This window comes from Caldalkalibacillus thermarum, assembly GCF_014644735.1.
GTDB lineage: Bacteria > Bacillota > Bacilli > Caldalkalibacillales > Caldalkalibacillaceae > Caldalkalibacillus > Caldalkalibacillus thermarum.
Map to the genome: position 1 here is coordinate 1 of NZ_BMKZ01000003.1, position 115,343 is coordinate 115,343.

112 protein-coding genes, 1 tRNA gene and 1 pseudogene are annotated in these 115,343 nt (G+C 47.8%); 93 read left to right on the forward strand and 21 right to left on the reverse strand.

The genetic code is table 11. The annotated features are described in order from the left end of the window. Positions 1-300 precede the first annotated feature (300 nt). The 14 genes from aceB to spoVAE all read left to right on the forward strand — a co-directional run bounded on the left by aceB (position 301) and on the right by spoVAE (position 16,177). Positions 301-1,908 (forward strand): malate synthase A, encoded by a 1,608-nt coding sequence (gene aceB, locus IEW48_RS01765; RefSeq protein ID WP_188622333.1) that lies wholly within the window; start codon positions 301-303, stop codon positions 1,906-1,908. A 130-nt stretch (positions 1,909-2,038) separates the two neighbouring features. Next, positions 2,039-2,743 carry a FadR/GntR family transcriptional regulator gene (locus IEW48_RS01770; RefSeq protein ID WP_188622334.1) on the forward strand — a complete coding sequence of 235 codons (705 nt, stop codon included), beginning with the start codon at positions 2,039-2,041 and terminating at the stop codon, positions 2,741-2,743. 24 nt (positions 2,744-2,767) lie between these two features. After that, entirely contained in the window at positions 2,768-4,072 is a 1,305-nt protein-coding gene (locus tag IEW48_RS01775; protein WP_007505559.1) for an FAD-binding oxidoreductase, read from the forward strand. Further along, complete coding sequence (locus IEW48_RS01780; RefSeq protein ID WP_188622335.1) at positions 4,073-5,437, forward strand: (Fe-S)-binding protein; 1,365 nt, start codon at positions 4,073-4,075, stop codon at positions 5,435-5,437. A 29-nt stretch (positions 5,438-5,466) separates the two neighbouring features. Continuing rightward, entirely contained in the window at positions 5,467-6,912 is a 1,446-nt protein-coding gene (locus IEW48_RS01785) for an FAD-linked oxidase C-terminal domain-containing protein (protein WP_188622336.1), read from the forward strand. Positions 6,913-7,067: 155 nt separating this feature from the next. Then, positions 7,068-8,876: an L-lactate permease gene (locus IEW48_RS01790; RefSeq protein ID WP_188622337.1), complete on the forward strand. Its 1,809-nt coding sequence runs from the start codon at positions 7,068-7,070 to the stop codon at positions 8,874-8,876. 204 nt (positions 8,877-9,080) lie between these two features. Continuing rightward, a complete protein-coding gene (locus tag IEW48_RS01795; protein WP_188622338.1) occupies positions 9,081-10,829 on the forward strand; it encodes an ABC transporter transmembrane domain-containing protein in 1,749 nt (582 codons plus the stop codon). A 3-nt stretch (positions 10,830-10,832) separates the two neighbouring features. Then, positions 10,833-12,644 carry an ABC transporter ATP-binding protein gene (locus IEW48_RS01800; protein ID WP_188622339.1) on the forward strand — a complete coding sequence of 604 codons (1,812 nt, stop codon included), beginning with the start codon at positions 10,833-10,835 and terminating at the stop codon, positions 12,642-12,644. A 138-nt stretch (positions 12,645-12,782) separates the two neighbouring features. Further along, positions 12,783-12,992: a DUF1657 domain-containing protein gene (locus IEW48_RS01805; RefSeq protein ID WP_007505553.1), complete on the forward strand. Its 210-nt coding sequence runs from the start codon at positions 12,783-12,785 to the stop codon at positions 12,990-12,992. Between the two features lie 201 nt (positions 12,993-13,193). Beyond that, positions 13,194-13,400, forward strand: a complete 207-nt coding sequence (locus IEW48_RS01810) for a DUF1657 domain-containing protein (protein ID WP_188622340.1) — start codon at positions 13,194-13,196, stop codon at positions 13,398-13,400. 37 nt (positions 13,401-13,437) lie between these two features. Next, complete coding sequence (locus IEW48_RS01815) at positions 13,438-14,298, forward strand: DUF421 domain-containing protein (RefSeq protein WP_188622341.1); 861 nt, start codon at positions 13,438-13,440, stop codon at positions 14,296-14,298. An 11-nt stretch (positions 14,299-14,309) separates the two neighbouring features. Further along, positions 14,310-14,786: a stage V sporulation protein AC gene (spoVAC, locus tag IEW48_RS01820; protein WP_188622342.1), complete on the forward strand. Its 477-nt coding sequence runs from the start codon at positions 14,310-14,312 to the stop codon at positions 14,784-14,786. Between the two features lie 3 nt (positions 14,787-14,789). Continuing rightward, positions 14,790-15,815 (forward strand): stage V sporulation protein AD, encoded by a 1,026-nt coding sequence (gene spoVAD / locus IEW48_RS01825; RefSeq protein WP_188622343.1) that lies wholly within the window; start codon positions 14,790-14,792, stop codon positions 15,813-15,815. Positions 15,816-15,820: 5 nt separating this feature from the next. Then, positions 15,821-16,177 carry a stage V sporulation protein AE gene (gene spoVAE / locus IEW48_RS01830; protein WP_007505546.1) on the forward strand — a complete coding sequence of 119 codons (357 nt, stop codon included), beginning with the start codon at positions 15,821-15,823 and terminating at the stop codon, positions 16,175-16,177. A 12-nt stretch (positions 16,178-16,189) separates the two neighbouring features. Here the strand turns inward: spoVAE and IEW48_RS17365 are convergent, their stop codons facing one another. Continuing rightward, complete coding sequence (locus IEW48_RS17365) at positions 16,190-16,315, reverse strand: hypothetical protein (RefSeq protein WP_268236519.1); 126 nt, start codon at positions 16,313-16,315, stop codon at positions 16,190-16,192. A gap of 34 nt (positions 16,316-16,349) precedes the next feature. On the opposite strand from IEW48_RS17365, the gene IEW48_RS01835 reads away from it, so the two are divergent. From IEW48_RS01835 to IEW48_RS01895, 13 genes are all read left to right on the forward strand, one after another. Then, positions 16,350-17,084: a YetF domain-containing protein gene (locus tag IEW48_RS01835; protein WP_188622344.1), complete on the forward strand. Its 735-nt coding sequence runs from the start codon at positions 16,350-16,352 to the stop codon at positions 17,082-17,084. A gap of 282 nt (positions 17,085-17,366) precedes the next feature. Further along, complete coding sequence (gene pyrR, locus IEW48_RS01840; RefSeq protein WP_188622345.1) at positions 17,367-17,912, forward strand: bifunctional pyr operon transcriptional regulator/uracil phosphoribosyltransferase PyrR; 546 nt, start codon at positions 17,367-17,369, stop codon at positions 17,910-17,912. A 93-nt stretch (positions 17,913-18,005) separates the two neighbouring features. Further along, on the forward strand, positions 18,006-19,256 hold the full coding sequence (locus IEW48_RS01845; protein ID WP_188622430.1) for a solute carrier family 23 protein: 1,251 nt from the start codon (positions 18,006-18,008) through the stop codon (positions 19,254-19,256). A 303-nt stretch (positions 19,257-19,559) separates the two neighbouring features. Continuing rightward, entirely contained in the window at positions 19,560-20,534 is a 975-nt protein-coding gene (locus tag IEW48_RS01850) for an aspartate carbamoyltransferase catalytic subunit (RefSeq protein WP_188622346.1), read from the forward strand. Beyond that, complete coding sequence (pyrC, locus tag IEW48_RS01855) at positions 20,500-21,786, forward strand: dihydroorotase (RefSeq protein ID WP_188622347.1); 1,287 nt, start codon at positions 20,500-20,502, stop codon at positions 21,784-21,786. Before IEW48_RS01850 ends, pyrC begins: the two co-directional genes overlap by 35 nt. Before the next feature lie 35 nt (positions 21,787-21,821). Continuing rightward, complete coding sequence (locus IEW48_RS01860; RefSeq protein WP_188622348.1) at positions 21,822-22,946, forward strand: carbamoyl phosphate synthase small subunit; 1,125 nt, start codon at positions 21,822-21,824, stop codon at positions 22,944-22,946. Continuing rightward, complete coding sequence (carB, locus tag IEW48_RS01865) at positions 22,936-26,160, forward strand: carbamoyl-phosphate synthase large subunit (RefSeq protein WP_188622349.1); 3,225 nt, start codon at positions 22,936-22,938, stop codon at positions 26,158-26,160. Before IEW48_RS01860 ends, carB begins: the two co-directional genes overlap by 11 nt. Continuing rightward, on the forward strand, positions 26,153-26,980 hold the full coding sequence (locus tag IEW48_RS01870) for a dihydroorotate dehydrogenase electron transfer subunit (RefSeq protein ID WP_188622350.1): 828 nt from the start codon (positions 26,153-26,155) through the stop codon (positions 26,978-26,980). The genes carB and IEW48_RS01870 overlap by 8 nt, the downstream gene beginning before the upstream one ends. Continuing rightward, complete coding sequence (locus tag IEW48_RS01875) at positions 26,977-27,921, forward strand: dihydroorotate dehydrogenase (protein ID WP_188622351.1); 945 nt, start codon at positions 26,977-26,979, stop codon at positions 27,919-27,921. Before IEW48_RS01870 ends, IEW48_RS01875 begins: the two co-directional genes overlap by 4 nt. After that, positions 27,902-28,624 (forward strand): orotidine-5'-phosphate decarboxylase, encoded by a 723-nt coding sequence (gene pyrF / locus IEW48_RS01880; RefSeq protein WP_188622352.1) that lies wholly within the window; start codon positions 27,902-27,904, stop codon positions 28,622-28,624. The genes IEW48_RS01875 and pyrF overlap by 20 nt, the downstream gene beginning before the upstream one ends. Beyond that, the gene (pyrE, locus tag IEW48_RS01885; RefSeq protein WP_188622353.1) at positions 28,625-29,254 is read left to right on the forward strand and encodes an orotate phosphoribosyltransferase; all 630 of its coding nucleotides are present in this window, start codon (positions 28,625-28,627) and stop codon (positions 29,252-29,254) included. A gap of 88 nt (positions 29,255-29,342) precedes the next feature. After that, positions 29,343-29,936, forward strand: coding sequence for a CapA family protein (locus IEW48_RS01890; RefSeq protein WP_188622354.1), 594 nt, complete (start codon positions 29,343-29,345; stop codon positions 29,934-29,936). Next, complete coding sequence (locus tag IEW48_RS01895; RefSeq protein ID WP_188622355.1) at positions 29,921-30,070, forward strand: hypothetical protein; 150 nt, start codon at positions 29,921-29,923, stop codon at positions 30,068-30,070. Before IEW48_RS01890 ends, IEW48_RS01895 begins: the two co-directional genes overlap by 16 nt. A 37-nt stretch (positions 30,071-30,107) precedes the next feature. Here IEW48_RS01895 and IEW48_RS01900 read toward each other — a convergent pair whose 3' ends face one another. Then, complete coding sequence (locus tag IEW48_RS01900; protein ID WP_188622356.1) at positions 30,108-31,322, reverse strand: MFS transporter; 1,215 nt, start codon at positions 31,320-31,322, stop codon at positions 30,108-30,110. 48 nt (positions 31,323-31,370) lie between these two features. Here IEW48_RS01900 and IEW48_RS01905 point away from each other — a divergent pair, with 48 nt between their 5' ends. Continuing rightward, entirely contained in the window at positions 31,371-31,910 is a 540-nt protein-coding gene (locus IEW48_RS01905; protein ID WP_188622357.1) for a DUF84 family protein, read from the forward strand. Between the two features lie 10 nt (positions 31,911-31,920). On the opposite strand, the gene IEW48_RS01910 is transcribed toward IEW48_RS01905, so the two are convergent. Next, positions 31,921-32,013 (reverse strand) — tRNA-Ser (locus tag IEW48_RS01910). A 164-nt stretch (positions 32,014-32,177) separates the two neighbouring features. After that, a complete protein-coding gene (locus IEW48_RS01915) occupies positions 32,178-33,704 on the reverse strand; it encodes a carboxypeptidase M32 (protein ID WP_188622358.1) in 1,527 nt (508 codons plus the stop codon). A gap of 130 nt (positions 33,705-33,834) precedes the next feature. On the opposite strand from IEW48_RS01915, the gene IEW48_RS01920 reads away from it, so the two are divergent. Both IEW48_RS01920 and IEW48_RS01925 read left to right on the forward strand, forming a co-directional pair. Beyond that, entirely contained in the window at positions 33,835-34,206 is a 372-nt protein-coding gene (locus IEW48_RS01920) for a DUF3054 domain-containing protein (RefSeq protein WP_188622359.1), read from the forward strand. A 39-nt stretch (positions 34,207-34,245) separates the two neighbouring features. Continuing rightward, on the forward strand, positions 34,246-35,688 hold the full coding sequence (locus IEW48_RS01925; RefSeq protein ID WP_188622360.1) for a nicotinate phosphoribosyltransferase: 1,443 nt from the start codon (positions 34,246-34,248) through the stop codon (positions 35,686-35,688). A 114-nt stretch (positions 35,689-35,802) separates the two neighbouring features. On the opposite strand, the gene ligD (IEW48_RS01930) is transcribed toward IEW48_RS01925, so the two are convergent. From ligD (IEW48_RS01930) to IEW48_RS01945, 4 genes are all read right to left on the reverse strand, one after another. Beyond that, a complete protein-coding gene (ligD, locus tag IEW48_RS01930; protein ID WP_188622361.1) occupies positions 35,803-36,726 on the reverse strand; it encodes a non-homologous end-joining DNA ligase in 924 nt (307 codons plus the stop codon). Continuing rightward, complete coding sequence (ligD, locus tag IEW48_RS01935) at positions 36,687-37,679, reverse strand: non-homologous end-joining DNA ligase (protein ID WP_188622362.1); 993 nt, start codon at positions 37,677-37,679, stop codon at positions 36,687-36,689. Before ligD (IEW48_RS01935) ends, ligD (IEW48_RS01930) begins: the two co-directional genes overlap by 40 nt. Beyond that, complete coding sequence (gene ku, locus IEW48_RS01940) at positions 37,676-38,488, reverse strand: non-homologous end joining protein Ku (RefSeq protein WP_188622363.1); 813 nt, start codon at positions 38,486-38,488, stop codon at positions 37,676-37,678. The genes ligD (IEW48_RS01935) and ku overlap by 4 nt, the downstream gene beginning before the upstream one ends. 117 nt (positions 38,489-38,605) lie before the next feature. Continuing rightward, a complete protein-coding gene (locus IEW48_RS01945; RefSeq protein ID WP_188622364.1) occupies positions 38,606-40,327 on the reverse strand; it encodes an Rqc2 family fibronectin-binding protein in 1,722 nt (573 codons plus the stop codon). Between the two features lie 145 nt (positions 40,328-40,472). Between IEW48_RS01945 and IEW48_RS01950 the strand changes: the two genes are divergently transcribed. The 15 genes from IEW48_RS01950 to spoVM all read left to right on the forward strand — a co-directional run bounded on the left by IEW48_RS01950 (position 40,473) and on the right by spoVM (position 56,482). Continuing rightward, on the forward strand, positions 40,473-43,190 hold the full coding sequence (locus IEW48_RS01950; protein WP_371874798.1) for a calcium-translocating P-type ATPase, SERCA-type: 2,718 nt from the start codon (positions 40,473-40,475) through the stop codon (positions 43,188-43,190). A 159-nt stretch (positions 43,191-43,349) separates the two neighbouring features. Further along, positions 43,350-44,225, forward strand: a complete 876-nt coding sequence (locus IEW48_RS01955) for a YicC/YloC family endoribonuclease (protein WP_188622366.1) — start codon at positions 43,350-43,352, stop codon at positions 44,223-44,225. 33 nt (positions 44,226-44,258) lie between these two features. Beyond that, positions 44,259-44,522, forward strand: a complete 264-nt coding sequence (remA, locus tag IEW48_RS01960; protein WP_007505068.1) for an extracellular matrix/biofilm regulator RemA — start codon at positions 44,259-44,261, stop codon at positions 44,520-44,522. A gap of 38 nt (positions 44,523-44,560) precedes the next feature. Further along, the gene (gmk, locus tag IEW48_RS01965) at positions 44,561-45,181 is read left to right on the forward strand and encodes a guanylate kinase (protein ID WP_188622367.1); all 621 of its coding nucleotides are present in this window, start codon (positions 44,561-44,563) and stop codon (positions 45,179-45,181) included. A 1-nt stretch (position 45,182) separates the two neighbouring features. After that, complete coding sequence (rpoZ, locus tag IEW48_RS01970) at positions 45,183-45,392, forward strand: DNA-directed RNA polymerase subunit omega (protein WP_188622368.1); 210 nt, start codon at positions 45,183-45,185, stop codon at positions 45,390-45,392. 64 nt (positions 45,393-45,456) lie between these two features. Further along, on the forward strand, positions 45,457-46,707 hold the full coding sequence (gene coaBC, locus IEW48_RS01975) for a bifunctional phosphopantothenoylcysteine decarboxylase/phosphopantothenate--cysteine ligase CoaBC (RefSeq protein ID WP_188622369.1): 1,251 nt from the start codon (positions 45,457-45,459) through the stop codon (positions 46,705-46,707). After that, positions 46,688-49,021 carry a primosomal protein N' gene (gene priA, locus IEW48_RS01980; RefSeq protein ID WP_188622370.1) on the forward strand — a complete coding sequence of 778 codons (2,334 nt, stop codon included), beginning with the start codon at positions 46,688-46,690 and terminating at the stop codon, positions 49,019-49,021. Before coaBC ends, priA begins: the two co-directional genes overlap by 20 nt. A gap of 20 nt (positions 49,022-49,041) precedes the next feature. Further along, positions 49,042-49,521: a peptide deformylase gene (gene def, locus IEW48_RS01985; RefSeq protein WP_188622371.1), complete on the forward strand. Its 480-nt coding sequence runs from the start codon at positions 49,042-49,044 to the stop codon at positions 49,519-49,521. Between the two features lie 37 nt (positions 49,522-49,558). After that, complete coding sequence (gene fmt, locus IEW48_RS01990; protein WP_188622372.1) at positions 49,559-50,503, forward strand: methionyl-tRNA formyltransferase; 945 nt, start codon at positions 49,559-49,561, stop codon at positions 50,501-50,503. A 42-nt stretch (positions 50,504-50,545) separates the two neighbouring features. Then, positions 50,546-51,835 (forward strand): 16S rRNA (cytosine(967)-C(5))-methyltransferase RsmB, encoded by a 1,290-nt coding sequence (gene rsmB, locus IEW48_RS01995; RefSeq protein ID WP_188622373.1) that lies wholly within the window; start codon positions 50,546-50,548, stop codon positions 51,833-51,835. 59 nt (positions 51,836-51,894) lie between these two features. After that, positions 51,895-52,647 (forward strand): Stp1/IreP family PP2C-type Ser/Thr phosphatase, encoded by a 753-nt coding sequence (locus IEW48_RS02000; protein ID WP_229703907.1) that lies wholly within the window; start codon positions 51,895-51,897, stop codon positions 52,645-52,647. 11 nt (positions 52,648-52,658) lie between these two features. Beyond that, a complete protein-coding gene (pknB, locus tag IEW48_RS02005) occupies positions 52,659-54,647 on the forward strand; it encodes a Stk1 family PASTA domain-containing Ser/Thr kinase (RefSeq protein ID WP_188622374.1) in 1,989 nt (662 codons plus the stop codon). A 29-nt stretch (positions 54,648-54,676) separates the two neighbouring features. Then, entirely contained in the window at positions 54,677-55,564 is an 888-nt protein-coding gene (rsgA, locus tag IEW48_RS02010; RefSeq protein WP_007505055.1) for a ribosome small subunit-dependent GTPase A, read from the forward strand. 2 nt (positions 55,565-55,566) lie between these two features. Next, the gene (gene rpe / locus IEW48_RS02015; RefSeq protein ID WP_007505054.1) at positions 55,567-56,214 is read left to right on the forward strand and encodes a ribulose-phosphate 3-epimerase; all 648 of its coding nucleotides are present in this window, start codon (positions 55,567-55,569) and stop codon (positions 56,212-56,214) included. Positions 56,215-56,404: 190 nt separating this feature from the next. After that, positions 56,405-56,482, forward strand: coding sequence for a stage V sporulation protein SpoVM (gene spoVM, locus IEW48_RS17580; protein WP_188622432.1), 78 nt, complete (start codon positions 56,405-56,407; stop codon positions 56,480-56,482). A gap of 53 nt (positions 56,483-56,535) precedes the next feature. Here spoVM and rpmB read toward each other — a convergent pair whose 3' ends face one another. Beyond that, positions 56,536-56,724, reverse strand: a complete 189-nt coding sequence (gene rpmB / locus IEW48_RS02025; RefSeq protein ID WP_007505052.1) for a 50S ribosomal protein L28 — start codon at positions 56,722-56,724, stop codon at positions 56,536-56,538. Between the two features lie 220 nt (positions 56,725-56,944). On the opposite strand from rpmB, the gene IEW48_RS02030 reads away from it, so the two are divergent. The 24 genes from IEW48_RS02030 (at position 56,945) to ylqF (ending at position 79,976) form a co-directional block, all read left to right on the forward strand. After that, a complete protein-coding gene (locus IEW48_RS02030) occupies positions 56,945-57,307 on the forward strand; it encodes an Asp23/Gls24 family envelope stress response protein (protein WP_188622375.1) in 363 nt (120 codons plus the stop codon). Positions 57,308-57,340: 33 nt separating this feature from the next. Next, positions 57,341-59,056, forward strand: a complete 1,716-nt coding sequence (locus IEW48_RS02035; protein ID WP_371874799.1) for a DAK2 domain-containing protein — start codon at positions 57,341-57,343, stop codon at positions 59,054-59,056. Between the two features lie 25 nt (positions 59,057-59,081). Next, positions 59,082-59,744: an L-serine ammonia-lyase, iron-sulfur-dependent subunit beta gene (gene sdaAB / locus IEW48_RS02040; protein WP_188622376.1), complete on the forward strand. Its 663-nt coding sequence runs from the start codon at positions 59,082-59,084 to the stop codon at positions 59,742-59,744. A gap of 76 nt (positions 59,745-59,820) precedes the next feature. Continuing rightward, positions 59,821-60,708, forward strand: coding sequence for an L-serine ammonia-lyase, iron-sulfur-dependent, subunit alpha (sdaAA, locus tag IEW48_RS02045; RefSeq protein WP_188622434.1), 888 nt, complete (start codon positions 59,821-59,823; stop codon positions 60,706-60,708). Further along, entirely contained in the window at positions 60,705-62,780 is a 2,076-nt protein-coding gene (recG, locus tag IEW48_RS02050) for an ATP-dependent DNA helicase RecG (RefSeq protein WP_188622377.1), read from the forward strand. Before sdaAA ends, recG begins: the two co-directional genes overlap by 4 nt. Positions 62,781-62,885: 105 nt before the next feature. Then, entirely contained in the window at positions 62,886-63,473 is a 588-nt protein-coding gene (fapR, locus tag IEW48_RS02055; protein ID WP_188622378.1) for a transcription factor FapR, read from the forward strand. Next, entirely contained in the window at positions 63,470-64,462 is a 993-nt protein-coding gene (gene plsX / locus IEW48_RS02060; protein WP_188622379.1) for a phosphate acyltransferase PlsX, read from the forward strand. Before fapR ends, plsX begins: the two co-directional genes overlap by 4 nt. A gap of 2 nt (positions 64,463-64,464) precedes the next feature. Further along, the gene (locus IEW48_RS02065; protein WP_188622380.1) at positions 64,465-65,457 is read left to right on the forward strand and encodes a beta-ketoacyl-ACP synthase III; all 993 of its coding nucleotides are present in this window, start codon (positions 64,465-64,467) and stop codon (positions 65,455-65,457) included. A gap of 46 nt (positions 65,458-65,503) precedes the next feature. Further along, positions 65,504-66,442: an ACP S-malonyltransferase gene (gene fabD, locus IEW48_RS02070; protein WP_188622381.1), complete on the forward strand. Its 939-nt coding sequence runs from the start codon at positions 65,504-65,506 to the stop codon at positions 66,440-66,442. After that, positions 66,439-67,182, forward strand: coding sequence for a 3-oxoacyl-[acyl-carrier-protein] reductase (gene fabG / locus IEW48_RS02075; RefSeq protein ID WP_188622382.1), 744 nt, complete (start codon positions 66,439-66,441; stop codon positions 67,180-67,182). Before fabD ends, fabG begins: the two co-directional genes overlap by 4 nt. 73 nt (positions 67,183-67,255) lie before the next feature. Further along, entirely contained in the window at positions 67,256-67,492 is a 237-nt protein-coding gene (acpP, locus tag IEW48_RS02080; RefSeq protein WP_007505037.1) for an acyl carrier protein, read from the forward strand. 98 nt (positions 67,493-67,590) lie between these two features. Beyond that, a complete protein-coding gene (gene fabF, locus IEW48_RS02085; RefSeq protein WP_007505035.1) occupies positions 67,591-68,835 on the forward strand; it encodes a beta-ketoacyl-ACP synthase II in 1,245 nt (414 codons plus the stop codon). A gap of 16 nt (positions 68,836-68,851) precedes the next feature. Further along, positions 68,852-69,556, forward strand: coding sequence for a ribonuclease III (gene rnc, locus IEW48_RS02090; protein WP_188622383.1), 705 nt, complete (start codon positions 68,852-68,854; stop codon positions 69,554-69,556). 76 nt (positions 69,557-69,632) lie between these two features. Next, positions 69,633-73,199, forward strand: coding sequence for a chromosome segregation protein SMC (smc, locus tag IEW48_RS02095; protein WP_188622384.1), 3,567 nt, complete (start codon positions 69,633-69,635; stop codon positions 73,197-73,199). A gap of 66 nt (positions 73,200-73,265) precedes the next feature. After that, complete coding sequence (gene ftsY, locus IEW48_RS02100) at positions 73,266-74,270, forward strand: signal recognition particle-docking protein FtsY (protein WP_188622385.1); 1,005 nt, start codon at positions 73,266-73,268, stop codon at positions 74,268-74,270. Between the two features lie 128 nt (positions 74,271-74,398). Next, positions 74,399-74,731: a putative DNA-binding protein gene (locus IEW48_RS02105; protein WP_188622386.1), complete on the forward strand. Its 333-nt coding sequence runs from the start codon at positions 74,399-74,401 to the stop codon at positions 74,729-74,731. Positions 74,732-74,743: 12 nt separating this feature from the next. Continuing rightward, the gene (gene ffh, locus IEW48_RS02110; RefSeq protein ID WP_188622387.1) at positions 74,744-76,093 is read left to right on the forward strand and encodes a signal recognition particle protein; all 1,350 of its coding nucleotides are present in this window, start codon (positions 74,744-74,746) and stop codon (positions 76,091-76,093) included. 60 nt (positions 76,094-76,153) lie between these two features. After that, positions 76,154-76,423 carry a 30S ribosomal protein S16 gene (gene rpsP, locus IEW48_RS02115; protein WP_007505026.1) on the forward strand — a complete coding sequence of 90 codons (270 nt, stop codon included), beginning with the start codon at positions 76,154-76,156 and terminating at the stop codon, positions 76,421-76,423. Between the two features lie 27 nt (positions 76,424-76,450). Further along, on the forward strand, positions 76,451-76,678 hold the full coding sequence (locus IEW48_RS02120; protein ID WP_188622388.1) for a KH domain-containing protein: 228 nt from the start codon (positions 76,451-76,453) through the stop codon (positions 76,676-76,678). Positions 76,679-76,707: 29 nt separating this feature from the next. Beyond that, positions 76,708-77,235: a ribosome maturation factor RimM gene (gene rimM, locus IEW48_RS02125; protein WP_188622389.1), complete on the forward strand. Its 528-nt coding sequence runs from the start codon at positions 76,708-76,710 to the stop codon at positions 77,233-77,235. Then, complete coding sequence (trmD, locus tag IEW48_RS02130; RefSeq protein WP_188622390.1) at positions 77,228-77,995, forward strand: tRNA (guanosine(37)-N1)-methyltransferase TrmD; 768 nt, start codon at positions 77,228-77,230, stop codon at positions 77,993-77,995. The genes rimM and trmD overlap by 8 nt, the downstream gene beginning before the upstream one ends. A gap of 112 nt (positions 77,996-78,107) precedes the next feature. Continuing rightward, complete coding sequence (rplS, locus tag IEW48_RS02135; protein ID WP_007502251.1) at positions 78,108-78,452, forward strand: 50S ribosomal protein L19; 345 nt, start codon at positions 78,108-78,110, stop codon at positions 78,450-78,452. Between the two features lie 68 nt (positions 78,453-78,520). Further along, positions 78,521-79,090: a signal peptidase I gene (lepB, locus tag IEW48_RS02140; protein ID WP_268236520.1), complete on the forward strand. Its 570-nt coding sequence runs from the start codon at positions 78,521-78,523 to the stop codon at positions 79,088-79,090. A gap of 13 nt (positions 79,091-79,103) precedes the next feature. Further along, positions 79,104-79,976 carry a ribosome biogenesis GTPase YlqF gene (gene ylqF / locus IEW48_RS02145; protein WP_188622391.1) on the forward strand — a complete coding sequence of 291 codons (873 nt, stop codon included), beginning with the start codon at positions 79,104-79,106 and terminating at the stop codon, positions 79,974-79,976. A gap of 105 nt (positions 79,977-80,081) precedes the next feature. Here the strand turns inward: ylqF and IEW48_RS02150 are convergent, their stop codons facing one another. Beyond that, complete coding sequence (locus IEW48_RS02150) at positions 80,082-80,978, reverse strand: COX15/CtaA family protein (protein WP_188622392.1); 897 nt, start codon at positions 80,976-80,978, stop codon at positions 80,082-80,084. Positions 80,979-81,257: 279 nt separating this feature from the next. Between IEW48_RS02150 and cyoE the strand changes: the two genes are divergently transcribed. Further along, positions 81,258-82,214, forward strand: coding sequence for a heme o synthase (gene cyoE, locus IEW48_RS02155; protein WP_188622393.1), 957 nt, complete (start codon positions 81,258-81,260; stop codon positions 82,212-82,214). Positions 82,215-82,372: 158 nt separating this feature from the next. Continuing rightward, positions 82,373-84,292, forward strand: coding sequence for a S8 family peptidase (locus IEW48_RS02160; RefSeq protein WP_188622394.1), 1,920 nt, complete (start codon positions 82,373-82,375; stop codon positions 84,290-84,292). On the opposite strand, the gene IEW48_RS02165 is transcribed toward IEW48_RS02160, so the two are convergent. The 3 genes from IEW48_RS02165 to IEW48_RS02175 form a co-directional block, all read right to left on the reverse strand. After that, positions 84,289-85,392, reverse strand: a complete 1,104-nt coding sequence (locus IEW48_RS02165) for a class II aldolase/adducin family protein (protein WP_188622395.1) — start codon at positions 85,390-85,392, stop codon at positions 84,289-84,291. The two genes, IEW48_RS02160 and IEW48_RS02165, sit on opposite strands and share 4 nt — an antisense overlap. Before the next feature lie 694 nt (positions 85,393-86,086). Then, positions 86,087-86,263 (reverse strand): hypothetical protein, encoded by a 177-nt coding sequence (locus tag IEW48_RS02170; RefSeq protein ID WP_158306372.1) that lies wholly within the window; start codon positions 86,261-86,263, stop codon positions 86,087-86,089. 148 nt (positions 86,264-86,411) lie between these two features. After that, positions 86,412-87,419: a PTS sugar transporter subunit IIC gene (locus tag IEW48_RS02175; protein ID WP_188622396.1), complete on the reverse strand. Its 1,008-nt coding sequence runs from the start codon at positions 87,417-87,419 to the stop codon at positions 86,412-86,414. Between the two features lie 118 nt (positions 87,420-87,537). On the opposite strand from IEW48_RS02175, the gene proC reads away from it, so the two are divergent. From proC to IEW48_RS02205, 6 genes are all read left to right on the forward strand, one after another. After that, positions 87,538-88,437 (forward strand): pyrroline-5-carboxylate reductase, encoded by a 900-nt coding sequence (gene proC / locus IEW48_RS02180; RefSeq protein ID WP_188622397.1) that lies wholly within the window; start codon positions 87,538-87,540, stop codon positions 88,435-88,437. 105 nt (positions 88,438-88,542) lie between these two features. Then, positions 88,543-88,974, forward strand: coding sequence for a cell wall hydrolase (locus tag IEW48_RS02185; protein ID WP_188622398.1), 432 nt, complete (start codon positions 88,543-88,545; stop codon positions 88,972-88,974). A gap of 18 nt (positions 88,975-88,992) precedes the next feature. Next, complete coding sequence (gene gerQ / locus IEW48_RS02190) at positions 88,993-89,475, forward strand: spore coat protein GerQ (protein ID WP_007503885.1); 483 nt, start codon at positions 88,993-88,995, stop codon at positions 89,473-89,475. Positions 89,476-89,543: 68 nt separating this feature from the next. Then, positions 89,544-89,966, forward strand: a complete 423-nt coding sequence (locus tag IEW48_RS02195; RefSeq protein ID WP_188622399.1) for a hypothetical protein — start codon at positions 89,544-89,546, stop codon at positions 89,964-89,966. Between the two features lie 156 nt (positions 89,967-90,122). Then, positions 90,123-90,530, forward strand: a complete 408-nt coding sequence (locus tag IEW48_RS02200) for an OsmC family protein (protein WP_188622400.1) — start codon at positions 90,123-90,125, stop codon at positions 90,528-90,530. Between the two features lie 78 nt (positions 90,531-90,608). Next, complete coding sequence (locus tag IEW48_RS02205; RefSeq protein ID WP_188622401.1) at positions 90,609-90,848, forward strand: hypothetical protein; 240 nt, start codon at positions 90,609-90,611, stop codon at positions 90,846-90,848. Positions 90,849-90,965: 117 nt separating this feature from the next. Here IEW48_RS02205 and IEW48_RS02210 read toward each other — a convergent pair whose 3' ends face one another. Together IEW48_RS02210 and IEW48_RS02215 are read right to left on the reverse strand one after the other, a co-directional pair. Beyond that, positions 90,966-92,300 (reverse strand): hydroxysqualene dehydroxylase, encoded by a 1,335-nt coding sequence (locus IEW48_RS02210; RefSeq protein WP_188622402.1) that lies wholly within the window; start codon positions 92,298-92,300, stop codon positions 90,966-90,968. A gap of 14 nt (positions 92,301-92,314) precedes the next feature. After that, a complete protein-coding gene (locus tag IEW48_RS02215; protein WP_007503891.1) occupies positions 92,315-92,626 on the reverse strand; it encodes a hypothetical protein in 312 nt (103 codons plus the stop codon). Positions 92,627-92,783: 157 nt separating this feature from the next. On the opposite strand from IEW48_RS02215, the gene IEW48_RS02220 reads away from it, so the two are divergent. From IEW48_RS02220 to ilvD, 5 genes are all read left to right on the forward strand, one after another. Next, positions 92,784-93,308, forward strand: a complete 525-nt coding sequence (locus IEW48_RS02220; RefSeq protein ID WP_007503892.1) for a type 1 glutamine amidotransferase domain-containing protein — start codon at positions 92,784-92,786, stop codon at positions 93,306-93,308. 75 nt (positions 93,309-93,383) lie between these two features. Continuing rightward, positions 93,384-93,533, forward strand: a complete 150-nt coding sequence (gene rpmG / locus IEW48_RS02225) for a 50S ribosomal protein L33 (protein WP_007503894.1) — start codon at positions 93,384-93,386, stop codon at positions 93,531-93,533. A 204-nt stretch (positions 93,534-93,737) separates the two neighbouring features. Next, the gene (locus IEW48_RS02230) at positions 93,738-93,983 is read left to right on the forward strand and encodes a hypothetical protein (protein WP_007503896.1); all 246 of its coding nucleotides are present in this window, start codon (positions 93,738-93,740) and stop codon (positions 93,981-93,983) included. A gap of 45 nt (positions 93,984-94,028) precedes the next feature. Continuing rightward, positions 94,029-95,186: a conserved virulence factor C family protein gene (locus IEW48_RS02235; protein WP_188622403.1), complete on the forward strand. Its 1,158-nt coding sequence runs from the start codon at positions 94,029-94,031 to the stop codon at positions 95,184-95,186. A gap of 217 nt (positions 95,187-95,403) precedes the next feature. Next, positions 95,404-97,107 (forward strand): dihydroxy-acid dehydratase, encoded by a 1,704-nt coding sequence (ilvD, locus tag IEW48_RS02240; RefSeq protein WP_188622404.1) that lies wholly within the window; start codon positions 95,404-95,406, stop codon positions 97,105-97,107. 89 nt (positions 97,108-97,196) lie between these two features. Here ilvD and gltC read toward each other — a convergent pair whose 3' ends face one another. After that, complete coding sequence (gltC, locus tag IEW48_RS02245; protein WP_007503901.1) at positions 97,197-98,102, reverse strand: glutamate biosynthesis transcriptional regulator GltC; 906 nt, start codon at positions 98,100-98,102, stop codon at positions 97,197-97,199. 136 nt (positions 98,103-98,238) lie between these two features. After that, the gene (locus IEW48_RS02250) at positions 98,239-99,171 is read right to left on the reverse strand and encodes a 1,4-dihydroxy-2-naphthoate polyprenyltransferase (protein WP_188622405.1); all 933 of its coding nucleotides are present in this window, start codon (positions 99,169-99,171) and stop codon (positions 98,239-98,241) included. A 230-nt stretch (positions 99,172-99,401) separates the two neighbouring features. Here IEW48_RS02250 and IEW48_RS02255 point away from each other — a divergent pair, with 230 nt between their 5' ends. The 6 genes from IEW48_RS02255 to IEW48_RS02280 all read left to right on the forward strand — a co-directional run bounded on the left by IEW48_RS02255 (position 99,402) and on the right by IEW48_RS02280 (position 106,140). Next, the gene (locus IEW48_RS02255; RefSeq protein ID WP_188622406.1) at positions 99,402-100,805 is read left to right on the forward strand and encodes an isochorismate synthase; all 1,404 of its coding nucleotides are present in this window, start codon (positions 99,402-99,404) and stop codon (positions 100,803-100,805) included. Between the two features lie 2 nt (positions 100,806-100,807). Further along, positions 100,808-102,649 carry a 2-succinyl-5-enolpyruvyl-6-hydroxy-3-cyclohexene-1-carboxylic-acid synthase gene (gene menD / locus IEW48_RS02260; protein WP_188622407.1) on the forward strand — a complete coding sequence of 614 codons (1,842 nt, stop codon included), beginning with the start codon at positions 100,808-100,810 and terminating at the stop codon, positions 102,647-102,649. Further along, positions 102,646-103,461, forward strand: coding sequence for a 2-succinyl-6-hydroxy-2,4-cyclohexadiene-1-carboxylate synthase (gene menH, locus IEW48_RS02265; RefSeq protein WP_188622408.1), 816 nt, complete (start codon positions 102,646-102,648; stop codon positions 103,459-103,461). Before menD ends, menH begins: the two co-directional genes overlap by 4 nt. Positions 103,462-103,505: 44 nt before the next feature. Beyond that, positions 103,506-104,324 (forward strand): 1,4-dihydroxy-2-naphthoyl-CoA synthase, encoded by an 819-nt coding sequence (gene menB / locus IEW48_RS02270; RefSeq protein ID WP_007503031.1) that lies wholly within the window; start codon positions 103,506-103,508, stop codon positions 104,322-104,324. 33 nt (positions 104,325-104,357) lie between these two features. After that, a complete protein-coding gene (locus IEW48_RS02275) occupies positions 104,358-105,842 on the forward strand; it encodes an o-succinylbenzoate--CoA ligase (RefSeq protein ID WP_188622409.1) in 1,485 nt (494 codons plus the stop codon). 112 nt (positions 105,843-105,954) lie between these two features. Beyond that, positions 105,955-106,140, forward strand: a complete 186-nt coding sequence (locus tag IEW48_RS02280) for a YhzD family protein (RefSeq protein ID WP_188622410.1) — start codon at positions 105,955-105,957, stop codon at positions 106,138-106,140. An 89-nt stretch (positions 106,141-106,229) separates the two neighbouring features. Here IEW48_RS02280 and IEW48_RS02285 read toward each other — a convergent pair whose 3' ends face one another. From IEW48_RS02285 to IEW48_RS02300, 4 genes and pseudogenes are all read right to left on the reverse strand, one after another. After that, a complete protein-coding gene (locus tag IEW48_RS02285) occupies positions 106,230-107,984 on the reverse strand; it encodes a cytochrome c oxidase subunit I (protein WP_229703913.1) in 1,755 nt (584 codons plus the stop codon). A 322-nt stretch (positions 107,985-108,306) separates the two neighbouring features. Further along, positions 108,307-108,876: pseudogene (locus IEW48_RS02290) on the reverse strand (aminotransferase class III-fold pyridoxal phosphate-dependent enzyme); the annotation flags it as partial. A gap of 16 nt (positions 108,877-108,892) precedes the next feature. Further along, a complete protein-coding gene (gene ectA / locus IEW48_RS02295) occupies positions 108,893-109,393 on the reverse strand; it encodes a diaminobutyrate acetyltransferase (protein ID WP_268236523.1) in 501 nt (166 codons plus the stop codon). Beyond that, positions 109,351-109,824, reverse strand: a complete 474-nt coding sequence (locus IEW48_RS02300) for a ribonuclease H-like YkuK family protein (RefSeq protein ID WP_188622413.1) — start codon at positions 109,822-109,824, stop codon at positions 109,351-109,353. Before IEW48_RS02300 ends, ectA begins: the two co-directional genes overlap by 43 nt. Positions 109,825-110,274: 450 nt before the next feature. On the opposite strand from IEW48_RS02300, the gene IEW48_RS02305 reads away from it, so the two are divergent. The 5 genes from IEW48_RS02305 to IEW48_RS02325 all read left to right on the forward strand — a co-directional run bounded on the left by IEW48_RS02305 (position 110,275) and on the right by IEW48_RS02325 (position 115,160). Then, positions 110,275-111,825 (forward strand): Na+/H+ antiporter NhaC family protein, encoded by a 1,551-nt coding sequence (locus IEW48_RS02305; protein ID WP_188622414.1) that lies wholly within the window; start codon positions 110,275-110,277, stop codon positions 111,823-111,825. Between the two features lie 104 nt (positions 111,826-111,929). After that, a complete protein-coding gene (locus tag IEW48_RS02310; RefSeq protein WP_229703908.1) occupies positions 111,930-112,883 on the forward strand; it encodes a DMT family transporter in 954 nt (317 codons plus the stop codon). Between the two features lie 173 nt (positions 112,884-113,056). Next, positions 113,057-113,527: a low molecular weight protein-tyrosine-phosphatase gene (locus tag IEW48_RS02315; RefSeq protein ID WP_007503837.1), complete on the forward strand. Its 471-nt coding sequence runs from the start codon at positions 113,057-113,059 to the stop codon at positions 113,525-113,527. Next, positions 113,524-114,390, forward strand: coding sequence for a fructosamine kinase family protein (locus IEW48_RS02320; protein ID WP_188622415.1), 867 nt, complete (start codon positions 113,524-113,526; stop codon positions 114,388-114,390). Before IEW48_RS02315 ends, IEW48_RS02320 begins: the two co-directional genes overlap by 4 nt. 14 nt (positions 114,391-114,404) lie before the next feature. Then, complete coding sequence (locus IEW48_RS02325; RefSeq protein WP_188622416.1) at positions 114,405-115,160, forward strand: (S)-benzoin forming benzil reductase; 756 nt, start codon at positions 114,405-114,407, stop codon at positions 115,158-115,160. Positions 115,161-115,343: the final 183 nt, after the last annotated feature.

Genomic DNA, 115,343 nt, shown 5'->3' on the forward strand with positions numbered 1-115,343 from the left:
TTGTTGGCTTTCTAGTCAACTGAACCGTGGGACACACGGGGATCGCTTGGTCAATAAACGGCTGGTAGGCTGTTGTTCCCAAGAATCCCCCACCTCTAAGCGAAGCGTAGGTGGTGGGAGTGTTCAATATAGGGACTTTGGTACCCTTAAAAAGGGTTCGTTTCAGAAAATTGCTTATAACAGAAAATTAATGTTTGACAAAACTAAGCCAACTTTACTACAATTAAAGTAGCTTTCAGATATCACATATCAGACAACTGTTCATCACAAATAGAACTTGGAAAGGAAGGGATTTTCAATATGGCGACACAAGCGTACCACAATATTGAAGGTGTGCAAATCAATGCACCGGTGACACCTGCCTATGCTGAAATTTTAACTCCGGAAGCACTCAAATTCATGGCCAAGCTGGTGAGAGCCTTTGCGGACAGACGCGATGAACTGTTAAAAAGGAGGGTAGAGAGACAAAAGGAATTTAATGCCGGACGTTTACCAGACTTTTTGAAAGAAACGGAGCATATTCGCAATGGTGATTGGACCATTGCTCCTTTGCCCGAAGACCTGCAAGACCGGCGAGTAGAGATTACAGGGCCGGCCGGGGTGCGAAAAATGGTCGTCAACGCCCTCAATTCAGGGGCTAAAACCTTCATGGCTGACTTTGAAGATGCCAATTCCCCCACCTGGGATAATACCATTCAGGGCCAAATCAACCTGCGTGACGCCATTCGCCGCCAAATTGACTTTACCACACCGGAGGGAAAAGAATACAAGTTAAAGGATAAGGTGGCCACTCTGATCGTACGGCCCCGTGGCTGGCATCTGGATGAAAAACATGTCCTGGTAGACGGAAAGCCTGTTCCGGGTGGCATTTTTGATTTTGCGTTGTATTTCTTCCACAATGCCAAGACGTTGATTGAACAAGGGTCTGGCCCGTACTTCTATTTGCCCAAAATGGAAAGCCATCTGGAGGCCAGATTGTGGAATGACATCTTTGTCATGGCTCAGGAGGAACTTGGCATCCCCCGTGGAACCATCAAGGCCACAGTCCTGATTGAGACCATCCTGGCCGCTTTTGAAATGGATGAGATTTTGTATGAATTACGGGAACATTCTGCAGGGCTGAATTGCGGCCGCTGGGACTATATCTTCAGTTACATCAAAGTGTTGCGCAATCATCCTGATGTGATTTTGCCGGACCGCAACTCTGTCACCATGACCGTTCCTTTTATGCGGGCTTACACCTTGCTGACCATCAAAACATGCCATAAGCGCAAGGCGCCTGCCATTGGCGGCATGGCCGCCCAAATTCCGGTCAAGGATGATCCGCAAGCGAACGAGGAAGCTTTTGCCAAAGTTCGGGCGGATAAAGAGAGAGAGGCAAAGGACGGTCATGATGGAACGTGGGTCGCTCATCCGGCACTGGTGCCTGTGGCTATGGAAGTATTTGACAAATATTTGCCTACTCCCAACCAGATTCACAGACAGCGTGACGATGTGCAGGTCACAGCCAGTGATCTCTTAGCCGTGCCGGAAGGAAAGATTACCGAAGCGGGCCTGCGCAACAATATCAGTGTTGGCATTCAATATTTGGAAGCCTGGCTCAACGGTTCAGGTGCTGTTCCTATCTTTAATCTGATGGAAGATGCAGCTACGGCAGAGATTGCCCGTACCCAGGTTTGGCAGTGGATCCATCATCCCAAGGGAGTGCTGGATGACGGACGTAAAGTAACCGTGGAACTGGTTAATCAACTGGTAGATGAAGAACTGCAAAAAATTAAAGAGATGGTGGGCGAAGAACGGTTTAAAACAGGCAAATATGACCTGGCCGTGGAATTGTTCACCAAGATGGCTACTGCTGAAGAACTGGTCGACTTCTTAACCTTGCCGTGCTATGAGTATCTTGACTAGCTTGCATTCATCTAGAGAGGGAACACTTTTCCCAATCCAAGGGTATGAGTGTTCCCTCTTTCAAACCATGAACTGTTATATATCAGTTTTCAACCGTGACTAACCATTGCTCTAGAGGGGAGGGGTGTTAATGGACTTGGAAAAGATATCGCCTAAAAAAATTTCGGAGCGGGTGGCTGAACAGCTGGAGCAATGGATTGTCTCCCAACACTTAAAACCGGGTGATAAACTCCCCTCGGTCCGCCAATTATGCGCTATGTTTGATGTGGGACGCTCCGCGGTAAGGGATGCGATTACCACATTAAAAGGTAAAGGCATATTGGAAGTGAGACAAGGAGAAGGAGCTTTCATACGCTCCTTTGATACAGGACAGCTGTTTGAGCAATTATTTATTTTGGAAAAACAGGATCTGATAGATGTATTTAATGTGCGTAAAATATTGGAAGCTGGCAGTGCTGAACTGGCCGCCATAAGCCGTACTGAGTCCCATCTTCAACAGATGGAAACAGCTCTGGAGGAGATGGAATATTCCGATTCCTTAGAAGATTGGGAAGCGGATTATGCCTTTCATATGGCTATTGCTGAAGCAACATGCAACAAAGTGATTATTCGTCTCATGGAGACGCTGTCAGTCCTGTTGAAAAAAGCCATTATCAATTGCCACCGCATGGCGCTCCATTCCGAAACAGTGTCCACATCTATCAGAAAACAACATGCGGCCATCTATACCGCCATCAAAGCTCAGCATGAGGAACAGGCCAGGACAGCCATGCTAGACCATTTATGTTATGTGGAAGCCATATTGAACCAAGCGCAGGACCGGTATTCCAGGTAATTACAAATCACGGGGGTGAGCGATATGCTGGCCGAGCTTAGACAACAAACAGGAGTCAAACATATTGAAGCAAATGAGCCAAGGTCTGATCCCTTTGGCAATTGGGCCCCATATACGGCATATCCCCAAAACGAGGGCGAAGTGTCTCGTATTTTAAGTTATGCCAGCCAAAAAGGGCTCAAAATTATTCCCGTTGGCGGAGGAACAAAGCGGGGGTTTGGCGGAACGGAGCCCAAGGCAGATGTATTACTTAGTTTATCCCATTTGAAAGGAATAGTGGAGCATTCTCCAGGTGATATGATTGCGACAATCAAACCTGGAACCACCATTGCTGAACTAAAAGCGAAGCTGGCTGAGCACGGGCAGATGCTGCCCCTTGACCCCTACTGGCCTGATGAGGCAACTATCGGGGGGGTTATTGCAGCCAATGACAGCGGACCCAAGCGTCTTAAATACGGTTCAGCCCGGGATCATGTGATTGGTTTGCGCATTGTCTATCCGGACGGCCGTATCATTAGAAGTGGAGGCAAGGTGGTCAAAAATGTAGCCGGCTACGACATGAACAAGCTCTTTATCGGTTCTATGGGTACTTTGGGTGTGCTGACGGAAATCACTGTTAAATTGCGCCCTCTGCCCCAAGATGAAAGGTTGGTGCTGCTTTCCTTTGCAGAGGACAAGTTGGCCAACGTTCGTCAATTTGCGCTTCGGCTTTTAGATTCTGTTTTGGAGCCAGTCACCTTAGAGTTGCTTAATCCTGCTATAAACAAGCGTTTAACGGACCACGAAGGATACGGATTAGCCATCACCTTTGAAGACAGGGAAAAGGCGGTGAATTACCAGGAACAATGGATCAAAACCAACATTCCCCAGGGAACTTGTGTAGAGGTCTTGTCCAGGGACAAGACCAGAGAATGGTGGAACCGTTTCGCCATGCTGCCACCTAATCCCAATCATCAATGCGGACAACATGAAATCGCACTTAAGATTGGCAGTCAGAACATGGATGTGCTCCCCATTATTGAGGAGTGTCAGCGTTTGGCGCTTCAACACGGGATTGTCCTGGAAGCCCACGGAGGGCTGGGTCATGGATTGTCCGCAGTGTACATCAGACATGATGCGAGACAGGTTGAAACGCTGGTTCGCGGGCTCCGCTCTTTCGTAGAGCAGAGAAACGGCTATGTTGTGATTCGGCATGCTCCGCTCTCCTTTAGGCAAAAGGTGAGTGTCTGGGGTGAAAAGCCAGCGTATTTTCCGTTACTGGAGGGCATCCGTAAAACGATTGATTCCCAACTCATCCTAAACCATAAACGTTTTGTAGGAGGGTTATAAATGAGTATTTCCGAACAGCGTCTAGAGGGAATACACAGTCAAGCACCTCCGTGCCATTCGGCAAGCAATTATTTGTGGGAGGATCCCCCTGATGAAGATAAATTCTCAGTCTGTGTGCACTGCGGCATGTGTTTGGAGGCCTGTCCCACCTATTTGCAAACCGGTCAGGAACACCAGTCACCGCGGGGAAGGGTTCACTTAATTAAGGCGGTAGCCCAGGGAAAACTGGAAGTGAATGAAGCGTTTGAGGATCCGGTCTTTACTTGCCTCGATTGCCGGGCCTGTGAAACGGCTTGTCCGGCCGGGGTTCAAGTTGGGGCTTTAATTGAGCAGGCAAGAGGCCAAGTCCGCCAAGCTATGCCTTTGAAAGGTTGGAAAGGTTGGCTAAACCGCTTGTTCCTCAGGGGCATCTTTCCTTATTCGTCCAGGCTCTATTTGTTAGGCCAGCTCTTGAAATTCTACCAGAAGAGCGGCTTGCAGCATGTGGTGCGTAAGCTGGGCTTGCTTAAAATATTACCTGCACATCTTGAGGAGATGGAAAAAGTTCTCCCTCCTGCTGGAAAGCCTGTTCTGAAAACTTATCCTACCGTCGTTCCGGCCCAAGGACCCACCAAACAGCGCGTCGGACTTTTGACAGGTTGTGTCATGGATGTCGTGTTCAGTGATATCAATGAGGCGACTATTCGTGTGCTCACCCGCAATGGTTATGAAGTTGTGTTGCCCAAAGAACAAAAATGCTGTGGGGCGCTGCAGATTCATGCCGGAGACCGGGAGACGGGAAAAAAATTGGCCCGTCAGAATATTGATGCATTTTTGTCGGCTGGTGTCGATAAAATTGTCGTCAATGCTGCTGGATGCGGGTGCGCGTTAAAAGAGTATGCTGAATTGTTGCGTAACGATAAAGAGTATAAAACAAAGGCCCAAGTTTTTGTTGAAAAGGTGGAAGATATCTCCAAGTTTTTACATGATAACGGATATGAAAAACCTACAGGGGAATTCAATCTGCGCGTGACCTACCATGATGCTTGCCATCTGGCCCATGGTCAAGGGATTCGCTTTGAACCGCGCAAATTACTACAAAGCATTCCAGGCGTTGAAGTGGTGGAAATGACCAACGCTGATACATGCTGCGGCAGTGCCGGTATTTATAACTTGACTCATCCGGATATGGCTGGAAAAATCTTAACAGAAAAAATGAAGCACGTTCCTCAGGATGTAGAACTGATTACAATGGGCAATCCCGGCTGTATGTTGCAGATGGCCATGGGTGTGTTGCGTGAGGGCCGCAACCAGCGTGTGGTCCATACGGTGGAAGTATTAGACTGGGCTTATCAACAGAGCAGCGCGCGGCAGGATTCTGGTTAACAATACGCTGCCAAGGAGGCGTAGAAGACATGTTGTTTAAAAAGAAACAACGGATTTCTGCCAAGGATCCCATTATTCCTGCCCTGCAGGCTATTGTGGGTGAAGAGGATGTTTTATACCGCTATGAAGACCTGGTTGCTTATGAATGCGACGGTTACACCATTCACAAGGGAATCCCCCGGGCTGTTGTTTTTCCAGAGTCAACGGAAGAAGTTTCGGCTGTGGTTAAGTACCTCCATCAACAACAGATTCCCTTCATCCCCAGGGGAGCAGGAACGGGACTTAGCGGCGGGGCTATTCCTCAAAACAATGAAGTGATCATTAGCCTGGTGCGCATGAAAAAGTTGTTAGAAGTGGATTTTTACAACCGCTATGCCGTGGTTGAACCCGGATTTGTGAATTTAAAATTAACCAATGCGATAGCGGATAAAGGTTATTACTATGCGCCAGACCCCTCCAGTCAATATGTGTGCACCATTGGAGGCAATGTGGCTGAAAATGCGGGCGGAGCCCATTGTTTGAAATACGGTGTGACCACTAACCATATTCTTGGCATGGAAGCGGTTTTAGCCAATGGGGAGATTGTTGAACTCGGTGGTGTTCCTGATGTGCCGGGCTACGATTTGATGGGCCTCATCACCGGTTCGGAAGGAACCTTGGCCATTGTGACCAAAATTAAGGTGCGCATCTTGAAAACTCCCCAGGAAAAGAAGACGGTGATGGCCTATTTTGACAAGGTGCAAGATGCTTCCCAAGCTGTTTCCGATATTATTGCGGCTGGAATTGTGACGGCTGCCTTGGAAATGATGGATAAAGTGGCCATTGAAGGGGTTGAAGCGGCCAATTTTCCTGTGGGGCACCCCCGGGACATTGAAGCGGTCTTGCTCTTGGCCGTGGACGGCCTTGCTGCAGGAATTGATGATCAAATTGCTGAAGTGGTGGAGGTGTGCCAAAAGCGGAATGTCAGGGAAGTGAAGGTGGCCCAAACGGTTGAAGAGGCCCAGAGATGGTGGGCCAACCGTAAAACGGCCTTCGGGGCTATGGGGGCCATTTCACCAGATTACCTGGTGCAGGATGGTGTGATCCCCCGCAGCCGCTTGCCCGAAGTTTTGGCCCGTATTGGCGAAATCAGTGAACGCTCGGGGCTGCGCATCGCCAATGTGTTCCATGCGGGGGACGGCAACTTGCATCCCTTGATCCTGTTTGACTCCCGCAAGCCCGGGGAGACAGACCTGGCTGTCAAAGTGGGTTCAGAAGTGCTCAAAGTATGCGCAGATGTGGGGGGATCCATCACTGGAGAACACGGTGTAGGCATTGAGAAAAAAGAAGAAATGCGCTTTGTGTTCACCGATGAAGAGATCGAAGCCCAATTGCAGATCAGGGATGTGTTTAACCCCCAGCAATTGCTTAATCCCGACAAATTGTTTCCCACTCCCAGCCGGTGTGCAGAAGTGAAGCAGGCGGCCCACAAGTAAACGTATAGCGAGCACTAAAGAAAAATGATTCGATTAGTATTCAAAGAAAAGGCATTTACCATCTGGTTCAGCTTTTTTTTGGGAGTATATATCTGAAATTTGTCTATAAAATAATTATTGATAATTTTTAATAATAAAGAATGGAGGGATAAAGCGTGAATACAGGCCTGTTAGCGCTTTTATCCTTGTTGCCGATTGTAACCGTATTGGTTTTTCTGGTCCTGTTAAAGTGGCCGGCCAGTAAAGCGATGCCTATTTCTTACATTGTGGTTGTTTTGCTGGCCCTGTTTGTCTGGAAAGTTCCCGGTGCACAAGTGGCAGCAGCTACCGTTAACGGTCTCATTGTTACAGGAACATTGTTGTATATTATTTTTGGTGCGATCCTGCTGTTAAATACGCTGAAGGAAAGTGGAGGACTGAGCACCATCCGCCAAGGGTTTACTGACATAACTCCCGACCGCCGCATTCAAGTCATTATCATTGCCTGGTTATTTGGTTCGTTTATTGAAGGAGCGGCGGGATTTGGTACGCCAGCAGCTGTGGCTGTCCCCTTGATGGTAGGCTTGGGTTTTCCGGCAATGGCGGCCGTGGTGGCCGGGATGATCATTCAGTCCACACCAGTTTCGTTTGGGGCTGTTGGCACGCCTATTTTGGTAGGTGTAAATACGGGACTTGGCGGTGGAATGGATGAAACAGTCAGCTCTTATGTGGCCCAGTTAGGGTATGCAGATTGGAATCTGTTTCTCAATATGGTTGGCGCCAAAGTGGCTGTGTTGCATGCCTTGGTAGGTACGCTGGTGCCACTCATTCTGGTTGCGTTTATGACCCGTTTCTTTGGCAAAAACAAGTCCTTTGGAGAAGGACTGAAAGTATGGAAGTTTGCTCTGTTTGCTGCTTTGGCCATGACGGTTCCATATCTCATTGTGGCCAATGTATTGGGGCCCGAATTTCCGTCCATGTTAGGGGGACTCATTGGTTTGGCCATTGTTGTAACCGCTGCCAAAAAAGGATTTTTAATGCCTCCTCAAGAAGAGGTTTGGGATTTTGACAAAAAAGAAAACTGGGATCCGGAATGGATCGGCCGCATTACCTTAGAAGATGTGGGACATCCGCAAGGCAAGATGAACATGCTTAAGGCCTGGTCTCCCTATATCCTGGTCGGCTTGTTGCTGGTTTTGACACGGTTAAAAGCATTGCCTTTTGAAGCATGGTTAAAATCGTGGACAGTGACCTTTCCCAATATTTTTGGGACAGAGATCACAGCCAGCTTTCAGCCTTTGTTTTTACCAGGAACCATCTTCATTGTTGTTTCCTTCATCACATTCTTTATTCACCAGATGGATGTAGCGGCTTACAGGCGTGCCTGGGCAAGTTCAGGCAAAACCATGATTGCGGCGTCTACAGCACTGATTTTTACCGTTCCCATGGTACAAGTGTTCATTAATACGCAGGGAGGAGCAGCAGGCTTCGAACGGATGCCCATTGCCCTCGCCGATGGTGTAGCAGCCCTTGTTGGCTCAGCCTGGCCCTTAGCGGGTGCCTTTATCGGCGGCTTGGGTGCCTTTGTGGCGGGCAGTAACACGGTTAGCAACATGATGTTCTCCCTATTCCAGTTCGGGGTAGGGGAGCGTATTGGGGTAGACCCCACTTGGATCGTCGCTTTACAAGCTGTTGGCGGTGCAGCAGGAAATATGATTTGTGTCCACAACGTTGTTGCCGCTTCTGCTGTAGCAGGGCTTGTCGGTCGGGAAGGAACTGTAATCCGTATGACAATGCTGCCGTTTATCTATTATGCTCTGACCGCAGGGAGTATTGTCTATCTGATCGTCTGGTATGGTGAAAAAGGACTGTTCAATATTGGCACCTTCATTTTGCTGGGTATTGTTGCTGCTGCCATTTATATCATCAGCGCTAATCATAAACGCTCCACTTCTCATAAGGATGACAAGCATGCGGCCTTATAAGCACATCCCGTTTGTCCGCTCTGCCACATGGCAGGGCGTTTATTTTTTACAAAAATAAATGGGCAAATGATTCTGACAAACGATACCCCCTTTACAATTTAGTCAGTTAACGATATAATCTTTCTGCATTTCAAAATTTTGGTTTGATAACGGCCTGTGTTCACCATGGCTGATGATGACACACATAGACAGAGGATGATTACGATGGGTATTTTTAAAGATTTAATGTGGTTTTTTAATCAAGAAAAAAAAAGCTACCTGCTCGGTATTTGTTGTTTAGTGCTGGTTTCCCTGTTAACCTTGTTGCCACCGTATGTGGTTGGGTTAGTTGTGGATAGAATAGCTGAAGGGACACTGACGCCAGCTGAATTGTGGCGCTGGCTGGGCATTTTGTTAGCCTCTGGTGTGGTGGTGTATGCGCTCCGGTTTGCCTGGCGGGTTTTGATTTTTGGCGCCGCTTTAAGGTTGGGACGCCTTTTGCGTAACCGCTTGTATCATCACTTTACCCTGATGAGCCCAGAATTTTACCAGCAACGGCGCATTGGGGATTTGATGGCCCATTCCACAAACGATGTGCAGGCGATTGAAGCCACGGCCGGTGAAGGGGTGCTGACCCTCGTTGACTCTCTGACATTGGGCGGGTTAGTGATCGTCATGATGTTTACCACCCTTCATGCTCCCCTGACCTTGATCGTGCTAATCCCCATGCCGATCATGGCTTGGGCCACCAGCTACTATGGCAAACTGTTGCATCAGCGTTTCCATCTTGCTCAAGCTGCTTTTTCAGACATGAATGACAAAGTGCAGGAGAACATCTCCGGCATGAGGGTGATTAAAGCTTTCGGACAAGAAGAAGCAGAAAAGGCTGCCTTTAAACGACAAACGGATGATGTGGTAAACAAAAACATTGCCGTGTCCCGCATAGATGCGCTGTTTGATCCCACCATCTCCCTGATCGTGGGAGTCTCATTTTTCTTGGCCATTGCTTTTGGCTCATGGTTTATTGTCAGGGGAGAAATGACAGTGGGACAATTGACCACCTTCACCATGTACCTGGGCATGCTGATTTGGCCCATGCTAGCCTTTGGTTGGTTGTTTAACATTGTGGAAAGAGGGCGTGCCTCCTATGATCGTGTGAGCAGTCTGTTAAGTATTCAACCTGCGGTTAAGGATGTAAAAGGAGCACTCAAGCACAAGCCGCAAGGGGACATCCAATATGATATTGACGCTTTCTTCTATCCTGGCCAGCAGCGACCGGCCTTACAAAATATCCGTATCCGCATCAGACAGGGGCATACTTTGGGGGTGATCGGCAAAACAGGGGCCGGTAAAACTACGCTTGTCCGCCTGCTCTTGCGTGAGTTTGACTGTACTGCAGGAGACATACAGATTGGAGGAGTGTCCATTTACCGGTACAGCTTGGATGCTCTGCGGCAAAGCATTGGCTATGTTCCCCAAGATCATTTTCTGTTTTCGGCTACCATTAGGGAAAATATTGCTTTTGGCCGCCCTCAAGCCGCGATGGAAGAGATCGAAGAGGTGGCTCGCATTGCCTGTATACATGATGATATTCTTCACTTTGATCAGGGTTATGAAACGGTTGTGGGGGAAAGGGGAGTCACCTTGTCGGGAGGACAGAAACAGCGCCTCGCCATTGCCAGGGCACTGTTGATGGATCCTGAGATCCTTATTTTGGACGATGCTTTGTCAGCAGTGGATGCCCAGACAGAAGAGACGATCCTGAAAGCGCTTAAAGAATACCGGCGAAATAAAACAACCCTTATTGCTTCCCATCGCTTAAGCAGCGTGGAGCATGCCGAGGAAATCGTTGTGTTGAGTGAAGGCCAAATTGTAGAGCGAGGGACTCACCAGGAGTTGATGGAGCTTGGCGGCTGGTACCGGATGATGTATGACCATCAGCAACTGGAATCCCTTGTTGAAAAAGGGGGATGAGCGGTGAGTCAAGGTTGTGCTTCAAACCGGGAGCAATCACCAATAGAAAAAGTAAGCAGAAAACGTGTTTTTCTTCGCTTGTTGAGCTATACCCGTCCCCATAGGAAGGGCCTGTGTATCGCCTTGATGGTTTTGCTCCTGGCCACAGGAGCTGACCTGATCGGGCCCATTCTGGTGAAAACGTTTATTGATGATTATCTGGCCCCGGGGGTTTTTGACTGGCAGGCCATCAGTTTGTTGGCCGGATTGTATGTTGTCTTACATTTGGCCTCAGTGGCTTTAATGTATTATCAATTGTTTTCGTTCCAAAAAATTGCCCAGTACATTATTCAGAAGCTCAGAATGGATCTATTTAGCAAGGTGCAGCATTTGGGATTAAGTTTCTTTGACCGTACACCGGCAGGAACCCTTGTCTCGCGGATCACCAATGATACAGAGGCAATTAAAGAGTTGTATATTAGTGTTTTGGCTGTCTTCATCCAAAGCACGGTTTTCCTGTTGGGCATTTTTGTGGCTATGTTTTATTTGGATACCCGTTTAGCCTTGTTTTGCCTCACGCTGTTACCCTTTATCATTGGCGTCATGTATGCTTACCGCCGTTTAAGCTCTCATGCCTATCACTTAACCCGGCAAAAGCTGAGCTTGCTGAATGCCAAGTTAAATGAATCGCTGCAAGGCATGGGCATAATCCAGGCTTTCCGTCAACAACAGCGTTTGCGGGATGAATATCGCCGTATTACTGATGAGCATTATCAAGCCCATTTAAAAACAGTCCGCTTTAATGGCCTGTTGCTCAGGCCGGCCACTGACTTCATCTATCTGCTTGCCATTGTGTTAATACTCAGTTATTTTGGGCGCCAATCTTTTACAAGCGGAGTCGAAATTGGCGTGGTTTGGGCTTTTGTCACTTATTTGGACCGTTTTTTTGAACCTGTGAACATGATGATGATGCGTTTAGCCCAATTGCAGCAAGCACTGGTAGCTGGTGAGCGGGTCTTTGGGCTTTTAGACGAGGCTGAGCTGGCCCCTTCTCAGCAAGGCTCAGGCAACCCCGTTATCTCAGCCGGTCATATTGAATTCAGGAACGTCACCTTTAGTTATGACGGTAAAGTGGATGTGCTTAAAAACATCTCTTTCGAGGCCAAGCCGGGTCAGACGGTTGCCCTTGTCGGGCATACGGGGAGCGGAAAAAGCTCCATTGTAAATCTCTTGCTCCGTTTTTATCCGCTTAAACAAGGACAAATTTTGATTGACGGTGTCCCGCTTGAACAGTATAAGGATGAAGAATTAAGGAAAAAAATCGGCTTGGTTTTGCAAGATCCGTTTCTGTTCGTGGGAGATATCCGCTCCAACATCACCTTGAACGATCCTTCGTTTTCAGATGAAGATGTAAAGGCAGCAGCAAAATTGGTGCAAGCCGACACCTTTATTGAAAAGTTGCCCCGTCAGTACTCAGAAACAGTAGGAGAGCGGGGAGCTACGTTTTCCAGCGGGCAGCGCCAACTGATTTCCTTTGCCCGGACGATGATTAGAAATCCCAAAATTTTGGTGTTGGACGAAGCTACGGCCAGTGTGGATACGGAGACGGAAGAAGCGATACAGAAGGCATTGGCCAACATGCGCAAAGGGCGAACCACAATCGCCATCGCTCACCGGCTGTCCACCATTCAAGATGCTGATTTGATCTTAGTCTTGCATCAAGGTGAAATCATCGAAAGGGGAACACATCAGGAACTATTGGCCCAAAAAGGGCTTTATCACAAGATGTACTTGTTGCAGCATGGTTTAAATGACAAGCTGCCTGTACAGAAATAATATTTTACTTAATGAAGATGATTGAGTGGGTATCGAGCGGTAGGGAGAGGTTGCTCTAAGGGGCAATCTCTTTTTTTTCCATTCATAAAACAGATTGAGAGGGACAACTTAATTAACGGAGAAAGGAGTGAGAAGAGCGTGACAGTACAAACCCAATTGCAACAGGCTATTTCTTCAGCCAAAAGCGTTGAGGCCAGTTTGGAACAATTTGCTTTGGAAACCCAAAACCAGCAAGCGAAGCAGTTGTTCCAACAATTGGCCCAGCAACAAAAAAATATCGTGACCCAACTTGAGGGGCGTTACCAACAAGTGTTGGATGAAGAACCCCAATTTAAACAACAAAATTAACTTGACAACCAAACTAAGGAACCCAAGATGAACATCTTGGGTTTCCGTACCCTATATGCCTTTGGTCTTGGTTGTTTTTTGAGGGAAGCATTTCTTCCCCATGGGAAGCAACAGTTAAAGCTTACATAAGCCAACAGCGGTGTGTTTTTCGCTATCCGACCCTGTGGAAAAGGATCTAACGTAAGTGTAGGAGGGATCATTGTGACCGTAGCTTCAAAGTTAAAACAAACCATTGCCTCCTTAAAAGGGGCACAAGCGACCATGGAGACATATGCCACCCACCATCCTGACCAACGGGTTAAAGAAACTTTCAAAATATGCGGGCAGCAAGCGGAACAAATCATCGCCCAACTGGACCAACGCTTAAAGGAAATGGAATTTGAAGAGCCGCAATACAGGGGGTTTTAATGGAGCAGGTATTGAGGAGAAAGGGTGAATATGGAATATGCAGGAATGGTTAATCATTATTTTAAGGACGGCGGGGCTGTTCGCACTCCTTCTGCTTGCCGTGCCGCTCTTGGGACGCAAACCTGTCTCAGGCATGACTTGGTTTGACTATATTGTGGGTTTGGTGACAGCGGTCATGATCGCCCTGGTCGCTTTGAATGTTGTTCAAAATCTGGCTTATGGCTTGATTGGCTTGTTCATTTGGTTTCTCGCTGTGTTACTGGTTCAGTACTTGGTGCAAAAGTCCAAATGGGCCCATGACCATTTCTATGGCAAGGAAATTGAGGTGATTAAAAACGGCAAAGTGTTGGAAGAAAATCTGCAGTCGGCCAGAATGACGGGGGAAGAGCTGTTATCCCAGCTCAGGCGTAAAAACATTTTCCAAGTGTCCGATGTTGAATTTGCTGTCATGGAGGCCAACGGAGATATCACGGCTTTGCTGAAGCGGGAAAAACAACCGCTTACTCCCATGGACATGCGCTTAAACGTCAGTCAGGCCCGGGAGCCGCAAACCGTGATTTTAGATGGAAAAATAATGGATGAGCCCCTGACTAGCCTAGGTTTAAATCGTGAATGGTTATTTACCGAGTTGAAAAAAATAGGAGTAAATCCCGAAAATGTGTTTATTGGCCAGGTGGATTCAATGGGGGAACTGTATCTCGATCTGTTTGATGATGCCATTCAGCTTCCGCAACCCAAGGCAAAAGCTTTGTTACTGGCTACATTGAAAAAGGTGGAAGCCGATCTGTTAAGCCATGCATTGGAGACTCAAAATCAGGAATGGCGGCGGAAATACCAGCGGTTTGCCAAGGAGATTAAAAAGATAACGGAACAATTAGAGCCTCATCTTACAACCTAGGAGTGAAGTGAATGTCTGATAAAAAGAAAAAAACACTGACCCCCACTCAGAAAGAGTACCAGCTTTTTGCCAAGGTACGGGAACCTAAACGCCCTCTCTTGATGAATTGTTTGCGCGCGTTTATAGCAGGGGGCACTATTTGTGCGCTGGGACAAGCCATCACCTTGTTTTATACGACTTTTTTTGACTTTACCGAGCGGACGGCAGGGGATCCGACAGTGGCGACCCTTATTCTCATTGGAGCATTGTTGACGGGATTTGGGGTGTATGACCGTATAGCCCAGTGGGCCGGTGCAGGGACAGCGGTACCTGTGACTGGCTTTGCCAATGCGATTGCTTCAGCGGCTATTGAGCATCGCAGCGAGGGTTTTGTCTTAGGTGTCGGGAGCAACATGTTCAAACTGGCCGGTCCCGTCATTGTCTTTGGTGTGGTAGCCGCTTTCTTTATTGGCATTATCCACTATCTCATCACGAATTTAGGAGGATAATCAATGCTGCAAGGTCATCAGACGTGGGTTTTTCCCAGCCAGCCCGTTATTGCCTCGGCTGCCAGCGTGGTTGGCCCTTTTGAAGGAAAAGGGCCGTTAGCCCGTGATTTTGATTTGATCCATGGTGATACCTGGGTAGGACAGGACAGTTGGGAAAAGGCAGAAAAGAGACTGCTGGAAGATGCTTGTGAAAAAGCAATCGAAAAAGCAGGGCTGGAAAAAGAACAGATTCAATTTTTTATCGGCGGGGATTTAATGTCTCAGCTGATTTCCAGCAATTTTGCGGCACGTACACTTGCGGTCCCTTTTTTAGGCGTCTTTGGTGCGTGTTCAACCTCGATGGAAGGGCTGGCTTTAGCGGCCCAACTGGTGGACAGCGGAAATGCCCAAACCGCCTTATGCGGAACAAGCAGCCATAATTCCGCAGCTGAAAAAACGTTCCGCTATCCGACAGAATACGGGGGACAAAAACCCCCTACGGCTCAATGGACGGTCACTGGAGCCGGAGCAGCCATTATTCAGTCCGACCAAAAAGCGGTCTCCAATACAGGGCTCCATATTACCTCCTGTACGATAGGAAGAGTCGTGGATATGGGCATCACCGACCCGTTCAATATGGGGGGGGCTATGGCCCCTGCGGCAGTGGACACCATTGAAGCCCATTTCAGGGACTTGAGGGTTTCTTTTGCCGATTATGATTTGATTGTTACCGGAGATTTGGGACGTGTCGGTTATCGCATCGCTTATGACCTGATGAAAAAACACGGCCTTGATGTCTCAGAGGACAAGTTTCAAGATTGCGGCATCTTAATGTATGGAGACCATCCTGAGGTTCTGGCCGGAGGAAGCGGAGCGGCCTGTTCCGCTGCGGTGACCTATGGTCATCTGTTTAAAGGCATGCTGGAGGGGAGATGGCGCAAAATTATGGTGGCAGCTACTGGGGCCTTGTTATCTCCCATTACGGTTCAGCAAAAGGAAAGCATTCCTTGCATTTGCCATGCTGTCGTCATTGAAAGAAGAGGAGGATGAGGCAGATGATTGCCAGCTTCTTTTGGGCGTTTGTTGTAGGAGGGCTTATTTGCGTGATTGGACAGATCATGCTGGATTTCTTTAAGCTGACCCCCGCCCATACTTTAACCATACTGGTGGTGAGCGGGGCCGTTCTGGATGGATTGGGACTGTATGAACCACTGATCGATTTTGCCGGTGCGGGCGCCACCGTTCCGATTACCAGTTTCGGTAACGCCCTGGTTCATGGGGCTTTGGCTGAAGCAGAAAAAAACGGTCTCGTTGGCATTGTCACCGGAATTTTTGAAGTCACCAGTGCCGGTATCTCTTCAGCCATTATATTTGGATTTTTGGCCGCACTGATTTTTAAACCAAAGGGGTAAAAAGAAAGCGAATCAAGAGCCAAGGCTGTCCCACAGTTCGTAGAAATAATAAATGTCCACCAAAAGTGCTTGGTCATCTTCCGCTTCCACACTTCCTTTGATCCTGGCCAGTGCGAACGCATCATAAATGGCAAACAAGGATCTAAATCACGGAATTTGGAGGTTAGCCGCCGTGTTTGAGTTTTGGACAGGCTCGGAACAGTTACCTGTTTGGGGCTTTTTGCTCAGAGCCCTGATTGTCTATATCTACACGTTTGTGATCCTGAAAATCTTGGGTCAACGGTCGATTGGTACCATCCATCCCCTTGACTTTTTATTTGGTGTGATTATCGGGGATGTACTTGGGGAGCCGTTGTCTACCGGTAATGTGCCTTTGGGGGGGCCTTTAGCGGCTGCCTCACTGATTGCGGGTCTCCATCTGTTATTGTCTTATATCGCCCTCCATGCGCCGTATTTCCGCCGGGTGGTCGAGGATGAACCGATTATCTTGATTGAACATGGCAAAATTTTGCCAGAACAGCTGAAGAAAACCAAGATCACTGTTGAATCATTGTTAATGGACTTGCGCTTGCGGAACGCGATTGATCTGACTGAGGTGGACTACGCCATCTTGGAATCAAACGGGCAGATCAGCGTGATTAAAAAGAGTGAATATCAGTCAGCGACTGTCAGCGATGTAAAACCAGTCCCTCCAGCACCTAAAGGCTATCCCATAGTTTTGATCTTAGATGGCAAGATTGTCCATCCCAATCTGAAGAAAGTGGGAAATGAAACTTGGCTTGTGGACCAGCTTAGACAAAGGGGGTATCAGCGTCCGGAAGAGGTGTTCCTGATGACCATAGATGAAGGTGGAAAAATTTATATCAGCCCTGAACACATTAAAAGGGGCCAAGTCGCATTGACATAATCAAGGGAATATGCCATAATGATTAAGAACAACTGCATATTCGCACCAACCTTTAATTCAGTCCAGAGAGGCTGGAAAGGTGGCAGGGGACAGTACCATTTAACTGTCCAAGGTGGTGCATCATATCCATGCTTTAAAAAATCCCCCCTAATCTGTGTATGATTTTTGTGTACAAAACATGGCCGGATATGATGTCAACAAAACCAAGATATGCCTTTCCAAGTCTCTTGTGACAAACAAGAGACTTTTTTAATGCCTGCAACATGATAAGGAGGATTGAAGATGTCCAAGACACGGGTGCTAATGGATAAAGATGCGATTCGACGGGCGTTGACCCGCATTGCCCATGAAATTATTGAGCGCAACAAGGGCGTAAACGATTGTATTCTGGTTGGCATCAAAACGAGAGGTGTATATCTTGCCCAACGTTTAGCTGAAAAAATCGGGCAGATTGAGCAGGTTCAGATACCGGTAGGTGAACTGGACATTACCCTTTACCGGGATGATTTAAGCTACAAAAGTGAGGATGAACAGCCTTTGTACAAAGGTAGCAATCTGCCTACGGATATTACGGGTAAAATCGTTGTTTTGGTGGATGATGTGCTTTATACGGGGCGCACGGTGCGGGCTGCACTGGATGCCCTGATCGACCAGGGACGTCCGGCCCGTATTCAGCTCGCCGTATTGGTGGACCGGGGACACAGGGAACTGCCCATCCGCCCCGATTTTGTGGGTAAAAACGTGCCCACATCAAAAGAGGAGCTTATCGCGGTTCAGGTTGAGGAAGTGGATGAAATGGATCAAGTTGAAATCAGGCAAGGCTCATAAAAGAAGCTGCAGAGGCAAAGTTTACACCATACCGATCATTCCGCTGCTTGAAAAGGGAAAGGAGTTACGACATTGGGAGAGAGCAAACAGACAATGGTCATGGATGTGCATGATGTTCCGCGGGCACACCGGTGGCTGATGCTTAGCCTGCAACATTTGTTTGCGATGTTTGGCGCTACCATTTTGGTCCCCTATTTAATCGATGGTTTAGAGCCTGCCGTCGCTTTGATAACCAGTGGGCTGGGCACCCTGGCCTACCTGGCCATTACCCGCGGTCAAATACCGGCTTACTTAGGGTCTTCCTTCGCCTTTATCGCCCCGTTTATTGCTGTCATTGGCGCTGATGGACCTGAAGCAGCAATGTTTGGCAGCTTTCTGGCAGGGGTGGTCTACGGGCTTGTGGCCTTGTTTATTCACTACCTGGGGGTGGATTGGCTGAAGCGGATGCTGCCTCCGGTAGTCGTGGGACCGGTGATCATTGTGATTGGTTTAGGGCTGGCCAGTGTGGCCATTGACATGGCCATGACCATTCCCGGAACGGATGGCGAGTACAGTACCCTTCATTTCACCGTTGCTTTGGTTACCTTGACCGCCACTATTGTGGCTGCCATTTTCATTAAAGGTTTCTTTGGCCTCATTCCCATTTTGATCGGCATTATTGTTGGTTATGTCTACGCCTTTGCCCTGGGCATGATTGATTTAACCCCCGTCCGTGAAGCGAAATGGCTGGGAGTGCCGGACGGTCTTTTGATCCCCTTTGTTACCTATGACCCAGTCATTTCCTGGCTGGGGATTATGGTGATTGTCCCTGTTGCCTTTGTCACTTTGGCCGAACATATTGGAGACCAAATGGTATTAAGCAAGCTGATGGACCGGGACATACTGAAGAAACCTGGTCTGCACCGCTCGATTCTGGGCGACGGCGTGGCCACCATGATTGCCTCCTTGCTTGGCGGACCGCCGAACACAACCTATGGGGAAAACATTGGCGTCCTTACCATTACAAGAGTTTTCAGCTCTTTTGTGATCGGCGGGGCGGCCGTACTGGCGATTATGTTTGGTTTCAGCCCCAAAGTGAGCGAACTGATTAAAACGATTCCCTCCAATGTGATGGGCGGTGTGGCCATCCTGCTGTTTGGGGTGATTGCCCTGCAGGGAATCCGCATGCTGATTGACCAGCGCATTGATTTCGGCCAAAAACGAAACCTGGCCATTGCTTCCGTGATTCTCATTACGGGTGTCGGTGGTGCTTTTATCAACATCACCGAAAATGTGCAAGTGGCTGGCATGGCGCTGGCTGCTATCGTGGGTATTATTCTCAATCTCCTGTTGCCCGAAGCATAAGGTTATAAAGGGATAATGGCAGTACCTTTAAGAACAGTCCCGTGAGGCTGTTAAGGTGCTCTTCTGTATCAACTGGATAAGGGCCGCAAGAGCATGTGTGGTGTGGATCCTTCTGTCTCGCAATGGATGTCTGGAAGATGTCTGGAAGGAGCAAAGACCTGTCTGCACATGCTGAATAGGAGCGGCTTGGCTGAATCTGGTTTGGATGAGCATCTTATCCTCAGGGGAGGGTAAGATGCTTTTTTAGTATCAACGCTTGTGGCAGAAGGTTTTCAATTAACACTTTAAATGGGAGGGCCTACAGTGAAACATTTAACAGGGATTCAACACCTGGATAGTGACCAGCTGAACATGCTGCTGGACACGGCGGAGCGGATAAAGGAATGCGAGGAAGATTATGCAGGTATCTTACAGGGACAATGTGTAGCCAACCTGTTTTTTGAGCCCAGTACCCGGACACGTTTTTCATTCGAAGTGGCCGAAAAACGTTTGGGTGCCTACGTGCTTAATTTTCAAGAGGCGACATCCAGCAGGCAAAAGGGAGAGTCAATATATGACACACTGAAAACATTGGAAGCCATTGGTGTAAAAGCTGCTGTCATTCGTCATTCCCAGAACGGCCTGTTGGATGACATGCACCCCCGGATCGGCTTGGCACTGATTAACGCCGGGACAGGAAATGAGGAACATCCGACACAATGTTTGCTTGATCTGTTGACGATCAAACAGGAGTTTGGCTGCCTTCGGGGATTGAAGGTCGCCATTGTGGGGGACGTTCACCACAGCCGGGTGGCCCGGTCCAATTACTATGGTTTAACCAAGCTGGGTGCCGAGGTGTATTTTGCAGGCCCCCCTTGTCTTAATCAGGCAGGTGCAAGCTGGGTGCCCCGTGGTTGCTGGTATCCCTTTGATGAGCTGGTGGAGGAGATGGACGTGATCATGATGCTCAGGATCCAGCATGAACGGCATGAGCAGGCCTTAACACTGAGCAAGGCAGACTATCATCAGCATTATGGCCTGACAGAGGAAAGAGCCCGGAGGATGAAAAAAGGGGCGATTATCATGCATCCGGCACCAGTCAACCGGGATGTGGAACTCGCTTCAACCCTGGTGGAGGCACCCCAATCGCGCATTTTTAAGCAGATGGAAAACGGCGTCTACGTGCGTATGGCTGTGTTGTACCACCTTTTGGGCCCTGCCGCCAAGCGGCAAGTACAGCCGGTCAATAAAGGAGGAGAGCGACATGGGGCTGTTGTTGAAACAAGCATATATGCTTGACCCAAACGGAAAGCAGCTTGTTCGAGATATTCTCGTTGAAAACGGCAAAATAACTGCCCTTGAGGAGCAGATTGCCGATAAGGGCCATCGGGAGATCAATTGCCGCAACAAATGGGTGTTTCCAGGTTTTATTGATGTTCATGTGCACTTAAGGGAGCCGGGATTTGAAGCGAAGGAAACGCTCGAGACCGGTACAAGGGCAGCAGCCAGAGGGGGTTTTACCACTATTTTTTGCATGCCCAATACCAAGCCGTCCTTGGACCGGCCTGAGTTAATCAAACGGGTGATGAACACAGCTGCCAGGAAGGGCGCAGTCCATGTCCAGCCCATTGCCGCTATCACCAAGAACCAACAGGGAGAGGAGCTGACCGACTTCGCGGCCTTAAAGGAAGCAGGTGCGGCAGCCTTGTCTGATGACGGGGTGGGCGTCCAGTCCAGCTATGTGATGAAACAAGCCATGATCAAAGCCAAAGCACTTGATTTGCCTATTGTGGCCCATTGTGAAGATGACACTCTGGCTGCAGGCGGCGTTGTCCATGAGGGTGTGTTTAGCAAGCGGCATGGTTTGCCAGGAATTCCCTCCGACTCTGAATACATCCATGTCGGCCGCGACATTTTGCTGGCTGAGGAAACCGGGGCCCAATACCATGTCTGTCACATCAGCACCAAAGAATCGGTCCGACTGGTGCGGGAAGGGAAGCAGCGAGGGGTCAAAGTAACGGCTGAAGTGGCTCCCCACCACCTTTTGCTGTGTGATGAGGATATCCCTGGTCCAGATCCCAACTTTAAAATGAATCCCCCTTTGCGTTCCAAAGCAGACCGGCAAGCTGTAGTGGAGGGACTGGTTGACGGTACCATAGACATCATTGCCACTGATCACGCCCCGCATACAGAAGAGGAAAAGAGTCGGGGAATCATCCAAGCCCCCTTTGGCATTGTTGGCTTGGAAACGGCTTTCCCCCTATTGTATACCCATCTGGTTAAAACAGGCACATTAACCCTGGCTCAGCTGATTGAAAAAATGACAGCCAAACCCGCCGAGATCTTCGGGTTGAACAAAGGCAGGCTGGAGATTGGAGCCGATGCTGATCTGACTGTTGTCGACTTGGAACTTGAGCAGCCAATCCGGACGGAACATTTTCTGTCCAAAGGGCGCAACACCCCCTTTGCCGATTGGATCTGCCAGGGATGGCCTGTGGCCACCATCGTCAACGGAGAAGTGGTCTGGCAAGAACAGGCAAGCATGGTTTAACTGCGATTCAGGAGATGAGGAGAGGAGTTCAGATCATGACTCAAAACAAATCGGCTTATTTGCTGCTTGAAGATCGTACGGTGTTTAGAGGCAAAAGTTTTGGTGCAGAAAAGGAAGTGGTTGGCGAGGTCGTTTTTAACACAGGAATGACCGGTTACCAGGAGGTGTTTTCTGACCCTTCCTACTGTGGTCAGATCATCACCTTCACCTATCCTTTGATCGGGAATTATGGCATTAACAGGGATGATTTTGAGGCCCTCCACCCTCACGTAGAGGCGTTGATTGTGAAGGAACATTGCACCGCTCCCCATCACTGGCGCAAAGTGTTAACCTTGGAAGAACTGCTTCAGGAAAAAGGCATACCCGGTATTTATGGGGTGGATACCCGGGCTTTAACCAGACGCTTGCGCATGTGTGGCACCATGAAAGGGATGTTGATTATCGGCCGAGAGCCTAAAGCTGAAGATCATGCCCGTTTGGAGCAGTTGGCCTTGCCGCGGGATCAGGTGGCCCGTGTCTCCACGAAGAACCCATACCATTGTCCGGGAAGAGGAAAGCGGGTTGTTGTGCTTGACTTCGGTGTCAAAGCGGGGATTTTGCGAGAGTTGACCAAGCGGCAGTGTGACATCCGTGTCGTGCCTTATGATACGCCCGCTGAAGAAATCTTGGGCTTGAAACCTGACGGGATTCTGCTCTCCAATGGACCTGGAGATCCCCAGGATGTTCATCAGGCTCCGCAAACAATTAAGTCCCTTCTTGGCCAGGTGCCCATTTTCGGCATTTGTCTGGGACATCAGCTGTTAGCCTTAGCCTGTGGTGCCACCACTGAAAAAATGGTGTTCGGGCACCGGGGGTGCAACCATCCTGTCCAAGATGTAGAGAGCAAACAAACTTTCTTATCTTCCCAAAATCACGGCTATACTGTCGCAACTGAATCGTTAACAGGGACGGGATTAAAAGTGACGTTCATCAATGTGAACGATCAAACGGTTGAAGGACTGGCCCACAAGTCTTTACCCGCTTTCTCGGTCCAATTCCACCCCGAAGCAGCGCCAGGCCCCTATGACACCCGCTATTTATTCGATCAGTTTATGGAGATGATGGAGGCCTTTAAGACCAAGAAAAACAGTACAAGGGGGGCAATTAGTTATGCCACGTAGAAAAGATATCAAGAAAATCATGGTGATCGGTTCCGGGCCGATTGTGATCGGCCAGGCGGCAGAATTCGACTACGCCGGCACCCAAGCTTGTCAAGCTTTAAAAGAAGAAGGCTACGAGGTGGTTCTGGTTAACAGCAACCCGGCCACCATCATGACCGATACCAACATGGCCGATAAAGTCTATCTTGAACCGCTCACCCTGGAATTTGTTGCCCGCATCATCCGCCAAGAGAAACCGGACGGCTTGCTGCCCACTCTGGGAGGGCAGACAGGATTAAATTTGGCTGTGGAACTGGCCCAATCAGGCGTGTTGGAAGAGGAAAATGTGGAGTTGTTGGGAACCAATTTGGCAGCGATTCAGCAGGCGGAAGACCGGGAACAATTCAGGGCTTTGATGCAGAAAATTGGTGAGCCCATCCCGGAAAGTGCCATTATCCACTCCATGGAAGAAGCAGAACAGTTTGTGCACAAGATCGGTTATCCAGTCATTATCCGGCCCGCTTACACCCTGGGTGGAACGGGCGGAGGCATTGCCGAAGACGACACCAGTTTAAAGGAGATCGTTTCTACCGGTCTGAAATATTCACCGGTTGGCCAATGTCTGATTGAAAAGAGCATCGCCGGTTATAAGGAGATCGAATACGAAGTGATGCGCGATGCTTCAGGCACCTGCATTACAGTATGTAACATGGAAAACATTGATCCGGTGGGAATCCATACAGGAGACAGCATTGTTGTGGCCCCCAGCCAGACGCTGTCTGACCGGGATTACCAGATGCTGCGCACCTCTGCCCTGAACATTATTTCCGCCTTAAAAATTGAAGGCGGCTGCAACGTCCAGTTTGCCCTTGATCCGGAAAGTGATCAATACTACGTCATTGAAGTGAATCCCCGGGTCAGCCGTTCCTCCGCATTGGCTTCCAAAGCGACCGGCTATCCCATTGCCAAACTGGCGGCTAAAATTGCGGTAGGCTACCGCTTGCATGAATTGAAAAACCCGGTGACGGGACAAACCTTTGCCAGTTTTGAACCGGCCCTTGACTATGTGGTTACTAAAATCCCCCGCTGGCCATTTGACAAATTTTCATCCGCCAACCGTCAGCTGGGCACCCAGATGAAAGCCACAGGAGAAGTGATGGCCATCGGCCGCACCCTGGAAGAATCTCTGTTAAAAGCAGTGCGCTCTTTGGAAATCGGGGCCTGTCATCTGGAGCTGGACACGTTGAAAGCAGCCAGTGTGGAAGAGCTGGAAGAAAAGTGCCGACGGGCGGATGATGAGCGGATCTTTGCCGTGGCAGAAGCCTTCCGCCGCCAGGTCGCGTTGGAAACGGTGCGGGAATGGACACAAATTGACCCTTTCTTCCTGTCTAAAATCAAGCAGCTGGTGGAGCTGGAACACCGTTTAGCAAAACAACCTTTTAATCTCGATCTTTTGCAAGAAGCCAAGCAAAAAGGGGTAACAGACCGTAAAATCGCCCAACTGTGGGGCACGACCGAGCCAGAGGTACGCCTGTTTAGGCAACAGGCCGGCCTGAGGCCGGTCTATAAAATGGTGGATACTTGTGCCGCCGAGTTCGAATCGGCTACACCTTACTACTACTCCACCTATGAACAAGAGAACGAAGTGCCCCAGACGACAGGCAAGAAAATTGTGGTGCTTGGTTCTGGGCCGATCCGCATCGGCCAAGGGATTGAATTTGACTACTCCAGCGTTCATGGGGTGTGGGCCATTAAAGAAGCGGGCTATGAAGCGATCATTATCAATAACAATCCGGAAACCGTCTCAACGGACTTTAACACCTCGGATAAATTGTATTTTGAACCGCTGTATCCGGAAGATGTGCTGCATGTGATTGAACAGGAACAACCAGAAGGCGTCATTGTACAATTTGGGGGACAGACAGCCATCAACCTGGCTAAAGCTTTGGCCACAGCCGGGGTGCGCATTTTAGGCACCGCAATGGAACAAATCGATACGGCTGAAGACCGGGAAAAATTTGAACGATTGTTAGAACGCCTCCATATCCCACAACCGCCGGGGAGAACAGTCACCTCTGTGGAGGATGCTGTTTCTGCAGCCAAGGAGCTAGGTTATCCGGTGCTGGTCCGCCCCTCCTATGTGCTGGGAGGCCGGGCGATGGAGATTGTTTATAACCAGGAAGAGTTGCTCACTTATATGCAAGAGGCGGTCAAAGTGACGCCCGATCACCCTGTCCTGATTGACCGTTACCTATTAGGTAAAGAAGTGGAGGTCGATGCTGTCAGTGACGGGCAGCATGTGCTCATACCAGGAATCATGGAGCATATTGAACGGGCGGGTGTCCATTCCGGGGACTCTATCGCCGTCTACCCACCCCAATCCCTGTCCGAGGCAACAAAACAAACGATTGTGGAAGTGACGACCCAGCTGGCCAGAGGGTTGGAGATCAAAGGACTGCTGAACATCCAGTTTGTCTTGCATGAGGGGCGGGTTTATGTCCTGGAGGTCAATCCCCGGGCTTCCCGCACCGTGCCCTTCCTCAGCAAAATCACGGGTGTCCCCATGGCGAACCTGGCGACCAAAGTGATTCTGGGCGCCACCTTGCCGGAGTTAGGCTATGAGGGGGGTTACTGGCCTGAGGATCAGCTGGTGTCGGTCAAAGTGCCTGTCTTCTCCTTTGCCAAGTTGCGCCGGGTAGACATTCACCTCGGGCCCGAAATGAAATCCACTGGAGAAGTGATGGGCCGGGATGTTAGCTTGGAAAAAGCGTTGTATAAAGGATTATTGGCCGCAGGAATGTCCATCCCGTCCCACGGTTCAGTCCTGTTCACCGTAGCTGACAAAGATAAAGAGGAAGCCGTGGTGCTGGCCCGCCGCTTCTGGCACCTGGGCTTTAAACTGTTGGCCACAGAAGGCACAGCCCGCCGGCTGCTGCAGGAGGGACTGCCTGTAACCATGGTCAATAAAGTGAATGAAGAAGGACCTACCCTTTTGGACCGCATCCGCAAGGGAGAAGTCAGCTTCATTATCAATACCCTGACCAAAGGCAAACAGCCGGCACGGGATGGTTTCCGCATCAGACGGGAAGCGGTGGAAAACGGCGTGGTGGTCTTTACTTCCCTGGATACGGCGACCGCCATGTTGCAAGTGTTGGAATCGATCACCTTTGCCACCATGCCCATGCCAGCGCTCAATCTGTCCCAACCTGAGAAAAGGGGCGTTGCTCATGTCTAAAACTATTCCCCAACAGCCGATAAACCCCCCCAGGGTTCCGCAGGTCTCTTTATTAACCGTAACCTCCAACAGTCCCGTTGCCCGGCAAGTGTACCAGATGACACTTAAAGGAGACGGAGTGAAAGCCATGGTTGAGCCCGGCCAATTTGTGCATATGAAATGCGGCTCGACAGTTTATCCCCTCTTAAGACGGCCGCTCAGCATTTGTGACGTAGATAAGGAAAAGCAGGAGCTGACCATCATTTACCGTGTTGAAGGAGAGGGAACAAGGTATCTGTCCCGTTTGCAAGCGGGAGATACAGTAGATGTGCTCGGGCCTTTGGGCCGTGGTTTTCCCTTGAAGAACAGGATAGAGGGAGAAAGGGTTCTGATCGTGGGAGGAGGCGTGGGCGTCCCCCCTCTCTATTACCTGTCCAAGTGTCTCACAAAACGGGGAGTGGAAGTGACTCATATCCTTGGTTTTAACAGCCGGGAAGACAGTTTTCTGACCAGTGCTTTCGAACAATTGGGGGAGACTTATGTCACCTCCATGGACGGAAGCTTGGGGCACAAAGGGATGGTCACCGATATGGTGGAGCGCTGGGCTCCGGATGACTGGCAGGCTGTCTATGCTTGCGGTCCGCTGCCCATGCTTAAGGCCGTTGAACAGTACTGGTCAGGCTGTCCCCAAACAGAGGTATATCTATCATTGGAGCAGCGCATGGGCTGCGGTGTAGGGGCTTGTCTGGCCTGCGTCTGTCACACGCCGGACTCAGCCACTTCCTACAAAAAAGTATGCACGGACGGACCTGTGTTTAAGTTGGGAGAGGTGATGCTATGACTGTAAAAAACAAAAACCGCTTGGAAGTGCAGTTAGGCTCAATCCGTCTGAAAAACCCTGTCATGCCTGCCTCTGGCTGCTTTGGGTTTGGGCGGGAGTACAGCAAGTTTTATGCACTCGACTGTCTGGGCGCCATTGCGATTAAGGCGACCACCAAGGAGCCCAGGTTTGGCAACCCCACCCCCCGGGTGGCGGAAACGCCGGCCGGGATGTTAAATGCGATTGGCCTGCAAAACCCGGGGCTGGAGGCTGTCCTGGAGCAGGAGCTTCCCTGGCTGGCCGAGTTTGATGTTCCGGTCATCGCCAACATCGCTGGCTCAACAATAGATGAGTACGTTGATGTGGCTGAGAAGATCAGCACTGCTCCCAATGTGGCCGCTTTGGAACTGAATATCTCCTGTCCCAACGTCAAGTGCGGGGGTATCACCTTTGGCACCGATCCACAGATTGCCGCCCATTTGACTGCAGCGGTCAAACAGGTCTCAACAGTACCCGTATTCGTCAAACTGTCACCGAATGTGGGCGACATTGTGGCTGTTGCCAAAGCTGTGGAACAGGCAGGGGCCGATGGACTGAGCATGATCAACACCCTGTTGGGCATGCGCATTGATTTGAAAACGAAACGTCCCATTCTGGCCAATGGGAGTGGCGGATTGTCCGGACCGGCTATTAAACCGGTGGCCATCCGCATGATTTATGAAGTCAGCCAGCATGTGTCCATTCCCATCATCGGCATGGGTGGCATCCAGTCGGCCGAAGATGTGCTTGAATTTTTCCTGGCTGGCGCTTCGGCTGTGGCCATTGGCACGGCCAACTTTGTCGACCCCTATATTTGTCCCAAAATTATTGATGAACTAGAGCCCTTGCTGGACAAACTCGGTGTTGAGCACATTCAGGACTTAACGGGAATGGGGTGGAAGCATGACAACACACAAGCTTAACCCGCTCATCATTGCTTTAGATGTGGCTACTGGGCGTGAAGCGTTTGGTTTGGTTGGACAGATTAATGCTCCTGATTTGTTTGTCAAGGTGGGGATGCAGCTGTTTTACAGCGAAGGCCCTGCGTTGGTACACAAACTAAGGGAGCAGGGCATCAAGATTTTTGTTGATCTGAAACTGCACGATATCCCTAACACGGTGAAAGGGGCAGCAGAGGCCTTGGCCGGAATGGGGATCAGTATGTTAACTGTTCATTGTGCCGGAGGCCGGGCTATGCTGGAGGCGGTACGGGAAGGCGTAGAGAAAGGTGCCTCACTGGATGAACGGCCGCTCATCGTCGGTGTGACCCAATTAACGAGCACCACTGAGCAAGTGATGAATGAAGAAATTGGCATACCCGGTTCCATTGAAAAAGCTGTGCTCCATTATGCCTGTCTGGCCCAAAGTTCAGGATTAGACGGGGTGGTGTGTGCAGCCAAAGAAGTGCATCTGATCAAGCGCACCTGCGGTTCCTCTTTTATCACCGTGACACCGGGTATTCGGCCTGCCGGAAGCAAGCGGCACGATCAAGCCAGGGTAGCTTCCCCACAAGACGCACTGCGTCTGGGCAGTGATTTTCTGGTTGTGGGGCGGGCGATAACCCAGGCGAAAGATCCTGTGGCAGCCTATCAAGCTGTGATTAAAGAAATGAACGAGGTGGTCTAGATGAAAGAAAACATAGCCGAAGCGTTACTATCCATCGGTGCAGTTGAACTGAGTCCCCAACAACCTTTTACCTGGTCCTCCGGCATCAAATCTCCCATTTATTGTGACAACCGCCTGACCATGTCTTACCCTGAGTTAAGAAACAAAATCGCCGACGGCCTGGTGACGCTGATCAATGCCCATTATGACCAGCCCACTGTCATTGTAGGCACTGCTACTGCTGGCATTCCCCATGCTGCCTGGGTGGCTGAACGGATGAACCTGCCCATGGCTTATGTCCGTTCCAAAGCCAAAAGCCACGGTAAACAAAACCAGATCGAGGGTGTGATTGCTGCCCAAGACAGAGCTGTTGTCGTAGAAGACTTAATTTCTACCGGAGAGAGTGCCCTGAGGGTAGCGGAAGCGCTTCGTCAAGCAGGAGCGGAAGTTCTGGGGGTGGTTGCTATTTTCTCCTATGAGTTAAAGCAGGCTCAGCGGGCCTTCCAAGAAGCAGGTATTTCCTATATCAGTTTAAGTGATTATCCCACTTTGCTCAGGGTCGCACGGCAAAAAGGAGTGTTAACAGAAGAAGAATTATGTAAACTTAAAGGCTGGAATCCGGAGATACCTGTTTCAAATGAAACACTTTAAACCCTGGTGAGTTGAGGTTATGGTATAAATAATGAACTTGTTTTGATATGATAAGTGATAGTAAGGTTTGTTGACAGTGGGGTAAAACATGCGAACAAAATGGTTAATCATCACTTTAATTGTGGCTGTTTTGGCTACCGGGTGCGCTTGGCTTCAACGGCAAGAGACACCTGGGGCGGATAAGCTGCAAATAGAAACACAAGAGAATCAGCAATTTGAGCAACGCCATGTTGGAAGAGAAGATCCAGACAGCATTGAAGAAGCACCAAAGGATCCTCAAAACAAGGCATCCCTTTCAGTTAATGAACTGCGTATCATGGTTGTGGGGGATATCATGATGCATTTGCCCCAGATCGAAGCGGGCAAAACGGCGGGGGGATACGATTTCTTTCCCTTTTTTGAGAAGGTTCAGCCGTTGTTTGAGCAAGCAGACCTCGTACTGGGCAACCTTGAGACCACGTTTGGCGGGCCTGAACGGGGGTATAGCGGTTATCCACTATTCAGTGCACCCGATGAGCTGGCAGAAAACTTGAAGCAAGCTGGATTTGATGTGATTACAACGGCAAACAATCATGCTTTAGACAGCGGCGAACAAGGTGTTATCCGCACGATCGAAACATTGGAAGCAGCTGGTTTGCAATCCACTGGGACGTTTCGGTGCTGCCCATGGACGAAATGTTAGAGCACCGTTCCTACCCCCAATTAACAGGAAAGGATTATGATCTTCTTCACCACCGTTATCAGCAAACATTGAAGCATGTCTCACCTGCCGAAAAGCTTATTAAGCAAGAGCCGCCGGATCAAATAGATTATTAAAGCCGTACAATATTCATTCTTTACGTTGGATTATCTCTCAACCTTTATTTAATTCTTTTTCCATAGAATGGAGCATCAAGACACGGTAATAAATGTAAGCCCCTAAAACCACGGCGCCGGATAAAAGGAACGGAAGCCAGTAGTTCTCATAAGCAAGGATAATACCGCCTAGATAGGCAGCGGCGGTAGATCCCAAATTTCTTGTAATGGATCGCAAACTGGCATGCATACTGCGCTCTTCATCGGGTGTGGTTTGCATGCTTTGTCCTTCCACCACATTGAACCATGCCACAAAGGCACCGCTGCGAAGCAAAAAGAAGGCAATAAACAGCCATACTGGCAAAAAGATGGCTAAGATCACTGAACTTGCAACAGTTAAAACAAACAAGATAAAGGATATTCTGCGCAATCCCCACCGCTCCAACAAGTAAGGTGTAAGAAATGAGGCTGCTGACAGTACAAGTCCATTTAGGGTTAACAGTGCAGCTACTGCTGTATCGGACCATTCCAGGCGGAACTTGACAATAATATTAAAGTAGGGGACCAAAACGGAAAATGCTGCACCGGCAAAAAAAGAAAACCCCACAAAAATGAGCACGTGGCGGCTGGGGATTGATTGCTTAAAGGAAAAGCGATATTGGCCACAGCGACTCCGTGTTTGTTGTTCAGCTGGTAAGAAAGATCTGGCTAGTGTAACCAGCGTCATGGTGGCAGCCATAACGAGCATCGTTCCTCTGTAGTGCTCATGGGCGGGATCCAGCCAGCGTGGCAAGAGGCCCCCAAGCATTGTTCCCAGACCGGTAAAGAGGGTAAAGACTGCAAACATCATGTTATAGGTTTGAGTTTGCTGTTTTTTTGTTTGACAATAAGCAAATAACAACGGAATCTCAGCGCTCAGCATCATGGCCATTCCTAAAGCCCAGACCAGTTGGGCGAGCAAGAATTGGTGAAAAAAAGATCCACAAGCTATGATATAGTAACTTGCGGCAATCAAACCAAGGCCACTGACCAGTATTTTTTTGCGGCCGACCCGGTCGGCTAAAAGGCCGCAAGGAATGGCAAAGACGGCCATCGCAAACGTGCCCAGAGCCGTCAACTTACCGATTTCCACTTCTGTCATGTTCACACCTAACAGATGAAGGTTGAACAGCAGCGTATACAACCCGAAAGCAATACCTAACAATGGCTCACTCAGCAAAAATTGTTTGACGCCTCTGGGTAAACTTAGCAATTCAGAGATATAGCCTCTCAAAATGGTCTCACTCCATCACAAACAGTATGGGTAAAAGGGGGGAGCAGAATGATGAACCCGCTGTTACATATGGCTGTTGGCACGAGATCCTCCAAGAAATTGGAATTCCTTCATGCTGTCCTTGAACAGTTGGATGTCACAGCTGTGCTGTATCCGCTCAATGTGAGCAGTGGCGTTTCGGAACAGCCGCTTACTTCCCTTGAAACGAAAAAAGGCTCCCTCAACCGAGCCAAGCATGCCTTACAGGCTGAATACAGGGCCTCTTGTGCCATTGGCATCGAGATTGGCTATGAACGGGACAGTCAAGGGCGGTACTCTATATTGTGCTGGGCCAGTATAACAGACCGTCAAGGAAGACAAGTCTCAGCCCAGTCTCAGCCCTTCCTTTTGCCGGTTTACCATCACAATATCTTAACTAAAGACCTGCCTCTGGGACAATTTGTAGATGATTATGTGCGTTTAAGTGCTCCTCACAGACAACAGCAGTATCTGGCTAAGATGATTCGAGACCGCGGGCCGTTCATCAGGCAAGCTATTGAGGCTGCCCTGCTCCAATATGTAAACTATGGTCAATTTTTTGACAACTGAGCATAAAAAATGGCGGAGGAGGGGGGATTCGAACCCCCGCGACGCCATTCGACGCCCTAGCGGTTTTCGAGACCGCCCCCTTCGGCCGCTTGGGTACTCCTCCACTGTTCATGTAATTAGCTTGTGACAATCTATTATTATAAGAGAAACTTACACATATTGCAAGAGGGAATGGGTGACAGAAAAATTAAATAAAAATCCCTCATCAGCTGGGTATGATGAGGGAAGCATGTTAGTCATCAATGATTTGGACGTTTTGTGGCCCCGTTAGAGCTGATAGACTTTGCTGTATTTTTCTTCAAAGTAATCAATCAGGTATTTGGCATTTAAATCTTCCCCAGTCACCTTTTTAATGAGTTCTTGGGGAGTATACAATTTACCGTACTGATGAATGTTTTCTCTCAACCATTCTCTGATGGGCAGAAAGTCTCCGTTGCGGATTTTATCATAGAAATCTGACATTTCTTTGCGGATCGTGTACAGGATTTGGGCAGCATACAGATTGCCCAGAGAATAAGATGGAAAATAGCCAAAACCTCCAAAGGACCAATGTATATCCTGGAGCACGCCCTGTGCATCATCAGGAGGTGTCAGGCCTAAATATTCTTCCATCTTTTGATTCCAAATGGACGGCAAATCATCGACCTCAAGCTCACCTGACATCAGTCCTTTTTCAATTTCATAGCGGATCATGATATGCAAATTATAGGTTAATTCATCTGCCTCTACGCGGATTAAGGAGGGTTCCACTGTATTGATGGCCCGGCAAAATTCTTCAATGGACACATCATTGAACTGGTCCGGGAAGAAGCGTTTCAGATCCTCATAAAAATAAGTCCAAAATTCAAAGCTGCGGCCCACCATATTTTCCAGGAACCGGGATTGTGACTCATGAATGCCCATCGAAGTGCCCCCGCGCAGGACAGTCCCCTCAAACTTGGGGTTTACCCCTTGTTCATACAAGGCATGGCCGCATTCATGGATGGTGCCAAAAATAGCGCTGCGCATATCGTTTTCCATGTAACGGGTGGTAATGCGCACATCTTTCGTGTTAATGCCTACGGCGAAGGGATGGGCACTAACATCCAGGCGGCCAGCATCAAGATCGTAACCTAGTTTGGAGAGAACGAACCGGCTAAATGCTTCTTGTTGTTTAATATCAAATGATTGCTGGAAGATGTCCGTGCGGGGTTTATTGGCCGAGTCCTGAATGCGTGCCAAGAGTTCCGTCGTTTTCGCACGCAGGTCGCCGAACAGCTGATCTAATGTTTTAACCGTGAGGCCGGGTTCATATTCATCAAGAAGGGCATCATAAGGATGTTCTTCAAATCCGTAATAATCAATAAATTTCTTTTTAAAGTCAACGATTTTTTTCAAAGTATCCCGGAACAGAGAAAAATCTTTTTTCTGTCTGGCTTCCACCCAAATGTCCTGTGCTTGCGACGTTAAAACCACATACTCCTTATACTCTTCCGGCGGTATTTTCCTTGACCTGTCATAGTTTCGTTTATACTCTCTCACTTTAGCCCGGGTCATCTCATCTAATTGGGCTTGAGCCTCTGGTTGGCTTAAAGTGTCTAAGCATTCCCCCATCTCTTTGGATAATGAAAGTTGGAACACTTCGGAAGATAAAGTGCCCACAGCTTTTGAACGAAAAGCCCGTCCTTTCTTAGGAGCCCCGGTTTGCAAGTCCCAGTTGGCCAGGGATATCAATTCCTCAAAATGGGAGATCTTTTGATCCAACTGTTCTAGTGTTTCCTTTGCATTTTGCACAGCACGTTGGCTCACACGCAATAACCCCTTTCCTGTTATAAACTGAAGTTTGGTTAGGTAAAATCACCTTTTCTAGTATAGCAAAAGGTAGAAATGGTTCTCAATTTGTTGTACATTAGAATCATCAATAAATATTTTGGGGGACTGGAGCATGTTGTCGACTGTTCTTGTGGGTGTTGGAGACGCCATCATTTTGCTTATCTTTGTTATATTAGGCGGTATGGAACACGGCATGGCCATCAGCCCCGGTTTTGTGCTCAACACAGCATGGCCTTTCCTGCTCAGCTGGTTTGTGGTCGGCACCGCTACGGGAGTTTTTCGTCCCGCTGTACTTCACCAGCCCAGACAAGCGTTGAAGACAGTATCCATCACTTGGTTGGTGGCCGGTATACTTGGACTGGCCATCAGAGGTTTGCTGGAACAGGCTGTACCATCTGTGCCGTTCATACTGGTCACACTTGGGTTTAATTATGTGCTGCTCACTGGCTGGAGAGTGATCCTCGCCTTTGTCTGCTCCAGATAGTCGACTAAATCTTAAACAAAGGAGTTTTAGGAGGCAGTGATGAATAAGACGTTGTTAACTGATCTTTACCAAATCAATATGATGTATGCTCATTATAAAAATGGCAAATTGAATCAGCAAACGGTCTTTGACCTCTATTACCGTACAAATCCTGGTCAGAGCGGCTATGCCATCGCGGCAGGATTGGAGCAGGTGGTGGACTACATCTGCCAACTCTCCTTTACAGAGGAAGACATTGCCTATTTACGGTCAGTTGAGCGTTACGATGAGAACTTTATAGATTATTTAAAACAATTCAGATTTACAGGGGAGATTTATGCCGTCCCAGAAGGTACAGTGGTCTTTCCCCATGAGCCCCTGCTTAGGGTCAAAGCCCCGATAGGGGAAGCCCAATTGATTGAGACAGCCGTTTTAAACATCATCAATCATCAAACATTGATTGCCACCAAAGCTTCCCGTATTACCGAAGCAGCTGGAGGCGGATTGGTGATGGAATTCGGACTGCGCCGGGCGCAGGGACCTGATGCCGGCGTTTATGGTGCAAGGGCAGCTTTTATAGGAGGAGTCCAAGCCACTTCAAACGTGCTGGCCGGAAAAAAATTTGGCATACCGGTCAAAGGTACCCATTCCCATGCTTATGTGCAAAGTTATCCGTCTGAGTATGAGGCATTCTTAGCTTTTGCCCGCACCTTTCCGCACAATTGTATTTTGCTTGTCGATACCTACGACACCTTGAACAGCGGTGTGCCTAATGCTATTAAAACCTTTAAAAAAATGAAAGAGGAATTGGGCGATAAATTTAAGAATTATGGCATCCGGCTGGACAGCGGCGATTTGGCTTATTTGTCCAAAGCAGCCAGAAAGATGCTGGACGAAGCCGGTTTTGAGGATGCAATCATTGTGGCTTCCAGCGACCTAGATGAATATTTGATCAGGGATTTAAGGGCGCAAGGGGCTCAAATCGATGCCTGGGGTGTAGGCACTAATTTAATCACATCCAGGGATTGCCCAGCTCTGGGCGGGGTGTATAAACTGGTTGCTGAGGAAGAAAACGGCCGTTTAGTCCCTAAAATCAAAGTGAGTGAAAACCCGCAAAAAATTACCAATCCCGGGTATAAGAAAGTGGTTCGCTTTTATGACCGCAATTCTAAACAGGCGCTGGTCGATTTAATCATGCTGGCAGAAGAGCCGATTCCGACTGAGTCTTTTATTGCGTTTGATCCCGTTAACACTTGGAAACGCAAAACAGTGGAAAACTTTGAGGCCAGAGAGCTGCTGGCGCCCATTTTCAAGAATGGAGAACTTGTGTGTGAGCTTCCGGATTTAACAGAAATTCAACGCTACGCTCAACGGGAAAAGGAGCGGTTTGCCCCTGAAATCAGACGACTAATCAATCCCCATGTCTATCACGTTGACCTTTCTCACCAATTGTGGGAATTGAAGCACCGTTTACTATCACAGGCTAAACAGCTCCGCACATGAACATGAATCTTATAACGGTGTGCCCAGGTCTGTGTAGTTGTGGCAGGCACGGACGATGAAGCAGCATGCGTGTTTGCCCTGTTTGCAGAACGTTTTGTGCAAGCCGCAGCATCTTTAAGCTTTTTGATGTTTCTGAATCCATTCCAATATCATATCAAACGGCTGGTTGTCCTTGACCTCTGTGAAGGCCTGAAAGGGACAACCTTTTTCTTTGAGACGGGAGGGTATCGTTGGCAACGTAAATTGTTCCGGTCTTAACCCGTTGTCCACTTCATCCCAGTATAAAGGCGTCGCGACAAGTGCATCCGGGTTTGCCCGCGGGGAATAAGGGGCAATGATCGTTTTGCCAGGTGCGTGTTGCACATAGTCGATATACAGGCGGCCGCGGCGGTTCTTCTTCAACCGTTCAATCGTAAACAGTCCGGGTTGCTCGGATACCAGAAAGCGCGCAACAAATGCGGTGAACAAGCGTGTTTGCTCGTAGGTATAAGTGTTTTCTGCAAGCGGGATATAGACTTGCAGTCCCTTGTTGCCTGATGTTTTGATAAATGACTTTAAGTCGAGTTTGTCAAATAAGTCCTTCATCATCATGGCCGCCTTGACAGCCAACTGAAAGTGTTTCCTGTGGGGCGGGTCCAGGTCAAAGACGATCTCCGAGGGGTTGTCTGTGTCAAGGGGTTGAAACGGAACATGAAACTCAAGTGCCAACTGATTGCCCAGCCAGATGAGCGTGGCTAAATCGGAACAAACAATGTAGTTGATCCCTTCATGGGTATCTGTCTGCACGAATGGAGGGGCATAGGGAGGGCAATTTTTCTGATAGAAGGATTCTCCGCTGATCCCGTGGGGATAACGGATCACGGTCAGGTGTCTCCTTGCTAAGTAAGGCAGCATATATTCGGCTGTCTCCGACAGATAATGCAAGTATTGTGACTTATTAATTCCCATCTCTGGCCAAACCGTTTTATTCAAGCTGGTCAGGTCAACCAGGTGCCCGTTTATGTTGATCGTCTGCCGCTGTTGATCAGTTTTGACCATGTACAATCCTCCCAATAAACGTCTGTCCGAAAACCGGTAAAACGGGGCTCCCGCAGTTGCTGTTTATAAACCTCCAAAAATTTGATATCCACACACAAACTGGGCTCCATCTTGACCATGGAGCCGGTTTCCTCTGTTTTATTGTTTTTGATAATCTCCAGCAGAGCCCGACGTTCAGCCTCCCTCAAACCATGTGAAAACAAGCCGACCGGATATACCTCCCTGTCCCGTAAAACGCCCACATGAAAGTAGCCATTCTGTTTGTCGTAACCAGTAATAAAACACGTGGCCACCTTATAGTTTTTGATCTTCAACCAATCAGTGGTCCGCTTACCGCTTTGCCAAACGCTGCTGACCCGTTTGGCTACAATGCCTTCTGCATCATTCGCAATCACCGTCTCCCATAGTGCGTCCGGATGATCATACGGCTTTGCCCAGCCGATAGAAGGGAAGGGGACTCTAGACTTGGATTGAGGCTGGGCAAGGGAGTCCAGCAAATGTTCCAGCCGCCTTTTCCGGTCCAGATAAGATTCACGGCGGAAATCTTTTCCTTTTAAGTACAGAAGATCAAAGCAAATAAATGTAGCCGGCTTGTCAAATGCAGCGCGGGCAATTTTTTCAGGGGAACGCAAACGGCCGCGGTGCTGGATCAGGCTGAAGTCCGCTTTGACAGGGGAGGCAAGAATGCAAAGCTCACCGTCCAAAATAAGGGGTAGCTGTTCTTCTAGCTGTGGGGATAAACGCAGGAAGGCCTCCACAATCTCAGGAAAAAGGGAGTTGTACAGATGGCCATTGCGGCTGACAATCTGCACGCCGTCGTTTGAGCAATACAGGATAGCCCGGTAGCCATCAAACTTAAGTTCATACCGCCACTCTGCTCCTGCCGGAATGATGGAGGATAGAGTCGGGAGCATGGGTGAGAGGGCGGGAAGTGTTTGAATTGCATCATTCATGATGTTTTGGCCTTCTTTTTGGTCGTGCGCCGGCGTTTTGTCTTTTTCTTTGTTTGCTGGATACTTTCCTGCAGTGCATCCATCAGGCTCTTAATATCAGTTTCAGGCACTTCCCTGGCAATCTTAATTTCATTTCCTGTAATCTTGTTTTCAATCATGTCCTTTAATTTGGCCCGGTACTCATCTGTATATTTTTCCGGTTCAAAGTCGGTGGTGAGCTGTTCAATCAGCTGCTTGGCCATTTTTAACTCTTTTTCTTCAAGGTCCAGGTCGACGAGTCCAGGAACGTGATCCACAGGACGAATCTCATCGGGATAATGCAGGGTTTCAATCAAGAGAGCCTTCTGATACACCCGGATAGCGGCCAGTTGTTCTTTAGCCCGTAAAATAAACTTGGCCATGGCCACTTTTTCTGTTTCCTCCATGGCCCTCTTTAACAATGTATATGCTTTTTCTCCGTTCTCTGTTGGACCAAGGAAGTACGAACGGTTAAAGTATATGGGATCAATCTCTTTTAATTGGATAAAATCAATGATGTCGATCGTTTTGCTTTTAGCAGCGGCAATCGCTTCCAGTTCATCATCGTCAAGGACAACAAAATGGCCTTTGTCATACTCATACCCTTTGACAATCTCGTCCTGGTCCACTTTTTCTTCGCACACCGGGCACACTTTATCGTATTTAATGGGTGTATGACACTCCTGGTGCAATTGACGCAGATGGATTTGTTTACTTTCAGTAGCAGCAAAAAGCTTGATGGGGATGTGAACCAAGCCGAAGCTGATAGACCCTTTCCAGATTGTATGCATGACCAGACGCTCCTTTGACTCTTCCTGTGGTTAGCATGCCACTCTGTCCTGCGCTTGATAAGGGTAAGATTTACCTTAAAAAAGCATCGGTACGTTGAGAGCGCTGACGGCCATGCTTCAGGCATCAGGGGAGGCGTTGGTCATTAGTTTGGCTACAATTTCTTTATCCGGGGTTACAAAAAGGGTTTTGTGCTGTTCGTAAATGACAAAGCCTGGTTTGGCCCCTTTAGGTTTGCGCACATATTTGACCAGGGTGTAGTCCACTGGAACCTGGCTTGACTCCCGGGCTTTGCTAAAATAAGCGGCCAAAACCGCCGCTTCCCGCAACGTGGTTTCTCCATAGTTTTGGCTGCGGATCACCACATGGGAACCGGGGATATCCTTGGTATGCAGCCAGGTATCGTGAGGGGAAGCCAGACGCATTGTTAAATAATCGTTTTGTTTATTGTTCCGTCCGACCAGAACAGGGATGCCTTCAGATGAGTAAAACGTTGCCGGTTTAGGTTGCGTCTGTTTCTGTTTTTTATGGCGTTTGCCCCGTTCGCGCAGATAGCCCTGTTCGGTGAGCTCTTCACGTATCTCCTCAATGTCAGACCAGGAGGCCTGTTCCAGCTGGTGCAGGAGCGTTTCCAAATAGACCATTTCTTCCTTGGTTTTATTCAGCTGTTCAGTTGCCATCTCTTTGGCCACCTTGGCCTTGTTATATTTTTTGAAGTAGCGCTGGGCATTTTCACTGGGCTCCAGCTCAGGCTCCAGAGGAATGGTGACGGTGCCCCCCTGTTCATCGTAGTAATTAACCACTTCTATTTCTGTTGCCCCCCGCTTAATCTGGTGCATATAAGCGGTCAAAAGTTCTCCGTACAAGCGGTATGTGTCGGCTTGTTCGCTCTCTTTCAAGGTTTGTTCCAGTTTAGTCAGCTTCTTCTTGTTTTTGTTGATTTCTGCTGTAAGACGTTTGATCAGGTCATTGGCTGTCTGTTTCAGCCGGTCTGTCCTTACTTTTTCTGTAAAATAAGTGTCCAGCATTTTGCTCAAGGTGCTATACCGGGTGGGCTTGGCGTCCACATGGGCCAGTGGAAACAGGTAAAAGAGAGATTTTTGGTCTGTTTCCATGATGGCCGGCTCATAATCTTTGGCTTTGATCTTGCCGATCAGCCGGGAAAAACTGTCCCACACTTGATCCTGCCTGGGCAAGCCGGCTTGATGAACGATCTCTTTGGCCAACAGGGGGCTGATGCCTTTAAAGTGCCGTACAATTTGCTGGTCTAGTTTTCCCTGGTTGAAATCCAGTTTGCGCAAAAACATCTCTTTGGTGATTTCAAATGGGTTCAGCTTGCCTTGATCAGGCGGGGATACATAGGGTCGCCCGGGCAAAACAACCCGGTACTGGTTAACGGAAGATGGAACGTGATGAATACTGTCAATGATTTTTTCAGTTTCCGGGTCAATCAAGATGATATTGCTGTGCCGACCCATGATTTCAATCACCAGGCGCTTAACCATGAAATCTCCGATCTCGGTTTTTGAGCGGACATCAATCCAGACAATCCGTTCCGCTGCTGGTTGATGCAAACGCTGGATGATGCCGCCTTCTAAATATTTGCGTAACACCATGCAAAACATAGGGGCTTGTTCTGGATTTGGCAACTGTTCATCCGTAAAATGCAAACGGGGATAGGTAGGGTTGGCCGAGACGAGCAACCGGTGGTTCTTACCCTGGGCGCGAATATGAAGCACAATATCGCGTTCAAAGGGCTGATAAATTTTGGTGATCCGTCCGCTCTTTAATATCTGCATTTCTTCCAGCAAGGCATGTATCATCATTCCGTCAATGGCCATCAGCTTTACCTCCATGTTGAAAGATACATTTTATGTTAACACGCAGTCATTTAAAGTCAATAACCTTACCGGCATTAACTTTTTATCATGTTTCCCCTGCCTGCCGAATAAAGTTAGCTTAGGGACAAACTTAACAAGCTGTGGGGTGAAACATTTGAAATGGTATGTTCAGGATGAACGGGCACTTGAACAAACGCTGCAGACCAATTTAGAAGAGGGCTTAAGCCACAAAGAAGCAGATAAAAGACTGCAAAAAGTGGGTTACAACGAGCTGGAAGACGGGCAGCGCATCTCTGCCTTTGCGCTTTTACTTGGCCAGTTTAAAGACTTTATGGTGCTTGTCTTGCTCATGGCCACGCTGATCTCAGGGTTGTTGGGGGAGTATACTGACGCCATCACCATCATTGCTATCGTGATATTAAATGCTATTTTAGGTTTTATACAAGAATTTCGGGCGGAAAAGTCATTGCAAGCACTCAAGGAGTTAACAGCGCCAACAGCCCATGTGATCCGGGACGGGAAGCTGACTGAAATTCCAGCAGCCGAACTGGTGCCAGGGGATATTGTTTATTTTGAAGCAGGAGACCGCATTCCCGCTGATTTAAGGTTGATAGAGACGAAGGGTGTTTATGTGGAGGAATCTGCTTTAACCGGGGAATCGGTGCCTGTTCAGAAAGATGAAAGGGTGATGCATAGCGAAGAGGCAGTGAGCTTGGGAGACCAGCACAATATGGCTTTTATGGGAACGATGGTGACACGCGGTTCGGGGCAAGGTGTTGTGGTGGCTACGGGCATGGCCACACAAATGGGTCAAATCGCTTCCCTGATTTCCACCACTGAATCTGTGCAGACCCCCCTGCAGCTCCGATTGGAACAACTTGGCAAAGTGCTGATATCTGTGGCCTTGTTCCTCACAGCAGTGGTGGTTGTAACCGGGATCTGGCACGGCCATGACACCTATAAGATGTTCCTGGCCGGGGTGAGTCTGGCCGTGGCCGCCATTCCGGAAGGATTACCCGCCATTGTAACTATTGCTCTGGCATTGGGTGTGCAGAGGATGATCAAGCGCAGGGCCATTGTGCGCAAGCTTCCTTCGGTTGAAACACTTGGTTGCGCGTCAGTGATCTGCTCTGATAAAACAGGAACTTTGACTCAGAACAAGATGACAGTGACCCATATTTGGACCAACAACGAATTAATCGAGGTAACAGGTACAGGTTATGAACCTTTTGGAGAGTTCAAACTAAATAATCAACCGGTATCTTTTGACAGCAGGCCCTATGTCAAGCAGATGCTGGAGATGGGGGTATTGTGTAATAACACCCTGTTGGAGAAGGTGGAAGAACCGGAAGGGGTATTTAAGAAAAAAGCCAGCTTTTGGGATATTACTGGTGACCCTACCGAAGGAGCTTTAGTGGTGGCAGGGGCCAAGGCCAATGTGTGGAAAGTGGAACTGGATCACGCCTATCCCCGCTTGGAGGAATTTCCCTTTGACTCTTCCCGCAAAATGATGTCGGTTCTTATCCGCTATAAAGGGGATCAACGCTATGTCATTACCAAGGGCGCACCGGATGTTTTAATTGAACGCTGCAGCCGCGTGTTTTGGAACGGGAAGGTTACGGTCCTGACACCAACGATAAAAAGGGAAATTTTAGAGGCCAACGAAAGGCTGGCTAAAATGGCCTTGCGCAACCTGGCTATTGCTTACCGGACTGTTTCAGCCACCGAAACGGTCAGAAATGAAGAAGAGGCTGAACAGCAACTAGTCTTTGTCGGTCTGTTTGGGATGATTGATCCGCCTAGGCAGGAAGTGAAAGAGGCGATTAAGGAGTGCAAACGGGCCGGAATTAAAACGATCATGATCACTGGTGATCACCAGAAAACAGCTGAAGCGATTGCTTTCCAATTGGGTATTTTAAGCCATGGGCAGCGCTCGTTGACCGGGAGCCAGTTAGAACGGATGAATGATAAACAGTTTCACAATATGGTGGAAGAAGTCACTGTCTATGCTCGTGTCTCACCTGAACATAAACTGCGCATTGTCAAAGCATTGCAGGCTAAAGGACATGTTGTCGCTATGACCGGTGACGGAGTGAATGATGCACCGGCCATTAAAGCTGCAGATATTGGCATTGCGATGGGGATTACGGGGACGGATGTAACCAAAGAAGCATCCTCTCTGATTCTGAGCGATGACAATTTTGCCACGATTAAGGCGGCTATTGAGGAAGGGCGGAACATATACGAAAATATCCGCAAATTTATCCGCTATATGCTGGCTTCCAATGTGGGAGAAATTTTAGTCATGTTTTTGGCCATGCTCATGGCCATGCCCCTTCCCCTCGTTCCGATCCAGATTTTATGGGTGAACCTGGTCACAGATGGACTGCCAGCGATGGCCCTTGGTGTGGACCGGGCGGAAGGGAATGTGATGAACCGTCCGCCCCGGGATAGGCGGGAGAGCATTTTTGCCAATGGATTAGGGTGGAAAATCATTTCCCGTGGATTTTTGATCGGTTTAACCACCCTGGCTGCTTTTTGGATCACGCTGGAACAACAACCTGATGACCTCACCAAAGCCCAAACCATTGCCTTTGCTACGCTGGTCATGGCCCAGTTGATCCATGTTTTTGATTGCCGCAGTGATAAATCCATTTTCAGCCGCAATCCCTTTGAAAACAAGTGGTTGCTGGTGGCCGTTGGCGTGTCTACCTTGATGCTGGTTGGCGTGATCCATATGGAAGTTATGCAACCCATTTTTAAAACAACGGCATTGTCCCTTGTGGAGTGGTTGTTCGTGCTTGCTATGGCCGCTATTCCCTCTGTGATTTTAGGCTTTTCTCACGTGTTTCGAAGGGGATAAAGATGAGACAATAATGATCAGACAACATCATTGATACTGGGCCCCTGTCCCGTAAGCAGTCTGTCGGTATGTAAACAGCCTTGGCGGGGAGGGGACGTCTCTTTTTTACTTGTAACCTTTACAAAAATTGATTAGAATGTTGAATGGAAGTGATGTTGCATGAGGAGCATGACCGGATACGGCAGGCAAGAAACGGTGATTGGGGACCTCCGTTGTACAATTGAGGTCAAATCTGTCAATCACCGCTTTTGTGAAGTGTCTGTCCGCATGCCAAAAGCATTGAGCCAATATGAAGAAGCGATTAAAAAATGTGTCACCAGCCAGATTCAAAGGGGACGAATTGAGGTATATATTCACCTGCATACTGAGCAATGGTCGGGGCGCAAAGTGCAAGTCGACTGGGGACTGGCGGAAGCGTATTACCAGGCGCTGTGCAGCTTAAAGGAACGTTACGGCCTGTCTGGTTCCTTAACACTCAATGAGTTGTTGCAACTGCCTGATCTGATCTCCCTTGAAGAGACCGAAGATATGGAACCCTATAAGGAAGGGCTTCTGGAGGGGGTCAGCCAGGCTGTAGACAAGCTGGTGGCCATGCGTGAGCAAGAGGGTGCAGCCCTGGCCAAAGATTTAGAACAACGGAATCAGACCGTTTTGTTAACGGTAAACAAAATAGAAGCTTATGCGCCCCAGGTGAAAGCGCACTATCAACAATGTTTGGAGCAGCGGGTCAGGGAATTTCTCCAAAACAGGGCGGAAGTAGATGAATCCCGCCTGTTGACAGAAGTGGCCGTCTTCGCCGATAAAGCGGATATTAGTGAAGAGTGCACAAGACTCAGAAGCCATTGCCGACAGTTTAAGGATTTGCTGACAAGTGAAGGGCCTGTGGGACGTAAATTGGAGTTTCTCGTCCAGGAAATGAACCGGGAAGTCAATACCATTGGTTCAAAAGCCCAAGCCATTCAAATCAGTCAATGGGTGATTGAACTGAAAAGCCAGCTCGAAAAAATAAGGGAACAAGTTCAAAATGTAGAATAACGGGCTCTAATGAGCCGGCAGGAGGTTAATGGTTTGTCTATCCAATTGATTAATATTGGTTTCGGCAATATTGTCAATGCCAACCGGATTATTTCAATTGTCAGCCCCGAGTCACAACCGATCAAGCGTTTTATCAACCAGGCAAAGGAACGTCAAATGTTAATTGATGCCACATATGGCAGGCGTACGCGGGCTGTGATCATCATGGACAGCGACCACGTGATTTTGTCTGCCGTGCAGCCGGAAACCGTTGCCCAGCGCCTTGGCTCAACTCGCGAAGATATTGTGGTAGAGTAAAAGACATTGTGGAAGAATAAGGATTCATGGAGGTTATCATGGAAGCAAAAGAACAAGGACTGCTGATTGTTTTGTCTGGCCCATCCGGGGTAGGGAAAGGTACAGTCTGTGCCGCTTTGAGGAAAAGGGACGTTCCCTTTACTTACTCGGTTTCGGTGACCACACGTCCCCCCCGGGAAGGGGAAGTGGACGGCGTCAATTACTTCTTTAAAACCAAAGAGGAATTTGAAGACATGATCAAGCGTGATGAATTCCTGGAATGGGCCCGGTATGTCAACCATTACTACGGGACGCCACGTCGGTACGTTGAGGAGCAACTGAATGCGGGACGTGACGTGCTTCTGGAGATTGAAGTGCAAGGCGCTCTGCAGGTAAAGAAAAAATTCCCCCAAGGAATCTTTATTTTTCTGGTACCGCCCAGCTTAAAAGAGCTTGAGCAAAGGATTGTCTCCAGAGGAACCGAATCCCGTGATGTGATCCACAACCGCATGGTTGTTGCCCGGGAGGAACTGGAAATGATGAAGCATTATGATTATGTGGTTGTGAATGATAAAGTTGAGTTGGCCTGTGACCGTATTGAAGCGATCATATTAGCCGAACATTGTAAAAGGGAACGCATGATGAAACATTACATCACTGCTTTGAAGGAGGCAGAATAAAATGCTGTACCCTTCCATTGATGATCTGATGAAAAAAGTAGACTCCAAGTATAAATTAGTGACTTTGGCCGCTAAAAGAGCCAGAGAATTGCGTGACAAAGGAAATCCTTACATTAAGGATCCAAAGTCTCACAAATATGTGGGAGTAGCTCTGGAAGAAATTATTTCTGGTTACATTACTTATGAAGAGGAAAAACAATCTGAAAAATAAGTGATGACACAACCATAACAACCGTTAAGGTTGTTATTTTTTTAAGAAGAAATGGGGGATTTGTGTGGGTGTCAAAGGTAAAACCATTGTTCTAGGGGTAACGGGTGGGATTGCGGCTTATAAGGCCTGTATCATTTGCAGTCAATTGCAGCAAAAGGGAGCCCGCATACGGGTCATTATGACTCACTCGGCAACCCGGTTTGTTCAGCCCTTAACCTTTCAAACCTTGTCCCATCATCATGTTTACACCGACACGTTTGAAGAACATGACCCGTCCGGGGTGGCTCATATTGATTTAGCGGATGAGGCGGACTTGTTTTTAATTGCACCAGCGACCGCCAATATCATTGGGAAATTGGCCAACGGCATAGCTGATGATATGCTCTCCACCACCCTGCTGGCCACCCAGGCACCGGTGTGGATGGCACCGGCCATGAATGGTCACATGTATGAACATCCTGCTGTACAAGAAAACATAACCAAACTGAAAGTGCGAGGCGTACATCTGATTGAACCGGGCTCCGGTCTTTTGGCCTGCGGTTATGTGGGCAAAGGACGCATGGCGGAACCGGAGGAAATTATAAGCGCAGTGGAACAATATTTTGAAACGGGAAACCCGCAGGGAGAACCGGTTGGTGATAAAGCAGTTAAACACTGGTGGCAAGGCAAAAGGGTGCTTGTCACGGCAGGGCCAACCCAGGAACCACTGGATCCCGTCCGGTATTTAACCAATCACTCATCGGGAAAAATGGGGTATGCCCTAACCAAAGTGCTGGCTGGAATGGGAGCTGAGGTTGTTCTGGTTTCGGGTCCCACAGCACTTGATGTTCCCCAGGGGGTAAAGAAGTATATCTCCGTTGTTACAGCGGATGAGATGTACCAAGCAGTGCTGCGTCATTACTCTTCCGTTGATGCGGTGTTCAAAGCTGCTGCCGTGGCCGATTATCATCCGATAAACAAGTCAGAACAAAAAATTAAAAAAGATGCGGAGGAAATCACAATCACCTTCAAAAAAAACAAAGATATTCTCAAAGCGCTGGGGGAACGCAAAAAGGGGCAAATATTGGTCGGTTTTGCTGCTGAAACCCATGATCTGGACATATATGCCCGTGCCAAACTGCAAAACAAGAATTTAGACTTTATTGTCGCCAACAATGTGTCTAAGGAAGGGGCCGGTTTTGGCACGGATACCAACGCCGTCACCATTTATGACCGGTGGGGCGGAAAAGTGGATGTGCCGCTTTTGCCCAAGGAAGAAGTGGCTTACCAAATTGTGAAGGTGGTGGCTGAGCGGCATGGGCTGCATAAGGAATGATAACCTGCCTGCTGGTGGCCCCATTGCCGAGGTGATTGTGGACGTTCCTGTTCTTGGTGCTGACAAGCCCTATGATTATCGTATTCCCCCGGATCTTTCCGGTCAGGTCCAGCCAGGATCAAGGGTCGCGGTTCCTTTTGGCCCGCGGAAAGTGCAAGGTTACGTCATAAACATTAAGGGGAAAGAAACGCATCAGGGTCAGTTAAAACATATAGAAGCTGTTTTAGATGACCAGCCGCCTTTAACCGAGGAGCTGTTAGCCCTGTCTGAATGGATGAGTGAAAAATATGTTTGCTTTAGAAGCACAGCCATTCAGGCCATGTTGCCCAGCGCCTTAAAAGCAAGAACCTCGAAAGAAGTGATTGAGAGCCCAAGCGGAGAAAAACAAGTGGTATATGAGATCAGTGACAATGTTACCGCGAGGCGCGTCTCTTATGTAACCTTGTTAAAAGAAGCAAAAGATGTGCCGCGTTTGTTGCAGGAACTCCCTAAACAAGCGTTGAAACAACGGGCTATTCTCGGCTATCTTTTGGAGCATGAGGGTAAAGTGATGTTGACGGAGCTCCTTCAAGCCTGTCAGGCTTCCAGGTCGTCAGTTCAGTCCTTGCAGGAGAAAGGAATTGTGACCATCGCAACGGAAGAAGTGGAACGGGATCCCTATGCCGGGCGGTCATTTGCTAAAACCGATCCCTTGCCCCTGACCCCAGCTCAAAAAGAGGTTTTTGGCCATATTATCAAGGCCATAGAAAAAGAACAGTTTCAAACCTATTTGTTGCATGGTGTAACAGGAAGTGGGAAGACTGAGGTATATTTGCAGGCGATTGCCCATGTGCTGAAAAAGGGAAAAGAAGCTATTGTGCTTGTGCCCGAAATTTCCCTTACCCCCCAGATGGTAGAGCGGTTTAAGGGACGCTTTGGCGACCAGGTGGCGGTGGTCCATAGCCGGTTGTCTGTAGGGGAGCGATATGATACCTGGAGGAAAATCCGCAATGGCCAAGCTAAGATTGTGATTGGTGCCCGCTCCGCCTTGTTTGCTCCATTTGAGAGACTGGGACTTATTATTATCGACGAAGAACATGAAAGCTCATACAAGCAGGAGGAAAATCCTAGATACCATGCCAGGGATGTGGCAATTTTCAGAGGTCAGTATCATCAAGCTCCCGTTATTTTAGGGAGTGCTACACCGAGTTTAGAAAGTTACGCCCGGGCCCGCAAAAACGTTTATACCCTGTTGTCCTTAAAGGAACGGGTTCATGGACGAGCACTTCCGAAAGTGGAAGTGGTGGACATGCGTCAGGAGCTGCAGTCAGGCAACCGGACTTTATTCAGCCGCCATCTGTACCAGAAGATAGAAGAACGCCTGGAGCGGAAAGAACAGATGGTCCTGTTTATTAACCGCAGAGGATTCTCCACCTTTGTGATGTGCAGAGACTGTGGATTTGTGCTGCAATGTCCCCACTGTGACATTTCCTTGACTTATCATAAAGTGAATCATACGTGCCGCTGCCACTATTGCGGCCATACTGAGCGCCAGCTGATGAGGTGTCCCAACTGCCAAAGTGAACACATTCGTTTTTTTGGTACAGGTACCCAAAAAGTAGAAGAAGCATTGGCACAAACATTTCCAGGTATCCGCGTCATTCGGATGGATGTGGATACCACCAGGCGCAAAGGTGCACACGAAAAACTGCTTCATGCTTTTGGCCAGCACAAGGCAGATTGTCTTTTGGGCACCCAGATGATTGCCAAAGGATTAGACTTCGACAATGTAACGTTGGTAGGCGTTATTGCGGCTGATTCTATGCTGCACTTGCCTGATTTTAGGGCAGCTGAACGGACGTTTCAACTGCTGACCCAAGTGAGCGGACGGGCCGGCCGTCGCCAGAAACCAGGGGAAGTTGTCATTCAGACCTATACACCTGACCATTACAGCATCCAATGTGCCAGCCAGCATGATTATCACACTTTTTATGAGCAAGAGATGCGTTATCGTTTTCAAAAAGGCTATCCTCCTTTTTATTATCTCAGTTTGCTCTTATTTTCCCATCCGGATTTAACCTATTGCATCAAAGCGGCAGAGGAAGCTGCCAACTGGCTGAAACCCAGGCTTTCTAAACAGAGTCAGGTTTTAGGCCCCGTTGCCGCGCCAATTCCTAAGATAAAGGATAGATATCGGTACCAGTGCATGATAAAATATAAAAACGAGTCCCAACTTAGCCGGTTACTCATGGAGCTGTTCTATTACATGCAGCCTCACATAGCCAAATATCACTTGCAACTTCAGATTGATATGGAGCCTCAAGTGATTTTGTGATTAAAAGGAGTGAACACAACTTGGGCGTACGCGCAATTGTCAAATATCCTGACCCTGTTTTACGGGAAAAAGCGGTTGAAGTTAAACGTATTGACGAACGTTTTCATCGTTTGCTGGATGATATGGCTGAAACGATGTATGCGGCTGAAGGAGTTGGTTTGGCTGCTCCCCAAGTGGGGATTTCCAAACGGGTATTTGTGGTGGACGTTGGTGATGAAAATGGATTGCTTGAATTTATTAATCCGGAGATTATTGTCAAGGAAGGGGAACAAATCGGCCCGGAAGGCTGTCTCAGTATACCCGGAGTAAATGGTGAAGTGCGCCGGGCCCAAAAAATTAAAGTGCGTGCGATAGACCGGAACGGTGAGACGTTTGAATTGGAGGCCGAGGATCTGCTGGCCAGAGCCATTCAGCATGAACTGGATCATTTGAACGGGGTCTTGTTTATAGATATTGCGGAGAGAATTTATGATAAGGAGAATGAGCAATCCTCCTCTTAACACTTGTTTTAGCGTGACCATGAAAGGAGCAGCTGCTATGAAAATCGTGTTTATGGGCACGCCTGATTTCGCTGTGCCCTCTCTGTCCATGTTAATCGAAAATGGGTATCACGTGGCCGGAGTGGTGACTCAGCCAGACCGCCCTAAAGGAAGAAAGCGCCAGCTCGCCCCTCCGCCTGTCAAACAGGCGGCTCTTCGTTATCATTTGCCTGTGCTGCAGCCCGATACACTTAAAGATCGCGATGTGCTTAACCAATTAAAGGACTGGGCACCTGACCTGATTGTGACAGCCGCATTTGGCCAGCTGTTGCCCCCGGAGGTTTTGCAGCTGCCTCCCTTGGGCTGCATCAATGTCCATGCCTCTTTGCTGCCAAAGTACAGGGGAGGGGCTCCCATTCACCGGGCCATTATGAATGGGGAAAAGGAGACCGGGGTAACGATCATGTACATGGTTGAAAAACTGGATGCAGGAGATATCCTCACCCAGGTCCGCGTCCCCATTGACGACCACGATGATGTGGGAACTTTACATGATAAGCTGAGTCAAGGAGGGGCTGAACTGTTAATTCAAACGCTGCCGCGGCTAGAGAGAGGAGAGATCTCTCCCATCCCACAAGATGACGCTTTGGCCACCTACGCACCCGTCATTAAACGGGAAGATGAGCGGATTGATTGGTCCAAGCCCCATCATGCCGTTTACAATCACATCCGCGGTTTGCGCCCCTTTCCGGTAGCCTTTACCACTGTTAACGGGCAACCTTTGAAGGTGTGGAAAGCAATAAAAACGGATCAGGAGCAGCAAAACTTTGCTTCAGGGACCATTTACCGTTTGGACGAGACAGGGATTGGCGTGGTATGCGGAGATGGTGTAGGACTCATTTTAACCGAGATTCAACCGTCCGGAAAAAAAAGGATGTCTGCCGCTGATTTTTTGAGAGGGGCAGGAGCCGAGTGGCGCATTGGTCAGCGCCTGGGAACTTAAATTTACTTGGCAACTTGAAGACTTGGAAACGGGAGTAGAACAATGGCAAATCCAAGAGCATTGGCCCTTGATGTTTTAATCAAGGTAGAAGAACAAAAAGCATACAGTCACTTAGTGTTGAATCAAGTATTAAACAAGCACCGCCAGCTTGATTTGCGGGATCGCCATTTGTTGACGGAGCTTGTTTACGGCACTATTCAGCACCAGCGGCTCTTAGATTTCTATTTGGAGCCTTATCTCAAGCAGGGAATGGCTAAGTTGGATGTATGGGTAAAGCAATTGTTAAGGCTTAGTGCTTATCAATTATTTTTTTTGACCCGAATTCCATCCTATGCGGTGGTAAATGAAGCGGTAAAACTGGCTAAAAAACGGGGGCACCGCGGAATCCAGGGACTGATCAACGGGGTACTGCGCAATCTGTTGCGCGAGCCCAAGCGTTCACTTGACACCATTTGCGATCCTGTGGAGCGTATTGCCGTTGAAACTTCCCATCCCACATGGCTGGTGGCCCGCTGGACAGAACAATTCGGATTAAAAACAGCGCAAGAGATATGCCGGGCGAACAATGAACGCCCAGTTTTAACGGTTCGTGTCAACCCGTTAAAAGCATCCAAACAAGAAGTGATGGACCACTTAAGAGCGTTGGGATATCATGTCAGTGAAACGGCCGTAGCCCAACAAGGGCTGAGAGTGGAAAATCCGGCCAAGTTAATGGAATCCTCCCTGTTTAAACAAGGTTATTTTACCATCCAGTCAGAAAGCTCTATGTTGGTTGCCCCCCTTTTGAGGCCTGAGCCTGGGATGAAAGTGTTGGATCTGTGTGCCGCTCCCGGAGGGAAAACCACCCATTTAGCTGAGCTGATGGATAACAGAGGACATGTTGTGGCCAACGATGTTCATGCCCACAAACTTAAATTAATTAAAAAGGCTGCAAAGCGGTTAGGAATTACAATCATTAATGTCACCGCTTATGATGGGACCACAGTCAGCCCCGGGCAGCTGGGACATTTTGAGAGAATATTGGTTGACGCACCTTGCAGTGGTTTTGGTGTGATTAAACATAAACCCGACCTTAAGTGGCACAAACGGCCTGAAGATATCAAACAGATTGCTGAGTTACAGCTTCAATTGTTAACCCGTGCTGCCCAGCTGTTAATACCTGGGGGACAGCTGGTGTACAGCACGTGCACCATTGACCGGGAGGAAAATGAAAGTGTGATCACACGCTTTTTGGAGGATCACCCTGATTTTGAGGTGGGAGAGATACGTCAAATTTTTCCCCAAGACTTTGGTTCTGACGGATTTTTTATGGCGAAGTTAAACAAAGCATGATAGAGTATGTTAAAGCATGGTAGTAACGATAGAGCAGAAGGTAAGTTGAGGTGACCCCAGTGGAAGTAGCAATCAAGACACATGTCGGGCATATGCGCGAAGTTAATGAAGACTGTGCAGGTGTTTTTGAACATGAGCAGGGTGTTATGCTTGCCGCGGTGGCCGATGGCATGGGAGGGCATCGGGCCGGGGATGTGGCCAGCAAAATGGCATTAGATAAATTGCAAGATTTATTTCATGCGGTGGATCATGGGCAAGACGCCCAAGCGTGGGAGCAGTGGTTAAGGGAAAGTATTGAAACAGCCAATACCTACATATTCAACTATGCCCAGCAGCACCCCACCCATTTGGGCATGGGGACAACACTGGTCACAGCGTTATTTTTAAAGAATTGTTATCTGATTGCCCATGTGGGTGACAGCCGTGCATACCGGTATGTGCATGCTTGTTTAGAGATGTTGACAGAGGATCATTCACTGGTGAATGAGCTGGTCCGCTCCGGGCAACTGGCACCGGAGGAAGCGGAACATCATCCTCAGCGCAATGTCATTACAAGGGCCTTGGGCACTGAACGAAACGTCCGGGTTGATCTGCAGCGTTTCCAGTATGTCGGGAATGAACAAATTTTGTTGTGTTCTGATGGGCTGTCCGGTATGGTGGCGGAGCAGCAGATAAAAGAAATCCTGGAGAATCCCCATTCTGTGGATGAGAAAGCTTCTCTTTTGTTACAAGCAGCATTGGATGCTGGGGGAGAAGATAACATCACCTTAATATTGGTCAGTCATCAGGATGAAGCAGGCAGCGTAAAGTGAGGTGAAGGCAGGTGATCGGCAAAAAATTAGTTGGCCGCTATGAGCTCATGGAGCGGGTCGGCGGCGGAGGCATGGCCGTTGTGTATAAAGCCCGGGACCGGTTGCTAAACCGGATCGTAGCGGTTAAAATCTTGCGTGAACAATTTTCTGGTGATCATGATTTTGTTGATCGGTTCAGGAGAGAGGCTCAGGCAGCTGCCAGTCTGTCACATCCCAATATTGTTAACATTTACGATGTGGGAATTGATGAAGGTATCCATTTCATCGTGATGGAATATATTGACGGACCAACGCTGAAGGAATACATTGCCCAGAAGGGGCGCCTGCCGGTCGAAGAAGCTATCCATATCACCAGGCAGATTGCTGAAGCACTGGACCACGCCCATCAAAACAATATTATCCATCGCGATATTAAACCCCATAACATTTTAATCGGCCCGCACAAACATATTAAAGTGACTGATTTCGGCATTGCCAGGGCAGCAACTTCATCCACGATTACACATACCGGATCGGTGATTGGCTCCGTACACTATTTTTCACCGGAACAGGCCCGCGGAGGGGTGACCGGTCAAAAATCGGATCTCTATTCATTGGGGATTGTTTTGTATGAAATGGTCACGGGTGAGTTGCCTTTTTCGGGAGATTCACCTATCAGCGTAGCGCTTAAACACTTGCAGGAACCATTTACTGAGCCCCGCCAACTTAATCCTAATATTCCCCAAAGTGTGGAAAATATCATTTTGCGTTGCTTGGCCAAAAACCCCAGCCAGCGCTATGAATCCGCTGACGGGCTCATTCAAGACCTCAACACCTGTCTCAGCCCAGAACGGTTAAACGAACCAAAATGGACATCGGAGCAAATTGACGATGAAGATGAAGCGACCAAAGTTGTGCCAGCTATCAAAGACGATTTGTTTGAGACCAAGGTGATCGAAAAACCTGTGCAGGATACTGGAGCGGTACATAATAAAAAGCAAAACGGTGACGCAGAAGGAAGCACTCCAAAACAAAAGAAGAAACGGCGCATATGGTTGAAACTGGCCGTGATGACGTTGATTATTCTCCTGCTCAGCTTTGGCACCTATCAGGGAGTGAAAATGTATATCGCTTCCCAAGAGGTTGAGGTGCCGGATGTATATAACCTCCCCGTTGAGGAAGCGACTGAACAGCTCGAAGCGCTTAAACTGGTGGTGGATGCTTCCGCAGAACGCTATCATGATGAAGTGGAAGAAGGCCATGTGCTCCGACAAAACCCTGTACCAGGAACGGTCGTTAAAAAAGGTTCTACCGTCCGGCTAACGGTAAGCAAGGGCAAGCTCAAGATTGAAATGCCATCAGTCGTTCATTTAACTGAACAACAGGCCCGCAACGTGTTAAGAAACTTCACTGTCTATACGATGGAAGAATACCATGATGAGATTCCAGAGGGACATGTTATCTCCCAGGATCCTGAGGCAGGAGAATTGGTGGTGGAAGGCGAAACAGAGGTGCGTCTGGTGATCAGCAAAGGGAAACGGACTTTTAAAATGCCGAACTTAAAAGGTATGACGCTGGATGAAGCTAAAGCCGTTGCGGCAGAATATCAACTGGTCATAAATGAGGTTCGCCAAGGCTATTCCGCCGATTTTGCCGAGGGTCAAATCTATCAGCAATATCCCTATGACCCGGGGATGGAAGTGACAGATGGATCTAAAATTGATGTCTGGATCAGCCAAGGACCGGAAATCAGGCAAAAATCACGTCAGATTACCGTTGCCTTGGATGACGACGGGAACGATGACCATCCTGGCCGGGGCAAGGGAAAAAATAAGCAAAGGGTCAAAGTAGAAATCTTGGTCCGGGACCATCAGGGAGAACGCAAGGCATTTGCTGAACATATCAGCAAGACCAAAACGTATACGGTTGATGTTGTCGTGATCCCCCGGCAATCAGCCTTGATTCAGGTTTTTCTGGACGGTGAACTTCATCATGAGGAACAGGTAGGTTTTAATGATTAAGACCACAAATTTGAAATGGAGGTTCTTGTATGCTGCAAGGTCGCATCATCAAGGCGCTAGCGGGCTACTACTACGTGCTTGATCATAGCGGAAAAGTGTGGCAATGTCGTGCCAGAGGCGTCTTTAAGAAAAAAGGTCTGCAGCCTTTGGTAGGGGATGTGGTCCAATTTGAATCTGTTTCCGAGCGGGAAGGGTGGGTGACCCAACTTAAGGATAGAAAAAATCGGCTGGTACGTCCCCCCATTGCCAATGTAGACCAGGCCCTGCTTGTTTTTTCAGTCAAAGAACCTTCATTCAGTTCTTTTTTATTGGACCGGATGCTGGTCACTGTGGAAAAAGCTCGAATCAGGCCGTTGATCTGCTTTACCAAACTGGACTTGTGTCCGGATGACAAAAATATCCAGGCAGCCATCAACGTCTATCAACAGCTGGGCTATCAGATCTGCCAAACAAGCAGTGTCAGTGGAGAAGGGATTGATGATTTAATGAAACTCCTCCGGGGAAAAATAACTGTTTTAGCCGGACAGTCTGGTGTAGGCAAGTCTACTCTCCTTAATCTCTTGTGTCCCCAGGCTGAATTAGAAACAGGGGAAGTTTCGGATAAATTGGGACGAGGGCGCCATACTACCCGGCATGTTGAGCTTCTCCAGCTGCCTGGCGGGGGATTGGTGGCAGATACCCCTGGTTTTAGCCAACTGGATTTTAAGGACATAGAACCGGAGGAGTTGGCTGCTTGTTTTGTGGAATTTAGAGCTTACATGGAAGCATGTAAATTTCGAGGCTGTTTGCATCGTGATGAACCGGGATGTGCGGTCAAAAGTGCTGTGGCACAAGGGGAAATCGATTCTGGCCGCTATACTCATTATCTGCAATTTTTAGATGAAATTGGAGATCAACTATACAGAAAGAGGTATTGAGGATGGTTAAAGTTGCACCTTCGATCTTATCTGCCAATTTTGCGGTTCTTGGTCAAGAAATTAACGATGTGATTCAGGGTGGAGCAGACTGGATTCACATCGATGTCATGGATGGTCATTTTGTGCCCAATATTACCATGGGTCCGTTGGTGGTTGAGGCCATTCGCCCCTTGACTGACCTCCCCCTTGATGTTCATCTGATGATTGAAGAGCCTGAGAAGTATATCCAAGACTTTGTCAAAAGCGGGGCGGACCTGATTACTGTTCATCAAGAAGCATGCCGTCATCTTCACCGCACCGTTTATCAGATTAAGGAGGCGGGTGTTAAGGCGGGAGTCGCTATCAATCCAGCCACACCGGTGGAAATGGTGAGAGAAATCCTGGCTGATGTTGATCTGGTATTGCTTATGACGGTTAACCCTGGTTTTGGCGGCCAAACGTTTATTCCCACCGTCCTCACAAAGGTTAAAAGGTGCCGCCAATGGGCCGAGGAGCAGGGATTATCCCATCTGTACTTGGAAGTGGATGGGGGCGTCAATGAACATACTGCTTCGTTATGCCGTCAAGCGGGTGCCAATGTGCTGGTGGCCGGTTCTGCCATTTTCAGCGCAGCAGACCGTCGGGAAGCCATTAACAAAATACGTGGTTAATCATCTTATCAGCTTAAGAATATGTTCTATCTTTGGCAAGCATACATAAAAATAATGTTAAGAGAAAAAAACAACCTATGACCGCTTTAAAGGTTGCTTTTTCATTGAAGTAAGGGAAACTAATGCGGGCTGTCAACTAAGGGGGAGGGGATGAATATACTAGGGGTGAATAGAGTAAGGAGGGGGAATGATGAGGTTTTATACCATTAAATTACCTCGGTTTCTGGGAACGATTGTTCGTGTGGTGATTGACGTGTTTAAACGATAAAAAGCACCTGAACGGTGCTTTTTTTCATGAACGCACTAAAAATGAGAACGATATTAAGCGCGTTTAACTTTACCAGATTTTAAGGCTCTTGCGCTTACATAGACACGCTTAGGTTTACCATTGACTAAGATTCTAACTTTTTGAACATTAACGCCCCATTTGCGTCTCGTCTTATTTTCAGCATGGCTGCGTTTATTGCCGTAGCTGGGTTTTTTTCCGGTGATATAACACTTGCGTGCCACACTTTCTACCTCCTCATATTATCCTTAATCAATCAGCATTTTCATACTTGGATATCTTAGCATATTCAGTTGGATTTTTGCAACCACTTAAGGTGATTCCTGCGAAGAGTGGCATCTCTCTATGTGGGAAAGCTTTTAAAAGAAAGGAACATATAGTAAAATTGGAATAGCTGTTTGCTGTTCATACAGGCGCTTAATTGACGATAAGGAGGCAGTAATCATGACTGTGCAGATTTCCACACCGTTAGGCCAAATCGAAGTGGCCAAAGAAGTCATTGAAACCATTGCTGGGGGAGCAGCAATGGAGTGCTATGGCTTGGTTGGCATGGCTTCTCAAAAATATATTAGAGACGGATTGACCGAATTGTTGCGCCGTGAAAATTTGAAAAAAGGAGTCGTTGTCCGCGAAGACGAGAATGGCGTTCATATTGATATGTATGTGGTTGTTAGTTATGGAACCAAAATTTCAGAAGTGGCCCATAATGTGCAATCTAAAGTTAAATACACCTTGCAAGAAATGTTGGGCTTACAAGTGGATAGCGTCAATATTTATGTTCAAAGTGTACGTGTGACCAACAGTTAAGCATAAAGGCAGCATGAGTTAGGAGGATCATGAGTGAAACAGCACAAAATTAATGGACATTTATTTGCTGATATGATTCGCCAAGGAGCAAAAAATCTTGAAAAGCATGCCAAAAATGTGGATGCTTTAAATGTGTTTCCTGTACCTGACGGAGATACGGGAACCAATATGAGCCTGTCGTTGGCCTCTGGCGTGAACGAGATGAACAAAGTTTCATCAAACAGTGTGGCTCAGGTTGCCAAAGCCTTATCCAAAGGCTTGTTGATGGGAGCAAGAGGTAATTCAGGTGTCATTTTGTCCCAATTATTCAGAGGGTTCGCCAAGGGAGTGGAATCAAAGGAGCATCTGATTGCTCAGGATTTTGCAGCAGGACTTAAGCAAGGGGTTGAAACCGCATACAATGCAGTGATGAAACCTGTTGAGGGCACCATCTTGACTGTGGCCAAAGATGCGGCCAAGGTGGCTGAGGAAAAAGCGAAACAGACAGATAATCTTTTAGAGCTTATGGAAGCCGTTGTGGCTGAAGCCAAAGCTTCTCTCATGCGGACGCCTGATTTATTGCCTATTCTAAAGCAAGTGGGGGTCGTGGACTCCGGCGGTCAAGGTTTAGTGTATGTTTATGAAGGATTTTTAGCGGCGCTAAGAGGAGAAATGGTTACAGATGAAGCAGTTTCCACTGACGAGTCCGTGCCGAAGGCTTTCAGTGAGAACAAAGGAGTTCATGTCCAAAACGAAGTGGCCGAGATGATGGCCCAAGGCGTCTTGTCTGAAGACGATATTAAATATGGGTATTGTACCGAGTTTATGATCCGCCTGGATCAGAATCAGACCCGTTCCTTTCAGGAAAGTGAATTTCGTCGCCAGTTGCATACATACGGGGACTCCATCCTGGTGGTTTCTGACGATGAACTGGTTAAGGTACATATACACGCTGAAGAGCTGGGCAAAGTTTTGGGATATGCCCAATCTTTCGGTGAACTGACGAACATTAAGATTGAGAACATGCGCGAACAGTTCCGGGAAGTCAAAGAGCGTGGCAAAGGAGCTGGACAACCGTCTGTCCCTCATGTGGACCTCCCTTCTGCCACAGAAAAGAACTATGGCATTGTTGCTGTTGGAATGGGAGACGGCATTGCGGAGATTTTTAAGAGCCTCGGAGCAGATGAGGTGATCTATGGCGGGCAGACTATGAATCCCAGCACGCAAGCTTTTGTTGATGTCATGGAAAGCATCAGGGCCAAACAGGTGATTATATTGCCCAATAATAGCAATGTGATTTTAACCGCCCAGCAGGCTGCCCAATTGGTAGATAAACAGGTGGCAGTCATTCCCACCCAAAATGTCATGCAAGGCATTGCCGCCCTGTTAAGTTTCAACCCTTCGGTTTCTTTAGAAGAAAATGTGCAGGCCATGAGCAAAGCAACAGAGGGGGTTGTCACAGGTCAAGTCACCCATGCCACTCGCGACACTGAATTAGATGGCATCACCATTAAGAAGGGGCATTATATAGGCATTAAGGACGGTAAAATTGTGGTCACGGCGGAAAAGGCTGACGATGCGCTTCGTCAATTGATCGGGCGGATGATAAGTGCTGAGAGTGAAATTTTAACGCTCATTTATGGTGAGGATGTTGACAAGGCAGAGATAGAGGCCTTTCAGGCCTTCATGGAAGACAACTACCCTGATGTGGAAATAGAAGTTCATTCCGGTAAACAGCCTATGTATCCATACTTGGTGTCAGTGGAGTAAGGCAGGCTTCAAAGAGGGGATAAAGATGAAATATCGCTCAGTATTTGATATTATCGGTCCTATTATGATCGGGCCATCCAGTTCCCACACAGCTGGCGCGGCCCGCATCGGCAGAGTGGCCCGTCGCATCTTCGGCAGAAAACCTGACAGGGCAACCATTACGTTGTATGGTTCTTTTGCTAAAACGTATAAAGGTCATGGTACAGACATTGCCATAGTTGGAGGACTTTTGGATTTGGACACGTTTGATGAAGGAATTGTGCGTTCACTGGAGATGGCCAAAGAGCAAGGCATTCAGGTAACTATCCAGGCCAGCGAAGAGGACGTGGATCACCCCAATACGGCCAAAATTGAACTTAGCGGTGACCAGCACCACCTTGAGATTGTGGGCACTTCCATTGGCGGGGGATCGATTGAAATCATCTCCATAAATGGTTTTAACCTGCGATTGTCCGGTCATCATCCAGCTTTGCTTGTCCTCCACGAAGACAAATATGGGATGATTGCCCAGGTGGCCAACGTCTTGAGCAAGTTCAAGCTCAATATTGGTCATATGGAAGTGGCACGTAAAAGTAAAGGATCGGAAGCGTTGATGGTCATTGAGACCGATCAACCCATTGGTGAGCAGGTGCTGGCTGAAATAGGAGAGATCCCCTCCATTTTAACAGTAACAAAAGTAGAGCTCTGATGGTTTAATCGCTTATACCATAACCGGCAGGAGAACAACGGCTTAAGGCAAGCTGAAAGGAGGAGGAGCTATGGCCTTGTTTAAGACCGTGTCTGAGCTCGTTGAACGGGCAGAACGTGAAAACAAGAAAATCGCGGAAATCATGATTGAACAAGAGATACAGATGTCAGGGAAATCGAAAGAACAAATTATGGACAATATGGCCAAAGCCTACCGGGTCATGGAGAAAGCCGTGCAAAGGGGAACAACTGAAGACATCCAATCTCACAGCGGTTTGACGGGCGGTGATGCCAGGAAGCTGCAACGTTATATACAACAAGGACACGTCTTGTCCGGCACTCATGTGTTGGAGGCGGTAAGTAAGGCGATGGCGACCAATGAGGTTAATGCCGCCATGGGTACCATATGTGCCACTCCCACAGCCGGCGCAGCAGGGATCGTGCCTGGTTGTCTGTTTGCTGTAGCTGAAAAGCTGCAACCCTCCTTCGAGGAAAGGCTTCACTTTCTGTTTACAGCAGGTGCCATCGGGTATGTAATTGCCAACAACGCATTCATTGCCGGGGCTACGGGAGGCTGTCAAGCTGAAACAGGATCAGCAACAGCAATGGCTGCAGCAGCCATTGTGGAAATGGCAGGAGGCACTCCCACACAATCCGCCCATGCCCTTGCTATCGCCTTGCAAAACTTGTTAGGACTGGTCTGTGATCCAGTGGCTGGTCTGGTGGAAGTGCCTTGCGTGAAGCGCAATGCCATTGGAGCAGCTATTGCCATGGTGGCAGCTGACATGGCTCTGGCGGGGATTAAATTTATTATTCCCGCCGATGAAGTGATTGAGGCCATGTATCGAATTGGCAAAACGATGCCCCATACACTAAAAGAAACAGCTTTAGGCGGCTTAGCTGCCACCCCAACGGGGAAAGCGCTGGAAAGCAGAATTTTTGGTACGGAGTTGGTCAAAGCGTGAGCAAGCAAGACTGGGCAGTTTATCACGCCTTGAAGCAACCGGTCACAACGTTGAAAGGTGTGGGAGAGGCATTAGCAGAAGACCTCTCCCTTCTTGGCATTAAGACCATTGAAGACCTGTTGTTTCACTTCCCTTACCGCTATGATGACTGCCGTCCGAAAGACCTGGCTGAAGTGGGGCATGAAGAGACGGTTACGGTGGAGGGGACTGTTCACAGTGAACCGGTGCTGCGTTTTTATGGCCGCAATAAAGCGCGCTGTTCCTTCAAGGTGTTAGTCGGCCGTTATTTAATAACGGCGGTCATCTTTAACAGGCCTTATGTAAAACAACAGGTTAAGGTGGGGCGTTCCATCCGCCTGACCGGAAAGATTGACAAGCATCGTCTGCAATTGACCGTTCAATATTACCAGTGGAGTGACACTGCTTCTAACAAAGGGGAGGAGACCCTGCTTCCCGTTTACTCCGTGACAGGTAAGCTGAAAGTGGCCCAACTTCGAAAATGGATGAAAGCGGCCTTACGCGACTATGCCGCTTACATCCCTGAAATGATCCCCCAGTCTCTCCTTACGCGTTATAAGTTGCTTCCCCGCCCCGAGGCTTTGCGAAAAATCCACTTTCCCAAAGATTATCAGGAAGGGAAACAAGCCAAGCGTCGTTTTATTTACGAGGAATTTTTCCTGTTCCAATTAAAAATGCAAGCCCTCAGAAAACGTCACCGGGAACAGGTTGAAGGCATACCCCAGCATTATGACCAACAGAAGGTGAAAAACTTTATCCGTTCTCTTCCTTTTGAACTGACTGCTGCCCAACGGAAGGCATTAGATCAAATATTGCATGATTTAAAATCGCCTTTTGCCATGAACCGTCTGTTGCAGGGGGATGTGGGCTCAGGAAAAACAGTTGTAGCTGCGATCTCCTTGTACGCTTCCATTAGTGCAGGATATCAAGGTGCCTTTATGGTGCCGACTGAAATACTGGCTGAGCAACATTACCTGTCGCTCAAGCAGTTTTATCGAAATGAGAATATCCAGATCGCCCTCTTAACAGGGAGCTCAACACCGAAAGAACGGAGAGAGATCCTGGCCGGCCTTCAACTGGGCACGATCGATTTAGTTGTAGGCACCCATGCTTTGATTCAGAAAGATGTTTATTTCAAAAACCTGGGCCTCATCATCACGGATGAACAACACCGCTTCGGGGTAGAGCAGCGGCGTCAATTGAGGCGGAAAGGTGCAGCCCCTGATGTTTTGCTCATGACGGCTACTCCCATTCCCAGAACATTGGCCATCACTGCCTTTGGTGACCTGGATGTTACTGTTATTGATGAGTTGCCAGCCGGACGAAAAAAAGTAGAGACATACTGGGTCAAAGAGCATATGCTCGACCGGGTCTTCCGGTTTATGCAAAACGAAATTGATCAGGGACGCCAGGCCTACGTCGTCTGTCCCTTAATTGAAGAATCGGACAAGCTGGATGTTCAGAACGTGATTGACTTCCATGCCAAACTGTGTAAAGTTTTTCCCCAATACCGGATCGGTTTGTTGCACGGCCGGCTCAGTTCTGCTGAAAAAGAAAAAACCATGCGCCGCTTTGCCCAAGGAGAGCTTCAAATTTTAGTCACCACCACTGTCATTGAAGTGGGGGTCGATGTGCCCAATGCCACGCTGATGATCATTTACGATGCGGAGCGTTTTGGTTTGTCACAATTGCATCAACTGCGGGGAAGGGTTGGCAGGGGAAATCACCAGTCATACTGCATTCTCATTGCCGACCCTAAAACAGAGGCCGGCATTCAGCGCATGCACATCATGCGTTCCACCCATGATGGATTTGAAGTGGCCAAAAAGGATCTGGCTTTGCGGGGACCAGGTGATTTTTTTGGCACGAAACAAAGCGGCCTGCCTGATTTTAAGGTGGCGGACATGATCCGCGATTACAGGGCCTTGGAAGTGGCCAGAAAAGACGCCCAGGCTTTGATCCAAAACCCATCCTTTTGGACGGACGAACAATTTGGCCTGTTGCGCACCTATTTAGAAGAACAGCTTGGTACGGGGGAAAAGTTGTTGGATTAGATGGAGCAGATTGGAAAATTAAGGATTGCGATTTTAATTCCACTACTATATACTACTATTAGTACCAAGTGCTAAATGATGAACGGGTTGTGGTGGTGACAGGGAATGCCCAAACTAACCAAAAAAGAACGCCAAAATCAGCTTGTAGCGTTATTACATAAAAATCCATTCATGACGGATGAAGAATTAGCCCGGCACTTTCAAGTCAGCGTTCAAACCATTCGCTTAGACCGTTTGGAAAAATCAATCCCGGAGTTAAGGGAACGAATCAAATCTGTTGCTGAGCAAAACTATGATGAAGTACGTTCGCTCTTAATGGACGAGGTGATCGGCGAGATCATTGATTTGCACCTGGACAAGAGCGCGATCTCTATTTTGGATATCCGGGAAGAACATGTGTTTACCCGTAATCAAATTGCCCGGGGCCATCATCTGTTTGCCCAGGCCAATTCCCTGGCCGTTGCGGTGATCGATGATGAACTGGCTTTGACAGCTTCAGCCAAGATCCGCTTTCATCGGCCGGTCAAAGTAGGTGAGCGTGTTGTGGCCAAGGCCAAAGTGTTGGAAACGAAGGGTGACCGGACCAAGGTGCAGGTGGAATCCTTTTGTGGAGAAGAAATGGTCTTTTCGGGACAGTTTACGGTTTTCCGTTCCAATACGAACTCAGCAAGGGAGGTTAGCCTGGGGACATGAAGATTGCCATTGACATCATGGGGGGCGACCATGCACCGGATGAAATCATAAAAGGAGCGCTGCAAGCGCTGGATGAATTTAACGACATCGAACTGGTCCTGGTCGGTAAAGAACAAGAAATCACCCCGCGCCTGGGAGGGCGCAAGGACAGGATCCATCTGCTGCACACTGACGAGGTGATTGCCACTGATGAGGAACCGGTACGGGCGGTGCGGCGCAAGAAAAATTCCTCCCTGGTCACCTGTACCAGATTGGTTAAAGAACAAGCGGCAGCAGCCTGTATTTCGGCGGGAAACACCGGGGCTTATATGACTGCAGGGCTTTTAGTCACAGGGCGTATAAAAGGCATTGAGCGTCCTGCGTTGGCCACCATCATGCCCACTTCGGCAGGGAGGCCGGTTTTGGTGCTTGACGTGGGAGCTAACGTGGAAGCCAAGCCTGCTCACCTTGTGCAATATGCTCTGATGGGTCATATTTACGCCCGCCACATTTTGCACATCAAAGAACCCCGGATTGGGTTGTTAAATGTGGGGACCGAGGAGACAAAAGGAAACGAACTCGTTAAAGCGGCCTATCAGCAGCTGAAGGAACAACCCCTCAACTTTATCGGCAATATTGAAGCACGGGACATTCCTTCCGGCGCTGCTGACGTTGTGGTATGTGACGGGTTCACCGGCAATGTGGTGTTGAAGCTGGCTGAAGGTGTGGCCAACGCCATTTTTACGATGTTAAAGGATGTCATGACCTCAACGCTGTCACGGAAAATCGGTGCTTTCCTGCTTAAGCCGGGACTCATCGCCTTTAAAAAGCAAATGGATTATACCGATTACGGTGGAGCGCCGCTGTTGGGGTTGGACGGCATCTGTATCAAAGCCCACGGCTCTTCCGATGCCAACGCGATCAAGAACGCGATTCGGCAAGCCAGGGAGTGCGTTAAACAGGATGTGGCTGGATTGATTAGCAATGAATTAGGGAAAGTGAGTGATTAAAGTTGAGAGGATATGGAGTTGGCATTTTAGGAGTTGGCTCTTTTCTGCCGGAGAAGGTTTTAACAAACCAGGATTTAGAGAAAATGGTAGATACAAGTGATGAATGGATTCGTACCCGCACTGGCATCCGGGAACGCCGGATAGCCGATGAGAATATGGCGTCGTCCGATTTGGCCTACGAAGCAAGTGTCAAGGCATTGCAACATGCCGGCATTTCGGCAGACGAGCTGGATATGATTATTGTGGCCACTGTGACCCCAGACATGTTCTTTCCGTCGACAGCCTGTATTTTGCAACACAAACTGGGCGCCCGCAAGGTGGCGGCTGTAGATCTTTCGGCTGCATGCAGTGGATTTCTATACGCTGTCTCTACCGCAACCCAGTTTGTCCAAACAGGCATGTACCGCTATATTCTCGTTGTGGGAGTTGATTGTTTATCCAAAATTACGAACTGGAAGGACCGCAACACCTGTGTCCTGTTTGGGGACGGTGCTGGCGCGGTCGTCATTGGTCCCACTGAAGAGGGGCTTGGCTTCCTCTCCTTTGAACTGGGTGCAGATGGGAGTGGTGCTGATTTTCTCAATTTGCCTGCTGGCGGTTCCCGCCTCCCTGCTTCTACCCGGACGCTGGAAGAAGAAAAACACTTTATTCACATGAATGGGCAAGAGGTATTTAAGTTTGCCGTTCGTATTATGGAGCAGGTATCTGTGTCTGTGATTGAGAAAGCAGGACTCTCAACAGACGATGTCCAGTTTCTCGTTCCCCACCAGGCCAACTTGCGGATTATTGATGCGGCCCGCAAGAGGCTTGGTTTGGGAGAAAAGCAGGTGGTTGTGAATCTTGACCGTTATGGTAACATGTCTTCAGCCTCCATTCCTGTTGCCTTAGATGAGGCTGTGCACGACGGACGGATTAAGAAAGGAGATATTGTGGTCTTTGTTGGATTTGGCGGCGGATTAACCTGGGGTGCCAGCACCATGCGCTGGAATATCTAGCTGCTATCAAGAGAGTGGGAATATAGAGAGGAAAGGGGATACGATTGTGGGTAAAATCGCCTTTGTTTTCCCAGGACAGGGGTCTCAGCACGTGGGGATGGGCAAATCGCTGGCTGAAAAATATCAAGCGGCCCGGGATATCTTTGCCCTTGCTGATGAGAGTTTGGGTTATTCCCTTTCAAAGTTATGCTTTGAAGGGCCTGAAGATGAATTGCGCCTCACTTACCATACCCAGCCCGCCATATTAACGACCTGCATGGCCCTGTATGAGGTATTTAAGGCAGATGCTCCCCGTCCAGATTATGTGGCTGGGCACAGTTTAGGCGAATATTCTGCTCTTGTGGCTGGCGAAGCCCTCTCTTTTGCGGATGCAGTAACAATTGTGCGCAAGCGGGGACAATTTATGGATGAAGCAGTACCAGCCGGGCAAGGAGCTATGGCTGCCGTGATAGGCGCCAAGCGGGACGAGTTGCAAAGCGTGTGCGAGGAAATCAGCCTGGAGGGAGATGCTGTTCAGCTGGCCAACTTGAACAGCCCTGGCCAAGTGGTGATCTCCGGGACAAAAGAAGGTGTAGAAAAGGCTTCACAAGTGATTAAGGCGCAGAAAAAAGCCAGACGGGTCATTCCGCTGGACGTCAGTGGCCCCTTTCATTCCGATTTAATGAAGCCAGCTGCCAGCCGCCTGGCTCATGTGCTGGAAAATGTTAAAATTAACAATGCCAGGATCCCAGTCGTCACTAACGTGGAAGCACGCCCTGTGATGCTGGCCGAAGAAATTCGACAAGCCTTGATCGAGCAGGTATTTTCCCCTGTATTATGGGAAGACTCGGTAAGATGGATGATTGATGCGGGCGTGGATACATTTGTCGAAATTGGACCGGGACAAGTTTTGTCCGGTTTAATTAAAAAGATCAGCCGTGATGTTGCGGTCTATTCTGTGTATGATGAAGATTCCTTACGTCAAACATTGGAGGAGATAACGTGAGTTTATCAGGTAAAGTTGCGCTCGTGACAGGTGGTGCCCGTGGAATCGGCCGGGCCATTGTCCTGGCCTTGGCCAGGGAAGGTGCTGCTGTGGCCATCAATTATGCAGGCAGCGAACAGGCGGCCAACGAACTTGTCCGGGAAGTGGAACAGATGGGCAGCAAGGCTCTTGCTGTGCAAGCCAATGTCGCCGAACAAGCAGCTGTTAATGACATGGTTAAACAAGTGATCGAAACGTTTGGCCGCCTGGACATTTTGGTTAACAACGCCGGTATTACCAAAGACAATTTGCTCATGAGGATGAAGGAAGAAGAATGGGATGATGTCATTAACGTGAATTTAAAAGGGGTGTTTAACTGCACAAAGGCGGTGGCGCGGCAGATGATGAAGCAAAAATCAGGCCGGATTATCAATATTACATCTGTAGTCGGTGTGACAGGCAATGCCGGTCAGGCTAATTATGTGGCTGCAAAAGCCGGGGTGATCGGGCTGACAAAAACAACAGCCCGGGAGTTTGCAGCAAGGGGAATTACGGTCAATGCCGTTGCTCCTGGATTTATTCAAACCGATATGACTGCCGTGCTTGGCGAAGACATCAAGGAGCAATTGCTGAGCCAAATTCCGCTAGGGCGGTTTGGAAAGCCTGATGACGTTGCGCGGGTGGTTAAGTTCTTGGCTTCTGATGATGCAGCTTATATCACCGGTCAAACATTCCATGTCGACGGCGGTATGGTGATGTAAATTTCGACACGCTCAGTCAGCTTTGGTATGATATAATCACCAGGGAAAAACCCTTGAGAGGAGGTGAGAGAAGATGTCAGACACATTTGAACGCGTTAAAAAAATTATCGTTGACCGTTTGGAAGTCGATGAATCGCAGGTGACCCCTGAAGCTTCCTTCAAGGAGGATTTAGGCGCAGATTCTCTGGATGTGGTGGAGTTGGTAATGGAACTGGAAGACGAGTTTGACATGGAAATCTCCGATGAAGATGCGGAGAAAATCACCACGGTAGGGGAAGCTGTTGCCTACATAGAGTCTCAATTGCAGTAATTTAACCCCTTTACACCGGATAAGTCCCGTTTTTTAACGGGACTTCCATTTCATTACAGCCGGAACAGTTGACACTGTTGTTATAGAGGTGAACAAAGATGAATCGACGCGTTGTGATTACCGGGTGCGGTGTCATCACCTCGCTTGGTCAAGATATTGACACGTTTTGGGATAATATCGTTAAGGGGAAGTCTGGTGTTTCTAAAATCGAGTCATTTGACACCAGCGAACATGCCACCAAAATTGCGGCAGAAGTGAAAGATTTTAATCCTGAAGATTACATGGACCGCCGGGATATCAGGCGGACGGATCGTTTTGTCCAATTTGGTGTGGCCGCTGCCAAGCAGGCCCTGAAACATGCCAACCTAGAGATCACGGAGGAGAACGCCCACGATGTTGGCGTCTACGTGGGTTCCGGCATTGGCGGATTAAAAACTTGGGAAGAGCAGCACAAAATTATGCTGAACAAAGGACCTCGACGGGTCAGCCCGTTTTTTATTCCCATGATGATCGCCAATATGGCCTCTGGCGTCATCTCCATTGAAACGGGGGCAAAAGGACCGAACAGTGCATCCATGAGTGCCTGTGCAACGGGGACTCATGCCATCGGTGATGCTTTCAACATCATTCGCCGCGGTCAAGCGGAAGTTATGATCGCTGGAGGAACGGAAGCCACAATCACCCCACTTGCTTTTGCTGGTTTTAATGCCAACAAAGCTTTATCTACCCGCAATGACGAACCAGAAAAAGCAAGCCGGCCATTTGATGCGGATCGGGACGGGTTTGTCATGGGAGAAGGCGCCGGTGTAATCATTTTGGAATCACTGGATCACGCCCTAAAACGGGGAGCCCCTATTATTGCTGAAATAGTGGGTTATGGCCTGACAGGAGATGCTTATCATATTACCAGCCCGGCTCCCGAAGGGGAAGGCGCTGCGCGGGCCATGGCTATGGCCTTGAAAGATGCCCAATTGCAACCGGACCAAGTAGACTACATCAATGCCCACGGTACGTCTACACCCTATAATGATAAATTTGAAACTATGGCCATCAAAAAAGTGTTTGGTGAACATGCCTACAAGCTGGCAGTCAGCTCAAGCAAATCCATGACTGGCCACTTACTGGGGGCTGCCGGTGGTGTGGAAGCCATTGTCACAGCTTTGGCCATTCGCGATCAAATTTTGCCGCCAACGATTAACTATGAAACACCTGATCCCGATTGTGATTTAGATTATGTCCCTAACAAAGCGCGCAAGGCCAAAGTCAATGTGGCCCTGTCCAATTCTTTAGGGTTTGGCGGACACAACGCCACCATTATTCTAAAGAAGTATGAACAGGCATAAACTGTGAGGGAACGGTATGACGGAAAAAGAACAGTTTAAAGCGTTCCAGAACCGCATCGGTGTCTCTTTTAAGGATGAAACATTGCTTATCCAAGCCTTTACTCACTCCTCTTACGTTAATGAACATAAAGACAAAGCCCTCAAAGATAATGAACGGCTTGAGTTTTTGGGAGATGCAGTATTGGAATTGACCGTCTCCCAGTATTTATACAAGCACTTTCAAACGATGAGCGAAGGGGAAATGACCAAACTGCGGGCGGCCATTGTTTGTGAGCCTTCGTTGGTCAAGTTTGCCCATGAACTGGAATTTGGCAAACTGATCCGCCTGGGAAAAGGAGAAGAAATAGCGGGTGGCCGAGAGCGTCCCGCTCTGTTGGCCGATGTTTTTGAAGCGTTTATCGGGGCCTTATACCTTGATCAAGGACTCGAGGCTGTAGACCGCTTTCTGGCCACCTATGTTTATCCCAAAATAGAGGCCGGTGCTTTCTCAAAAGTTGTGGATTACAAAAGCCAGCTTCAAGAATATGTTCAACACGACAACTTGGGTGAACTCACCTACCAGATAGTAAGCGAAAAGGGGCCTGCCCACAATCGTGAATTTGTCGCCAAAGTTTATTTGAGTGGCAAGGATTTAGGAAAGGGAACGGGCCGTTCCAAGAAAGAAGCGGAGCAGCGTGCTGCAGCACAAGCTCTAAAAAAATTAGGTGTTTGTTTGCAATGAAAGAAGCGTTAAAATGTTTTTAGCGCTTCTTTTTCCGCTTTTATGCGCTGTTAGGATAGTTTAAGGGGGTAACCTCATGTACCTCAAACGTTTGGAATTGTACGGCTTTAAATCTTTCGCTGACCGTACCGAATTAGAGTTTGTTCCTGGCATCACCGCTGTGGTCGGTCCCAACGGAAGTGGAAAGAGCAACGTAGCTGATGCCGTGCGCTGGGTTTTGGGTGAACAGTCGGCCAAAACGCTGCGTGGTTCCAAAATGGAAGACATTATTTTTGCTGGAAGTGACACTCGCAAGCCAATCAACTACGCCGAGGTTTCTCTAACTCTGGACAATACGGATCAAAGCCTGGATGTGGACTACACCGAGGTGACGGTGACCCGCCGGGTATATCGTTCCGGGGAAAGTGAGTATTTTATCAATAAACAGCCCTGCCGCTTGAAAGATATTGTTGAGCTGTTTATGGATACCGGAGTCGGTAAGGAGGCTTATTCTATCATTGGCCAGGGCCGGATTGAAGAAATACTGAGCACCAAGGCTGAGGACCGCCGTGGAATTTTTGAAGAAGCGGCAGGTGTTGTAAAATATAAAAATCGCAAGAAAGAGGCAGAGCGTAAACTTGAAGAAACAGAGGCTAATTTAACCCGCATCCAGGACATTATCGCTGAAGTGGAAGATCAATTGGGTCCGCTTGAAGACCAGGCAGCCAAAGCCAAAAGGTATAAAACCCTGAAGGCCGAACTGACTCAAAAGGAGATCGCCTGTTATGTGCATTTAATTGAAACTTTGTATCAGGAGTGGGAAGAGGCAAACAAACAGCTTGAGATATTAAAAACTGAAGCAGAAGCCCATATGTCTAATGTGAATCGGCAGGAAGCTGTTTTTGAGCAATTAAAATGGGAACTCAACCAAACAGAACTTAAACTGGACAAGCTGCAACAGCAGCTTCTCTCCGTGACTGAGGATGTGGAAAAACTTGAGGCCCAAAGGGAAGTGCTGAGGGAGAGAAAGAAAAATTTCTCATCCAATAAACAGGATATCTTAGCTAAAATTAAACAGCTTCAAGAGCGGCGGCAGCAGACGGCCGATGAGTGGGCTCAAGAAAGAGAAAAGCTGGAGAGACTGGACCAGGAAATAAAAAAATTAAAAGCGGAGATCAGGCAAAAGGAAGAACAGGCTCACCATCTGGCAGAACATGTCGATGAGCGTCTGGAACAACTGAAGGGAGACTATATTCAATATCTAAATGAGCATGCCTCGTTAAAAAACGAGTACCGTCACATCGAACGCAGTATCGAGCAATATGAACAGCGCTTGAAACGGCTGAAGGAGGAAAACAAGCGCTACCTTCACGAAAGGGAAGCTTTAAACAAAGAGCTGCAGGACATAGGGCAACAGCGTCAGGCTACACAGTCTAAACTTGAACAACTGCGCAAGAAGTATCAGGTACTTAAAGAGAAAAAAACAACATTGGAGGATGAGTTAAAACACAAGGAAGCAGCATACCACCAGCAACTCTCCCGTCTGGAACAACTGCAAGCTCGCAAGCAATTTTTAACTGAGCTCAAAGAAGATTTTAGCGGATATATGCAAGGGGTTAAAGAGATATTGAAAGCGAGGGACAGCCTCCTTTCTGGTATTGATGGAGCAGTGGCGGAACTGATCACCGTTCCTAAAGCATACGAATTGGCCATTGAAACCGCCTTGGGTGCCGCTCTTCAACATATTGTTGTCCGTGATGAAGCTGCGGCCAGGGAAGCTATTGCTTACTTGAAAAAACACCAATTGGGCCGTGCCACTTTTTTGCCCCGCAGTGTGATTCAAGCCCGCTTGATGCCTGTTCATCACCGCCAAATTATCGATCAAGGCCAAGGCATCATTGGCATGGCCAACGAACTGATTGAAGTTGCTGAAAAGTACCGCTCCATCATCGATTATCTGCTGGGGCAGGTGGTGGTGACACAGACATTAAAAGAAGCAAACACGCTGGCCAAACAGCTTCAATACCGCTACCGCATCGTAACCCTGGAAGGCGATATCGTCAATCCCGGCGGTTCCATGACCGGTGGGAGTGTCAAAAAGAATAAAAGCAACCTATTGGGAAGGGAAAGGGAAATAGAAAGCCTGGCAGAGGCCATTGCCCAGCTTAACCACGCTTTGCAAGACGAAAAACGTAACATCGAACAGATGGAGAGAGACCTTAAACAACTTGATGAGGGGCTTACGGCAGTCCAGGAAGAAGCTGAACGGCTCAAAGAGAAAGACCAGCGTTTCAAGGACGATTTAGCACAACTGGAATTTCAACAAAAACGTCTCAATGAAAAACTGGAGTTGTATGACCAGGAAAGTGCAGATTATCTGTGCCAGTTGGGAGAAGCTAAAGCCCAAAAGCAACAGATTGCCGCTAAGCTGAGTGATCACGAACAGCAATCAGCAGCCATTGAGGCCGAAATTAAAAAGCTTGAACAGCTCAAAAAAGAGAACGAACAATCTAAAGCTGAAACAGCCGAATATCTCACCCGTTTAAAAGTTGACTTGGCAGCCAAACAACAGGAATATGACGGAATTATGCGCCATATGGAGCGGCTGGCAGCCACTAAACAGGAAGTGGAAGAAGAATTAGCCTTAGCCCATGACAATCTGTTGCAGCTGGAAGGCAATTTGGGTGCCCAACACACCAGAGAGGATGAACTAGAAGAGCTGGTTAAACAGAAAAAAGAGGAGAAAGAACACTTAAACCAGCAAATTGAGATTGTCCGCAAGGAACGTAAAGAAAAACAGCAGACTCTGGAGGAACTTGAAATTCAAATCAGGGAATTGCGCAAGGTTTTGAAACAGACGGAAACAAATATTCACCGGCACGAGGTGAAGGTTAACCGGCTGGATGTTGAATTGGAAAACTACTTTACGATCCTGCGGGAAGAATATGAATTAAGTTATGAATTGGCCAAAGCCCAGTATCCTTTGCCTGGTGACTTTGAACAGGTCAAACAGGAAGTGGATCAGCTTAAAAGGGAGATTCAGAACCTGGGCACGGTCAACCTTGGGGCCATCGAAGAATATGAACGGCTTTCTGAACGCCATTCTTTCCTGAAAGAGCAAGAAAAGGACTTACTTGAAGCCAAGGAAACGCTGTATGACGTGATCAAGGAAATGGACGAAGAAATGAGTAGGCGGTTTGAGGACACGTTTAGCCAAGTGCGGGGACATTTCCAGCAAGTGTTTCAACAGTTGTTCGGCGGGGGACGGGCTGACCTGATTCTGACCGAACCGGACAACCTTTTGACGACAGGTGTGGACATTATGGTCCAGCCACCAGGTAAAAAGCTCCAGCACCTTAGTTTATTGTCTGGCGGGGAGCGGGCTTTAACAGCGATTGCCTTGTTGTTTGCCATACTGCGGGTTAAACCGGTTCCTTTCTGTGTGCTGGACGAAGTGGAAGCTGCGTTGGATGAAGCGAATGTGTACCGCTTTGCCCAGTATTTAAGGGAATTTTCCAGAGAAACCCAATTTATTGTCATTACCCACCGCAAGGGGACGATGGAGGGTTCAGATGTGTTATACGGCATTACCATGCAGGAGTCCGGGGTGTCGAAGCTCGTTTCCGTTAAACTGGAGGATAAGCAACAGTTGGTGACCGTTTAAATCTTAAAGCTATCGGAACCGTGAGCTATTTTTCAGATTATATGTTTGTCGAACAGGAGGATGACGATGAGCTTTTTCAAAAAGTTGAAAGAAAAAATTTCACACCAGACAGAAAGCGTAACAGCCAAATTCAAAGAGGGATTATCCAAAACAAGGGATTCCTTTGCCGAAAAAATTAACGACCTGTTAAGCCGCTACCGCAAAGTGGATGAGGAGTTTTTTGAGGAGCTGGAAGAAATCTTAATCCAGGCGGATGTAGGCGTACAAACGGTGATGGAGCTGGTCGATGAGCTTAAACTAGAAGCAAAAAGGCAAAAACTAGAGGACAGCGAATCTGTAAAGCCCCTTATTACACAAAAATTTGTAGAGCTGCTCCACTCATCTGCTGGGAATCAGCAGTTGAACATGGCCAGCGATGGCCTTACCGTTATTTTGTTTGTCGGGGTAAATGGTGTCGGCAAGACCACCACCATCGGCAAGATGGCGCACATGTTCAAAAATCAGGGCAAAAAGGTGATGCTGGCCGCTGGAGATACATTCCGGGCCGGGGCCATCGAGCAGCTGGAAATCTGGGGCGAGCGAGCCGGAGTGGATGTGATTAAACACCAGGCTGGCAGTGACCCTGCCGCCGTCATCTACGATGCCATTCAGGCAGCTCGAAAAAGGGACATTGACGTGCTTTTATGTGACACCGCCGGGCGTTTGCAAAACAAAGTTAACCTCATGCAGGAGCTTAATAAAATTTACCGGGTGATTCAGCGCGAAATCCCTGGTGCTCCCCATGAAACATTGCTTGTTTTAGATGCGACGACTGGTCAAAACGCATTTTCACAAGCGAAAACATTTAACGAAGCGACTGGTATTACCGGAATTGTACTGACTAAACTGGATGGAACGGCAAAAGGCGGCATTGTCATTGCCATCAGCAATGAATTGGGTATTCCGGTGAAATTTGTAGGTCTGGGTGAAAAACTGGATGACCTGCAACCCTTTGATGCGGAACAATATGTTTACGCCTTATTCTCAGAGCTCTTTGAGGACAGGGAAAACCTGCAGCAGAGTGAACAATAATGAAAACAGAGTGACAAGAAAAAGACCTTGACAATAGATGGATTCTTAAGTATGATTAAGTACTGTTAAGGTAGTGACCTTGTCACCCTTAACGCTCCACACGGAGCCCTAAAAAGAGGAGTTTGCTCATGCTGGAAAAGAAAACGCATCTAAACTTGCTGTATGACTTTTACCATTCGCTGTTGACAGACAAACAGCGGCAGTATATGGAGCTGTATTACTATGACGACCTGTCCCTGGGTGAAATTGCGGAAGAGTTTCAGGTGAGCCGTCAGGCTGTCTATGAACACCTGAAACGGGCTGAAGAGCTGCTCCATAAATACGAATCTCAATTACAACTCGTCGCAAAGTATGAACAGCGCCAACAGCTGCTGAAGCGAATGGAAGCCATACTGGAGGAAAGCTCACCGGATTTGGAAGAGTTGAAACGTCTGGTGTCCGCATTGAAAAACGTGGATTAGGAGGCGGCTTTTATGGCGTTTGAAGGATTAGCCGACCGACTGCAAGAGACGTTGCGCAAGATTCGGGGAAAAGGTAAGGTGACCGAAGCGGACGTCAAAGAGATGATGAGGGAAGTCCGTCTAGCCTTGTTGGAGGCGGACGTCAATTTCAAAGTGGTGCGCGATTTTGTCAATCGTGTCAAAGAGAGGGCTGTTGGCCAAGAGGTGTTAAAAAGCCTCACGCCCGGACAGCAGGTTATTAAGGTCGTCAATGAGGAACTGACGGCTTTAATGGGTGGGGAAAACGCCAAATTGGCAGTCAGCCAGCGTCCTCCGACCGTGATTATGATGGTTGGCCTTCAAGGGGCCGGGAAAACCACCACAACCGGGAAACTGGCCAAATACTTGCAGAAGCAGAACCGCAACCCGCTCTTGGTCGCTGCCGATATTTACCGTCCTGCCGCCATTAAACAGCTGCAAGTATTGGGAGAGCAGATTAATGTTCCCGTTTTCTCGCTGGGTGACAAGGAAAGTCCGGTGGTAATTGCCAAAAAGGCGATTGAACAAGCCAAAGAGCAGCACAACGACTATGTCTTGATAGACACGGCGGGCCGCTTGCACATCGATGAAACCCTGATGAATGAATTGAATCAAATTAAGGAAGAGGTGCGTCCGGACGAGATCCTCCTCGTTGTGGATGCCATGACTGGTCAGGATGCCGTCAATGTGGCCCAAAGTTTTAATGAACAGCTCAACATCACTGGCGTCATTTTGACCAAGCTGGACGGCGATACCCGCGGTGGGGCTGCTCTGTCAGTCAAAGCCGTCACGGGACAGCCTATTAAGTTTGTAGGTATGGGTGAGAAGCTTGATGCGCTGGAGCCTTTCCATCCGGACCGGATGGCCTCCCGTATTCTGGGGATGGGCGATGTGCTCACCCTGATTGAAAAAGCCCAGCGGGAAGTTGACCAGGAAAAAGCCAAAGAGCTGGAACGCAAAATTCGTAAAATGGAATTTACCTTTGACGACTTCCTGGAGCAATTGGAGCAGGTTCGCAATATGGGACCGCTGGATGAACTGTTAAGTATGTTGCCAGGGGCAGGCAAAATGAAGGGGCTTAAGGATCTCAAAGTGGATGAGAAGAAATTAAAACAAGTGGAAGCGATCATCCGCTCCATGACCAAAGAAGAAAAACAAAACCCCGAAATTATTAACGCCAGCCGTCGCAAACGGATTGCCCAAGGCAGCGGAACCTCTGTTCAAGATGTCAACCGTCTGTTAAAACAGTTTCAGGACATGAAGAAAATGATGAAGCAGATGTCCGCTCTGGCCGGAAAAAAGAAGAAAAGAAAGGGTTTCAAATTTCCCTTTGGTCCGTTTTAATCCTGATTTTTAACCCTTAACTAACAGCCATAAAAATAAGAATCTAAGGAGGAATTGATCATGGCAGTTAAAATTCGTCTGAAACGCATGGGTGCGAAAAAGAAACCGTTCTATCGCGTGGTGGTGGCCGATTCCCGTTCTCCGCGAGATGGCCGTTTTATTGAGCAAATTGGTACTTACAATCCTCTCAGCCAGCCAGCTGAAATCAAAATTGATGAAGAAAAAGCACTCAAGTGGCTGCAAAACGGTGCTAAGCCGTCTGATACGGTGCGCAGTCTGTTAAGCAAAACCGGCGTTTTGGCTAAGTTTCATGAACTCAAACAAAAATAAGTGCCATGCTTTAGGGGGCTTTAAGCCGTGAAGACACTGATCGAAACCATTGCACGGTCGCTGGTTGATCATCCCCAAGATGTTCAAGTCACTGAAAAACAGCGTGAGCAAACTATTGTTTACCAATTAAACGTTCATCCCGATGACACGGGAAAAGTAATTGGCAAACAAGGAAAAATTGCCAAAGCACTGCGGACAGTGGTCAACGCAGCTGGTGCGACAAAGGGAAAACGTATCTATATTGATATCAATTAGACAGACATCGAGAGAAAGCAGGGTGAGTGATGACCAAGTACTACACGGTTGGCAAGATTGTGAATACGCATGGGATACGCGGCGAAGTTCGTGTCATCACTGTTTCAGATTTTAAAGATAAACGCTATCAACCTGGAAACACCCTTTACTTTTTTGCCAGCCATCAACAAGCTGAAGGCAAGCCGCTGACTGTGGCCAGTCATCGTACCCATAAGCAGTTTGATTTGCTCGCTTTTGAAGGCCATCATAGTATTAATGATGTGGAACAGTATAAAGGGGGCTGGCTTAAGATCCCGGAAGATGAACGGGAACCCCTGCCTGAAGGGGAGTATTACTTTGATCAAATTATTGGCTGCGAAGTGGTCACCGATACGGGCCAAACGCTGGGAACAGTGGAAACCATTTTAACCCCTGGCGCCAATGATGTATGGATGGTTAAATCGCCCGGCAGAAAAAAAGAGATTCTCATCCCTTACATCGAGGATGTGGTTAAAGAAGTGGATGTAGATCAGAAACGGATTACAATTCATGTCATTGAGGGGTTATTGGATGAGTAAGCTCTCGATTGATATTCTTACCCTGTTCCCAGAGATGTTTTCTGGGGTGTTGAATAGCAGCATCCTGGGCAAAGCGCAGGAGAAACAATTGGTCCAGTTTCATTTGATCAACTTCCGGGACTATGCCACCAATAAACACAAACAGGTGGATGATTACCCCTACGGGGGCGGGGGAGGCATGGTGCTTAAGCCGGAACCCCTTTTTTATGCGGTGGAAGATCGGTTGAGCCAACTGCCCACCCACGTCAAGCCCCGAATCTTGCTCATGTCTCCTCAAGGTGAGCGCTTCACGCAGCAGAAAGCGGAAGAATTGGCCCGTGAGAATCATTTAATCTTCATTTGCGGACATTATGAGGGTTATGATGAGCGCATTCGCCAGTATTTGGTGACAGACGAGATCTCCATCGGTGATTATGTGTTAACTGGCGGTGAGCTGGCCGCTATGGTAATTATTGACAGCGTTGTCCGGCTGCGGGAAGGGGTACTTGGCAATCAATCCTCACCCAAAGATGACTCTTTCAGCACCGGGCTTCTGGAGTATCCCCAATATACCAGGCCTGCTGATTTCAGAGGCATGAAAGTTCCGGAAGTCCTCCTTTCTGGACATCATGAACGGATTAAGGAATGGCGCCGTCGTCAGGCTCTGTACCGGACCTGGCAACGCCGTCCAGATCTGTTAAAAAACTATCCGTTATCTGACCAGGAAAAAGCCTGGATTGCTGAATGGGAAAAACAGAAAGAAAAACAGAAAAAGGATTGAGATCATTCCTGGTATATGTTAATATTATCCTTGTGGCGTTTTGCCCTGTATCAAAGGCGGTCCGCTGCTAGATCTGTAGCATGAACGTCTGTTGAGGAAGGAGGGAACGATCATGCATCCCATCATTCGTGAACTTGAGAAGGAACAATTGAGAAATGACATTCCCCAATTCCGCCCTGGAGATACCGTTCGTGTTCACGTTAAAGTTGTAGAAGGTCAACGTGAACGTATTCAGGTTTTTGAAGGGGTTGTGATTCGCCGCCGCGGCACCGGTATCAGTGAAACCTTTACCGTCCGGAAAATTTCTAACGGTGTTGGGGTTGAACGTACATTCCCATTACATTCTCCGAAAATCGAGAAGCTTGAAGTTGTGCGCCGCGGTAAAGTTCGCCGTGCCAAGCTTTACTACTTGCGTAAATTGCAAGGTAAAGCTGCTCGAATCAAAGAAATTCGATAGTTTTCAGCAAGGGAGCTTGGAGTCAGACAAGCTCCTTTTTTCGAACCGTAAGCAAGGGGAGAATAGGATTGAGCCAATCATATGATACTTTCAGGGATGACCATGAAGAGCAAAATCCGCAATCAGATTCTGGTTTAAGCGAGGCTTGGGAATGGTTAAAAGCCATTATACTGGCTGTAGCCATTGCGCTTATCATTCGCCTCTTGTTATTTGCTCCAATCGTGGTTGATGGGGAATCCATGTTGCCGACATTACATGACAGGGAAAGATTAATAGTCAACAAAGCCGTCTATTTGTGGAGCGAACCGCAACGGGGGGATATTATCGTCTTTCACGCTACCCAGGATAAAGACTGGATCAAACGGGTCATCGGCAGACCTGGCGATATAGTGGAAGTGAAAAATGGGATATTATATATAAATGGGGAACAAGTAGACGAACCGTATCTTGACCCTTCGTCTCAATTTGTCATGCATGACTTTCGCGAGATCGTCCCCGAGGGTGAGCTCTTTGTGATGGGGGATAACCGTGCAAACAGCCGCGACAGCAGAAATATTGGCACCATCCCCATCAGTTCGGTTGTGGGCCGTGCAGACTTGGTGTTTTGGCCTTTACAGAATATCCGCTTGGTTAAATAAAGGGGTTGATACAGTGACGATTCAATGGTATCCGGGCCATATGGCCAAAGCCAAACGACAAGTCATGGAAAAGCTGAAACTGATTGATGTTGTCATCGAATTGCTGGATGCCCGACTGCCTTTCTCTTCTCAAAACCCGATGATGGATGAATTGGTTAAAGATAAACCGCGATTGGTTCTTTTAAATAAAAAGGATTTAGCAGATCCCTCCGTCACTGAGAAGTGGCTTCGTTTCTTTGATAAGAAAGCTTTTCAGGCTTTGGCCGTTGACGCCCAATCTGGCAATGGAATCAAAGCCATTCCCTCTGCCTGTCAAACGTTGGCCCGCGATATCATGAAGAAGATGACCGACAAAGGCATGAAGCCCCGCCCCATTAGAGCCCTGATTGTAGGTATACCTAATGTTGGAAAATCTTCATTGATCAACCGGCTGGCCAAACGGCACGTCGCTAAGACAGGAGACAGGCCCGGGGTGACCAAAGCCCAGCAATGGATCAAAACAGGACATGGATTAGAGCTTTTAGACACTCCGGGTATCTTATGGCCAAAATTTGATGACCCGCTGGTAGGATTGAAACTGGCTGCCAGCGGAGCCATTCGGGATGAGATACTGCCAAAAGAGGAGGTAGCCTTATTTGCCATAGATTTTTTGCGCCGTGTTTATCCCGAGCGTTTAAAAAACAGATACTCTTTGCAAGGACTCACCGGAACGAATGTTGAAATAATGGAAGCCATAGGGCGAAAAAGGGGCTGCCTTAAAGCGGGAGCCAGTGTAGATTACGAACGCATCAGCGACATCATTTTGAACGATCTGCGCTCTGGTAAGTTGGGACCCATTAGCTTTGAAACTCCGGAAGCAGTGAATAAGAGCCATACAGTTGTCTAAATGGTAAACAACTGGCCCTCCACGATTTGGTCTATACGTTAAGGGAGGGTTTTTAAGCGTACAGACACAAAAACTCCCCTGATTGGAGGGGAGTCATTTATTATTTCAGGCTGTGCGAAAAGCATACAAGACGATATAACTTAAAAACCCAAACATGAGGGTAATAAAGAAAGCGTGGAAAATGGTCGCATATAAATGGAGGTTAGATAATATGACTACAGCCCCGGATACAATTTGGGCAACCAATAACCAAAACATTGAAACTGTTGTATAGTACAATAAACGGTTATGGCGGTAATCACGGCGGACCTTGTACATAAACCAGCCAAAAGCCAGTAACAAGCCAAATGCAGCCAGACGGTGCAGATACTGGATAACTGTTTGACCGCTCAGGTCGGATGGGATGAGCTGCCCATTACATAATGGCCATCCCTGACATCCCATACTGGAGCCGGTATGTGTCACAAGCGCACCTAAGTAAACCACAATATAACTGAAGATGAACAAACATAATGCTCCATATTTAACAGAAGGAGAAAAATGACCTACAGGCAGCCGGTCGTCTTTAGACAGATGGAAGACGTATAGCAGTAAAATGAACAATGTTGCATAGGATAACAGGGAAAAACCGAAATGTAAAGCCATGACCGCTGAAGACTGACCGTAAACGACAGCGAGAGCCCCAAGGGCTGATTGCAAAAGTAAAAAGAATATCGCTGCCGCAGCAACAAAGATAACCTCCTTATGTTTGCGATACACGGCTGCAGCCAGAATGGTAAAGACAAAAACAATGATTCCCACAATACCAGTGACCAGCCTGTGGGTATATTCAACGACAGTTTCAAAGGTTGGTTCGGAGGGAAATAATTGACCGTGGCAAAGCGGCCAGTTTGGACCGCATCCGTCACCGGATCCGGTTTTCGTGACCACGACACCAGCCAAAATAACCAGCATAATACCTACAGTTGCTAATATGCCGAGGACTTTTAACAGCTTATTCATGCTTGAATCACCTGTTTTCTATCTTACTGGATATTTATAGCTTAGCTATTGATCCGTTTTGCGTACCAGCTTCACGGTTTACTCTCAATGCAAGATCGGTTAAACTTATAATAAAGTGCTAAACACATTATAAAGCAAATAAGAACAAAAGTAAGAACTTAATTTCTTTATTCACCTGATTGTCACATTTTATAAGTTAATGACTGTCAGTGCTTATTTTATAATAAATTTAGTTAATCGAAAACATGGCTTAAAGTTTACAAGTTGGAGGATTGAATCATGGATAAAATAATGAAAAGTGAAGGTGTGGACAAAGAATACATCGCCCATCACGTAATGGAGCCGGGGCCCCTCGCAGACCGCAACTTAACGGGTACATGGAAAGACTATGTGAGCGTAACCAAAGTAGGCATTATTTTAGGCAACCTTTTGACCGTCTTTGCCGGAATGTGGTTAGCTGCGGGAGGGGTTCAGGGGTTTAGCCAGCTTTCTTTGACCCATATTTTGTTTACTCTGTTGGGAACAGCCCTGGTCATTGCCTCGGGAACCTGTCTCAATAATTATATTGACCGTGATATCGATCAAAAAATGTTGCGAACCAAAAATCGGGCCTTAGCTGAAGGGCGGCTGGATCCTAAACATGTGCTGCTTATGGGCTACATTTTAGCTGTGTGCGGAACGGTATTGCTTTTATTTGTCAATTGGGTCGCCACCATAATGGCCCTCATCGGACTGTTTTTTTATGTAGTGATATACACCATGTGGCTCAAACGCACCCATCACCTCAATACAATTGTAGGTGGAGTGGCGGGCGCCATGCCTCCGGTCATTGGCTGGACTGCGGTGACTGGCAGTCTGGATCCTGGAGCGTGGATCCTCTTTGCCATGATGTTTGTGTGGCAACCCCCCCACTTTCTGGCACTTGCCATGAGGCGTTATGAAGATTACAAGGCTGCCGGAATTCCTATGTTGCCTGTTGTTAAAGGGTTTAGAGTGACGAAACAGCAAATTGTCTTGTGGGTGGCTACCTTGATTCCCACCAGCCTTTATCTTTATTTAGTGACTAATGTAGGCTGGGGCTATGTTTGGGTGGCTTTGATGTTGGGCTTGGCTTGGCTGGTGTTGGCCCTGTCAGGACTTTATGTTAAAAACGACATTTTATGGGCCCGTCTTAATTTCGTCTATTCCTTGGTTTATTTGACACTGTTATGTATCGGCATCATCCTGACTGCTTAAAAAAATAATGGTTGCTGCATTAAGGCTAGCTACGATAAACCCTGCCTTCATCTGGCAGGGTTTTTTCTTGTCCATATCGATGTAAGTTTTGGTTCAAAAAGGCACACCATATGGGTACCAAGACAATCACGTTAAGACCAGTAAAAGGGAGTGCCTTTATGCGAGTGTCAAAACGTTGGTTTTATCTGTTGGGCGTGATATTACTCCTTTCCGTATCCGGGGTTTTGTGGCTGGGAAACCAAGAAGAAAACCTGGCTGAAGAAGAGATCGAGCCCCAAATTAGCAATACTGAAAGGGATGGCATACTGGCTAAGGATTTGGCCTTAACTTCCTCACTGTTTATTCAGCAGTTAGCAAAACAATTAGAAGAGTGGTCCAAATTGGATTTTTCTGGCCAGACACTCACTCAGCAATTTGAAAAGGAAATTAGGGAACATCCCCATTTCCATTCTTTTGGTTTGATCAAAAATAACCATGTCTTAGTGAAAACAGATGATTTTCCAGCTGATCCGTTTAAACTGATCGATTTAAACGGCAAAAGCAATCGGACGTTTATTTATTCCAACCCTTACAGCCGAAACGGAAAGCCATTGATGCTGATCGCCTATCAAGATGATCGTCAGCAATGGTTTGTAGGTGAGGTCGATTTAGCGTTTATCCGGGACTTCATTGGTGATATGGCCTCGGTGGCCGATGCAAATGGTCATTTTTTTATTGGCGGTGAACAACCAGACGTTCAAGTCAAAAAGAAACCACAACAGAAGCTGCACAATGAAGAAAGGGTACCGGAAGTGGGGTGGACCATTGTTGTTCAATCGAAAGAAGATGATAGCAATGAATCACAAGCCCATTATCGGGAAGGGGAAGTGCTTGTCAAATTTACCAGTGCAGATGCTGCAGATAGCTGGCTGGCGGACCATCGTCATTTTAAGGTTTTGAGACGGTTTCAGTCTTATTGTGTATTAAAGCATCCGGAACGTTCCACAGCGGAACTGATTCAGGAATTGCAACAAGACCCATCCATCGTAAAAGTTGATCCAAACTATATCTATACCAAACAGGAAGCAACCGCAGAAAATGTGCCTAACGATGAATTTTTTGGTCCTTATCAATGGAACCTGTCTCAAATTAAAGCTGAAGCTGGCTGGGATATCACCGTGGGAGAAGAAAATGTGGTGATTGCCGTGCTGGATACAGGTGTTGATACCCGCCACCAGGATTTAGCCGAAAAATTGGTTGAGGGATTTAATGTACTTGACGAATCCAGCGACTTTCAGGACAACCATGGTCACGGGACCCATGTAGCCGGTATTGCTGCAGCCGTCACAAACAATATCACTGGTATTGCCGGGGTTTCCTGGAATAACACCATTATGCCCGTTAAAGTGTTAGATAAAAATGGAGCAGGCGGCCTGTTTGAGGTGATTAACGGGATTATTTGGGCCACTGATCACGGAGCAAAAGTCATTAACATGAGCCTGGGTGATGATGAGCATTCAGATCTTTTGTATGATGCCGTGCGATATGCCTATGAACATGATGTTGTCCTTGTGGCTGCTGCAGGAAACGATAATGTGGATGTTCCTATGTATCCAGCCGCTTATCCGGAAGTGCTGGCTGTTTCTGCGGTGAATCATCTGCAAGAAAAAGCCGCTTTCTCTAACTATGGTGACTATATCGATGTGACTGCCCCTGGTGAGCACATACCCAGTACATTTATTAATAACCAGTATGTGTTTATGTCAGGCACTTCCATGGCAGCTCCCCATGTGGCGGGATTAGCCGGTTTAATTCGCTCCTTAAACCCAGACCTTTCGAACAGGGAAGTGATGGATTTAATCCGTCAAACAGCTGATGATCTTGGCCCTATAGGACATGACCCATATTTCGGATATGGGCGGATCAATGTTTATCAAGCTTTAGATCACCTGAGCAAAGAAAAATCTATCGAGGAGCTTGATGCGGCAGAAAAGGAGGCTCCCCAAACATTTCCCCAGCAGGAAGAGCAGGAGCCCCCTAAACCTGTTTCCTTTGTGATAAAGTGGATCAACCGGCTTTTGGAACGGATCCGATTTTAAGTCATAGGCACTTGCGGGATAATGCGTCCTTCAATCCGGTCAAAGATATCATCCAGATCCCTGCCTGTGATGGTTAAGCCATGATTTTTAAGGCCAATCACTGTCTGGGCAGGGTTCTCCGATTCACTTACGAGTTGGGCTACCGTTTTGGCCAACTCAATTGTCCCGCAAGGGTAATTGATTTCAGTTTCCTTAACCCCATCCATCCAAGCATGAATATGCACTATCGCGCCTACTCCAGGATGCTGGCGGTATATCATCCAGTGTTCAATTGCATCGACGGAGGCCCGTTTAGGCTGTACATGGGGGGGTACGCTGATGCGCATCCCATTACGATCATGGTCATAGTCTTTGATCAATAAGATATCTTGGCCTATGGTTTTCAATTTGGACTTATTGACTCCGCTGGCACTCATCCAAAACGTGTGTGCATCCCGCCTGCTGCTCAAATTGCCATAACTTAAGCCGCCGATGCCATACAATTTATGCAAATGGCGCAGGTCACGTTCAGACAGATACTCTTTGATAGGAAACGGAGCGGGCAACAGATTCAACTCATCTAGTCTTTGGCCTGCCCGATACATTTGCTGGGTGATTCCGTCACCATCCCATAGCTCTTGGGGTAAATCGGGTTCAAAATAATTGTCGATGACCAAGTTGGAAGAGGCCAAAGGCTCCAGGCGCTGGTAAACGGCTTCAAACAATTGTTCTTCCTCACCGAATGAATAGGGAAGACGGTAACACCCTTGTTCAGGTGTAATAAAATAAATCGTCGACCGGTCTTTACTGCGGACAATGCACAGCAGATGATTGGCGAGGGTCCGAATCAAATAAGGATAAGCGACTTTAAACATATTTTCGGGATGATCTTCTTCGTTTTGAATTTCCCGTTCTATTATAGAAACGACGAAAGTAGCCTGCGCCTGGCGCCGGAAGGGGCGGGGACGTTCCGGTTCAACCAAGTTAAACACCAGTTTGATATCACCTAAAGGCAAGTCCATATACGTATACCCTTTGTTTATAAATTGAGCTTTGATACCACGTATAAACCAATCCATAAACGGACTGCGGTATGTTCCGACAATACTAAAATTTTTCATGCATTGACCTCCTAGGATTGGTATATTTTAACATTATTATTAATGTAACCGTCTAGGCCTGAATTATTCATTTGCGGTCTTTGTGGAATACTAGGAACAGACAGATAAAGGAAAAGCAAGGTGATGGTATGTATTGCTTTATTGTTAACCGGACATCTGGGCACGGGCGGGGCGGCCGTGTGTGGAAAAAGAGTGAAGCCAAGTTGAATGAGGAACGAGTTTGGTGTTTAGCGTCAGGCATGTATCCAAACCGGGAATCGATTTTTACTACGGTAAAAAATAGAGGTAACGTCTGTGTTACCTCTGGTTGTGCATGGGGATGGAGAAATTGTGGGCGAGACACCAATTCAGGTCACCGTCCATCCCGATACCCTGCAAGTGCTGCAAGGCTCATGATCTCCCTTTTGTTCTTACCTTTCATATTCATGTTCATACAACGCATAAAGGAAGTGTGCCAACTTTTTGGAAATGCGTTTAAGGAAACGTTTCATTTTCTTCCTTCTTTCTGTTCGCGGTGTATCTCTTGCTGGGTAAAGGCCGAACCCTTTGTTAAAACCTAGTGTCTGCATTTGGAACCCATTTATTCAGAAGGGCAGGTTGCAGGTTAATAAAGCAATAAAAAAATGGCTTTTCCTTTAAAGTAAAAGCTGGACTGTTGACACACGTGGTCAACAGTTATTTTTATGGCCGTGGTTTATCCCAGTCTTGAACGAAGCTTAATTTTTGACTTTAATATGAGCAGAGCGTCAATAGCCGCTTGATGATGGACATGTTCGGTCAAAGATGTAATCTTGTCACGGTCTCTTTGATAGGTAGAAAGAGATTGGTCGATCATGTCCAGTACTTCATCAATATGAAAGAGTTGCTTCATCATTAGATCACCCATTTTTAGGATTAACATAAATGGCTAAAAAATATACGTCAGAATATTTTCATTTCCTGGGTAAGCGCAAAGAACGTCTTCGCTCTACGGGTTTAGACATTTTTCTTGACATACTTTAGCGATATTTGTCACATGGCTAATACTCTATTTTCATGTCTCCGGGCCTGATTAATCCCTTTCGGCGTAAATAAGCAGCAATAATCAGGCTGATCACAGCAGGTCCAATAAAATGGAGAACAAGAACTTTAAACAGGACATCCCAGGTAAAACCCATGGTGGTAAACGTCATGATTTGACCTACCAAACCGCTTGTTCCCATCCCGGCCCCTTCCTTAACGTTCTCCATTTGCCACCAAACGGTGGCAATGGGCGCCAATATGGCTCCTGCCAATGTGGGCGGCAGCAGGATAAACGGATTTCGGATAATGTTTGCAATTTGTAACATGGAGGTGCCCAGCCCTTGGGCGAGCCAGCCGCCGATGCCATTATCCCTGTAACTGCATGTGGCAAAACCGATCATTTGGGCGGCACATCCCACAGTGGCAGCTCCTGCTGCCAGTCCTTCCAAGCCCAGCATAATGGCAATAGCCGCGCTTGATATAGGGGCAGTCAAGGCGAGTCCCATTAACACAGCGACCAAAATCCCCATCACAACCGGATGTTGACCAACCGACCAATTGATCATGTCCCCAAAGGAACGTAAAAGAAGATCTAAATAGGGGCCCATGTAAAAAGCAGTCACATACCCTGCCATGATCGTGGTTAAAGGGGTTATGATAATATCCAGCCGTGTTGACTTGGACACCAGTTTGCCAAACTCTGTTCCAATCAGTGCCGCCACATAAGCGCCGGCAGGTCCTCCGAGCGGCATACCGGCAGCTCCGCAAATGGCAGCGGCAAACAAGACTAAAGGAGGCGCCTTTAAACCAAAAGCTACGGCTACACCGATAGCCGGTCCGGCCAGATCCATCGCTAACTGTCCTATATCGATTAAAAAAGGAATATTCAATTGTTGGCCTGCTGTGCGGATAATTAAACCAATAATGAGGGAAGAGAACAGCCCCAAAGCCATATAAGATAAACCGCTAATGATATATGTTTTGAGGGAGAGATCAATCCCCTTGCGTTCTAAAAAAGACCTCACTTAGGATCTCCTTCCTTTAAAAATTTCTTTGCTTTTTGGCTAGAAAGTTGACAGGATTATCATATACCATTAAAGTCGAATAATACAATAAGTGTTTTTTTAGCTCATGGAGTGGAGGATGAAAGCCTTGATCGAAAATAAGAGAATTTGCTTTGTCGGTGCAGGGGCCATGGCCGAAGCCATCCTGAGTGGTCTTTTAGATCATAAAATTGTTAAGCCAGGGCAAATCACAGTCACCAATAAAGAGGATCGTTTCCGGCTGGATGAATTGGTGTATAATTTTGGGATTGTTGCTGATCGCACCCAAAGATACACATCGATTCAAGAAGCGGATATATTGATTTTAGCCATGAAACCGAAAGATTTAAAACAGGCGCTGCTGGATATCAGGGAGTGGACCCGGCCGGATCAATTGTTCCTTTCAGTTGTTGCCGGTGTTTCAACAGCCACGATTTCCCGTCTTCTGGGTCATTCCGCCCCAGTGATCCGGACGATGCCCAACACATCTGCTGTTGTGGGCTTATCCGCCACCGGCATGTGTTTGGGGGCAAACGTACGTGAGGAACATGTCCGCCTGGCCCGCACTATATTTGAATCGATTGGACTCGTATTTATCACTGAAGAAGAAAAGTTGGACGCCATTACTGGACTATCAGGCAGCGGTCCTGCCTATGTTTATTTTCTGGTAGAAGCAATGATTAAGGGAGGTATGGATGTGGGCCTTAGTTACGAGGAGGCCCGTAAGCTGACCTTGCAGACGGTTCTGGGGGCAGCAACCATGTTGAATGAGACAGGTGAAGATCCTGCCGTTTTACGGGAAAAAGTCACCAGCCCTAACGGGACAACAGCCAGAGGGTTGGAAGTTTTGAGACGTTATCAGTTTGAAGAAGGCGTTCGTGAGTGCATTAAGCAAGCGACTCAACGTTCAAAAGAGCTGGGTCAAATGCTTTCCATTAACGCAGAAAACGATAAGGACGAACATGTACCTCTTGCATCCCGCAACGACGGCAAATCATAGGGGTCTTGAGTAAAAAGCTGCCCACGCAGCTTTTTTTCTTTAAAGATGAACCAATTTAGGCGTTGATCATATATTGGTAAAGAAGTTCGGTTGAGAGGTGAAGCTATGGCGGTTATTCAAGCAAATGCAAACGAAGTGAAGCTTTTAGCCCGATTGATGCGGGCAGAAGCTGAAAGTGACGGTGAACTGGGAATGTTAATGGTGGGTAACGTAGGGGTCAATCGGGTACGTGTGCGTTGCCTTGATTTTGCAGATATCAACTCCATCGAAAGAATGGTCTGGCAATCACCCGGCGGATTTGAAGCAGTACATTACCCATACTTTTACCAAAGAGCGAGAGAAAGAGATATTCGTTTGGCTCAGCGCTGTATTAATGGCGAGCGTTTCCATCCAGCCGAATTTTCACTATGGTTTTTCCGGCCAGATGGTCCCTGTCCAGCCCAATGGTGGGGACAGTGGAATGCCGGCCGCTACAAATCCCATTGTTTTTACAGTCCAACCCAGTCCGACTGTCCTGATGTTTACCGAACGTATTAGTGCAGAGGAGGTATGCTGATGTATTATCAAGGTTCACCCTATCACACACCATATTTACCTCATCCCACAAGTTATCACCAGAACCCCTATGGTCAAGAACAGTGGGGGAACCCGGCACCTGTGGAAAGCATGAACCGGCAGCAAGTTCCCCAGGTACCGCAGATCACATGGCCGTGTTTAACCGCTGAAGGATTCCTGCCTTTGGAAGTCTCTTACATCGAAAATATTTTGCGCTTTAACAGGGGCAAGATGGCCCGGCTCTATTTTACTTATGAAAACAATCCGGAATGGCCTGCCCAGGTGTACACGGGCCGGATTGAAGAAGCTGGACGTGACCATATCATTATCAGCGATCCTGAAACAGGAAAAAGTTATTTATTGTTGATGGTCAACCTGGATTTCGTTGAGTTTGATGAACCGATTGAATATATTCCCCCCATGGTTCCCAGCCCGCCCATTGCCCAGCGTCCTGTTCCGCAAACCCCGCGTCCCCGGATGTGATCCGGAGTATGATTTTCGCCTCTTTTGTTCATAATGTTTAAAAAAGGACAAAAGAGGTGAAATTGGCTATGACGTCTTCTGTTCCGACACGCTGGAACTGGAGGGGATTCCTCAGACGCTATATGATTATTCTGATGGGATTGCTACTAGTTGGATTGCTGTGGAACCCTTTTACGGCACCATCTTCAACGGATGAAGAGAAACAGCCTACTTTAAAGGTGGAGCATCAGGTAAAAGGGCGCGACCTCCACCTCCAGTTAGATGTTAACAACTTCCAGTTCTCAGTCGAACAGATGGATAGGGAAAAGCATTACGGGCAGGGACACGTTCATCTTTACATTAATGGTGAAAAAGTGGCAAAAATTTTTGACAAAGAATACGTGCATAAAAACTTGCCCCCAGGAACCCATGAAGTTAAAGTGGAATTGGCTCACAACAATCATGACTCTTATGGTGTAGAAGAAACGTTTACAATCGAAGTGAAAGAATAAAAGTGAATGTTCTTCCTGCTAAACCGTCGCTCCGGATATGGACCGCGACGGTTTTCATTGTTATGATAATCATACAGACAATCATTTACAGCTTAGTTGCTTTTAATTTCTACAATATTCAATCAATATGTTTAAATAATATATGGAGGTATGAGCATGAAAGAAACATTGACTTACCGGGCAAAAGAAAACGGATTTATCATTAACCTGCCCTATGGAGAGCTGCATGTATCCGGGGATGCCCAGTACGGATTCCGCCCCTATCAACTGTTGGTTTCAGCTGTGGCTGTTTGCAGCGGAGGGGTGTTACGCAAAATTCTACGTAAGCAACGCATAAAAATTGACGATATTGCCTTGTCAGCTGAAGTGACCCGCAGAGAAGAGGGGGCACAAGAAATCGAAAAAATTCACATCCACTTTAAAATTACAGGCAAAAACTTGTCCGAGCAAAAGATTGAAAAAGCCTTGGCCTTAACCCGTAAACATTGTTCGATGGTTCAGTCTGTCAAAGACAGCATTGAGATCAGCGAAACTTATGAACTTATTGATCCTGAAGAAAATTAAACACTTGTTTAATACAAGTGATTTAAACTTTGGGGGGAATGATAAAAAAGGTAAAGCCCAGCAAAAGGATTGTCGTGTATGGTTCAATACATTGGCTGTCATGTTAGCATAGCTAAAGAAGATCAAATTATTAGGCGAAGACGATGCAGTATCCTGAACGCCTTTAAGGGCAACCAAACCAAAGTAGATTATGCCATTATTCCCCATACGGTATTTACCATCCCTCAAGTGGCCACTGTTGGCCTGACAGAAGAAGGTTTAATTTTAATGGCCCAGCAGGCCGTCCGGGAGTTGGATACACAGTCGGTACCAAAATAAGAAATTTTGCCCGCCTTAGCCCGCTAAAAGTGACTTCTGCCGTGAAGGCAAAAGTTACTGTTTGGCGCAAAAAAATAAGGCTCTGTTGAGCCACAGGGATTCAGAACGTGAATTTGTTCAGGCTTCCGAAAGGATGGCCTTGGCGGCATCAAGACCGGATACAACAGCCCCTTCCATTGTCGCAAAATAAGGCTGTTTGGTGTAATCTCCGGCCAATTTTAATCCGCGGATGGGCGTTTGTTGGCCGGGGCGCTGTTTATGATACCCCTTGGGTGCGAAACTGTAAAAATCAGCATGATGGGAGATCACTCTGAAATCACGGATGTGGGGCTTAATGTCCATACCCAGTTGTTTAGCATCCCGGATAACACTGGACAGTACCTCTTCGGCTGGCATGTTTAAAAACTTTTCCGGCGGAGTGAGGATAATGGATAAGCGCCCGGGCACATGTTTAAAGGTGGTACGTGACTGTTCGGCAAAGCTGGCTAGACATGTTCCCGGCCCGAACGTCGTGCGGTCGGTAGGCAAAGCAGGACGGTCTAAATCAATTTGAATGGTCACCGCGGGCATGGCCGGCAAATTTAAAAGGGGCTTAATCCAGGGATGTTGACTGAAATGGGGCTGCAGCAATTGCTGCGCTTTATCCAGTGATGTGGCCAGGACCACCTGGTTGGCTCGTACTTCTTCATCATCTAACGCCACACCCACGACCTGTCCCTCCTCCACAAGCAGGCCTTGTACAGGTGTTCCTGTATACACCTTGCCGCCATGCCGTTCAATGGCCCTGGCGATCGGTGCACACAACACTTCTGTCATGCCGCCCAGGAAGGCACCAATGCGCATTTTATAAAACCGCGTCAAGCCAGGCGCAAACAGACCGAAGAAGGCCAATGCCGAATACTCTTGTATGGGTTTGAAAAAGAGGCCGGTGCTGAAAGGTCCAAGCAGATAATCAATGGCTGCCTGGCGGACACCATATTTGCGGGCATAGTCATAAACACTGATATAATCCAGTTTGTCAGGATTTAAAAAGAAATCCTTGAACCCCGCCACAAAGAACGGGATTAACGAGGCCTTGTCAAGGGGTGACAGCATCTCGTTATTACCGATGATCCCGGCAATCATTTTCAGTGGGCCGTGAACAGGGGCAACACCGAATAAACCTGGCGAATTGTGTTGAGGGGTTCGTATTTCAATGCGTTCTTCCCACCTGATGATGTCGTCCAAACGAACGCCAGCCCGTTCAAGGACTTTGGGCAGCGCTTGATAATAGCCAATGTAACGGTGAAATCCTGATTCCACCAGCATTCCGTTTTCGTCCCAGGAAGCGGTGCGTCCGCCGACCCAGTCACGGGCTTCAAAGAGGAAGACATCACGACCATTTTCAGCCAACTCCAAGCCACAGCTAAGTCCGGCCAGACCGGCACCGATGATGACCACATCTGTTTTCATGATATTTACCCTGCCTATCGTTTGATCATGTACATGTTTTCAAGTTGTTGTTTTGTTTCTGCTGTGCCCAGCTCATAAATCTTTTGATATATATGATTGAGGACCTGTTCATATTGCTCGTTATCGGTCATGGCTTCTTCTTGCTGAAAAGGGAAGAAGGCATCAAAAAAAGTGTCGCTTTCTTCTTCTAGAAGTTCCATAAACAGATTGCGCAGCTCCACCATCTCTTCTTCCGTGGCTTCAATGGCAAAAGCAAAGGTTGCAGGATCCTGTTCATCTAAAATTTCGCCGGTTTTTGGATGTACGAAATAGCGCTGTTTGGTCATGCTAGAGATTCCACTCCTATGTTATAATCCTCTGTAGTGTAAGTGTCCCATGATGTGGGCCAAAATATGCAAGGAATTACGCGATAGAGACCTCTTTGCCCTATCAGATTGACTTTGGCCTTGTGTTGCGTCATGCTGTTGTCAGGAGGTGTTTGTTTTGCGTTTGCAAGGAAAAAAAGTGATCAGTCTTGTCCATCACGAGTTTGAAGATCTTGAACTTTGGTACCCCCTGATTCGTCTCAAGGAAGAGGGAGCCACAGTTCACCTGGTTGGGGAACAGAAGGGGGAGACTTACAAGGGAAAATACGGGGTGCCTGCGGTCGCTGACTATGCCTTTGATGACATTGACCCTGGTGAGTATGATGCCATTTTGGTTCCCGGGGGATGGGCGCCAGATAAGCTGCGCCGTTTTCCGCAAGTTATTAATATGATCCGGCATATGCACGAAGCAAAAAAACCCATCGGCCAAATTTGTCATGCAGGATGGGTCCTCATTTCTGCCAAGATATTGAAGGGCAAAAAAGTCACCAGTACACCTGGTATCAGGGATGACATGGAAAATGCAGGGGCGATTTGGGTTGATGAGCCAGTCGTGGTGGATGGAAACTTGGTTTCCAGCCGCCGGCCTCCAGATCTGCATGAATATGCTAAAGCGTTTGCTGATGTGCTAGCTGGACAATAAAAGCATTTGCTTTTCCCAACAGATTTCAGTAGAATAGCAATGTGGTGTGCACGTGAGAGGAAAGGAGGAACCAACATGCGTGTTAAAGTAACGCTTGCTTGTACGGAAACTGGAGACCGGAATTATATCACCACCAAAAATAAAAGAACCCATCCTGAACGGTTGGAATTAAGAAAATATAGCCCGCGTCTGAGACGGTATACTTTGCATCGTGAAACGAAATAAGAAGCTGGCTTTATTTTGCCCATAAGTTGTGTTTCAAAAGCGACCCCATAAGTTGTGTTGCAAAAGCAACTTATGGGTTTTTCAGTATCACCTGATGCGATACATATTTGCATGTTGGTATACACTAGTCCATTTTTTGTATTATAATGGATAAAGATCCATTAAACATAAAAACATTGTCATACACGAATGGGGAGGTTCATGATGAAATTGATAAGAATGGTTATCTTAACCTTGTTGATTTGTTCGGTTGCTGCGCCATGGACAGCGTCAGCTGCAGGGTTGGACACGGGTCAGGATATGCTCCTGTTTGCTGCAGGTGGTGGAAACAGCGGGGCTAGCGAAAATACCGGCCTTACGTTTACGGATATCAGCATGATCGTGATGATCATTTTGGCCACCATTTATTTTGCAGCACTGTATGTCAAAGAATGGAGACAGGTCAGATAAACCGGGACAAGCACAAGGTTGGACAAAGTGAAAGGGGCGTTAGCATTGAATATTGTCTCGATCGAGCCGACGCCGAGTCCCAACGTCATGAAATTAAACCTTGATACCCCATTGCCTGAAGGCGTATCCTACAATTTCACCTTCGAGAACAAGGACCAGGCACCGCAACATATTCGTCAGTTGCTAGACATTGAAGGGATTAAAGGAGTTTACCAGGTTAAAGACTTTATTGCCATTGAGCGTAACCCTAAAATCGATTGGCGTGCGATCCTGCCTAAATTACAACAAGTTTTTGGGGAAGGCTCAATCGATGTTGAAAGCATGATTAAATCAACCGCCTTCAGTGAAGATGAGGTTTATGGCGGGGTTCAAGTGTTTATACAGACCATCAAGGGGATTCCCATGCAAGTCAAATTAACCACCCCTTCCCGGGAAAAACGCTATGCCTTGCCCCAACGCTTTCTGGATGCTGCCCTGAGGGTGCAGCAGGCTGTTAGCAATCTGATCACTGAGCGCAAGTGGGAAGAGCAAGGCGTTCGCTATGGTGAACTGGATGAGATTGGTGAGCAAGTGGTGGAAGAAATTAATGCGGCCTATGATGACGAACGCCTTGGACGGCTGGTTGATCAGGCTTTGGGAGATCAAGATGCACGGCTAGAAGAACAGCCTCTCTCAGCTGCAGAAGCGGTAAAACGTTTGGATCACTCAGATTGGAAAACACGCTACAAAGCGTTGGAGCAACTAGAGTTGACAGAAGAAGATATTCCCGTGCTGGCCAAAGCTATCGACGATCCCCACATGTCTATACGCCGTTTGGCAGTTGCCTATTTGGGGGAGATTGGCGGCAAAAAAGTGCTGCCCCTGTTATATAAAGCTTTGCAGGACAAGTCTCCTGCCGTTCGCCGCACAGCAGGGGATGCTCTGTCTGACATTGGCGACCCTGAGGCGATGGAACATATGATAGAAGCTTTAAGCGATAGTAACAAACTTGTCCGCTGGCGTGCCGCGCGCTTTCTATATGAAGTAGGGGACCATACCGCCATACCTGCCTTAAGAGAAGCGCTCAACGATCCAGAGTTTGAGATTAGCTTGCAGGCCAGAATGGCGCTGGAGCGCATCGAAAAGGGCCAAAAGGCTGAGGGAACCATTTGGCAGCAAATTACTCGCAGCATGAAAAATAGAGAAAACAATGAAGCTGATTGAACAACAACAGACAGCTGATTTTCAGGCAGACTCCTTCCGGCACAACAGGCTGTTTAACAGCTCATCAAACCGGAAGGAGTTTTTGCTTCTGGTTTCTTCAAAAGTGTGATTTTGCCCTTTCCTTTTCTTTTGTTTTTGCTATAATAGTAATTATCTAAATTTTGGACAAAACGAATATCATAGTAACTTTTGAAGCGTTGGGAAAGGAGAGAACCACATGACAGAGAAAGAAGCACAGAACAGACGCACACAAGATCTTAGACTGCGCAGCAAGGTGATTAGTGATCCGGTTCACCGTGCTCCCAACCGGGCCATGTTGCGTGCTGTCGGATTTAGTGATGAAGATTTTCGAAAGCCGATGATCGGGATTGCCAGTACCTGGAGTGAGGTCACCCCCTGTAATATCCATTTGGATGAATTGGCCCGCAAAGCAAAAGAGGGAGCCAGGCAAGCAGGCGGTGCGCCTTTAATTTTTAATACGATTACCGTGTCAGATGGGATATCCATGGGGACTGAGGGCATGCGTTATTCTTTGCCCAGCCGTGAAGTGATTGCCGATTCTATTGAAACGGTGGTGGGAGCAGAGAATTTGGACGGATTTGTAGCCATCGGCGGTTGTGATAAAAATATGCCTGGCTGCATGATGGCGATCGGTCGTTTAAATCTGCCCAGTGTTTTTGTCTATGGGGGAACCATACAGCCTGGAAAATTGAACGGTAAAGACATTGACATCGTGTCTGCCTTTGAAGGAGTGGGACAGTATAACAAAGGTGAGATTGACCGGGAAGAACTGCATCAAATCGAATGTCACGCCTGTCCCGGGCCAGGGTCATGCGGAGGGATGTATACGGCCAATACCATGGCTTCGGCTATAGAAGCAATGGGGATGAGTTTGCCCGGCAGCTCGTCCACCCCGGCCATCAGTCCGGAGAAGCTGACGGAAGCTAACCAGGCAGGACAAGCTGTCTTTAATTTATTGGAACAAGGGATCTACCCACGGGACATCATGACCAAAAAAGCCTTTGAAAATGCAATTACGGTGGTGATGGCTCTGGGTGGATCAACCAATGCTGTTTTACATCTGTTAGCGATTGCCCATGCTGTGGGCGTGGATCTAAGTTTGGATGACTTTGACCGTATCCGCCGCCGGGTGCCGCATATTGCTGATCTAAAGCCAAGCGGCCGTTACGTTATGCAAGATCTTAACGATGTTGGCGGTGTGCCAGCGGTCATGAAAGAGTTGCTGCAAGCTGGCTTGCTCCATGGTGACTGTTTGACAGTCACAGGCAAAACACTGGAAGAAAATCTGGCTGAGCAACCTTCTCTCAAAGCTGGGCAAGACGTGATTCGCCCCTTGGATGATCCCTTCCTGGAAACCGGTCCGTTGGTGATTTTAAAAGGGAACCTGGCGCCTGAGGGTGCAGTGGCTAAAGTGTCGGGGCTGAAAAAGAAAAAAATCACTGGTCCGGCCCGGGTGTTTGACACAGAGGCAGAAGCAACAGAGGCTGTGTTAAACGACCAAATTAAACCAGGTGATGTGATTGTCATTCGTTACGCTGGGCCGAAAGGGGGGCCGGGCATGCCAGAAATGCTGTCCATTTCAGGGATTTTAATCGGAAAGGGCTTAGGTAAGGATGTAGGGCTTCTGACAGACGGGCGGTTTTCCGGCGGGACGCACGGCTTGGTCGTAGGCCATGTGGCGCCAGAAGCTCAGGTTGGCGGCCCCATCGCTTTGTTAAAGGAAGGCGATATGATCACGATAGACAGTGAAAAACAGGAACTTTCTGTGGCCGTGTCAGATGAAGAATTTGCAGAACGGCGCAAACAATGGCAAGCACCCCCACTGAAGCACAGCAAAGGCATCTTGGCCAAATATGCCCGTTTAGTTTCCTCCGCATCCAAAGGAGCGGTCACTGACTAAGCTTTAGCTGGTATCTCATGCTGACCGAAATCAAAACAGACCTTCATCGGCCGTTGAGGCTGGTGAAGGTCCGTTATATTTATGGACATTTAAAGTCTGAAGCGGGTTAAGTTGTCAAAGAAGGTTTGCAAAAACTCAAAGAAGTTTTTTACTGAGGGTGCCAGGTCACGATTCTTGGGTGTGATGACGCCTACTGTCCGGGTGACCTGTGGTTCCACGATACGCATTTTAATTGCTTCACGGGGAATGTTATCCATCAGGGTCACTTCAGGCAGCAGGGCAACCCCGAGTCCGGCAGCGACCAATCCTTTGATGGTATCAATATCCTCTCCTTCAAAGGCCACATGGGGCTTAAATCCTGCTTGTTGACAGGCATTGACGACAATTTCACGGAGAATGAATCCAGTGCGGAACATGACAAACGGTTCTTTGCGTAACTGATCCAGACGCAGCGCATCCTGATCAGTCAACGGATGGACAGCCGGCAAGATGGCCATCATTTCTTCAGTGAAGAGAATATGTCCATCCACCAGCTCATGATCAGTGGGAACAGGAGCGACAAAAGCCAGATCAATTTCCCCTTTAACGACCGAGTTAATCAGCGTGGATAAAATACCCTGTCTGAGTTGAAACCGGATTTTGGGATGTTTTTCCCGAAAAGCGGAGATCACTTTAGGCAACGTATTAGCTGCCAAGCTATTTGGAAAGCCGATGCGGATGACCCCGGATTCCGGATCCAAAAACTCCTTGACTTCCTGCACGGCTTTATCAATTTCCCGTATGGCAATTTCTATATGTTCCAAAAAAAGTTTCCCAACCGGTGTTAATTTTACATTGCGGCCTTCCCGGATAAACAGCTGAACGCCCAACTCATCTTCCAAATTACTGATCTGCCGGCTGACAGCGGACTGGGCCACATGCAGGGCATCAGCAGCATGGGTGACATGTTCCCGCTTGGCCACTTCGATAAAATACTTTAATTGTCGCAACTCCATGAGGTAATCAACCCCTGGCTCATCTCGAAATTAGATAATATCTACTTAAATTATACATGAAATATATAGATTTAGACTGCGAAATTGTGAATTTTGACTACTATCATCGCCTTTTCTCATAAAAAAAACCCTTTTCTCAAAGGAAAAGGGCGATGCTTAATAATAATCCGTAACGCATATGCAATTGTGCTGTTAACTTCATGGCAGGCATCATTTCAACAGGTTTCGTTTTGCCAATAAATCCGCGGACAGCTTTCAGAGCAGTTGGGATACTAAGCAAGACCAATAAGATCCATAGGGAAGCATCGGTCAGTACAGCCATCGCGACCGCCCACACATAAGCAAAAACAAACATTGCTCCTAATAATTGGATAGCACGTTTCCGTCCAATGAGTATGGCCAGGGTACGCCGTCCTGCTGCCTGGTCTTCGTCTAAATCGCGAATATTGTTGGCCAGCATGATGGCAGCAACCAGAATGGCGATTGGAATTGAGACGAGAACACTGTACAGGGTGACCATTCCAGTCTGAATATAGAAAGCCAGTAAGATAATGACAGGTCCCATGAACACACCTGCCGCCAATTCCCCAAAGGGGGAGTAAGCGATAGGATAGGGCCCCCCTGTATATAGATAACCCACCGCCATACTGATACTGCCAATAAGCGCCACCCACCAACTGCTGTTCAGACAAATATAAACCCCCAACAAAACTGCGATGGCAAATAGAAGGATGGCTAATTTTAGTACGACCTTTGGCGGGACTCCCTCACGGACGATGGCGCCTCCGATTCCGACCGATTCTTTCGTATCAAGCCCGCGTTGGTAATCATAGTATTCATTAAACATATTCGTAGCTGCTTGAATTAATATTGAAGCGATGAGCATAGCTATAAACAATGTCCAATTGATAGACGTGACCTTCAGTGTTAAGGCCGTGCCAATCAGCACTGGGATGAACGAGGCGGTTAAGGTATGGGGACGTAACAAATTCCACCACACCTGCCATGGAGTATCCTTTCGATGCGGTGGAAAAGAGGTCGGTTTGGAATGTTCAATGTGTGGTTCCACTGTGATTCTCTCCTTAAATTTAGCCCTGCTGTCTCTTAAAGTTTAGGAAAACGAATTCATGCTGTCAATACCTGCGCCCTAAAACATATTGCCAGGGGAGAGCTTGTTGACAATTAAAGATTGGTAGGTGTATGCTGAAGTAAAATGCGTTCGCAGTAATCACATCAAGTGATAAAGTCGCGAAGTGATAAAGTCGCGTAGTCGGATAAAAGGTGGGAGGAGAAGTTGCGGTGATCCGTCAACAGCTCGATATACTTGATGATTTTGTGCAGGGGATGCAGCAGGCGTTAAAGTCATGCCGGCCGGGACTTGTCAGCCTGGTGACGCGAATTCAACCGCTAGACCCCCTCTCTTTTTATGCCGCTGCAGGTCAATGGTTTCACGGTCAGCGCCTGTACTGGTCAACACCAGATCATGAGTTTACCTTAGTCGGATTGGGGACAGCCGTTAAAATTGAGTCTGACCGGGACACCCGCTTCGATGATGTAACGAAAGAATGGAAACACTTAATAGCTAACACCCATATCCATACCGAAGGAGAGGTAATGGGAACGGGGCCTCTCCTGTTAGGAGGATTCTCTTTTGATCCGCAAAAGCCTTCTTCTTCTCTATGGCAAAATTATAAAGCGGCATCTTTCATTTTACCCCAATTTTTATTAACCCAAAGCAAGCATCAAAGCTATTTAACCATAAATGCCTACATCCATCCTGAGTATGACTTGCCTGAAAAAATCGATCAGTTAAACAGATTAAAGGAACGGCTTATCACCCGGTGCATGGATTTTTCCTTCGCACAAGAGGTTCATCCAATAACATTAAACGTTTTTGAGCCGGCTCGGGAAGAATGGTTAAGAAGCGTGAAGCAGGTTATTGCTGAGATTCAACAGGGTGTCTTGCAAAAGGTGGTTCTGGCCCGCAGGGTAGAGGTGGAGAGTGAAACCCCCTTTCGTCCCGAACAGATTTTAAATTATTTACGCCAAGTTCAAACCTCAAGTTATGTTTTTTCCATTGAATGGGGAGAAAACGCCTTTGTCGGGGCCACTCCTGAGCGATTAATTAAAAAAGAAGGCTCCCGTGTTTTATCCACCTGTCTAGCAGGCTCAATCAAGCGGGGACAAACCTTGGAAGAGGATCTGGCCTTAAGCAAAGCTTTGCTTCAAGATCCCAAAAACAGGGTGGAGCACGAGATTGTGGTGCGCATGATCAAACAAGCCTTAGGGGACTTATGCACCCGGGTTGAAGCCCCAGATCAGCCTATCATCTATAAAACCAAACAAATTCAACATTTGTATACCCCGGTGCGGGGGCTAGCCAAAGATAACATATCCCTATTAAAAATGGTTGAAGCTCTGCATCCTACTCCTGCGTTGGGAGGCTATCCCCGAGAGGAAGCTGTCCGGCGGATCCGGGAGCTTGAAGGGATGGACCGGGGCTGGTATGCGGCTCCTATCGGCTGGCTTGACCGGCAGGGGAACGGTGAATTTGTGGTTGCCATTCGTTCCGCTTTAATCCGGCATAGACAAGCCACTCTTTTTGCCGGTTGTGGTATTGTGGAAGATTCTGACCCACAATCCGAATACGAGGAAACGCAGATGAAATTGAAGCCCATGTTGTCAGCTCTAGGAGGACATTAATAATGGAAACAATAATGAAAACCAACCGGGAAGCGTTTCTTTATGTACATGCCTTTATTGATGAACTATACAACAGCGGCGTTCGCCATGTGGTGATTAGCCCTGGATCACGGTCAACGCCCTTGGCCATGACAGCTGCGGAACAGGGGAAAATGAAGCTGTGGATTCATGTTGATGAACGCTCGGCCGGATTTTTTGCCCTAGGTATGTCCAAAGTGTTAGCGTGTCCTGTTGCCCTTGTATGTACCTCTGGAACAGCCGCGGCCAATTATTTTCCGGCCGTGGTTGAAGCGTTTTATGGACGTGTTCCCTTAATTGTCCTGACAGCAGACCGTCCTCACGAGTTGCGGGATGTAGGAGCACCTCAAACCATTAATCAGCTGCATCTGTTCGGTCAGCATGTAAAATGGTTCATGGAAATGGCGGTTCCTGAATCCTCTCAACCGTTGTTGCATTATGTGCGCAGCACTGCCAACCGGGCGGTGGCCACCGCATGTTCGTCACCAGCGGGACCTGTTCATCTTAATTTTCCATTCAGGGAGCCTTTGGTCCCTGATTTTTCCGTTTCTGAATCTAGTGCGTCAGAAACAAGTGTCCGTCACCTGCGGCGCGGCAGTGTCGTTGAAGGCAGGGCAGCATTATCTCAGGTGCAGGTCACAGAAGGTGTACGCACGCTCCCTGGACATACTTTGGAAGCTTTGGCAGACAGGCTGCTGTCTGCTCCCAAGGGTCTCATCGTGTGCGGACCTATGGAAAATACTCGCTGCCTGAAGGCCATGATTGCCTTGGCTGAACAGTTAGGCTACCCTATTCTGGCTGACCCCTTGTCCAACTTGCGCTGTGTCCGAGATGTTTCCCCAGTAATCATTGATGCCTACGATGCGTTTTTGCGTGACAGCCGAGTGGCAGAATCCTTGAAACCTGACCTGATTCTGCGCTTTGGGGCCATGCCCGTTTCCAAACCTTACTTACACTATGTTCAGCGCTATCCGGACTGTGTACACCTCGTGGTTGACGCTGGCCACGCTTGGAGAGACCCGACCCATCTGGCTACGGATATGCTTTATGCCGACCCAGAATGGCTGTGTGAAGCCCTGCACAAACTTCTTGGCCAACACCGGGCAGGCAGGAAGGGAACTAAAGCTGCATCAGGCTGGCTGGGGCAGTGGCAAGTGATCAATCGGATCACGAGAGAGGCCATGAGGCGGGAAATGGAGCGGTTCAATTCTCTTTTTGAAGGGCGTCTGTTTCAAGAGTTGTCAGAACTGATGCCCGACCCCTCGTTATTGTATGTGGGCAACAGTATGCCGGTGCGTGATTTGGACACTTTCTTCCCATCCGTGTCAAAAAAGGTACGCGTGATGGGCAATCGGGGGACCAATGGGATTGATGGCCTCATTTCCAGCGCTTTAGGTGCCAGTGGTGTTAGTCAAGAACCGGTTGTACTTGTTTTAGGTGACTTGTCTTTTTATCATGATTTGAACGGCTTGTTGCCCGCTAAGCTGTATAATCTTAATCTGACCATTATTCTCGTCAACAATGACGGGGGAGGTATATTCTCATTCTTACCTCAGGCTGAGCATCCACGGCACTTTGAAACCTTGTTTGGCACACCTTTGGGACTGGAATACAGGCATGCGGTCAACATGTATGGGGGCTCTTTTACCCGCATCGATTCGTGGGCTGAGTTTCGGGATACTTTTACCACTGCTATGTCCAGTGGCGGGCTCAATGTCATAGAAGTGCCCACCGAGCGCAAAAGTAACGTGGAGATGCATCGCCGCATTTGGAAAGCGGTTAGTGCTGCCATCACGGATGTGTTGCCCAGGGTGGGAGATACATGAACATCATGGTCAATGGTGTCCGCTATGCTGTTGAAGTGAAAGGTGAGGGTCCTCCCTTGCTTTTGCTCCATGGTTTTACAGGCAGCAAACACAGCTGGCAACCTTTCATCCATTCCTGGAGCCGCCATTTCACCACCATCGCCATCGATCTGCTTGGCCACGGGGAGAGTGACAGTCCCCAAGATCACCGTCGTTACGGGATCACTTATGCTGTTCAGGACTTACAAGCTGTGTTAGAACAATTGGGTGTGGACAAAATCAATGTTCTGGGTTATTCCATGGGAGGCAGGCTGGCCATTGCTTTGGCCAGCAGCTTCCCGGCTAAAGTGAACAGCATGGTTTTGGAAAGCACCTCCCCTGGCTTAAAAACGGAAGAAGAACAGCTGGCCAGGAGAAAACAGGATCAAGCTTTGGCCCGGGAGATTGAAACAGAAGGTTTGGAAACCTTTGTACATAAATGGGAGAATATCCCCTTGTTTGCCTCCCAAAAAAAGCTGCCGGAAGCTGTGCGCAGGAGGCTGCGAGTGCAACGGCTCAGCCAATCTCCCCTCGGGTTGGCCAATAGCTTGAGGGGGATGGGCACCGGCAACCAACCTTCCTTTTGGTCTGCACTTAAGCGGTTTCACTTTCCTGTGCTGGTGATGGCCGGGGAGGAGGATCAAAAGTTTTGCTGCATCGCCAAAGACATGGTCTGCCAATTGCCTCAAGCGACCCTGTCTATCATTAAAGGAGCTGGCCACACAATTCATTTGGAAAAACCGCACATTTTTGATAAAGTAGTTTTGGAATACCTTCTTCAACACCAGTCATGACTACATAAAGTGAATCAAAAACATATAAGGAAGGTGAAAACCGGATGAAGATTGAGTGGAAGAAACAAGGTGATTATGAGGACATTATTTACGAGACCTATGAAGGCATTGCGAAAATCACGATCAACCGTCCCGAAGTGCACAATGCCTTTCGTCCCGAAACGGTCAATGAGTTAATCCATGCTTTTACTGTGGCCCGGGACGACAGCGACATTGGTGTTATTATTTTAACCGGGGCGGGGGATAAGGCGTTTTGTTCCGGCGGAGACCAGAAAGTCCGGGGGCATGGGGGTTATGTAGGCAAAGATAACATTCCGCGCCTCAATGTCCTGGATTTGCAGCGCCTGATCCGCGTGATTCCCAAGCCGGTGATCGCCATGGTTGCCGGATATGCCATTGGCGGTGGACATGTCCTCCATGTCGTCTGTGATTTAACGATCGCAGCCGACAACGCCATTTTTGGCCAAACCGGCCCCAAAGTGGGCAGCTTTGATGGCGGTTACGGTGCCAACTATCTGGCTCGCATTGTTGGTCACAAGAAAGCGCGGGAAATTTGGTATTTGTGCCGTCAATATACCGCTCAAGAAGCATTGGAAATGGGCCTGGTCAATGCAGTTGTGCCCCTGGAAAAACTGGAGGAAGAAACGGTTAAATGGGCTAAAGAAATTTTAGAAAAAAGCCCAACAGCGATCCGTTTCTTAAAAGCGGCCTTCAATGCGGACACAGACGGGTTGGCCGGCCTGCAGCAGTTTGCTGGAGATGCTACGTTACTGTATTATACAACCGATGAAGCCAAAGAAGGTCGGGATGCGTTTAAAGAAAAACGCAAGCCAGACTTTTCCAAGTTCCCCCGTTTTCCATAAATAGCTGCTTGCCAAAAATGTTGGTGATGTGATATGACAGGACAAATCATGCCGTTCTGGTTAAAACAAAGAGCGTTTTTAACGCCTCAGAGAACCGCACTCATAGGGGACGGAGAAAAAGTCACTTTTGCCGAACTAGATCGGCGGGCCCGTCACTTGGCCTCGTGTTTGGCAGGACTGGGCATTAAACAGGGCGACCATGTCGCTCTGTTGATGCCTAACCGGGTACTGACCGTAGAATTGATTCATGCCATTGCTTATCTTGGAGCCGTTACTGTACCGTTAAACACCCGTTTAACTCCTCCTGAGTTAGCCTGGCAGCTGAATGATGTGAATGCCTCCCTCCTTATCTATGATGCTGTTTATAGCGACAAAATCAACGGGCTGAGGGACCAAGTCACTTGCCTTATCCATGATGCGAACTGTCTTAAGGGGAGACGTCATTCAAATGTCAATCTCAAGGAGCACATTGATCTGGACGATGTTCACACCATCATTTATACTTCTGGGACCACAGGCCGGCCTAAGGGCACTTTGCTGACGTTCGGGAATCATTGGTGGAGCGCCATTGGCTCTTCTCTCAATCTGGGGTTGAATAGGAATGACCGCTGGCTGTGCTGTTTGCCGCTTTTTCATGTCAGCGGCCTGTCGATTATCATGCGCAGCGTCATATATGGTATGACGGTTGTATTGCATGACAAATTTGACCCAGTACGGGTGAATGAGTCCATTAAACGGGATAAGGTTACGATGATCTCTGTAGTGACTGCCATGCTGTCAGCTATGCTGGACAACTTGTCTGACCCTGGTTATCCACAGCATTTGCGCTGTGTTTTGCTGGGCGGAGGACCAGCGCCCCTTCCCTTGCTGGAAACTTGTGTCAGCCGGTCTATTCCGGTTTATCAGACCTATGGCCTGACGGAAACGGCTTCCCAGATTGTCACGCTGTCTCCAGATCATCTGTTGGCCAAGGTGGGCTCGGCAGGAAAACCGCTGTTTCCGGCCCAGCTGCGTATTGTGAATAATGGAAAGGAAGTTAAGGCAGGAGAAGTAGGCGAAATTGTCGTCAAGGGTCCCAATGTGACCAGGGGCTACTACAAACAAGAGGAGGCCACAGCACAGGCCATTCAGGGCGGATGGCTTTACACCGGTGATATGGGCTATGTGGATGAAGAGGGTTTTTTATATGTGCTTGACCGTCGTGACGACTTGATCATATCTGGAGGTGAAAATGTTTATCCGGCTGAGGTGGAGGCAGCCTTATTAACCCATCCGGATATTAAGGAAGCAGGTGTAACGGGAATGCCAGATCCCCAGTGGGGGGAGGTGCCGGTTGCATTTATTGTAACAAGACCAGGAGTAAAACTGACAGAAGCTGAGCTTAATCAATTATGTAACAAACTTTTAGCCCGGTATAAGGTGCCGAAAGCATTTTATTTTGTGAACCGTTTGCCGCGCAATGCTTCCAACAAATTGCTCAGGAGAGAGTTGCGCGCGCTGATTCGGCAGCAAGGCTGACCTATTTCCATGTTTACGGCTGGATCATGAATGGATAAAATAGTGAGTAACCACTGTGAGTGACAAGATATCATAAAAATTCTGATGGGAGAGCAAGAGGGGGGAGAGGCCGGTGAAAACCTACCATGTGACTGTTTATTCAAAATCCGGTGAAAAGTTGTTGGATGAAACATTCGAAGCGACTGACGACCAGCAAGCTAAAGTCATCGGCGAAAAACTCTTGAAAGAAAAAAATTATTGGGAATATACGCACCGTGTTGTCTCACCAACAGGAAAGCTGTTGCTTTTCCAATCTTGAACAATCAATTGCCTATCGCTTTAAACAGGCCCGTATCAGCGTGGGCTGTGCCAGCTCACTGATACGGGCTTTAATTTTTCCTGATCCAGTTAACTCTTCATCATCCCAGAGTCTGAGACCGGCTGGATGTAATAACCGTGATACTCCTTAACGGATCTGATCAGCATGCAGAAGAGGGTAATGCCAAACCCTGCCGTGGCCACAACGAATTGGTGGAAAATCAGCCCCATACTGCCAATAAAAGCTCCGAGTGACATGATGAACGGCAGAATGGACGGATCCGGCATGTGGATCTTTCCTGGAGGTTCAGCCGGTACCAGCTGGTGACGGCCTTCCCTTTTTTCAATCCACCAGGCATCTAGTCCCCGAACTTTGGGTGTTTGGGCAAAATTGTATTCCGGGATGGGGGTAGGAACAGACCACTCCAGGGTGCGCCCATCCCAAGGATCCGCGTCAGCCACAGGTTCCCGCAGGGCGGTATAGATCACATTGATGATAAATATGATCGTGCCCGCCGTCATTAATAAAGCGCCAATTGTACTGATAAAGTTGCCCCAAGCCAGATTATATCCTTCCATGTAGGAGAAATAACGGCGAGGCATGCCCCACAAACCGAGAAAATGCTGGATAAAAAAGGTGAGATGCAGGCCGATTAAAAACAGCCAGAAATTCCATCTGCCCAGTTTCTCATTAAGTTTCCTGTTAAACATTTTTGGCCACCAGTAATACACACCGGCAAAGAGGGATAAGGCCACCCCGCCGACAATCACATAATGGAAGTGGGCGACAACAAAATAACTGTCATGATACTGGTAGTCTGCTGGCGGTACGCTGAGCATCACTCCAGTGACACCGCCCATAACAAAAGTTGGGATAAAGGAGAGGGCAAACAGATTGGCTGTTGTAAATTGGATGCGCCCCCCCCATAAGGTAAACAGCCAGTTAAAGATTTTGATTCCAGTTGGCACAGCAATGGCCATTGTGGCCAGACCAAAGAAGGTATTAGCAAAGGGCCCCATACCCACTGTGAACATATGGTGGGCCCAGACCATGAAACCTAAAAAGCCTATTAATATGGTAGCAAATACCAAGGAGGCATAGCCAAACAATCGTTTTTTGGAAAAGGTACTCACAACCTCAGAGATAATCCCAAAGCAGGGGAGGATCAAAATATATACTTCAGGATGACCAAAAATCCAGAATAAATGTTGCCAAATAATCGGATTGCCTCCTCCTGCCACGTTGAAGAAAAGAGATCCGAAAATCCGGTCAAACATGATAAGAAACAGGCCGGCCGTCAACGGAGGAAAAGCAAACAGAATTAAAGCAGACGTAATAAAACTGGTCCAAGTGAACAGCGGCATGCGCATAAAAGTCATTCCCGGGGCCCGCATGTTAATAACAGTCACCAGAAAATTAATAGCCCCCATTAACGTGCCTGCCCCTGAAATTTGTAAGCCAAGCACATAAAAATCAATTCCCGAGCCGCTGTATTCTGTGGCCAGAGGCACATAGGAAGTCCATCCAGCGGTGGGTGCTCCACCTATAAACCAGCTTAAGTTTAACAAGATACCGCCAAAAAGGAATAACCAGAAGCCAAGAGAGTTTATAAAAGGAAAAGCGACATCTCTGGCACCAATTTGCAACGGAATGAACATGTTCATCAGCCCTAATATCAGCGGCATGGCAGCGAGAAAAATCATCGTTGTTCCATGCATCGTCACAAGTTCGTTATATGTAGAACCAGCCAGGAAGGTATTTTCAGGGTACATGAGCTGGATGCGAATCAAAATCGATTCTAAACCGCCAATTAAAAAGAAGAAGCCTCCGGCTATAAAGTACATTTTGCCAATCTTTTTATGATCAACGGTGGTTAGCCACTCCAGCAGCCAATGTTTTTCATAGGGATGGGTATGTTCGCCATGTTGCACAGACTTTTGTTCCAGACCCACATTTTTTCCTCCTTCCTTGTACAGTTTAAGTATTTGACAAATCAGTGACTTTTAAACAAAAAAACCACAGACTTATGCCTGTGGCCTTAATTCTGTCTTACGGAAGGAGAGAAAGGCACGATGACAGACCCGTTCGGAATGGTTAGAGCTGTATGCCTCCCCTTAATCTTCTTCAGTTAATGGATATACACCGTTTTCATCTTGAACTTTTTGGATACTTAATGGTATCAAAATCAGCGCCAAAATAGTTGTCATAAGGCATAGTCACAGTGTAATTTAAGGGCACACCGGCACCCCGGCGTTTGAAAGTATTGCCGGTGACAGCCAAAGAACCAATGGTCATGCCGTGAAAAGAATTGGTAAAGCTGATTACGTTTTCGCGTCCGGTAACCTTGCGGGCCAATTTTAAGGCACTTTCAACGCTATTGGTGCCGGTTGGTCCGGGGAACATGACTTTATAGTTCAGAGTACGGGGTTTTAGAATCACATCGTGAAACTTTTTTAAAAAGGCTTCTTTGGCCTCGGTGGCCATATCCAGACTATGGGTAATACCATCATTTGCTAAATAATCGATCAATTTCTTTTTCATGCGTTCTTCATTGTGTCCGTAGTTTAAGGCACCGGCACCGGAAAAGAAATCGATGTATTCCCTTCCGTCCCGGTCCCATAATTTATGTCCTTTGGCTTTGGTGAAGACAGCAGGAAAACTGCGACAGTAACTGCGCACTTCAGATTCCAATGTTTCAAAAACGTGCAAAGCAGAGCGATCCTTTTTGATTTGCATAAAAGGTGAAAACCTCCTAATTGGTTTTTAATCCCGTTTTTATAAATGGTCCGATTATAAACAACATTTCGCTTTCATGATCATCAGGGAATTGGTCTGTCTCAAAACACGTAGTTACGTTGCAATAGGTATCAAAATCACGGGCTAATTTCCGGAATAAAGCTTGCGACGCCTTATTAGAAGGGGAAATAGTTGTCTCTAGAAAACGAATATTCTGGCAAGTCCGGCGCTTAAAAAGCTCGTGCAACATTTGGGTGGCCAAGCCTTGGCCTCGTTGTGACTCACTCACCGCGACTTGCCAGACAAAAAGTGTGTCTTGCTTCTGTGGATGGAGGTAGGCTGATACAAATCCAACAACGGTATTGTTCAGTTCAGCTACGACACAGGTATCCTTGAAGTTGCGGCACATCATAAGGTACGTATAAGCTGCATTAACATCAAGGGTACCTGGTGAAACGTGTTGCCAAAAAACTCTTAAGAAGTAAACTTGTCGGCAACGGAACTGGCACCATAAGATTCTGGCTTAATTTTGGCCACATAGCCAACGGAGGTCACCCAGCCAACAACCTCTTGAATCAGTTGCCGGGTTTCTCCTTGCTTGCCAATATCAATATGCACCTCGATCGGCCACTCGCTGAGCACAAAGAACAATCCACACGCTTTGAGGGAATCGATCAGCTTTAAGCTCAGTTCCGTTTCCAGATAAATACGGTGCCGAAGATCGGTCATTTTTCTCATACTTCGTTTCTGATAATAAAACCGGGCTCCCTTGCCTAAACGGTGGATGATCAATGCGGTGACAAACAGAGTGGATAATGAACCTGTGTGGGAATCGGTGCCGATGACAACCTTGTACTTTGCTTGTGGATCTTCATTTATAAAAGCAGTGATGTTTCTCACCATTTCTTCTAAAGACAAAGTACCTAATGTGGGGCTGATAAAAGACAACTCTCCAGCGCTCCCTTCAATTGGTTAATCTAGTTTATGGTGATTTTGTCTAGGATGATATGGTTAAGAAATCGTTACTTTAAGTTTACCATGTTCATGTGAAATATTTGTAAAAGTTGTGTAAACAATAAAATCAATTAATGGCAGAAGTGTATAAAAGTGAAAATCGGTGTGCTCTCCGATACCCATGTGCCCAAGCGGGCCAAAGCATTGCCCGCCGCCTTGCTGGAGGGGTTAATTTAAGCGAAGCACATTTCCTTTGCGGACCGTTCTTAGACAAACAAGAACAATATGATTTCCAGTCTTTCCGTCTTAAGGGATGGCCAACCCTGGCAAAGCATATTATAATATGACGGGCGAGTATTTGATGCGGGTAATGGCAGGAAGCTCTGCCATTGCCTTTTTCCTTGTAAAAATAATAATACTTCATAATGTAAGGAGTCGGTTTGAATGGAACAAACAGCGTTATCTTTGGTGCCGCCCATACTTGCCTTGGCGATGGTGATTTTAACACGCCGGGTGCTGCTCTCTCTGGGTGTGGGGATTGTCGTTGGAGCACTGATGATTAATGACTACGCCATTCTAGCTAGTATAAGCCAAGTTGCCCAGATCGTCCTAAATATCTTTTATGTGGACGGTGCATTAAATGACTGGGAACTTTATATTATTTTCTTTTTGTTTTTGTTAGGGATGATAGCTGCTCTGGTCTCCTTGTCTGGAGGAAACAAAGCCTTTGGGGAATGGGCGATGGCGCGGGTGAAAACCAGGGTCGGCGCCCAGTTAACAACGGTTGTACTGGGAATTATCATTTTTATCGATGACTATTTTAACAGCCTGGCCGTTGGACAGGTGAGCCGTCCCTTAACGGACCGTCACCGCGTGTCACGGGCTAAATTGGCTTATCTGATTGATTCTACTGCTGCACCTGTCTGTATTTTGTCCCCGGTCTCGAGCTGGGGCGCCTATATCATTACCATTATTGGCGGCATTCTGGCTGCCCACAGCGTTGTGCAGTATGAAGCTTTGCAGGCATTTTTGATAATGATCCCCATGAATTTCTATGCCATATTTGCCATCTTGCTGATTTGTGCTGTGGCTTTGTTCTCCCTTGATATTGGAGCCATGAAGCAGCATGAGATGAGGGCCATAGAAAAAGGTGAATTGATAGATCCGAGCAAGGGCGATGTCCCAGGCGATCAGAGCGATCTACCGGTCAGTGAGAAAGGAAGAGTCAGAGACCTCATTTGGCCGATTGGCGCTCTCGTGGGCGGCACGGTCTTTGTTATGATTTACACAGGCATTCGGGAATCTGAAGGGCCTGTCAGCGTTCTTTCAATTTTTGAAAATACAGATGTGGCCCTTGCTTTATTGTCCGGGGGACTAATTGGGCTTATCGTGGCTTTGGGTTTAACTGTGACCAAACAGATGACTCTTAGTCTCATTGGATCAGGTTTGTGGGCTGGAATCAAATCGATGTTGCCGGCCGTGTATATCTTAATTTTTGCTTGGACCATGATTGAAATTATCGGGGAGTTGGGAACCGGAACGTATTTGGCCGGACTGGTTGATGCCCATCTGAACATAAGTCTCTTGCCAGCTCTGTTATTCATCATTGCGGGCATCATGGCCTTTTCAACGGGCACCTCGTGGGGAACGTTTGGGATTATGCTGCCCATTGCCGGGGAGATTGCAGCTTTAACAGATGTGTCCATGTTACTGCCTTCGCTGGCAGCCGTATTGGCCGGTTCCGTTTTTGGTGACCACTGTTCTCCCATTTCGGATACCACTATTTTGTCCTCAACGGGCGCAGGGTGCCATCACATTGATCACGTCCTTACCCAGCTGCCGTATGCCCTTATGGTTGCCGGCATTACAGTGGTGGGTTATGTGGTACTCGGCTTTACGGGCAGCCCATTATTCGGATTGTTGTCTGCTTTGGCCGCTTTTGGGGTTGCGTTGCTTATCCTCAAGCAAGCAGCAAGACCTGTTGTGCGTGCATAGATTAAGAAATATAATATTTGTTATGTAGACTATAAGCTATATAAGCTGACAGACAGCGGACTAACCGGTATAATTTGGATAGAAGATAAGCCTAGAAAGGTTGTTTGGCTTTGTCCGGTGATGTCACATCCAGTTTATGGTTGCGCTATAAAGGTATTGCCATGGTGATTGTCGCTGCCAGTTTGTGGGGGCTGTCTGGAACAGTCGCCCAGTTTCTTTTTCAACAGGAAGGTCTTGATGTCAACTGGCTGGTTACGGTCCGTTTACTCGTCTCCGGTGTGCTGTTACTCCTGTTCGCTGCTTGGCGCGGTGCAGGGGCAAGCATCTGGTCTGTGTGGTGCGATCGGACAACGAGGGTGCGGCTGATACTCTTCGGTGTAGCGGGCATGTTGGGGGTCCAATACACCTATTTTGCTGCCATTGAAGCTGGAAATGCTGCGATGGCCACGTTGCTGCAATACTTAGGACCCCTATTCGTCTTTGTTTATGTCGCCCTGCGTTTATTTAAGCTTCCTTCGCGGACTGAATGTATGGCGCTCATCCTGGCCCTTTTAGGCATTTTTTTACTGGTAACGAATGGTAAAGTGGGTCAGTTGACTGTACCTGGCAGTGCTGTCGCCTGGGGGTTGGCTTCTGCTATAGCCCTGGCTTTTTATACGTTATACCCCGCACAGCTGCTTGAGCGTTTTGGATCGGCTGTCACGGTTGGATGGGGCATGGTCATTGGCGGCGTTGGTATTGGCTTGGTAAATCCGGTGTGGCAGGTGTCTGTCGAGCATTGGTCATTGATCACGGTGGGTATGATCCTCTTCGTGATCTTTTTCGGAACATTATTGCCCTTCTTTCTGTATTTAGACAGTTTGCGATTTATCAAGCCTACAGAGACAAGCCTGGTGGCTTGTGCTGAGCCTCTGGCCGCTGCTATTTCATCCATTATTTGGCTGAAAGTCTCTTTTGGCCCGCTGCAAGCAGTGGGCGGCTTGTTCATCATGGTCACAGTGTTCCTCCTTTCGGCCAGAACGGATGGGGAGGTGCAAACAGATGGGCTCAATGCCTGACACACCTCATCCGGGTTTGGGGAGTACAGGTTTAGCTCCCAGGCAACTGGAGCTGTTCTGAGCATGTAGGAAAATTTAAGTGTTTATTTACAAATCCGCTAAAAGATCCCTTCTCCTGGCACTTAAAAAAGTGTTATCATGTGGAATAGCATATCCTAAAAGGGAGGTTAAACATGGTTAAGGTACTGTTCGTCTGTTTGGGAAATATTTGTCGTTCTCCCATGGCTGAAGCTGTTTTTCGCCATAAAGTTAAAGAGGCAGGATTGGAAGACAAAATTTCCGTAGATTCGGCCGGAACCGGCCATTGGCATATTGGCGAGCCGCCCCATGAAGGCACTCGCCGAATTTTGAGTAAGAACGGGATTAACTACTCTGGGATTAAAGCCCGGCAAATCAGTGCGGATGATCTGGAAGCGTTTGATTACATCGTCGCGATGGATGAAGAAAATGTCCGCCATTTGAAGCAGTTGGCGCTTAAAGAGCACCATCCTAAAATCGTCCGTTTACTGGAATTTCTCCCCGACAGTGACACCCTGAATGTCCCGGATCCTTATTTTACAGGAAACTTTGAATATGTGTATCAGCTGATTAATGAGAGTTGTGATCATTTGCTGCGCTATATCCGCCAGCGTGAGCAGTTATGATACATACCGTAAAAGCTATTTTGCATGAAATGGGAGACTCATCGTCCCTGATTGAGGTGCAGCCAGTACATGGCGGAGATATCAGTCAGGCATTTGAAGTGCGAACAGAGCAGGACCACTATTTTGTAAAAATAAATAGGAATGCTGCTCCTGACATTTTCCAAAAAGAAGCTGACGGACTGCAACAATTACGCCAGGCAGGTGCGCTGTCTGTTCCCCAGGTGTACCATGTCAGCCCTGCTGGTGCTGATCATGGGTATATCGTGATGGAATGGGTTCCCAGAGAACCGGCCAGTGACAGTGAAGCAAGGCTGGGCCGGGGGCTTGCCCAATTGCATCAGTATACCCATACCCGCTACGGTTTAGCAGAAGATAATTATATTGGCAAATTGCCCCAGCCCAACGGATGGCAGACGAGCTGGCCCCGTTTCCTAAGAGAAAAGCGGCTGGGCTACCAGGCCAAATTAGCGGAAGAAAAGGGGAGGCTCCCCGCACCGAGAAAAGCAAGGCTGGAAAAGCTCCTGGACAGACTTGAGCAATGGGTTCCTGATCATCAGCAGCCTGTTATGCTGCATGGTGATCTGTGGAGTGGCAACTGGCTGGCCGGCCCCAATGGAGAGCCCTACCTGATCGATCCTGCTGTCTTTTATGGGGATCGGGAATTTGAACTTGCCTTTACAGAGCTTTTTGGCGGCTTTTCACCGCGTTTTTATGCTGCCTATCGGGATGTGCAGCCCCTGTCAGATTATTATGAGGATGTTCGCCCTCTTTATCAGTTGTATTACTTGCTTGTGCACTTGAATTTGTTCGGTGAATCCTATGGTCCGGCTGTGGACCGTATTTTAAGGCACTATGTAGGTTAGGGGAGGATAGTGAGATGAAATATGTGCTGATTACGGGCGCATCAAGAGGATTGGGAGAAGCTCTGGTCCGACAATTGCTGCAGGAAGGGTACCATCTGTTTTGCATCTCCCGCCGTAAAAACGAAAACCTGCTTCATGAAGCCCAACAAAAAAATGTACCCCTTGAATATGTTGAGCATGATTTGCGAGACGTAGCTGGATTAGAGCAAGTGATGCGGCATATCTTTGACCAGATCGATTTGACCAAGGCTGAAACGATCGCTTTGATTAACAATGCGGGGGTTGTAGAACCGGTTAAGCCCATTGAAAAATGTACAACAGAAGAGCTTACAGCCAACATCCATGTCAATTTGCTGGCTCCTATGGTGTTAACTTCTCTGTTTGTCAAACTAGCAGCACAGTTTAATGGGGATAAGCGCATGATGAATATTTCTTCCGGCGCAGGGAAACGGGCTGTCCACGGCTGGAGTGCCTATTGCACTTCAAAGGCAGGATTGGACATGTTTACACGTTGTGTAGGTCTTGAACAGGAAGGACAGGACCATCCCGTTAAAGTATTGTCCGTTGCACCTGGCATTGTTGACACAGACATGCAAACGCACATTCGCTCAGCTCGACGTGAGGATTTTCCTGATGTGGAAAGGTTTATGGAGTACAAAGTCCAAGGACAGCTTCTTCCTCCCGCTTTTGTTGCCGAAAAGCTGATCCGCCTGTTCTTTGAAGAAAGCTGGCCTACAGGAGGTGTGGTGGATATCCGTGATTACCTCTAGGCCTGGCCATTAGTCCCGTTCATTATGGCTCTTCATCATTTTTTGTGTATTGAACAATCGATGTAGATTTGGTATATTTAATGATGGCTTGAGACAATTCAATCATGTCATCATGTGACTGATTCGATCAGGCATGAGTGAAAGAATGTTGGAATGTACAGACTAGAATTGATTCCAACCTTT

Coding starts and splice junctions, on each gene's coding strand:
- ilvD (WP_188622404.1), top strand. CDS start 95,404: ATGACAGAGAAAGAAGCACAGAACAGACGCACACAAGATCTTAGACTG.
- IEW48_RS01795 (WP_188622338.1), top strand. CDS start 9,081: ATGGGTATTTTTAAAGATTTAATGTGGTTTTTTAATCAAGAAAAAAAA.
- sdaAB (WP_188622376.1), top strand. CDS start 59,082: ATGAAATATCGCTCAGTATTTGATATTATCGGTCCTATTATGATCGGG.
- IEW48_RS02305 (WP_188622414.1), top strand. CDS start 110,275: ATGGAACAAACAGCGTTATCTTTGGTGCCGCCCATACTTGCCTTGGCG.
- IEW48_RS01875 (WP_188622351.1), top strand. CDS start 26,977: ATGACTGTAAAAAACAAAAACCGCTTGGAAGTGCAGTTAGGCTCAATC.
- rplS (WP_007502251.1), top strand. CDS start 78,108: ATGCATCCCATCATTCGTGAACTTGAGAAGGAACAATTGAGAAATGAC.
- rsgA (WP_007505055.1), top strand. CDS start 54,677: ATGCTGCAAGGTCGCATCATCAAGGCGCTAGCGGGCTACTACTACGTG.
- IEW48_RS02275 (WP_188622409.1), top strand. CDS start 104,358: ATGACAGGACAAATCATGCCGTTCTGGTTAAAACAAAGAGCGTTTTTA.
- pyrC (WP_188622347.1), top strand. CDS start 20,500: ATGGGGCTGTTGTTGAAACAAGCATATATGCTTGACCCAAACGGAAAG.
- aceB (WP_188622333.1), top strand. CDS start 301: ATGGCGACACAAGCGTACCACAATATTGAAGGTGTGCAAATCAATGCA.
- ku (WP_188622363.1), bottom strand. CDS start 38,488: ATGCATACAATCTGGAAAGGGTCTATCAGCTTCGGCTTGGTTCACATC.
- IEW48_RS02185 (WP_188622398.1), top strand. CDS start 88,543: ATGGCGGTTATTCAAGCAAATGCAAACGAAGTGAAGCTTTTAGCCCGA.
- IEW48_RS01870 (WP_188622350.1), top strand. CDS start 26,153: ATGTCTAAAACTATTCCCCAACAGCCGATAAACCCCCCCAGGGTTCCG.
- ligD (WP_188622361.1), bottom strand. CDS start 36,726: ATGGTCAAAACTGATCAACAGCGGCAGACGATCAACATAAACGGGCAC.
- gerQ (WP_007503885.1), top strand. CDS start 88,993: ATGTATTATCAAGGTTCACCCTATCACACACCATATTTACCTCATCCC.
- IEW48_RS01945 (WP_188622364.1), bottom strand. CDS start 40,327: ATGGCCATTGACGGAATGATGATACATGCCTTGCTGGAAGAAATGCAG.
- rimM (WP_188622389.1), top strand. CDS start 76,708: ATGACCAAGTACTACACGGTTGGCAAGATTGTGAATACGCATGGGATA.
- rpe (WP_007505054.1), top strand. CDS start 55,567: ATGGTTAAAGTTGCACCTTCGATCTTATCTGCCAATTTTGCGGTTCTT.
- IEW48_RS01785 (WP_188622336.1), top strand. CDS start 5,467: ATGTTGTTTAAAAAGAAACAACGGATTTCTGCCAAGGATCCCATTATT.
- plsX (WP_188622379.1), top strand. CDS start 63,470: ATGAAGATTGCCATTGACATCATGGGGGGCGACCATGCACCGGATGAA.
- trmD (WP_188622390.1), top strand. CDS start 77,228: ATGAGTAAGCTCTCGATTGATATTCTTACCCTGTTCCCAGAGATGTTT.
- IEW48_RS01890 (WP_188622354.1), top strand. CDS start 29,343: ATGCGAACAAAATGGTTAATCATCACTTTAATTGTGGCTGTTTTGGCT.
- rpoZ (WP_188622368.1), top strand. CDS start 45,183: ATGCTGTACCCTTCCATTGATGATCTGATGAAAAAAGTAGACTCCAAG.
- fabF (WP_007505035.1), top strand. CDS start 67,591: ATGAATCGACGCGTTGTGATTACCGGGTGCGGTGTCATCACCTCGCTT.
- IEW48_RS02315 (WP_007503837.1), top strand. CDS start 113,057: ATGGTTAAGGTACTGTTCGTCTGTTTGGGAAATATTTGTCGTTCTCCC.
- IEW48_RS02160 (WP_188622394.1), top strand. CDS start 82,373: ATGCGAGTGTCAAAACGTTGGTTTTATCTGTTGGGCGTGATATTACTC.
- IEW48_RS02320 (WP_188622415.1), top strand. CDS start 113,524: ATGATACATACCGTAAAAGCTATTTTGCATGAAATGGGAGACTCATCG.
- IEW48_RS01815 (WP_188622341.1), top strand. CDS start 13,438: ATGCAGGAATGGTTAATCATTATTTTAAGGACGGCGGGGCTGTTCGCA.
- carB (WP_188622349.1), top strand. CDS start 22,936: ATGCCACGTAGAAAAGATATCAAGAAAATCATGGTGATCGGTTCCGGG.
- rpmG (WP_007503894.1), top strand. CDS start 93,384: ATGCGTGTTAAAGTAACGCTTGCTTGTACGGAAACTGGAGACCGGAAT.
- gmk (WP_188622367.1), top strand. CDS start 44,561: ATGGAAGCAAAAGAACAAGGACTGCTGATTGTTTTGTCTGGCCCATCC.
- pyrR (WP_188622345.1), top strand. CDS start 17,367: ATGTCCAAGACACGGGTGCTAATGGATAAAGATGCGATTCGACGGGCG.
- acpP (WP_007505037.1), top strand. CDS start 67,256: ATGTCAGACACATTTGAACGCGTTAAAAAAATTATCGTTGACCGTTTG.
- menB (WP_007503031.1), top strand. CDS start 103,506: ATGAAGATTGAGTGGAAGAAACAAGGTGATTATGAGGACATTATTTAC.
- proC (WP_188622397.1), top strand. CDS start 87,538: ATGAAAGCCTTGATCGAAAATAAGAGAATTTGCTTTGTCGGTGCAGGG.
- spoVM (WP_188622432.1), top strand. CDS start 56,405: ATGAGGTTTTATACCATTAAATTACCTCGGTTTCTGGGAACGATTGTT.
- IEW48_RS02230 (WP_007503896.1), top strand. CDS start 93,738: ATGAAATTGATAAGAATGGTTATCTTAACCTTGTTGATTTGTTCGGTT.
- IEW48_RS02195 (WP_188622399.1), top strand. CDS start 89,544: ATGACGTCTTCTGTTCCGACACGCTGGAACTGGAGGGGATTCCTCAGA.
- IEW48_RS01895 (WP_188622355.1), top strand. CDS start 29,921: ATGGACGAAATGTTAGAGCACCGTTCCTACCCCCAATTAACAGGAAAG.
- IEW48_RS01845 (WP_188622430.1), top strand. CDS start 18,006: ATGGTCATGGATGTGCATGATGTTCCGCGGGCACACCGGTGGCTGATG.
- menD (WP_188622407.1), top strand. CDS start 100,808: ATGGAAACAATAATGAAAACCAACCGGGAAGCGTTTCTTTATGTACAT.
- priA (WP_188622370.1), top strand. CDS start 46,688: ATGGGCTGCATAAGGAATGATAACCTGCCTGCTGGTGGCCCCATTGCC.
- fmt (WP_188622372.1), top strand. CDS start 49,559: ATGAAAATCGTGTTTATGGGCACGCCTGATTTCGCTGTGCCCTCTCTG.
- IEW48_RS01780 (WP_188622335.1), top strand. CDS start 4,073: ATGAGTATTTCCGAACAGCGTCTAGAGGGAATACACAGTCAAGCACCT.
- IEW48_RS02215 (WP_007503891.1), bottom strand. CDS start 92,626: ATGACCAAACAGCGCTATTTCGTACATCCAAAAACCGGCGAAATTTTA.
- gltC (WP_007503901.1), bottom strand. CDS start 98,102: ATGGAGTTGCGACAATTAAAGTATTTTATCGAAGTGGCCAAGCGGGAA.
- spoVAD (WP_188622343.1), top strand. CDS start 14,790: ATGCTGCAAGGTCATCAGACGTGGGTTTTTCCCAGCCAGCCCGTTATT.
- IEW48_RS01860 (WP_188622348.1), top strand. CDS start 21,822: ATGACTCAAAACAAATCGGCTTATTTGCTGCTTGAAGATCGTACGGTG.
- cyoE (WP_188622393.1), top strand. CDS start 81,258: ATGGATAAAATAATGAAAAGTGAAGGTGTGGACAAAGAATACATCGCC.
- IEW48_RS02205 (WP_188622401.1), top strand. CDS start 90,609: ATGGTTCAATACATTGGCTGTCATGTTAGCATAGCTAAAGAAGATCAA.
- IEW48_RS02210 (WP_188622402.1), bottom strand. CDS start 92,300: ATGAAAACAGATGTGGTCATCATCGGTGCCGGTCTGGCCGGACTTAGC.
- ftsY (WP_188622385.1), top strand. CDS start 73,266: ATGAGCTTTTTCAAAAAGTTGAAAGAAAAAATTTCACACCAGACAGAA.
- ligD (WP_188622362.1), bottom strand. CDS start 37,679: ATGAATGATGCAATTCAAACACTTCCCGCCCTCTCACCCATGCTCCCG.
- pyrE (WP_188622353.1), top strand. CDS start 28,625: ATGAAAGAAAACATAGCCGAAGCGTTACTATCCATCGGTGCAGTTGAA.
- rpsP (WP_007505026.1), top strand. CDS start 76,154: ATGGCAGTTAAAATTCGTCTGAAACGCATGGGTGCGAAAAAGAAACCG.
- IEW48_RS02165 (WP_188622395.1), bottom strand. CDS start 85,392: ATGAAAAATTTTAGTATTGTCGGAACATACCGCAGTCCGTTTATGGAT.
- smc (WP_188622384.1), top strand. CDS start 69,633: ATGTACCTCAAACGTTTGGAATTGTACGGCTTTAAATCTTTCGCTGAC.
- pyrF (WP_188622352.1), top strand. CDS start 27,902: ATGACAACACACAAGCTTAACCCGCTCATCATTGCTTTAGATGTGGCT.
- spoVAC (WP_188622342.1), top strand. CDS start 14,310: ATGTCTGATAAAAAGAAAAAAACACTGACCCCCACTCAGAAAGAGTAC.
- rnc (WP_188622383.1), top strand. CDS start 68,852: ATGACGGAAAAAGAACAGTTTAAAGCGTTCCAGAACCGCATCGGTGTC.
- ffh (WP_188622387.1), top strand. CDS start 74,744: ATGGCGTTTGAAGGATTAGCCGACCGACTGCAAGAGACGTTGCGCAAG.
- spoVAE (WP_007505546.1), top strand. CDS start 15,821: ATGATTGCCAGCTTCTTTTGGGCGTTTGTTGTAGGAGGGCTTATTTGC.
- IEW48_RS01920 (WP_188622359.1), top strand. CDS start 33,835: ATGTTGTCGACTGTTCTTGTGGGTGTTGGAGACGCCATCATTTTGCTT.
- IEW48_RS02325 (WP_188622416.1), top strand. CDS start 114,405: ATGAAATATGTGCTGATTACGGGCGCATCAAGAGGATTGGGAGAAGCT.
- IEW48_RS01925 (WP_188622360.1), top strand. CDS start 34,246: ATGAATAAGACGTTGTTAACTGATCTTTACCAAATCAATATGATGTAT.
- IEW48_RS02285 (WP_229703913.1), bottom strand. CDS start 107,984: ATGTACTTTATAGCCGGAGGCTTCTTCTTTTTAATTGGCGGTTTAGAA.
- IEW48_RS01955 (WP_188622366.1), top strand. CDS start 43,350: ATGAGGAGCATGACCGGATACGGCAGGCAAGAAACGGTGATTGGGGAC.
- IEW48_RS02150 (WP_188622392.1), bottom strand. CDS start 80,978: ATGAATAAGCTGTTAAAAGTCCTCGGCATATTAGCAACTGTAGGTATT.
- IEW48_RS01775 (WP_007505559.1), top strand. CDS start 2,768: ATGCTGGCCGAGCTTAGACAACAAACAGGAGTCAAACATATTGAAGCA.
- IEW48_RS01770 (WP_188622334.1), top strand. CDS start 2,039: ATGGACTTGGAAAAGATATCGCCTAAAAAAATTTCGGAGCGGGTGGCT.
- IEW48_RS02030 (WP_188622375.1), top strand. CDS start 56,945: ATGACTGTGCAGATTTCCACACCGTTAGGCCAAATCGAAGTGGCCAAA.
- IEW48_RS02200 (WP_188622400.1), top strand. CDS start 90,123: ATGAAAGAAACATTGACTTACCGGGCAAAAGAAAACGGATTTATCATT.
- IEW48_RS01905 (WP_188622357.1), top strand. CDS start 31,371: ATGATGAACCCGCTGTTACATATGGCTGTTGGCACGAGATCCTCCAAG.
- fapR (WP_188622378.1), top strand. CDS start 62,886: ATGCCCAAACTAACCAAAAAAGAACGCCAAAATCAGCTTGTAGCGTTA.
- IEW48_RS02105 (WP_188622386.1), top strand. CDS start 74,399: ATGCTGGAAAAGAAAACGCATCTAAACTTGCTGTATGACTTTTACCAT.
- rsmB (WP_188622373.1), top strand. CDS start 50,546: ATGGCAAATCCAAGAGCATTGGCCCTTGATGTTTTAATCAAGGTAGAA.
- menH (WP_188622408.1), top strand. CDS start 102,646: ATGAACATCATGGTCAATGGTGTCCGCTATGCTGTTGAAGTGAAAGGT.
- IEW48_RS02170 (WP_158306372.1), bottom strand. CDS start 86,263: ATGAAGCAACTCTTTCATATTGATGAAGTACTGGACATGATCGACCAA.